Origin of the sequence: Paenibacillus sp. Marseille-Q4541 (genome assembly GCF_018310695.1) — a bacterium.
Taxonomy (GTDB): Bacteria; Bacillota; Bacilli; order Paenibacillales; family Paenibacillaceae; genus Paenibacillus.
On the sequence record NZ_JAGXCY010000022.1, the window covers coordinates 1 to 87847 of the forward strand.

At 43.6% G+C, this 87847-nt stretch carries 82 protein-coding genes and 1 riboswitch; of the genes, 29 read left to right on the forward strand and 53 right to left on the reverse strand.

Features of this window, described 5'->3' with window-relative positions; all coding sequences use genetic code 11:
- The 3 genes from KFT32_RS18790 to KFT32_RS18800 all read right to left on the reverse strand — a co-directional run.
- Positions 1-349: SMI1/KNR4 family protein (locus KFT32_RS18790; RefSeq protein WP_211748785.1), on the reverse strand; the 349-nt coding region annotated here is incomplete at its 3' end.
- Between the two features lie 232 nt (positions 350-581).
- The gene (locus tag KFT32_RS18795) at positions 582-1043 is read right to left on the reverse strand and encodes a GNAT family N-acetyltransferase (RefSeq protein ID WP_211748786.1); all 462 of its coding nucleotides are present in this window, start codon (positions 1041-1043) and stop codon (positions 582-584) included.
- A gap of 186 nt (positions 1044-1229) precedes the next feature.
- Positions 1230-2477, reverse strand: a complete 1248-nt coding sequence (locus KFT32_RS18800) for a tyrosine-type recombinase/integrase (protein WP_249435981.1) — start codon at positions 2475-2477, stop codon at positions 1230-1232.
- A gap of 306 nt (positions 2478-2783) precedes the next feature.
- On the opposite strand from KFT32_RS18800, the gene KFT32_RS18805 reads away from it, so the two are divergent.
- From KFT32_RS18805 to KFT32_RS18820, 4 genes are all read left to right on the forward strand, one after another.
- A complete protein-coding gene (locus KFT32_RS18805; protein ID WP_283246447.1) occupies positions 2784-3851 on the forward strand; it encodes a YeeE/YedE family protein in 1068 nt (355 codons plus the stop codon).
- A gap of 12 nt (positions 3852-3863) precedes the next feature.
- The gene (locus KFT32_RS18810; protein ID WP_211748788.1) at positions 3864-4088 is read left to right on the forward strand and encodes a sulfurtransferase TusA family protein; all 225 of its coding nucleotides are present in this window, start codon (positions 3864-3866) and stop codon (positions 4086-4088) included.
- A gap of 292 nt (positions 4089-4380) precedes the next feature.
- Positions 4381-4893, forward strand: coding sequence for a peptide-methionine (S)-S-oxide reductase MsrA (msrA, locus tag KFT32_RS18815; RefSeq protein WP_211748789.1), 513 nt, complete (start codon positions 4381-4383; stop codon positions 4891-4893).
- Between the two features lie 182 nt (positions 4894-5075).
- Positions 5076-5258, forward strand: a complete 183-nt coding sequence (locus KFT32_RS18820; RefSeq protein WP_211748790.1) for a hypothetical protein — start codon at positions 5076-5078, stop codon at positions 5256-5258.
- Here the strand turns inward: KFT32_RS18820 and KFT32_RS18825 are convergent.
- The 3 genes from KFT32_RS18825 to KFT32_RS18835 form a co-directional block, all read right to left on the reverse strand.
- Entirely contained in the window at positions 5255-5821 is a 567-nt protein-coding gene (locus tag KFT32_RS18825) for an NUDIX hydrolase (protein ID WP_211748791.1), read from the reverse strand. The genes KFT32_RS18820 and KFT32_RS18825 overlap by 4 nt on opposite strands.
- 84 nt (positions 5822-5905) lie before the next feature.
- Positions 5906-6439, reverse strand: coding sequence for a chromate transporter (locus KFT32_RS18830; RefSeq protein ID WP_211748792.1), 534 nt, complete (start codon positions 6437-6439; stop codon positions 5906-5908).
- A 12-nt stretch (positions 6440-6451) separates the two neighbouring features.
- Positions 6452-7156 (reverse strand): chromate transporter, encoded by a 705-nt coding sequence (locus KFT32_RS18835; RefSeq protein ID WP_283246446.1) that lies wholly within the window; start codon positions 7154-7156, stop codon positions 6452-6454.
- Positions 7157-7307: 151 nt separating this feature from the next.
- Here KFT32_RS18835 and KFT32_RS18840 point away from each other — a divergent pair, with 151 nt between their 5' ends.
- The 3 genes from KFT32_RS18840 (at position 7308) to KFT32_RS18850 (ending at position 13244) form a co-directional block, all read left to right on the forward strand.
- The gene (locus KFT32_RS18840) at positions 7308-8507 is read left to right on the forward strand and encodes an ROK family protein (protein ID WP_211748793.1); all 1200 of its coding nucleotides are present in this window, start codon (positions 7308-7310) and stop codon (positions 8505-8507) included.
- A gap of 67 nt (positions 8508-8574) precedes the next feature.
- Positions 8575-10269 carry an SWIM zinc finger family protein gene (locus KFT32_RS18845; RefSeq protein WP_211748794.1) on the forward strand — a complete coding sequence of 565 codons (1695 nt, stop codon included), beginning with the start codon at positions 8575-8577 and terminating at the stop codon, positions 10267-10269.
- A complete protein-coding gene (locus KFT32_RS18850; RefSeq protein ID WP_211748795.1) occupies positions 10266-13244 on the forward strand; it encodes a DEAD/DEAH box helicase in 2979 nt (992 codons plus the stop codon). The genes KFT32_RS18845 and KFT32_RS18850 overlap by 4 nt, the downstream gene beginning before the upstream one ends.
- 199 nt (positions 13245-13443) lie before the next feature.
- Here KFT32_RS18850 and KFT32_RS18855 read toward each other — a convergent pair whose 3' ends face one another.
- The 5 genes from KFT32_RS18855 to KFT32_RS18875 form a co-directional block, all read right to left on the reverse strand.
- Positions 13444-14943, reverse strand: coding sequence for an arylsulfatase (locus KFT32_RS18855; protein WP_211748796.1), 1500 nt, complete (start codon positions 14941-14943; stop codon positions 13444-13446).
- Positions 14944-15059: 116 nt separating this feature from the next.
- A complete protein-coding gene (locus tag KFT32_RS18860; RefSeq protein ID WP_211748901.1) occupies positions 15060-15239 on the reverse strand; it encodes a DUF6903 family protein in 180 nt (59 codons plus the stop codon).
- 9 nt (positions 15240-15248) lie between these two features.
- Positions 15249-16139 (reverse strand): carbohydrate ABC transporter permease, encoded by an 891-nt coding sequence (locus KFT32_RS18865; RefSeq protein WP_211748797.1) that lies wholly within the window; start codon positions 16137-16139, stop codon positions 15249-15251.
- Positions 16140-16151: 12 nt separating this feature from the next.
- On the reverse strand, positions 16152-16970 hold the full coding sequence (locus tag KFT32_RS18870; protein ID WP_249435982.1) for a carbohydrate ABC transporter permease: 819 nt from the start codon (positions 16968-16970) through the stop codon (positions 16152-16154).
- A 199-nt stretch (positions 16971-17169) separates the two neighbouring features.
- On the reverse strand, positions 17170-18534 hold the full coding sequence (locus KFT32_RS18875; protein WP_211748798.1) for a carbohydrate ABC transporter substrate-binding protein: 1365 nt from the start codon (positions 18532-18534) through the stop codon (positions 17170-17172).
- A gap of 285 nt (positions 18535-18819) precedes the next feature.
- Between KFT32_RS18875 and KFT32_RS18880 the strand changes: the two genes are divergently transcribed.
- The gene (locus tag KFT32_RS18880; protein ID WP_211748799.1) at positions 18820-19662 is read left to right on the forward strand and encodes a helix-turn-helix domain-containing protein; all 843 of its coding nucleotides are present in this window, start codon (positions 18820-18822) and stop codon (positions 19660-19662) included.
- Between the two features lie 135 nt (positions 19663-19797).
- Here KFT32_RS18880 and KFT32_RS18885 read toward each other — a convergent pair whose 3' ends face one another.
- From KFT32_RS18885 to recQ, 3 genes are all read right to left on the reverse strand, one after another.
- The gene (locus KFT32_RS18885) at positions 19798-19992 is read right to left on the reverse strand and encodes a hypothetical protein (protein ID WP_211748800.1); all 195 of its coding nucleotides are present in this window, start codon (positions 19990-19992) and stop codon (positions 19798-19800) included.
- 26 nt (positions 19993-20018) lie between these two features.
- Complete coding sequence (locus tag KFT32_RS18890; protein WP_211748801.1) at positions 20019-21788, reverse strand: B12-binding domain-containing radical SAM protein; 1770 nt, start codon at positions 21786-21788, stop codon at positions 20019-20021.
- Between the two features lie 218 nt (positions 21789-22006).
- Complete coding sequence (gene recQ / locus KFT32_RS18895; RefSeq protein ID WP_211748802.1) at positions 22007-23884, reverse strand: DNA helicase RecQ; 1878 nt, start codon at positions 23882-23884, stop codon at positions 22007-22009.
- Between the two features lie 267 nt (positions 23885-24151).
- On the opposite strand from recQ, the gene KFT32_RS18900 reads away from it, so the two are divergent.
- The gene (locus tag KFT32_RS18900) at positions 24152-25522 is read left to right on the forward strand and encodes an alkaline phosphatase (protein WP_249435983.1); all 1371 of its coding nucleotides are present in this window, start codon (positions 24152-24154) and stop codon (positions 25520-25522) included.
- Between the two features lie 111 nt (positions 25523-25633).
- Here KFT32_RS18900 and KFT32_RS18905 read toward each other — a convergent pair whose 3' ends face one another.
- On the reverse strand, positions 25634-26473 hold the full coding sequence (locus KFT32_RS18905) for a MetQ/NlpA family ABC transporter substrate-binding protein (RefSeq protein ID WP_211748803.1): 840 nt from the start codon (positions 26471-26473) through the stop codon (positions 25634-25636).
- Positions 26474-26651: 178 nt separating this feature from the next.
- On the opposite strand from KFT32_RS18905, the gene KFT32_RS18910 reads away from it, so the two are divergent.
- Positions 26652-27686 (forward strand): RluA family pseudouridine synthase, encoded by a 1035-nt coding sequence (locus tag KFT32_RS18910; RefSeq protein ID WP_211748804.1) that lies wholly within the window; start codon positions 26652-26654, stop codon positions 27684-27686.
- Between the two features lie 95 nt (positions 27687-27781).
- Here the strand turns inward: KFT32_RS18910 and KFT32_RS18915 are convergent, their stop codons facing one another.
- Positions 27782-28567 (reverse strand): hypothetical protein, encoded by a 786-nt coding sequence (locus KFT32_RS18915; protein ID WP_211748805.1) that lies wholly within the window; start codon positions 28565-28567, stop codon positions 27782-27784.
- A 10-nt stretch (positions 28568-28577) separates the two neighbouring features.
- Positions 28578-29330, reverse strand: coding sequence for a class I SAM-dependent methyltransferase (locus KFT32_RS18920; protein WP_211748806.1), 753 nt, complete (start codon positions 29328-29330; stop codon positions 28578-28580).
- Positions 29331-29518: 188 nt separating this feature from the next.
- Between KFT32_RS18920 and speD the strand changes: the two genes are divergently transcribed.
- Positions 29519-30388, forward strand: coding sequence for an adenosylmethionine decarboxylase (gene speD, locus KFT32_RS18925; protein ID WP_211748807.1), 870 nt, complete (start codon positions 29519-29521; stop codon positions 30386-30388).
- Between the two features lie 63 nt (positions 30389-30451).
- Here speD and KFT32_RS18930 read toward each other — a convergent pair whose 3' ends face one another.
- A complete protein-coding gene (locus KFT32_RS18930) occupies positions 30452-30784 on the reverse strand; it encodes a hypothetical protein (protein ID WP_211748808.1) in 333 nt (110 codons plus the stop codon).
- 211 nt (positions 30785-30995) lie between these two features.
- Between KFT32_RS18930 and KFT32_RS18935 the strand changes: the two genes are divergently transcribed.
- The 3 genes from KFT32_RS18935 to KFT32_RS18945 all read left to right on the forward strand — a co-directional run bounded on the left by KFT32_RS18935 (position 30996) and on the right by KFT32_RS18945 (position 32954).
- Complete coding sequence (locus KFT32_RS18935) at positions 30996-31454, forward strand: MarR family transcriptional regulator (protein ID WP_249435984.1); 459 nt, start codon at positions 30996-30998, stop codon at positions 31452-31454.
- Positions 31455-31484: 30 nt separating this feature from the next.
- A complete protein-coding gene (locus KFT32_RS18940) occupies positions 31485-32237 on the forward strand; it encodes an SDR family NAD(P)-dependent oxidoreductase (protein ID WP_211748809.1) in 753 nt (250 codons plus the stop codon).
- 159 nt (positions 32238-32396) lie between these two features.
- Positions 32397-32954: a GNAT family N-acetyltransferase gene (locus KFT32_RS18945; RefSeq protein ID WP_211748810.1), complete on the forward strand. Its 558-nt coding sequence runs from the start codon at positions 32397-32399 to the stop codon at positions 32952-32954.
- 100 nt (positions 32955-33054) lie between these two features.
- On the opposite strand, the gene KFT32_RS18950 is transcribed toward KFT32_RS18945, so the two are convergent.
- From KFT32_RS18950 to KFT32_RS18960, 3 genes are all read right to left on the reverse strand, one after another.
- Positions 33055-33348 (reverse strand): GNAT family N-acetyltransferase, encoded by a 294-nt coding sequence (locus KFT32_RS18950; protein WP_211748811.1) that lies wholly within the window; start codon positions 33346-33348, stop codon positions 33055-33057.
- Between the two features lie 142 nt (positions 33349-33490).
- On the reverse strand, positions 33491-34267 hold the full coding sequence (locus KFT32_RS18955) for a class I SAM-dependent methyltransferase (RefSeq protein WP_211748812.1): 777 nt from the start codon (positions 34265-34267) through the stop codon (positions 33491-33493).
- A gap of 119 nt (positions 34268-34386) precedes the next feature.
- Positions 34387-35469: an NAD(P)-dependent alcohol dehydrogenase gene (locus KFT32_RS18960; protein ID WP_283246449.1), complete on the reverse strand. Its 1083-nt coding sequence runs from the start codon at positions 35467-35469 to the stop codon at positions 34387-34389.
- A 177-nt stretch (positions 35470-35646) separates the two neighbouring features.
- Between KFT32_RS18960 and KFT32_RS18965 the strand changes: the two genes are divergently transcribed.
- The 4 genes from KFT32_RS18965 to KFT32_RS18980 all read left to right on the forward strand — a co-directional run bounded on the left by KFT32_RS18965 (position 35647) and on the right by KFT32_RS18980 (position 39338).
- Complete coding sequence (locus KFT32_RS18965; protein ID WP_211748813.1) at positions 35647-36327, forward strand: GntR family transcriptional regulator; 681 nt, start codon at positions 35647-35649, stop codon at positions 36325-36327.
- Positions 36328-36351: 24 nt separating this feature from the next.
- Positions 36352-37449 carry a mannonate dehydratase gene (gene uxuA, locus KFT32_RS18970; RefSeq protein ID WP_211748814.1) on the forward strand — a complete coding sequence of 366 codons (1098 nt, stop codon included), beginning with the start codon at positions 36352-36354 and terminating at the stop codon, positions 37447-37449.
- Positions 37446-38309, forward strand: a complete 864-nt coding sequence (locus KFT32_RS18975; protein WP_211748815.1) for an SDR family oxidoreductase — start codon at positions 37446-37448, stop codon at positions 38307-38309. Before uxuA ends, KFT32_RS18975 begins: the two co-directional genes overlap by 4 nt.
- A gap of 180 nt (positions 38310-38489) precedes the next feature.
- Positions 38490-39338, forward strand: a complete 849-nt coding sequence (locus KFT32_RS18980; protein ID WP_211748816.1) for a VCBS repeat-containing protein — start codon at positions 38490-38492, stop codon at positions 39336-39338.
- A 65-nt stretch (positions 39339-39403) separates the two neighbouring features.
- On the opposite strand, the gene KFT32_RS18985 is transcribed toward KFT32_RS18980, so the two are convergent.
- From KFT32_RS18985 to abnA, 5 genes are all read right to left on the reverse strand, one after another.
- Complete coding sequence (locus KFT32_RS18985) at positions 39404-40408, reverse strand: glycoside hydrolase family 43 protein (protein ID WP_211748817.1); 1005 nt, start codon at positions 40406-40408, stop codon at positions 39404-39406.
- A 34-nt stretch (positions 40409-40442) separates the two neighbouring features.
- Positions 40443-41285, reverse strand: coding sequence for a carbohydrate ABC transporter permease (locus KFT32_RS18990; protein WP_211748818.1), 843 nt, complete (start codon positions 41283-41285; stop codon positions 40443-40445).
- A gap of 36 nt (positions 41286-41321) precedes the next feature.
- Positions 41322-42212, reverse strand: a complete 891-nt coding sequence (locus tag KFT32_RS18995; RefSeq protein WP_211748819.1) for a carbohydrate ABC transporter permease — start codon at positions 42210-42212, stop codon at positions 41322-41324.
- Positions 42213-42226: 14 nt separating this feature from the next.
- The gene (locus KFT32_RS19000; protein WP_211748820.1) at positions 42227-43576 is read right to left on the reverse strand and encodes an ABC transporter substrate-binding protein; all 1350 of its coding nucleotides are present in this window, start codon (positions 43574-43576) and stop codon (positions 42227-42229) included.
- 360 nt (positions 43577-43936) lie between these two features.
- Positions 43937-44839, reverse strand: coding sequence for an arabinan endo-1,5-alpha-L-arabinosidase AbnA (gene abnA / locus KFT32_RS19005; RefSeq protein WP_249435991.1), 903 nt, complete (start codon positions 44837-44839; stop codon positions 43937-43939).
- A gap of 422 nt (positions 44840-45261) precedes the next feature.
- On the opposite strand from abnA, the gene KFT32_RS19010 reads away from it, so the two are divergent.
- The 3 genes from KFT32_RS19010 to KFT32_RS19020 all read left to right on the forward strand — a co-directional run bounded on the left by KFT32_RS19010 (position 45262) and on the right by KFT32_RS19020 (position 47621).
- Positions 45262-46179 carry an ArsR/SmtB family transcription factor gene (locus KFT32_RS19010; RefSeq protein ID WP_211748822.1) on the forward strand — a complete coding sequence of 306 codons (918 nt, stop codon included), beginning with the start codon at positions 45262-45264 and terminating at the stop codon, positions 46177-46179.
- A 253-nt stretch (positions 46180-46432) separates the two neighbouring features.
- A complete protein-coding gene (locus tag KFT32_RS19015) occupies positions 46433-47125 on the forward strand; it encodes a threonine/serine exporter family protein (RefSeq protein ID WP_249435992.1) in 693 nt (230 codons plus the stop codon).
- A gap of 61 nt (positions 47126-47186) precedes the next feature.
- Entirely contained in the window at positions 47187-47621 is a 435-nt protein-coding gene (locus KFT32_RS19020) for a threonine/serine exporter family protein (RefSeq protein WP_211748824.1), read from the forward strand.
- A 43-nt stretch (positions 47622-47664) separates the two neighbouring features.
- On the opposite strand, the gene KFT32_RS19025 is transcribed toward KFT32_RS19020, so the two are convergent.
- From KFT32_RS19025 to KFT32_RS19035, 3 genes are all read right to left on the reverse strand, one after another.
- Entirely contained in the window at positions 47665-48171 is a 507-nt protein-coding gene (locus tag KFT32_RS19025; RefSeq protein ID WP_211748825.1) for a GNAT family N-acetyltransferase, read from the reverse strand.
- A gap of 116 nt (positions 48172-48287) precedes the next feature.
- Positions 48288-49151 (reverse strand): SDR family oxidoreductase, encoded by an 864-nt coding sequence (locus tag KFT32_RS19030; protein ID WP_211748826.1) that lies wholly within the window; start codon positions 49149-49151, stop codon positions 48288-48290.
- A 165-nt stretch (positions 49152-49316) separates the two neighbouring features.
- Complete coding sequence (locus KFT32_RS19035) at positions 49317-50480, reverse strand: PQQ-dependent sugar dehydrogenase (protein WP_249435985.1); 1164 nt, start codon at positions 50478-50480, stop codon at positions 49317-49319.
- A 245-nt stretch (positions 50481-50725) separates the two neighbouring features.
- Between KFT32_RS19035 and KFT32_RS19040 the strand changes: the two genes are divergently transcribed.
- Positions 50726-51817, forward strand: coding sequence for a M24 family metallopeptidase (locus KFT32_RS19040; protein ID WP_211748890.1), 1092 nt, complete (start codon positions 50726-50728; stop codon positions 51815-51817).
- 111 nt (positions 51818-51928) lie between these two features.
- On the opposite strand, the gene KFT32_RS19045 is transcribed toward KFT32_RS19040, so the two are convergent.
- Complete coding sequence (locus tag KFT32_RS19045) at positions 51929-53323, reverse strand: L-cystine transporter (protein ID WP_211748827.1); 1395 nt, start codon at positions 53321-53323, stop codon at positions 51929-51931.
- 424 nt (positions 53324-53747) lie between these two features.
- Here KFT32_RS19045 and KFT32_RS19050 point away from each other — a divergent pair, with 424 nt between their 5' ends.
- On the forward strand, positions 53748-55562 hold the full coding sequence (locus tag KFT32_RS19050; protein ID WP_211748828.1) for a methyl-accepting chemotaxis protein: 1815 nt from the start codon (positions 53748-53750) through the stop codon (positions 55560-55562).
- Positions 55563-55663: 101 nt separating this feature from the next.
- On the opposite strand, the gene KFT32_RS19055 is transcribed toward KFT32_RS19050, so the two are convergent.
- The 11 genes from KFT32_RS19055 to cobD all read right to left on the reverse strand — a co-directional run bounded on the left by KFT32_RS19055 (position 55664) and on the right by cobD (position 66870).
- Positions 55664-57235 (reverse strand): cobyric acid synthase, encoded by a 1572-nt coding sequence (locus KFT32_RS19055; RefSeq protein ID WP_211748892.1) that lies wholly within the window; start codon positions 57233-57235, stop codon positions 55664-55666.
- Between the two features lie 125 nt (positions 57236-57360).
- The gene (gene cobS / locus KFT32_RS19060; protein ID WP_211748829.1) at positions 57361-58194 is read right to left on the reverse strand and encodes an adenosylcobinamide-GDP ribazoletransferase; all 834 of its coding nucleotides are present in this window, start codon (positions 58192-58194) and stop codon (positions 57361-57363) included.
- Positions 58191-58745, reverse strand: a complete 555-nt coding sequence (gene cobU, locus KFT32_RS19065) for a bifunctional adenosylcobinamide kinase/adenosylcobinamide-phosphate guanylyltransferase (RefSeq protein ID WP_211748830.1) — start codon at positions 58743-58745, stop codon at positions 58191-58193. The genes cobS and cobU overlap by 4 nt, the downstream gene beginning before the upstream one ends.
- Positions 58742-59854, reverse strand: a complete 1113-nt coding sequence (gene cobT, locus KFT32_RS19070) for a nicotinate-nucleotide--dimethylbenzimidazole phosphoribosyltransferase (protein ID WP_211748831.1) — start codon at positions 59852-59854, stop codon at positions 58742-58744. The genes cobU and cobT overlap by 4 nt, the downstream gene beginning before the upstream one ends.
- A 141-nt stretch (positions 59855-59995) precedes the next feature.
- Positions 59996-60817, reverse strand: a complete 822-nt coding sequence (locus KFT32_RS19075) for an ABC transporter ATP-binding protein (protein WP_211748832.1) — start codon at positions 60815-60817, stop codon at positions 59996-59998.
- A complete protein-coding gene (locus tag KFT32_RS19080; protein ID WP_211748833.1) occupies positions 60814-61860 on the reverse strand; it encodes a FecCD family ABC transporter permease in 1047 nt (348 codons plus the stop codon). Before KFT32_RS19080 ends, KFT32_RS19075 begins: the two co-directional genes overlap by 4 nt.
- Positions 61857-62855, reverse strand: coding sequence for an ABC transporter substrate-binding protein (locus tag KFT32_RS19085; RefSeq protein WP_481856352.1), 999 nt, complete (start codon positions 62853-62855; stop codon positions 61857-61859). Before KFT32_RS19085 ends, KFT32_RS19080 begins: the two co-directional genes overlap by 4 nt.
- A gap of 168 nt (positions 62856-63023) precedes the next feature.
- A riboswitch (cobalamin riboswitch) is annotated at positions 63024-63234 on the reverse strand.
- Positions 63235-63378: 144 nt separating this feature from the next.
- Positions 63379-64044: a histidine phosphatase family protein gene (locus KFT32_RS19090; protein ID WP_211748834.1), complete on the reverse strand. Its 666-nt coding sequence runs from the start codon at positions 64042-64044 to the stop codon at positions 63379-63381.
- Positions 64038-65015 (reverse strand): adenosylcobinamide-phosphate synthase CbiB, encoded by a 978-nt coding sequence (gene cbiB, locus KFT32_RS19095; protein ID WP_211748837.1) that lies wholly within the window; start codon positions 65013-65015, stop codon positions 64038-64040. Before cbiB ends, KFT32_RS19090 begins: the two co-directional genes overlap by 7 nt.
- Positions 65012-65779 carry an adenosylcobinamide amidohydrolase gene (locus KFT32_RS19100; protein WP_211748839.1) on the reverse strand — a complete coding sequence of 256 codons (768 nt, stop codon included), beginning with the start codon at positions 65777-65779 and terminating at the stop codon, positions 65012-65014. Before KFT32_RS19100 ends, cbiB begins: the two co-directional genes overlap by 4 nt.
- Positions 65779-66870, reverse strand: a complete 1092-nt coding sequence (gene cobD, locus KFT32_RS19105; RefSeq protein WP_249435986.1) for a threonine-phosphate decarboxylase CobD — start codon at positions 66868-66870, stop codon at positions 65779-65781. The genes KFT32_RS19100 and cobD overlap by 1 nt, the downstream gene beginning before the upstream one ends.
- Before the next feature lie 216 nt (positions 66871-67086).
- Here cobD and lplA point away from each other — a divergent pair, with 216 nt between their 5' ends.
- Complete coding sequence (lplA, locus tag KFT32_RS19110; RefSeq protein WP_211748846.1) at positions 67087-68088, forward strand: lipoate--protein ligase; 1002 nt, start codon at positions 67087-67089, stop codon at positions 68086-68088.
- A 71-nt stretch (positions 68089-68159) separates the two neighbouring features.
- Positions 68160-68960 carry a Cof-type HAD-IIB family hydrolase gene (locus KFT32_RS19115; protein ID WP_211748848.1) on the forward strand — a complete coding sequence of 267 codons (801 nt, stop codon included), beginning with the start codon at positions 68160-68162 and terminating at the stop codon, positions 68958-68960.
- Between the two features lie 354 nt (positions 68961-69314).
- Here KFT32_RS19115 and KFT32_RS19120 read toward each other — a convergent pair whose 3' ends face one another.
- A complete protein-coding gene (locus KFT32_RS19120; RefSeq protein ID WP_211748850.1) occupies positions 69315-69944 on the reverse strand; it encodes a hypothetical protein in 630 nt (209 codons plus the stop codon).
- A 284-nt stretch (positions 69945-70228) separates the two neighbouring features.
- On the opposite strand from KFT32_RS19120, the gene KFT32_RS19125 reads away from it, so the two are divergent.
- Both KFT32_RS19125 and KFT32_RS19130 read left to right on the forward strand, forming a co-directional pair.
- Complete coding sequence (locus KFT32_RS19125; RefSeq protein WP_211748852.1) at positions 70229-71647, forward strand: sulfatase family protein; 1419 nt, start codon at positions 70229-70231, stop codon at positions 71645-71647.
- A gap of 130 nt (positions 71648-71777) precedes the next feature.
- A complete protein-coding gene (locus KFT32_RS19130; protein ID WP_249435987.1) occupies positions 71778-72290 on the forward strand; it encodes a hypothetical protein in 513 nt (170 codons plus the stop codon).
- A 131-nt stretch (positions 72291-72421) separates the two neighbouring features.
- Here the strand turns inward: KFT32_RS19130 and clpP are convergent, their stop codons facing one another.
- From clpP to KFT32_RS19145, 3 genes are all read right to left on the reverse strand, one after another.
- Positions 72422-73000, reverse strand: a complete 579-nt coding sequence (gene clpP / locus KFT32_RS19135; protein WP_211748853.1) for an ATP-dependent Clp endopeptidase proteolytic subunit ClpP — start codon at positions 72998-73000, stop codon at positions 72422-72424.
- Positions 73001-73016: 16 nt separating this feature from the next.
- Entirely contained in the window at positions 73017-73865 is an 849-nt protein-coding gene (locus tag KFT32_RS19140; RefSeq protein ID WP_211748854.1) for an RNA polymerase sigma factor, read from the reverse strand.
- 96 nt (positions 73866-73961) lie between these two features.
- Positions 73962-74915, reverse strand: a complete 954-nt coding sequence (locus KFT32_RS19145; RefSeq protein WP_211748856.1) for a DMT family transporter — start codon at positions 74913-74915, stop codon at positions 73962-73964.
- Between the two features lie 131 nt (positions 74916-75046).
- Between KFT32_RS19145 and KFT32_RS19150 the strand changes: the two genes are divergently transcribed.
- Positions 75047-76579 carry an aminotransferase-like domain-containing protein gene (locus KFT32_RS19150; RefSeq protein WP_211748857.1) on the forward strand — a complete coding sequence of 511 codons (1533 nt, stop codon included), beginning with the start codon at positions 75047-75049 and terminating at the stop codon, positions 76577-76579.
- A gap of 19 nt (positions 76580-76598) precedes the next feature.
- Here the strand turns inward: KFT32_RS19150 and KFT32_RS19155 are convergent, their stop codons facing one another.
- The 7 genes from KFT32_RS19155 to KFT32_RS19185 form a co-directional block, all read right to left on the reverse strand.
- Complete coding sequence (locus KFT32_RS19155) at positions 76599-77339, reverse strand: MBL fold metallo-hydrolase (protein WP_211748899.1); 741 nt, start codon at positions 77337-77339, stop codon at positions 76599-76601.
- Between the two features lie 75 nt (positions 77340-77414).
- Positions 77415-77861: a hypothetical protein gene (locus KFT32_RS19160; RefSeq protein ID WP_211748859.1), complete on the reverse strand. Its 447-nt coding sequence runs from the start codon at positions 77859-77861 to the stop codon at positions 77415-77417.
- Between the two features lie 137 nt (positions 77862-77998).
- Positions 77999-79642 carry an ABC transporter substrate-binding protein gene (locus tag KFT32_RS19165; RefSeq protein ID WP_211748861.1) on the reverse strand — a complete coding sequence of 548 codons (1644 nt, stop codon included), beginning with the start codon at positions 79640-79642 and terminating at the stop codon, positions 77999-78001.
- A 191-nt stretch (positions 79643-79833) separates the two neighbouring features.
- A complete protein-coding gene (locus tag KFT32_RS19170) occupies positions 79834-80901 on the reverse strand; it encodes a sulfate/molybdate ABC transporter ATP-binding protein (protein ID WP_211748863.1) in 1068 nt (355 codons plus the stop codon).
- 214 nt (positions 80902-81115) lie between these two features.
- The gene (locus KFT32_RS19175; RefSeq protein WP_211748869.1) at positions 81116-81697 is read right to left on the reverse strand and encodes a TetR/AcrR family transcriptional regulator; all 582 of its coding nucleotides are present in this window, start codon (positions 81695-81697) and stop codon (positions 81116-81118) included.
- Between the two features lie 3 nt (positions 81698-81700).
- Positions 81701-82333, reverse strand: a complete 633-nt coding sequence (locus tag KFT32_RS19180; RefSeq protein WP_211748871.1) for a YigZ family protein — start codon at positions 82331-82333, stop codon at positions 81701-81703.
- Positions 82334-82526: 193 nt separating this feature from the next.
- Positions 82527-83882, reverse strand: coding sequence for a glucose-6-phosphate isomerase (locus tag KFT32_RS19185; RefSeq protein ID WP_211748873.1), 1356 nt, complete (start codon positions 83880-83882; stop codon positions 82527-82529).
- 289 nt (positions 83883-84171) lie between these two features.
- Here KFT32_RS19185 and KFT32_RS19190 point away from each other — a divergent pair, with 289 nt between their 5' ends.
- Entirely contained in the window at positions 84172-85071 is a 900-nt protein-coding gene (locus tag KFT32_RS19190) for an NAD(P)-dependent oxidoreductase (protein WP_211748875.1), read from the forward strand.
- Positions 85072-85208: 137 nt separating this feature from the next.
- Here KFT32_RS19190 and tkt read toward each other — a convergent pair whose 3' ends face one another.
- The gene (gene tkt, locus KFT32_RS19195; protein WP_211748876.1) at positions 85209-87260 is read right to left on the reverse strand and encodes a transketolase; all 2052 of its coding nucleotides are present in this window, start codon (positions 87258-87260) and stop codon (positions 85209-85211) included.
- Positions 87261-87847: the final 587 nt, after the last annotated feature.

Sequence of the window (87847 nt, forward strand, 5' to 3'; positions counted from 1 at the left end):
CAATATTATCTGTATAGAAATATCCGATTTTCAGATACCCTTCATTTGGTTCTTCGTAGGTTTGTTCAAATATGTCATATAACCCATATAGATAAGATTCTCCACCGAATTCGGGATGGTCAAAGAATCTACAACCATTCGTAATTTGTAAGAATCTAACATAGTCTTCAGGAAGTTTATATCCTAGTTCTTTCTCAAAAGAAATGATCTCTTTATTATCCAATGGTTCAAAGAATTTGCAGGTTCCATATGTCAAGTGGCCTTCTGACCATTGTACTCGAAGTACTCCGTTATTCTCCTGCAGTCTTTGTTTTAATGAGTTTATTGTTTTATCAATAAAATACTCCATAGTTTTTCCTCTCTTTGGCAATTTCTGATAACGTTTCGCATTCCTGACGTCCAAGCGGCTTAAGGCAACAAAGTTGCCGGGTCGTCAGACTTAGCCGGTTGGATGTGTCGCCTGATTTACTTCTCCGAAAATCCTCCCGGTGACCGAGGAAGCGTTAGCGACGATGCAGGAATGTAATGTTAGCTGATGTCAACGACCTCTTCGAGTAACCTAGCACAAGTTTCTGTATAATTTATTTTAACTTTAGCTTATAAATAATCTCACCATATTGATTCTCATTATCTTGATTAACAAATCCGAAGTTCTCGTATAGCTTTCTAGCATGATTATTACTTTTTTCGATTGTTAGAGATATTACTTCGCATTGTCTGTGCGTTTCTTGAATGAATTCTACTATTCTTTTAAGAGATTGTGTTCCGAGTCCCATTCCTTGATATTCCTTGTCAATTTGAAAACCACCGATCCAGTAATTATTCGTACTATTAGGTGTATAGGAAAGAAAAAAATGTCCGAATGTTTTATCATCCTTGCACAAAATATATGGATCAAATGCCTCATCCCATGGTTTTATATAGGCCCATGCTAATGATTCGATAATAGGAGACACAAACTTTTCTTGTGATTTATGTAAAGATATTGAGAGAGCTTCTTCCCAATTATGTTTATCAATTGATTCTATGCGGATTAGATTCATTTTTTATATTCCTTTCGATTTTCCATCACATTTTTTTCGTTGATTTCAGCTAACTTCTTTATCTCTGTACGTCGCAAATAACTTATTTGAGCCAATATTTCCGTACTACGTATATCACTAAGCTCATCATATATTCGCGAACCAAAATGACTATTAAATTATAACTTCAATTCTATATATTGTAATCTACTTTCCCCTATATTCATCCTTTATTCGATCTAGCGGGCTTTGAATTTTCTTCAAATTTTTCGTACTCACATGTGTATATCTTTCTGTCGTAGAAGAGTGGGTGTGACCAAGCAATTCTTGTATGTATCTGAGATCGGTTCCTCCTTCCAGTAAGTGTGTTGCGAAAGAGTGCCTTAGTACATGAATGCCGACTTCCTTCCGAATTCCGGATTGCGATAAGGCTTGTGCAAACACTTTTTGAAGCGATCTCTCTGTCAGGTGCCTCCCATTAATCTGTCCTGGGAATAGCCACTCTTCAGGATGATCCTGCTTTACATAGTTCTGTACAAGCTCCCAGGCTGCTGAGGAGAGAAGGGTATATCTGTCTTTCTTACCTTTGCCTTGTCTGATGAGTATCGTGCCTCTGTCTATATCAAAATCAGTAAGTTTTAATCTCACCACCTCGCTGACCCGAAGGCCTGAAGCATAAGCTAAGTACAACATCGTTCGATGCTTCAAGTTAGGTAAGGCTGCTAGAATCCGCATCACTTCTTGCTCAGATAAGACATAAGGTAGTTTCTTTTCCGATTTAGGCCGTAGGTACCGTGCTGTCTCTGATGACTGATGTAATATCACTTTCGTATAGAATCTTATTGCACTGATAGCTTGGTTCACGTAAGCATGCGAATGGCCTCGCTCCAGTAGCGCTAGTGTATAATTTTCTACATCGGATCGTTCCACTCTAGAAATATTAGATTCAGTCTCAGTTAATCTGTGCTCTGCATAACGCCTTATATGCCCACAGTAAGCCTTTATCGTCTTAGAACTATATCCTTTTGCTCTAAGGACGGTAACCAGTTTTTTCTCTAAAATTGAATGCTCCAAATTTGCCTTTTGACCTATTGTTACATTAGCTATGGAAGATTTAACTCTTCCATTTCCCTTCTCCTCACCATCTGCCCCTTTTAGTAAATTCTCATCCGTATATTTCATAGGCACAGTATGGATCTCATCTGCATGCTGATTTCTCACATTGATAAACTTTTCATCCGACGCTAAGCTTCCGTACAACTGAATTTGCGATGAAGTAAATAGTGCATATATTCCCTTCACTATTCCCTCTGAATAAGGATACACCCAGTGTTTATTCACTGAGTTCCAGACCCCACCTTTTATTTGTTTTAATTTCTTCACATCTTCTGCGTCATATTGTTGTAGAGAAATACTCAAGTACTCCTCACTTATCTTCTTGATTCTGGCTCGCATGCATACCCTCTCCTTTTTCAGAATGCAACTACATCTGTAATAGACACTCATACCTCAAACAACAAAAAAAGACAGTCTCCTGACTAGGAAACTGTCTCCGATGCTTTCGGAATACCGTATTCTTTTCTTAATCCATAACTTCATCCTACCTCTTTCAATCGTACAACGAATATCACCGATTCCCTTTTTACTAGATAAATATTAACTCTTGACGCCGAGTTGTTATGTGATAAAATCATAAATACTTATAAACCAAGCAGTTTACTATGTATTTACTATTCAAGGGAGTGGGTTCAGTTGATACAGATGGTCCTTACCGGTCTACTATGCGGTGCATTACTCGGTTTCGTTATGCAGCGTGGCCGTTTCTGTCTTACCGGCGGTTTCCGGGATATGTATATCGCAAAAGATAACCGGATGTTCTATGCATTACTTATCGCCATTTCAGTTCAAAGTGTGGGGGTATACGCACTGATTCAAGCAGGTCTTATTCAATTTGAAGCAGGGACGTTCTCATGGCTTGCTACTATACTGGGTTCTTTTGTTTTTGGGATCGGCATTATTTTGGCAGGCGGATGCGCAACAGGTACATGGTACCGGGCGGGTGAAGGTCTAATCGGAAGCTGGATTGCTCTATTCGGTTACATGGGGATGGCTGCCATCATGAAGACGGGTGCACTCGTGCCTGTGAATGAGGGGATTCGAGAAGCCACTTCTCCAGTGACGAACTCCATTCCGGCTACCTTCGGACTATCCGTATGGCCGTTCATTGTAGTTCTCGTTGCCATTACGGCATTTGTCGTCATTCGGCATTTACGTAAACCTAAAGTGTTCATCCCAACGCTAAAAGCAAAGCGTACCGGCCTCACTCACCTGTTGTTTGAAAAACGCTGGCACCCGTTCTTTACGGCGATCCTTGTCGGTCTCATTGCCCTGCTGGCATGGCCGCTTAGTGAAGCAACAGGCAGAATGTCTGGTCTTGGCGTCACCACGCCATCCGCTAACATTTTGCAATATCTTGTAACGGGTGACAGTGACAGCTACATCAACTGGGGCGTATTCCTTGTGCTTGGTATCTTCCTTGGTTCATTCATTGCTGCTAAAGGAAGTCGTGAATTCCGTTTCCGTGCTCCAGATGCGAAGACAGCGGTATCCAGCTTTAGCGGCGGGCTTCTGATGGGCTTCGGTGCCAGCTGGGCCGGAGGATGCTCCATCGGGAATGGTCTCGTAATGACGGCCATGATGACATGGCAAGGTTGGATTTCTCTGATCTTTATGATTCTTGGCACATGGACTGCATCTTACTTTGTCTTTGTTCGTCCACGCAAAAAAGCAAACGCCAAACAAGGCGCACTGAATACAACTACAGCCTAGGAGGTAATTGATATGCAACAAAAACTACAAGTTCTTGGTATGGTATGCCCTTTTCCACTGATTGAAGCAAAAGAAGCAATTAAGACACTTACTAGCGGTGACGAACTCGTTATCGATTTCGATTGTACTCAAGCCACGGAGAGCATTCCGCGCTGGGCAGCCGAAGAAGGTCACCAGATTACGAACTACGAACAGCTCGATGATGCTTCTTGGACCATTACTGTTCAAAAGAAATAACCCTCTATTTTCCATAGGGTACAGCATCAATCTCTAATTCATGCTATGCATTTCACACACTTGATAACGACCCTGCCCACAGCCTGGGTAAGTGGTCGTTTTTTTCTTATCTTTTATCGAAAAAAATGAAGAGTCGTCTTATGTCCTTCATTCCATTTTACATACAGAGTGTTCCACTTAAGCGCGATACTATCAAGGGTGACACTTTGTACCAACGATCGTTCATTTGGTATACTAAAGTTTCTATGATCATAGCAAATACAATAACGAGATTTCGAAAGAGGTTGAGCATATGGAAAAGGCTACTTTTGCAGGAGGATGCTTCTGGTGTATGGTTACTCCTTTCGAGGAGCTGCCCGGAATTCATGGCATTGTATCAGGATATACAGGAGGTTCGGTAACGAATCCAACATACGAAGAGGTTAAAAAAGGAACGACCGGACACTACGAAGTTGTGCAAATTACATTCGACCCGGATGTTTTTCCTTATGAGAAGCTGCTTGAGCTCTACTGGCCACAGATTGATCCGACAGATCATGAAGGGCAATTCCAAGACCGGGGAAGTCAGTACAGAACGGCCATTTTCTATCACAACGAGCGTCAACATGAGCTTGCCTTGAATTCGAAACAGGAAGTAGCAGACAGCGGCCGATTTGATAAGCCGATTGTAACGGAAATTCTTCCTGCCGAAACGTTCTATCCTGCCGAGGATTACCATCAGGACTATCATAAGAAGAATCAAAAACATTATAAAGAAGACCGCGAAAAATCAGGACGGGATGAGTTTATTTCAGAGCACTGGTAAGAACAAGCTCCAAGTAGATTTACGTCTTATAAAAAACAGCCTTTTCGTAACTCCATCTGGAGATCGAGAAGGCTGTTTTCTTATTCCTAATTGTAAGTATTCAATTATTTTCTACCCAACTGTGCTAAAATCAGTTTAATAAATGATGTAAAATTATTACATACAACCAAGGAGTTGATCCCATGTCCTTTCCTAACAACCATTTGAATGGTAGTGATGAAGATGTCGCCAAAAGAAAAGCGAAAGAAAAACATGATGAAATTGCCAATCACTCATCTATAGGCAGCGGTCTGCTAACGACACTCATCGCCGGTGTCATTATACTCGCGATCATCATAGGGATATTCTATTTACGAATGAGTTAGGAATTCTGTCCCCTGTTCCATCTGACCAAGTGCGCCAGCTTATACATCTCAGCAATATCATGTCTACCTATCTCCTCAAACCTACGCACGGCCTCGTCAATATCTACAAGTTCTACAACGGAGACCTGTTCCCCATCCTCTGGATTCAGGGGTTTACTGACCAGCTTCACTTCACCATATCCTAACAAACGAACAAAATGCGGATGCGGAATATGTGCACGATAAGGGGCTTCCAACGTTGATGTACACTGAAAATGACCAAATGGATGGTAGCTGATTAGCTCTGCTCCGATCTCTTCCAGCAGCTCTCTTCTCAGCCCATCCATATAATGCTCTTCCGGCTCCAGCGTTCCGCCAATCAGTTCCCACCTGCCATCTTCCAGCTGCATGACTACATACTGATCTCCCACAACGGGAATGATGCTAATGTTACTGATCAGGTGTTCATCTGGAACTCCATCCAGACAAAATCTCGCCGTAACGGTTCCCCAACATATCGAACCCGATAGTGTGGCAAGCTGTTGTAACTGATCTTGGTACTGTGAATTGTTATGTGTATGCACCCTTTATGCACCCCCTAAGTCCTCTGATCTCGCTCTATATTATATGTCATTTACCTAACTCTACCTTCTAAAGTATCGTCTTCATTAAAAAAATGCTACACCAAGAATACCGGAAGCAACAATAATGGTCAGTGGGTGCATTTTATGTTTGACGAGACCGAATAACGCAATCACGACGATGATCACCGTGCCGAAGGTCTGCCAAGTGAAAAAAGTATCGCTATTTCCCATAAATCCAAAATGGATCGCGGCGTAGGCAATCAAGCCCGCAATCACGGGACGCAAACCATAGAATACCGTCTTCATCCACTTGCTGTCCCTCACCCGGTAAAAGAAAATCGAAATCATAATGATAAGAATGAACGAAGGTAGAACCATGCCTAACGTCGCAGCAATTGCTCCTTCCATTCCAGATACACGATAGCCAAGTAAGGTTGCCGTATTGGTCGCAACAGGACCTGGCGACATCCCGGCGATCGATACGACCTCCTGAAATTCCATTTCAGACAGCCAACCACCTGCAATCGCTTCGTGCTGAATCATCGGAATGACCGCGTATCCGCCTCCGAAAGAGAGCAGTCCAACCTTGATAAAGACGAGAAATAACTCCCAAATCATGGTATGCCCCCCTTAGATGTAATACTCCGGATAATTCGACTCTTCCTCAGAATGATTGGAGCACTCTTTTTCCGTACGTACTTCGAGACCTAACCGCTGTTTGACTGGCAAATATACAAAACCGATCAATAAACCGATTGCAATTAGATAGATAGGATTCATACCGAATACAAGTAAAATAGCTAGTACGATGATCGCCGTGACAGCGCTCGTCTTGTCAAAAATAGCATTCTTCGCCATTCGATAGGCTGCTACTAGAATTAGGGCGATCACCGCACCATGTATCCCTTTCATCGCAGCTTCGACCTTAGGTATATCGCCCAATAGCCCGTACCCTGTACTTAATAGGCACACAATGATAAAGGTGGGAATCGTGATTCCTACGATCGCCGCAATAGCCCCCATGACCCCTGCCAGCCGGTAGCCGATGAATGTCGCGGCATTCACACCTACACCTCCTGGTGCGGAACCAGCTAAAGAGAGAATTTCGTCCATCTCGGTATCATCTATCCATTTTCGTTTCGTTGTAATTTCACGTTCGATCATCGGAATCATTGCGTACCCTCCCCCGAAGGTAACGGGGCCAATCCGAAAAAATGCCCAAAACAATGGAAACAATAGTCGCAGCTTCGCATTCATCCTTGACTTTGGACTTAGATTCGCACTTGGCTTTGCATTTGTCCTTACATTTGCCTTACCATGCACATTGGCTACCATATTAATCACCCTTACTTCCGTCTTACCCTAAGTATAACACTTTTTCCCAAAATGGAATTAAGTTTCTTGGTTTACAAATTACATCGCATCCAATCTGAGTTATACTGGATTTACTTTCGATTTTTTCAAAATTCACTTGGGGAGGTGTATTGTGGATAAGCGTTCGACACTCATTCCATCGTCAAAGAAACTCCTATATGACCGGATCGCAGAACAAGGTACTGTATCCAAATCAGACCTGCTATCTACCTTTTCGCTTACGAAGAGTACGATGACTCGGTTATTAGAGGAGATGACACAAGAAGGCTTACTCATAGAATCGGGGTTTGGACAATCTAGCGGCGGCAGAAGACCGATCTTATACCAGATTAATCCTTCCTATGGATATATATTAGGTTTAGAAATATCCAGGGTGTACTCGGCCTTGGGATTATTTGATATGCAGATGAATCCTAAATCAATTGTTCATTGGCGAATGGATCAAGCTTTCACACCGGAAAAGTTTTTGGAACATATCCATCATCACATCCGAGCTTTCCTGAGAGATCATCAGTTGCAAGATCACCAAATTATCGGTATGGGAATCGGGGCTGTCGGTCCGCTCGACCGGGAAAAGGGGCTGATTCTCAGCCCACTGCATTTTCCTGCTACGGGGTGGAATGATTTACCCATCAGTAAACTTGTGGAGGAGCGCACGGGATTTAAGGTTATGCTGGATAACGGGGCCAATACGGCTCTGCTTGGTGAACGCTGGTCCATAAGGCATGCAAACATTCAACATATGCTCTATGTACATGCAGGAGCAGGTCTCCGCTCTGCTATGATGTCCTATGGTAGTATTGTTCATGGCACGATGGATATGGAAGATGCGATCGGTCAAATGATCATTCAGACGGACGGTCCAAGACTGGACCATAGCGGAAATTACGGAGCGCTGGAAGCATTCGTATCCATAAAAGCGCTCGTGAACCAGGCACGCGCTGAAGTGAAACTAGGCAGAGAATCGATACTTAGAACCTATAAAGTGTCCGCAGAACAACTGACTTACGATGTGTTAGTCCAAGCTTTTAGAGATGGCGATCCACATGCACGGGAATTGTTTACGCAGGCCGCTGTTCACTTCGGCATTGGCCTCGCTAACGTCATTAATCTATTTCATCCCGAGACTATTATTCTAGGCGGTGCGCTCATTCACTCTCATGAGTTGTTCTTCCAAACCGCTGTCAAAGTTGCCCTGGAGAACACATACCGTTATCCTGAATATCAGCCCCATTTCTCATTAGGGAAATTGAAAGAAGAAGCGGTCGTAACGGGCGCAGCCATTATGGTAAGAGATCATATGGTGCTCTAGCGACAACTTCTACAATATACGTTTCAGATGATAATAAAAAACACTACACTCCCTTAGGAGAACAATAATGAACTTAAAATATATGCTTGATGAAACAGAGTGGCAAATTCTCGTTCAAAAAGTAGGGGAAAGTTTCAATGATCTTACGATAAAACGTGGATTTGAGCAGTACAAACAAGAGCGTGCCCACCTTATAAAAATATCCAATCCCGAACATATTAAAGGCTTTGTCGAAGGCAATGACGAGGAACGGTACCAAGTTACTCTCAATCTAGATACTTTATCCGACAGTCATTGTACTTGTCCCGTTCCATCCTATTGTAAGCATATGATTGCCGTGCTTCTTGCTTACGTTAGTCAATATGGACGGTCCGTTCATGCCATGGTCAATGCCAATTCAGCAGCGACCTTTAAGCAGCCGGATAAACCTGCCCATCTTACGAATCCTGCTAGATCTTCTGGCCAGCAAACTTCAAGTTCAGAGCCACAGAACAGGGTCCGCAAAACAAACACCGCTGAGCAATTACAATTGCAGGAGCTAGCAAACAAGTTACCTTCCATGCCCATCCAAGATTGGCATGCTTTTTTCAAGCTGTGTACCTCCTCCGTAGGATCTGGCAGCCCGAATGTTCAATATGCAAAAGAAGCTCTAGCTTCAATTTATAATCAGCAACCTGAGCTTTCACCTGTGTTGGACCAGCTATATAAGCTTCATGCTCTATTGTTTGTGCTTGATAAACTTGTGAGGCCCCTGCAGAATTCAGAAATGCATCGAAATATTTTCATAGGCTATCACACACAGGTTGCCGCTGATGATGTACAGGAAGAAATAATACGGATATTGACTGAGCCGCTGATGATAAGGGACGAACCGGAGCTTTGGTCTCGTGTGTCAGAGACTTCAGACTACTTACGGAGCCGCATGCTGGTGGAATCAAGCAATCTCCGTTATTTTTCCGTAGCCTATGATTCTCTCTGGTTGCACTGGATTCATCCTAACCTTAAGGACAAGTCAATGTACGAAGAGGAACTAGAACAGTTACTATCCGCGGAAGATGAGCTTAAAACCTCGCTTGCCAAACTTCCCTGGTGGTTAGCTCAAAGCCAAATCCACTTCTTTTTAGATCAGGATCAGCCTGCTTTGGAGCTGCTGCAGCAAGCCAATCAAAAAGGGATTATTCCTCCCGAGCGTTTCTTTCTTTTTCTGCAAATTCTGTCTTCAAAAGGGCAGTGGTCGAGACTACAAGATTGGCTCCTCGCCATCGGTCCGATGATGCTTAGCAGACCTCGGGAGCAGCATATTCAAGAGTATGTGAACCTATGGGAACAGGTTATTCAGCATTCCTCTAGTTCGGATTCCGAGCAGCATTTGTGGAACAGCCTGATCCATATGCTCCCTTTTTCGAGGAAGATATATGAAGAAACCCTACTCGCTCATAGTAAGTGGCAGCAGTGGATGGATTACCAGCTAAGCAGCGGTACAGAGCCTTTGGATTTCCGTGTCAGCGTCCTAAAGCCGATAGAGAAAAATGCTCCTGAACTGCTATTGCCCTTCTATCATCAAGGTGTTGAGAGATATATTCTACTTAAGAATAGAGATAGCTATAAAGCAGCCGTTAAATTACTAAAACGATTATCCAAACTGTATCTAAAAATGAAACAAGAAACACGCTGGGAACAGTTCATCACTACTTTTGCTAACCGTCATAGTCGTCTGCGTGCGCTGCAAGAGGAGCTTCGAAAGGGGAAACTGATACCATGAGCCAATACACAGAAACCATCACTGTTCATATCAGTCTCAGCACTTATGGGGATGCTCTTATTTACGGTTTGACCGCAGCAAACAGATACGTATCCGGAATGGATTTGAAACAGCGTCTATTTGCCTGGCACGAGGCATCGATGTATGGTACGGAGCTGGAAATTAGGCAGGCCAATGAGGTTGAACTTATTATTCTCCCCGCGGAGCATGTTCTTCCCTTCTTGGCAGAACGTAGACTCTTACATCATATCGAATGGTTGTGGGATGAAGAAGCCACGCATTGGATTGAGCTTGCCTCTATTTTGAATGTATGTATTGAAGAGAGGCAATTTATTCCTAGCCTTACTGCCTTCCGGCAAGGAAAACTCGCCTGGACCTGGGACACAAAAACCTTGACTACAGCAGCAACGGCTACATTAAAGCAACTAAAAGACAATCATCCTAGCGATTACGCCGGATTAAACGCAGCTTTCTCGTCTGCCGTGTTTTACCGCTATTATGGAACTGAAGTTACTGCTTCCGATTTACGCACGGAGTATCCATTACTCTTCACTAAAGATCATCGTTCAGTTGCTGGTATAAATGAACAAGCATGGCTCGTTTCGATTGGCTGGAGAGCAGATGCTGCTCCTTTCCGTCTCTTACTACAGTTACTGGAACCAGACGATGATGATCCATCATGGCGACTTAAGCTCGTGTTACAAGATAAAATCGATCCCGTGATTCTTATTCCCGTGCGTCTTGCTGAGGATGGACATGTATCTGGTGGGTGGCCGGATTCTTGGTCAAGCCACATTAGCGAACGCTCATCTGGATGGCTGGAACATTTACGTTCAAGTCTTCCTAAGGAACAATGGGCTGAACATAGCGGAGATGTCCTTAGTAAACCGCTGACGGATGAGACCGCTTGGAAATTTCTAACGGTAGATAGCCGTCGTTTACTAGAAGCGGGTTGGCAGGTACTCCTTCCCGCTTGGTGGGAAGCTGCTAGTCGTAAACGCCCTAAGCTTCGGGCCAAAATTCGAGCAGATGAAGGAAGCAATGAAGGACAAACAAGTAAAGGTAAGTCATTATTTGGGCTAAATTCCATCATTCAATTCGATTGGCGTATTGCCATTGGAGACGCCCAGTTCACCGAAGCTGAGTTTGCAGCACTCGTGGCTCGCAATGAGCGATTAGTGCAATTTCGAGGACAATGGATCCCGCTTGACCCGGCCCTGCTGGCACAGATATCCCAAGCGATGGCAGGGGTAGACAGCTCGCAGGGGCTTTCTTTTCAAGATATATTGCATCTACACCTATTGGAGAACAATCAAGTTTCCTATGGTGGCCGGGCCCCGAAACAGGTAGAGGAAGAGGAAGATGAGAATCAGCACATTCAAATCGGTGTCGAGCTTAATGAACATTTGACTAAGCTTATCCATCAATTAGGGCGACAATCGGAGTGGCCGAAGCTCAGCGTTCCAAGTGATCTTCAGGCGGAACTACGAACGTATCAATACGATGGTTTTTCCTGGCTGGTCTTTCTGCGTAACTATGGGCTAGGGGCTTGCCTAGCAGATGATATGGGGCTTGGTAAAACCCTGCAGTTTATTACCTATTTATTACATCTAAAAGAGACCAACATAGCTACAGATCCAGTACCTCCTTCACTTTTGATTTGTCCTACCTCGGTACTCGGCAACTGGCAGAAGGAATTAAGTCGGTTCGCCCCGTCCCTTCGGGTCATGCTCCATTATGGAAGTAACCGTGCGAGTGGGGATGATTTTCATGCACAAATCAGGCAAGCGGACATCATTATCACTTCCTATGCCACAGCAACACTTGATCAAGAATTACTGAGTACAGTTACATGGGAATCGCTCTGTTTGGATGAAGCTCAAAACATCAAAAATGCTCAAACGAAACAATCTACTGCTGTCCGCAGTTTCCAAGCAAAACATCGGATCGCGCTTACGGGAACGCCCATAGAAAATCGGCTCTCGGAACTATGGTCTCTTTATGATTTTACAAACCCAGGCTACCTGGGAACTGCACGAGCATTCAACACTCGGTTCATTCAAGCGATTGAGAAAGACCAGGATGAGCAAAAGACAATCCATCTACAAAAGCTTGTGAAGCCGTTTATGCTGCGCCGTAAGAAGAAGGATCCTGCGATTCAGCTCGATCTACCCGATAAAAATGAAATGAAAACCTATATTCAACTTACTGCTGAGCAAAGTGCCCTCTATGACCAAGCCGTTAACGACTTAATGAACAAAATGAAGGAGCTAGAGGGGATCGAAAGAAAAGGAGCCATTCTTGCAACACTTACCCATTTGAAGCAGCTTTGCGATCATCCGGTATTGTTAACAAAAGAGACTATAGCTGGTATTCAGGGCGATCAGGACAGTCCGTTTAACTCCGACATGTTAATCAGCCGTTCGTCCAAACTGGAACGATTGCTCGAAATGGTCAAAGAACTTCGTGATGAAGGCGAACGATGCCTCATTTTCACACAGTATATCGGCATGGGAGAGATATTGAAGCAGGTTCTCCAGCAAGAACTGCAGGAGCCTGTGCTCTATCTAAACGGGAGTACATCAAAGATGGCTCGCGACCGGATGATTGAACAGTTTCAATCTCAGTCCCTGCCACCTACTGAACAGCCAAACGTATTTATTCTTTCAATTAAAGCTGGCGGCGTAGGGCTTAATCTGACTGCGGCCAATCATGTGTTCCACTTTGACCGCTGGTGGAATCCAGCCGTAGAGAATCAAGCGACCGACCGTGCTTACCGTATGGGTCAGACCAAGGACGTACAGGTGCATAAGTTCATTGCGCTAGGTACGCTTGAGGAGCACATTGATGAGATGCTCGAGAACAAACAGCAACTCAGCGACAATGTCATATCCAGCACGGAGAGCTGGATTACCGAGCTGTCGACCGTGGCGCTCAAAGACCTGTTCACGTTACGACGTGATATTACTGGTTAATTACGACCCTAAGAGAACCTCTACAGTGTATTATCATAAGTACGACCATATTTAGTAGAGTAACTCATCACGCATAGCACAACAAAGAAGAGGCCACTGTGAAGACGTACAGGTGGCCTCTTCTTTGTTAGCGTTACGTTGAAAAAATGGACAAACTGTACCTCCAATGGTTAGATCCAGCTAGCCATTGGGTCCATTTCTATCTGCTTCCATCCGGCCTAATGTGAGATAACACGGCAACCGGTTTACAACCAACGACCAGTTTATCATGTTGTACATATCCTTCTTCACGACCTTGAAGCTCACGGACGAGTGCTGAACGAAAATACTTAATACGTTCTTGCCATTCTGGATAATGAATTACATTATGGACTTCATAAGGGTCCTGTACTAAATCGAAGAATTGCTCCTCACCGGTTTGAGAGAACCATATGTACTTCTCCGTGCCACTAGTTATCCACTGATTAGATGCCATGCCTTGCGAATGCTCACCGTGAAGATATTCACGCCACGGCTTATCCAGCGATTCATTGTTAGCCCGTGCTAACCCCCATATACTCTCCCCTTCTATGGAATCAGGGACCTTGATGGAGGCAGCATCTAATAGAGTCGGCATAATATCACGTAATTCAACAACTTCGGAAACAACAGAACCGGCAGCTAGGTTCAAGTGACCTCCCAAATCATTTACTATGAACGGAATATGAGCACTTCCTTCATAAGGCAACGACTTTCTAAACAAATGATGATCTCCTAAGAGTTCACCATGATCAGATGTAAACATGATCATCGTATTATTTCGTTCTCCGTATTCATCTAGCACCTGCAAAAAGCGACCAATTTGATGATCGATATGTGTAATCAAAGCATAATATGCCGCCATGGCCATCTTCAAGCGACGCTTCGGAACGAATCCTTGCGAAGTCACCGGATTGAATCCATTCAAATGTGGATCTTCCTTCATCGCCCAATCTCCGACAATAGGTTCAGGAATTTCTGCATCTTTATATAAATCTAAATAGGATTGCGGTGGATCAAGTGGAGAATGAGGACGTACGAAAGACATCCACAAGAAGAACGGCTTACTCGGGTCTCTCCGGCGTAAAAAATCTATCGACTGACTAACGGTCCAATTCGTCGGATGCAGGTGCTCAGGAAGAGTCCAAGGCCTTGCAACTGTGGAAGCATTACAATCCAGTCCTAGATCTAGCAGATCTGCTCCCGGAACCTGCCCGCGAAGCCATTGCAAATAATCATCCACTTCATCATAGTGTTCTTGAACAGCGGTGTTATGTTTATTCCGATTATAGTGTAGATAACCATCGTGCAATACCACATTATGGAATCCAAGCAAGCTGCGTGCTGGATACACATGCATTTTGCCAACGCATTGCGTATGATAACCCGATTTAGCTAACTCTCCTGGCAGCGTGGTTTGATAGTTCCATGGCACTCTCTCTTGATAGCCTACACGTCCGTGAGATGCTTGTTTGAGCCCTGTAAAAATAGCTGCACGAGCCGGTACACATGTGGGCGTTGCTGAATAAGCATGGTCGAATCGTACTCCAGTTCGAGCTAACTCATCCAGATTAGGTGTTTCCACAACTGGATGACCTAATATACTTAGACAATCGAATCTCATTTGGTCGACTGTAATCAATAGAATATTAGGACGATTAGACTCCGTCTTCGGTTTCATTTCATAGCCCCCTCTAGAGCAGAACCTACAATTTTTAGTATAAAAACGTCAAATTCACATTTCATACCACTTGATCTCATTCGCTTTTGCCTACATGATATCCTTCAACTCGGCAGTTACTTGTATTTACGATTATAGAACCATAGCAGACCGATCAGCATGGCGACCCCTAATAGCATAAGCCCGAGTCCTGGTGCACCAATGTCTTTTTGTCCAACAATAACAAGTACTATACCGACGATAAATACGATCGACATCAGCACAATGCGTAAATTATCTTTCATTGAATCGTTCATATTAGCACCTTAACCTTTCAACCCGCCCATCGTCATCCCTTGGGTCAGCTTCTTTTGGACTAGAATATATAGAATCAACGTTGGCAGCATGACGATGACTAGACCTGCGTACATCTGACCGTACTCAACCGCCGATTTTTGCGCTGCCATTAGATTCATTAAACCTACCGGTAATGTTTTAAGGCCTGGTTTGGTAAGCATGGTCATGGACACGATATATTCATTCCAGAAAGATAAGAAGTTAAACAAAATGACAGTTACAATGCTAGGTCTGGCCATTGGCATAATGACCTGTACCATGGTACGAAAATAGCCTGCACCATCTACGGCAGCAGCTTCCTCGTATTCTTTTGGTAATGACTTGAAATATCCCGACATGAGATAGATCGTAAATGACAGCGCCATAGCAGCATAGATCAGCCCAAGAATGAACAAATTGTTCAACAGGATCGGCTGTCCAAAAATGTCGCGAAGCACCTTATCTCCATTATTAAGCATAAGGAAAATAGGAACGACGATATAGTTGATATTGATAAACAGCCCCGCCATAAACATCATGCTCAAGATACGATTCCCTTTAAATTTAAACCGTGAAAGTACATAAGCTGCCGGCAATGCTACGACTAGTAGAAGTACGAGTCCGATTACAGTCACAATACCGGAATTAAGCATGTATGTACCCATGTTTGCCGTTAACCATGCATCAGCAAAGTTCTGCAGATAGATCCCTTCTGGAAGCGCCCATGGACTGCCATAGAACTCACTATCTTGTTTGATAGAGGAAACAAACGCCCATAGTACAGGGACCATGATGATTACGGCCAAAGCGATCAAAATCACGTAAATGAAGACTTTAAGAACCTTATCGCTGCGGCTATTTCGTGTAAGTGTATTTTTCATTTTGTCCCCTCCTTAATATTCCAAATGCTCTCGTTTGGTGACTGCATTCAATATGGCAGCAAGCGCAAAAGAGAATAGGAACACAACAACACCGATCGCCATTCCGTAGCCATACGAGGAATTGGTATAAGCTTCTTTGTACATATAGCTCAGGAATACCTCAGTGGCACCGTCTGGACCACCGCTCGTCATCGCCATAACGAACAAAAAGCTCATATTAATCGTGCTGATGATGAAAAAGGTGAGGGTCGTACGTATATTCGTCCAGATTAGTGGAATTGTGATAGAGAAAAATTGTGTCGAACGGCCCGCACCCTCGAGCTCGGCCGATTCATATAAACTCTCAGGTACATTGGCCATACTTGCCATATACATAACCATGTAATACCCGATCGCCTGCCAAATCATAGCACCCCCAAGGCTGAAGATGACAATCTTCTGGTCTCCAAGCCAAAGGATGGGCTCAGCTCCGGATCCACGGAACAAATTCAAAATAGAGTTTAGAAGCCCGCTGTTTGGATCAAATATCGCAGAGAATATCGCGCTGATAACGACGACAGACAGAATATTCGGAATATAGAAAATGATGCGTAATAGGTTTTGCCCTTTCAGTTGTTCACGAGAGAGAATCGAGGCAAATATAAGTGCGAGCGCAAAGGTCACGACTGTAACGATAACGATGAGTAATACACTGTTTTGAAAGGTTTGATAAAACTTGTCACTTTGAAATAATTTGCTGAAATTTTGAAATCCTACAAAGGTTTTGTCATCTGTATAGCCACCCCACTTGTAAAGTGACATCCGAAATACATTGACTGTGGGGATAATCATGAAAATAACGAACAAGAGAACGGCGGGGGCTAGACAGAAAAATATAAATCGTCCTCTTCCTTTTTTGTTTTCTATTGGAAACCTCTCCTTCCTTAGGGAAGAATAAAGGCGGGCAGCATGCGCTGACCACCATTATTCTCAGGCTTTCTCTTGGAATTCCGTTCATCATTAATGGAAATCCCCTTAGAAGACTGACTGATTATTGTTTTAATGCACCACGTAGTGCGTCGCTTGCTTCAGTTATAGAGTCAATCCATTGTTGCTCTGTCTTCGCACCTGTTACTAAGGAGTCGATCGTCCGGAATACCGTATCCGAAATATTCACACCTTCAACTGGATCGGTCGTTGCAAATGCGCCCATCGATGCTTTGGCCCCATTATCATAAATACTGTAGAAGAGTTTGTTGTCACCATCAAGCTTGCCGGACATCCCTTCAATAGGCTGAATCGCACCGACTTTGGCGAAAATAGATGCTGCTTCATCTGAATAAAGATAGGAGATGAATTGTTTTGCCAGATCTGCATTTTCAGCTTTTGCAGGAACCCAAATTTGTTCAAAGAACGTATAGGAGTAACGGTCGCCACCCTCTTTTACTGCCGGCAAAGCTGTGAAGCCCCATTTGAAACCTTCTGCGCGAGGAGCTTTACTCATTTCACCAACAACCCAAGTACCATTTGGCATAAATAGTGCTTTGTTATCTAGAATGAGTTGTTGATTTTTAGTAAAGTTATCTTTGTTAGCATTCGCTGGAACGGTTGTTTCGGTATACGTTGCCAGCTTAGCAATGATATCAAATACTTGTTGTGCTTCAGGAGTTTGCCAAATGCCTTCAGTGTAGTTCGTGGCTTTGGTGAAGAAATCCGCTCCACCTACCTCGTTAAGTAATGCATAGAAGAAGGAATCAAAGTAACCAGCCATCGGATAGGAGAATAGTGCAATACCTTCCGCCTTCGCTTTGTCACCTAAAGCCCACATTTCGTCCCAAGTCGTAGGAACTTCCCAGCCTTTCTCTTCAAATAAACCTTCATTGTAGAATAGACCGGTAGGACTATAGAACATAGGCATGAGGTACGTCTTTCCGTCTTTATAAGGATTCGTAATGGTCGTATCAACAAAGCCAGGAATCAGTTTGTCTTTCACCGTTACACTTTCGCCAGGAACAGTCATCGACAACACATCCGTTAGATCTGTTAAGTTATTATCTTTAATAAAAGTCTCAGTCAGGCCTTTTAACTGGCCCGTTGCTAGATGGATAACATCTGGGAAATCGCCAGATTTCATGCCGGGTCCAATGACATCTTCAATATTTTTGTCAATGGTCGTTTCAACTTTCACCCCAGGGTTGGCTGCTTCAAATGCTGCTGTAATCTCTTTCCATACATCAGCACCGTAAGCGGTTTCTAAAGCGGCTAATTTAAGAGTACGTGTTTCTGTTGACGGAGTAGAGTTTGTCTTCGATGAATCTTCTGGTGTGGAACCAGAACTACTTTCAGAATTGCCGCCACAGGCTGATAGGCTGAGTGTCAGTACTGCTGCAAGTGCAAAACTAAGAATTTTTCTCATAAATCCCCCTCCATTGAACTTTTCTCGTCTGGTGTAAACACCATTTATAATAATTACGTACCCTTTCACCTTATCCCATCGGGTCATTTTATTTCTACAGACATGTTGCCATTCATTTTATATATCTTGCTTTTATTACAAAATTTTAAATTTTTGTGCATTTGTATACAAATCAGGAATTCAGTATAATTAAATGGTATATCCCTTATGAGTTACGTCTTAAGTAAATGAAAAAATGTAGCATCGGCAGAAGTGAGCTTTTACATAAGAAAGGACGGGCTATACGTGGGAAATGTACGCTACTGGCTTCTTGGTGAGGAACGTGAAGAGATTCCCGTTAGGTTGATCTATGTGAGTTCCTCCATTTATGAAGGTGATTGGTTCAGTTTACGTCACTCTCATAATTTCTCTGAGCTATTTTATGTCCGAAGTGGACGAGGCAATTTTATTGTCGAGGATGAGATTTTTCCCGTTCAGCAGGACGATCTTGTCATTGTGAATCCAAATGTGGAACATACCGAAGTCTCTGCGGGTACTGATCCTCTCGAATATGTTGTGCTTGGGGTTGAGGGGATGAGCTTTGACTTTGGGGATCAAAGTGAGAACCGTAATTATGAGATTATTAACTATCGCCACCAGCGGGGAGAGTTATTGTTCTATTTTAATGCCTTACTTCGGGAAACGGAGAACAAGAAAGAAAATTATGAAGCCGTCTGTCAAAATTTACTTGAGGTCGTCGTTATTAACTTAATGCGAAGCTCTGATCATCCATTCTCCGTCGTAGGCAGCCAGAGAGCTAACAAAGTGTGTAGCCGGATTAAGCGGTATATCGATTCGAACTTTGCGGAAGATATCTCGCTCGATTCTCTATCGCAAAAGGCACATCTGAGCAAGTATTATCTCGTACACACTTTCGCTAAATATTACGGGATGTCACCGATCAATTACTTAAATGAAGTCAGGCTTCGTGCGAGTAAAGAGTTACTGGAAACCACGGATCTTTCCATCTCTCAAATCGCAACATCCACCGGCTTTTCCTCTCAAAGCTATTTCTCGCAAAGTTTCCGTCGTAGCTGTGGTCTAACCCCAAGTGTTTACCGACTTCAGACAAGAAAACAAGTTCAATAACAAGCACATAACATCAAAAATCCGGTAACTACTCTATCGAACCGCCGAAATAAAGCATATGTAACAACAAAAAACCACTGTCCTGATAAACAAGGCAGTGGTCCTAAGTCTGTAAATCTATAAAAATACAACATATTACCGATCATTCAACTCTTTTACTTCATCGATGCTAGGAAGATCACTTTGATCAAATTGTTGTTGGGCTGCTTTCCTTTGTTGTAACAAACTTTTTTGCTCCTGCGTTTCTTTTTTACGATTCAGTTTACGCAGTATCACTTTCTGATTATCGTAGAGAAGAACAAGAAGCGTCATGATGAAAGCTAGGTCCATCAGTAAGTAGACCATCAAAATTTACATTATATCGCTTTCGTTTCCGCTCCCAGTGGCAACGTAAAATAAATCGGCTTTTGATCTTCATTTTGTTGATACAAAGTAACGAGAAGTGTCTTGCCTTCGGCAGCCGCAGGTGTTACTCCATCCAGCATACGCTCAAGACTGAACGGAAGTACTTCAAGCACGGCATGCTTCTGAAGTTCTCGCTCACCGAGTCCAAGTTTAGTAAATTCAGGCGATACTTCTTCCGGATGCTCGGTCAGTCGTTTGATATAGGAAGCCCAGTCGCTCTTTTCCATCGTGAAATCCCACCAGATTTTACGCGGTTTGTACTTGTGACCGAGGAAGTAATCAAGTTTCATCAGCCCCAGGATGAGATCCATATGCTGCGTCCCGCGCTGTTCGAGGAACGAGCGAAGCCGGGTAAACAAATCCTCCAGCTGGTGCCCAATCTTCTGCCAGCCTTGTCCTTCCCAGTAATCACCAAACGCCTGGAAGAAGTCAAACGGTGACGGGAACTCCTGCTCCATCAAATATTTCAACGTATGGTCCATACGATGTGCATTCCAGTACTTCTCCAGCACATCTTCCAGACGTTTGAGTCTTACGATATCGCCAAATGGAAGCACGTCACTGCCCAAAATTTCATACGGTGCATGATCCATGTATGTGTAATTGTATTTCTCTGCGTCCAGACGTAGGCCAGTACCACGCAGCATTTTAAGGAACCCCAGTTGAAGCTCCTCTGGTCCCAGTGCAAATACATCGTTAAATGTTTTACGGAACGTGTCGTAGTCTTCCAGCGGCAGACCGGCAATGAGATCCAAATGCTGATCAATTTTCCCGCTGGCTTTAATTTTACTTACAGTCCGGCTGAGCTTCGTAAAGTTCTGACGACGTTTCACGAGTTCATTCGTCGGATCATTCGTGGACTGTACTCCAATTTCAAAACGGAACATCCCTGGTGGCGCATTTTCAGCCAAATAATCCAGCACTTCTGGGCGCATAATGTCTGCCGTAATTTCGAACTGGAACACGCATCCTCCATGATTTTGGATCAGGAACTCGAACATTTCAAGCGCATAATCCCGTTTAATATTAAACGTCCGATCCACGAATTTGATGAGTTTCGCACCGTTTGCGATCAGGTATAGAATATCCGCCTTCGTCCGCTCAATATCGTAGTATCTCACGCCAACTTCAATACTGGACAGACAGAACTGACAGTTAAACGGACAACCCCGGCTCGTCTCAAAATAAACTACCCGTTTCCCGAGATCCGGGAGATCTTCTGCAAAACGATGCGGAGAAGGAAGATCATTTAGGTCGGCTTTAGGCCGTCCCGGCATTACAATCACTTCTTCTCCTTTGCGGTAAGCAAGTCCATATACGAAATGGAACTTCTGCTTGCCTTCAATCTCTTGCAGGAGCTGGTGAAACGTCTCTTCTCCTTCGCCAACAACGATAAAGTCAACGTTCGTAAGACGTTCCATCCAGTACTCTACATCATAGGAAACCTCAGGACCGCCAAGGATGATTTTCACCTCAGGCATTACCCGCTTCAGGATGTTAATCACTTTGATCGTCTCTTCAATGTTCCATATATAACAAGAGAATCCGATGACATCGGCTCCGCGCTGATACAAATCAGACACGATGTTCATCACCGGGTCTTTGATTGTATATTCCGCCAGCTCAATATCAAAATCTTTTTCGCTATACGCCTTAAGGCAGCGAATGGCAAGAGACGTATGAATGTACTTTGCATTCAGCGTCGACAAAATCACTTTCATTTGTGCACAACCTTTACCGTAGAGGAACTGCTCATCACAGCACCTTGATTTTATATACAAAATGCCTATAAAAGATCATCTTGTCTGCTTCTATGACCACGATATTCCATTATACTACATGAATACTATCCTGACCTACACTACTTCACGCCAGATAAGCTAAATCTATATCTATAGATTCATTCTTACCACAATTACGTCATTTACCTACTTCAACGTCAAAATTCAAACGGATCGTATGCCTCAGGTTCTACTTCCCCTGTACCCTGATTCAAGAAGAAATCAAGGAAAGGTTGTCCGTATTTACGGAACTTCACTTCACCAACCCCTTTGATCTTCAGCATGTCACGTTCGCTCTGCGGACATACCACACTCATTTCTCTAAGGGTTGCATCATTAAAAATAATATAGGACGGTACGTGCTCACGTTCCGCCATTTCCCGGCGGATGAGCCGCAGCTGTTCAAATACCGTTTCGTTAACTGCCGATGGCGACGTATCTCGTTTACTTGTACGAGAAGACCTGGTGCTGCGGGAAGAAGTGGTACTTACTCTAGCCATCCGCTGCATCACTTCGCGCTGTCCTTTGAGCACTTCCACCGCGAGCGGCTGAAGTCTTAGCACAGGATACTGCCCTTCTGACAAAGCAAGATACCCCTCTGAGGTCATCACGTTAATCATTTCCGAAATTTCTTTTTCCGAACGATTGGACATCACGCCATACGTTGGAAGACTGTCAAACCCATATTCCAGTACCTTCTTGTTCCTTGAACCCTTCAGCACCATTGATACAAGTGACACTCCAAAACGTTCCCTCATCCGGTGGATGCAGGAGAAGATCTTCTGCGCGTCAACGGTCATATCGATCAGTTCCCGATCATCTGTGCAGGAACTACAAATCCCGCAGCCCGTATCGTCATGCTCTTCTCCAAAATAGTCCAGCTGCGCACTACGCAAACACTTCGTCGTATAACAATAATCAATCATCTGCTGAAGCTTACGGTAATCATTGCGCTTCCGTTCCGCATCTTGATCACCCTGCTCAAGCAGAAATTTCTGGGTCATGATATCCTGCGCGCTAAAGAGCAGAATACACTGGCTCGGTTCTCCGTCCCGTCCGGCGCGGCCTGCCTCCTGCACGTAGGCTTCCATGTTTTTTGGCATATTGTAATGGATAACATACCTAACGTTACTTTTATCGATTCCCATCCCGAATGCGTTCGTTGCAACAATAACTCGCAAATCATCGAACAGGAACGCTTCCTGACTTGCCGCCCGCTCATCATCTGTCATTCCTGCATGATATCGCCCGGCTGCCACTCCTGCTTGCTGCAAACGGCTATACAAATCGTCTACATCTTTACGAGTCGCAGCATAGATAATCCCCGCTTCATCTGCATGTTCACGGGCATAGTCCATTACATATTCTTTTTTGTTCTCTCCGCGCAGCACCTGCATTGCAAGATTATCCCGGCCAAGTCCAGTTACAAATGTTTCTGGATTACGAAGACGAAGCAGTCTTAGAATATCATCCATAACTGCGGGTGTTGCTGTTGCTGTAAAAGCAGCCACGATCGGACGCTCCGGTAAATATTCCACAAACGGGGCTACCGATAGGTAACTTGTCCGAAAATCATGTCCCCACTGAGACACACAGTGTGCTTCATCCACAGCTACGCATGAGATAGATAGCTCTGCCATCTCGTCACGGAACCAGTCCAGTTCCAGCCGCTCGGGCGCCACATAGAGGAGCTTCAATTCTCCGCTGCGGGCAGCTCTGATCCGGTCATTTACTTCCCTTCCACTAAGTGTGCTATTGATATAAGCAGCTGGAATACCCATTGCGAGCAGGGCATCGACCTGATCCTTCATTAGAGAGATCAGCGGCGACACCACAAGAGTCAGACCCGAATGCAATAAGGCAGGGATCTGGTAACAGATGGATTTACCCCCACCTGTCGGCATAATGCCGAGCGTATCGTTATTTTGAAGCAGACTTTCTACAATTTTCTTCTGACCTTCCCTAAAATCAGGATAACCAAAATAAGTTTGCAGCAGTTCCTGCGCTTCTATCATTGTTTTTACCTGAATACTCATCTTCCGTAACTCCTCACCTTCTCCCGTATTTTCAGGAAAAGAAAACATCATCTTCTCATTCATGCATTTTTTCAGTTCATTCTATTAAGTGTACCGAATTATGTGGTCAGACATCAAGGAAAGGATCATAAAAAAGAGGTTTGTAAATAAAGAATTAATATTCCGCTGATGAAGACGATGCTTTCTTTTTACAATCGAATGTTATTCTTCAATTAATGAGTACATAACAAAAATCAGGTTCCGAAGATGAAGGGGAGGAATAATTACATGTTAAATAAAAAAACAAAAAAAATGGTGCCTGCTGTGCTAGGGATCACCCTTGCTGCTTCTACCATTTTATCTGCTGGACAAGCACATGCAGTCGATTCCGTTAACGCGATCAGTGTAGAAACAAAAAAAATCAAAAATGTTATTTTTCTTATTGGTGACGGAATGGGCACGCCTTATACGACGGCCTACCGATATATGAAAGATGATCCCTCTACTCCACTAATGGAAAAAACGGAGTTTGATCCATACCTCGTCGGTGCACAAATGACGTACCCGGAAGATGAGCACCAAAACGTAACCGACTCTGCATCTGCAGCAACAGCCATGTCTGCTGGAGTTAAAACGTATAACGCTGCCATTGCGGTAGATAACGACCACACGGAAGTGAAAACGGTACTTGAGCAGGCTAAAGAAAACGGCAAATCAACCGGTCTGGTTGCCACTTCCGAGATTACGCATGCTACACCTGCTGCCTTCGGTGCCCATGATATTAGTCGTAAAAATATGGATGCGATCGCAGACGATTACTTTGACCAAATGATTAATGGAGAGCACAAAGTGGATGTTTTGCTTGGGGGCGGAAAAACGAATTTCGTAAGAGAAAACCGTGACCTGACAAAAGAATTCCAAGAAGCGGGATTCAGTTACGTTACTGATCGCAATGCTTTGCTGAAAGACAGCAACTCACAAATTCTCGGATTGTTCGCTGATGGCGGCCTCGATAAAGCGATCGACCGTACCAGTGCGACTCCTTCCCTTGCAGAAATGACAAATACGGCAATTGATCGACTGGATAAGAACGAGAACGGCTTCTTCCTGATGGTCGAAGGCAGCCAGATTGACTGGGCTGGCCATGATAATGACATCGTCGGTTCCATGAGTGAAATGGATGATTTCGCGAAAGCATTCAAAGCAGCTATTGATTTTGCAAAAGAAGATGGCGAAACACTTGTTGTAGCAACAGCGGATCACTCCACTGGCGGACTCACACTGGGTAAAGACGGAGAATATAACTTCTTCGCAGATCCGATCAAAGCTGCAAAACGTACGCCTGACTTTATGGCAGCAGAAATTGTTGCAGGAAGTGCAGTAGAAGAAACCCTTAAGAAATATATCGATCTTGAGCTGACTGCTGAGGAAATCAAGTCTGTACAAGATGCTGCAAAAGAGAAAAATGCTACCGATATCGACAATGCCATCGAAGCCATCTTCAATAACCGCTCTCTTACCGGCTGGACGACAGGCGGACATACAGGTGATGACGTTCCTGTATATGCTTACGGCCCTGGCAAGGACCGATTCGCAGGACTGATCGATAATACGGATAACGCTCGTATCATTTTCGATATCCTGAGTAAGCACAAATAATGATCCTGAAGAAATAGCTATCGAATGAAAAAGGGACTCCCCTACGCAGTTCAACAACGAACTGCAAGGGAGTCCCTTTTTTAACCCTATCTATATTTTTACGGATTTAGTCTAGTCCATCCATTCTGGTTTATCAAAATTCGGGAAGTACTGATCCAGCAGCTTCTCATATTCGGTAGACTGAATCACTTCTTTTATGGTACGTGCATACGTAGTGTTCTGATCTGCTGCACGCACAACAAGTCGGTTGCTGAGACTTTCTGGTACATCCTCTGTATCCAGTTCTTCCTTATCAGTGAGGCCTGCCTCGGTAGCCATTTGAACTGGCATCACGACTAGCTCATCACCTGTTCCAGACCAAGCTTTACTTAGTTGTTCCACAGGTGTAGGTTTTAACGTTACATTTTTCGGATTATCCGTTACATCCGTTTCAACCGACATCGCCGATAAAACAGCCCCGGTACGAATACCAATTAGCCCTTCATCTTCAAGCATGAGCAGTGTACGGCTGAGCAGGAACGGCTCGTCCGGAATGAGAATGGTACTATTCGCAGCTATATCTTCTTCACGAGTAACCGTCTTCGAATACAGCGCAAGTGGTTCAGTAGGAACCGAAATAATAGACGTTACTTTATTGTCACTGTTATCCGTAAACGTATTTAAGTAAGCATCAATTGAACCTTTAGTTAACTGGGATAATGATTCTTTCGGGTCGCTAATCTCCACTACTTCCAGTTTGGAACCTTGTTTTTCAATAATATCTTTCATCGTCTTCTCAACCATTTCCTTACCTGAACCTGCAGGAGCCCCAAGTTTAATGACACGTGGTTCATCCTGATCCGTTATACCTCCACCGTTGTTTTCTACCGTAGTATTACTGCATCCTGCGAGTAACAAACTTGTAAGGGTCATTCCAGCCATCCATTTAAACCACGTTTTTTTCGTTTTCATGTTGTGTATTCTCCCTCAATAGATGTTTTTCTATTCTATAGCTTACCATGTTTTTCTTGTTGTCTGCTAATCTGTTACGAGTCATACCGTGCATTTATACCCTCTACGTGGTATATTAACCAAGACATTCGGAACTAAACCGGACAATCTTTTTTACCCGATCAGGAGGCCATAAGGCATGCGAAAAAAACAAACCCCGCATCTCAGCACAGAGGATGGATACAGTAATCGTCCCCAGGCGCCAAGCCATGCGAAATCACATAAAAATTCCAAAGGGAGTCGTTTTTCCACTCCACGTGCGAATAGCAAAAAGACAGGTGTGCCTGTAGATTCACCTAAAACCCATGTAGTAGAAGAAAGCAGCGAGCTGCTTGCTTACCTGCTGCTCATTCTTTCCAGTAAAAGCCGTAATGCGGTCAAATCCATGCTGGCACGCGGACAGATTCTCGTAAACGGCAAAGCAGTAACGGCTTACAATTATGTACTTGAACCTGGAATGACTGTTTCTATTATTAGCGAGAAGAAGGAAGAAGCTCCTCCGCTCCTTGGACTCAGCATTTTGTATGAAGACAATGACATTATTGTGGTTCATAAAGATTCCGGACTGTTGTCCGTTGCCTCTGACAAGGAGCAGGAGGTTACCGCTTACCGTCAGTTGATGGCACATGTACGCGCACAGCATCCGGGAAACCGTATTTTCATCGTTCATCGTCTCGACCGGGATACTTCCGGCGTCATGATGTTTGCGAAAAGAGAAGAAATTCAAAAAGCACTTCAAGAAGCTTGGCGTGATACCGTTGAAGAACGTACCTACATTGCACTCGTTGAGGGGAAAGTAAAACAAAACAAAGGCACCATCACTTCTTACTTAAAAGAAAGCAAAACACTCAAAATGTACTCTACCCCTTACGCGAATGATGGACAAAAAGCGATTACCCATTTCAAAACTTTAGAAGCGGAAAGTGAGTATTCCTTACTTGAAGTTCAGCTCGAAACCGGGCGTAAGAACCAAATTCGTGTCCATATGGAAGAGATGGGGCATCCGGTTGCCGGCGATAAAAAATATGGGGCTCGCAGCCGCGGCATAGGCAGACTCGGACTTCATGCTAAGGTGCTAGCTTTCACCCATCCGGGAACGGGAACTTTGATGCGTTTTGAAAGTCCTGTACCGAAAGGCTTTCTCAGACCCTTCCAGAAAAATCAGCCGAAATAATAAAGAAAAAGCTCGGGTTCCGTTTTAAGGAATCCGAGCTTTTTTACATCTAACATTATCTCTTTTGCAGCGTATCTTTTGTTTCTGCTTCTATTCTACAGTTGCTTTGCAAGCTTCTGAGCTGTTTTGAGCATCTCTGCATGTAGCGTTTCGTCTGGAACCGTTCCTGAATCGTCATATCCCCCAGGCACAAGATACCCAATCTCCACCATAAGTCCATTTTTGTAGAACATGATTTCATCAGCACGCGTGGATGTCACACTCACATCCCCTGTTTCCTCGTTCTCTGTATAAGAGCTGTAGGCATAGCTACTATTCGTCGTCTGAAAAAAGTGATAAAATGTCGTCCCTTCATTCTTACTTACATCTACCCTGTTCATAAACAGATCCACATCGTCATCTTGGTAAGGAGCTAACATTTGAAAAGGATCTTCCTGAACTTCCATCATATTCACCTTGTAAAATATACTCCCGAAACGACCGTAGTCGTCCGGTTTGCCATAATAGCTCAGCTGCACCTGATATTTGGGTACTTCTTTCGTGCCGTACTGTATAAGAAATGCTTCTTCTTTATCTACCTCAAAAGGAATATCTCCTTTACCAAATTGGAGCTTATGCTCTGGTCGGAGAACAGCAAGCTTCTCGATTAGGATGTCAGGGCTGATTGGCTTGTAAAATACCGCATGTTCTGTGTCACCTAGTTTATAATGCTGGAACCTCGAACTATGAATGATCGTGTCACTCGAATATTTGGCTTTCGTTAGCCCCGAGACCGTCTCTTCACAACCCGTTAATAGAAGTCCTGCGGTCAGCAGAATCAGTAACTTCCAGCGAATCCGGTAAGACTGATAGCATCTCCCTCTGAAAACTTTCCCGCCCATGATATACCTCCTACGTAGCAGGTTTCCTGAGCTCCATAAACAAAAATAATGGAATCCTCTGTCTACGCTCATATGTTTCCTGATGAATAAATCGTTCCCGTACTGGTTTTGATTCACGAAGATTGACGACCTGGAAGCCAGCGCTGCGCCCTGCCTGAAAATAATCTTCTACCGTGCGATGAAATTTCATGACCGGTCCACCCATCCAATCCTGAGTACGATAACCAGGCACAAAATATTGATCCACGACCCAGTCTGTTCTCAGTCCCGTTGGCTGAAGTGTCGATGTAATCACAGGATGTTCTACGGAGAAAATAAATCGTCCTCCCGGTTTCATAACTTCATAAATCTGATTGAATATAGATTCCAAATCCTCAATATAATGAAGCACAAGCCGGGAAACGACAAGGTCGTACGAAGACGCTTCTTTCGGATTCTGTGCTTGGGTCCAATCTTCAATCGTCGTATGTATGACCTTTGATTGACTTGGAACCTCTTGCAGCGTACGGACCGCTAGCCCATACATATTTTGTGAGCCTTCAAGTCCTGTATAGTGTTTAGCTCCTGCTTGGAGTAACTTCCATCCAAACCGAGCATCACCGCATCCAACATCTAGAATAGAAAAATCCTTCACGTCACCAGACATCTCCCAGATAATAGGCTCTTCCAGCGTATCGTTTGCATTTTCCGCCGATCCTCTGCGTGCCGTGTATCTTGCGAACTGTTCCTCACGGTCGTAAAATTGAGAACCTCTGTATTCCATAGACAACCCCGCCCTTCTCCCCAGGATCTTTATGCTTCACTTTACTCTTATTTCAATTTACCATATAAATCCAGATCGGGACGATTTATTTAATTCAAGTCTATACGATTTAAGCTTCCTCTGATGTGGGTAAAGTAAAGAAAGGTACATACGAATACCAAGTCACCTTAGGGACAGGAGGCATAACCATGACGTTAACACCAGAGCAACGAATCGAACTACACGGATTTAACAACTTAACGAAATCGCTCAGCTTCAACATGTATGACGTTTGTTATACCAAGACCAAAGAAGAGCGCGAAGCCTATATCGAATATATTGATGAACAATATAATGCCGATCGATTGACTCAAATCTTGACAAATGTATCAAATATTATTGGAGCACATGTGCTGAATGTAGCCAAGCAAGACTATATCCCGCAAGGGGCCAGCGTAACACTGCTCGTATCCGAAGGACCTGTCGATAATGCAGAGGAAGATTCATTTGAAGAATCGCCGGGACCTCTTCCCGATCATGTCGTGATGCATCTGGATAAAAGTCATATTACCGTCCATACGTACCCGGAGTTTCATCCTCATGAGGGGATTAGTACCTTTCGAGCCGACATCGACGTGTCCACTTGCGGTGAAATTTCTCCACTGAAGGCGCTGAACTACTTAATTCATTCCTTTGATACAGATATTATGACGATTGATTACCGGGTTCGCGGCTTTACCCGGGATATTAACGGTAACAAGCTGTTTATTGACCATGATATCAGCTCCATTCAGAACTATATTCCAGATCATGTTCAGCAAGAGTTCGATATGATCGATATCAACGTGTATCAACATCATATTTTCCATACCAAATGCAGGTTGAAAGAATTCGATCTGAATAACTATCTGTTCGGTTATACCAAAGATAAGCTCAGTGCAGAAGAACAGAAAGACATTACGGAACAACTGAAAATTGAGATGGATGAAATCTACTATGGAATGAATATGGACGCTGGATCGATTGATGAAGATGCAGAAGAACAATTTGTATACAAGCGGGCTCCAGAGTCAAACTGACAGCGATACAGTATAAAAAAGGATTGCGTTCTAAGGAACGCAATCCCTTTTTTTCTCTTATTATTAAGCTTTTTTCTGGCGAAGAAAAGTGACAGTAAACTGTGCTGCTTCCAGTACTTCCTTAACGAAAGCCGCATTTTCCTTCTCCCATTCTGCTGGATCATCCAGGGCAATTTCCTCAATGAACTCGTCTAGAAGTGTAGCGAGTTCTGTACGGGAAGGTCCTTTCCCCGGATTTTTACCCCGCAGCAGACTAACCGAAGAACGAATCATTTTACAGCTGTCCTTGATGTAGCTGTATTCGTCACGATCCCATGCCTTCGGATTATCCATATCGAGAAAAACGATCCACTTCTCTAGTAAACTTGCAGCCTGATTAGCATTCATGCGTGTCATTTTGTATCTCCATTCATTTCTTAATCATAGGTAATAAACAATCTAGTATAACGATAACTGCTAAGACCTAAACTGACAAGTCTTTGTCTACGAAGAACCCGCCTGATCTATGCTGAACTTGCTAAAGTTGACTTAACTCAATAAAGTGATACAATTAAAGATGTTAAACGCGTTTAACTATTAATAGGTTTGAAATAAAAGAGGCGATTTATTGAATAAACAAGATGTTTTATCCACTATGGTTGCAAAACATATCTCTACTCTTGTAACCATCTACGCCAAAATTCTAGATCAAGATTTGACTGCACCACAATTTTACATTCTTCAGACACTTATTGAGGATGGACCACTCCCTTCTTCCTATTTTGTCCAAGCTCTCAGTGTAACCGCACCTGCTGTTACGAATTTAAGTAACAAGCTTGTGAATAAAGGATACATTGAGCGTATGCCTTCACCGGACGATCGAAGACAAGTCCTGCTACAAATTACTGAGCAGGGAGAAATGGTACATGCCACGATGCTCTCGAAATATAAAGAGCTTACCGGGGATTTATGGAACGATTTTTCGGAGGAAGAGATGAATACCCTGATTGTTGCTTATCAGAAAATGATCAGTTCGTGGCAAGAAATCGGTCAACAGAAAATGACGAAAACAACGGAAGAACAATAAATAAGGCTCAAACTAATGGAGGTATACCAAATGGGAAGATTACAAGATAAAGTAGCAATTATTACCGGTGCAGCAGGTGGTATGGGTAAGGCAGATGCGCTTCTTTTTGCTCAAGAAGGAGCTAAAGTTGTCATCACAGATATTCAGGAATCCAAGGTCTTGGAAGTCGTTGCTGAAATCAAGGAAGCAGGCGGAGATGCAATCGGATTACAACATGATGTAACTTCTGAATCCGACTGGATTCGTGTGGTAGAACAAGCGATAGAACATTTCGGGAAAATTAATATTCTTGTAAATAATGCGGGCATTTCTAATGCTACACCTTACATGGATCTCACGGTTGAAGCCTTTGAGAAAACGATGACCATTAATGTGACGAGTATCTTCCTCGGTCAAAAATACGTCATCCCTCATATGATCGAAGCTGGCGGCGGCTCTATTGTAAACATTTCCTCGATCGCTGGACTTACTGGCGGCAGCGGCGCAGGTCCTTACACAGCAAGTAAAGGGGCTGTACGAATGCTTACAAAGGCAACTGCCGTAGATTATGCTAAACATTATATTCGAGTCAACTCTGTTCATCCGGGTTACATCGAAACTCCAATGACGGTAGATATGTTTAAAGACGAGCGCATGATGCAGTGGTTCCTATCCCAAACTCCTCTTCCACGTCTTGGTAAAGCAGAAGATATTGCTAGAGGCGTCTTGTTCCTTGCTTCTGATGAGTCTTCCTATATTACAGGGGTTGAGCTTCCTATCGACGGTGGCTATTTCGCTAAGTAAAATGACATTATAAATATCGAATATAACAAAGGGAGGTTTCTACACTTAAGGTGTGGAGACTTCCCTTTTTGCGTACGATCTCCCTACGGTCAAGCAATTACAAAGGAAACCCGCTATAATGAACTCAGATGAACTAGATATCAAAGGAGTGTTCGACCCATGGAAACAACGACTAATCCAAACTGGTTTCACGGCAGCAAGGTTCGCCTAGCGGCAGCAATTCAGCAAGATGCTCAGACCCTAGCCGCTTATACTGAAGATTATGAATATCTTCGCAACCTGGACACTGATTATGCAGTTCCTCAAACAGTTCAAGAAGCGGGGCCCAAAAGCGTACGACGGGATAACGGCGTCGAGTTCATGCTTCGCACTATAGATGAAGATCGCCTGATCGGCTTTGTCGCCCTACATAGCATTGAATGGAATAATCAGGCTGCTAAACTTGCCATCGGTATCGGTAAAGCGAAAGATCGCGGAAAAGGATACGGCAGTGATGCGCTGGGGATTATTTTGCGTTATGCGTTCCATGAACTTAACCTAAACCGGATCAGTCTTGATGTCATTTCTTATAACGAAGTCGCCTACCATGCCTACAAAAAAGCAGGATTTGTGGAGGAAGGACGTATGCGTTCTGCTGTACTTCGCGGGGGGAAATCCTACGACCTGATTATTATGGGAATGCTGCGCGAAGAATGGGAATCTAAATTACAAGTGTAAGGAATTCAAAAAACCTGGTGTTTGGGCTAGAGCATACGTTGTACCGTATACTCAGAGCGGAACACCAGGCTTTTTTACATTCTCTATCGAATCGAAGCGATTACTGTTTCGCCAGAACATCTTGGAATTCAGGGTGTTTGCTAATCGTACTGTCTGCAAAAGGACAGGAAGGAACAATGCGTAGATTGTTCTCTCTTGCATGCTCTACTACTCTTTGCACCAAAGCAACGCCCACACCATTTCCTTTTAACTGATCCGATACAAAGGTATGATCTACATCAATAATTTCATACCCCTCAGAATCTTTGCCGCGAGGAATAAAACTGATCGTTGCTGCCTTTTCTCCATCTTGATCCACATAGTATTCGTTCTCTCCAGGTAAAATATCGACCATATGTAAGCTCCTTTCTGTGGGACAAACATCCCGCTTCTCTTTAATACACACCCTGCAGCTTCTTGAAGCACCTTCAAGGATTAGACACAAGATCAGTGTATAGCTAGCTTGCCATGATCGCTCCCAGATTATGAGACGAGCCCTACATTTTGATCGCTCTTATCCGGAGCCGTTTATAATCCACAGCCCAATTTCCGTTATCATAAAGGTCAGGTCTTGTTATTTGTTCAATCCTATCATAAGCAGCCTCTTTGAATTCGGGTGAGACATCCCTGAAAAATGGCCCTGCAAATCCATTTAGCCAGTGGCGCAGCCCAATCTCTCCATCTTGCATCGGTGTAGGTCTATCGAAATGCAGTGCATAAGTAACCCGAAAACCTTGTTTTTCAAGAAGTGAACTGTACTCTCCGATACTCGGAAAATACCACGGGTTTAATGATGCTGCATCTACCCCCTGTTCCTTCAACACTTGGGTAATGGCCTGAACCGCAATTTCCACATTATGCTGTCCACCAAATTCTGCAACAAACCTGCCTCCAGAAATCAGTGCAGCATGAACGCATTTCACCACTTCTTCCGCATTTTTCATCCAGTGTAGTGCAGCGTTAGAGAACACTGCATCGTAAGGCTCTTCTGTTGTAAACCGCTCGGCGTTCCCCTCTACAAAAGTTAGCTGTGGATATTTCGTTCGGGCTTTTTCAAGCATTGAATAGGATAGATCCATCCCTGTGACATGAGCACCCGAAGCAGCAATCTCTTGTGTAAGGTCACCTGTCCCGCAGCCAAGATCAAGAATGCGCTCTCCCTCCACTGGCTGGAGTAAATCGACAACCCCTCTGCCCAGTTCCGAAACAAACGAAAGTTTACCATCATAATGTCCTGATGCCCATGACTGACCGTTCCCTTTATGTTGCACCATCCTGACCTCATCTCCTTCATATGGAAGAACCTAAGGCCATTATGGCATAACATTCGAGCGCTATATAAATACCTGTTTCCTATGAATTTATAGTTAATGACTATATCCCTCTAATCGACTTACATTCCGTTTGGATAGACAACTACTTTCAAGCTGCCGCTTTTATTATGAATTGCCCGTTCCATGGCTTCCTGTGTCTGTTCAAGAGGATAACGATCCGTTATAAGCGTTCTTGCTGGAATATTTCCTTTAGCTAGAAAACGGATTCCGTCCGGATACGTATTGGCGTAGCGGAATACTCCATAAATATCGATTTCGTTATCCGCAATGAGCGGTACATTAATAGCAATCTCGTCTTGAGCAGGTAATCCAACAATAACCAGCTTCCCACCACGACGAAGGGAACCAAGTGCAGACTGTAATGCCCGAGGACTACCCGCCGTTTCCCATGCTGCATCCACACCTAGACCGTCTGTAAGTTCCCGGATTTTAACGTTTGCATCTTCTTTCGCAACGTTAATCGCATCTGTTGCACCCAGCCTCAGCGCAGCATCCAGGCGGATATCTTCCAGATCTGTGACAATAATTCGAGTAGCTCCAAAAGATTTGGCAGCAGCTACCGCCATTAATCCCACAGGTCCCATTCCCATAATAGCGACCGTAGAACCTGGGGTAAGTTTGCAGCGATAAGCGGCGTGAATGCCTACAGAAAAAGGTTCTACAAGTGCAGCTTCTTCGAAAGATAGTTCATCTGGAATCGGGAATACAAAGTCTTCACGAATAGCAAGATACTGTACAAAAGCTCCATCCACAGGTGGAGTGGCAAGAAACTGAACATCCGGACACAAATTGTATCTGCCCTCCTTACAGTAACGACAGCGTCCGCAAGTTACACCAGGTTCAATTGCCACACGGTCTCCAGGCTGTACACGACTTACATTCTCACCTGTTTTCGCAATGATTCCAGCACACTCATGACCAAGAATAATAGGATTCTTAACAACATAACGACCAATTCTACCATGTTCATAATAGTGAACATCTGAACCGCACACGCCAACTGCCATAATCTTGACCAGAACTTCATCCGAGCCGATCTCAGGCACTGGCAGTTCTCTAATCTCGATGTTCCCAGGCGTATCCATTACAGCAGCCTTCATCGTCGTCCCTGTTTCAAGTTCTACTCTACGATTCGTTTCCATTCCGATACCTGATGATGCTTTTTGCATTCAAAATCTCTCCCTTGTCCGTTTTTAGATCAATGAAATCTGGAAGTTACAAAATACACTTTCATCCTAGAAATAGATAAAAAATGGAAATTACTCCTTCCATACTACCATACTTGTATGGTAGTATGGTGAAGAAATGAGGTGTTTTTTATGGATATACATATTCGCCCTACCCCCACATCAACACGTGAAGCCGTTTACGAATCACTTAAAGAGCAAATTTTGCAGTTTGACCTCATTCCTGGAACTACTATTTCAGAGAAAGAAATTGCACTATCCTTCCATGTAAGCCGTACTCCTGTGCGCGAGAGTTTCTTAAGACTTGCTGCGGAAGGCCTTCTAGATGTGTATCCGCAGCGCGGCACCGTTGTTTCCCTGATTGATCTTGAGCTTGTGGAAGAAGCTAGGTTCCTGCGCGAACAACTGGAGTGTGCTGTGATCCGACTTGCTTGTGAACATATATCTAATGAAGCTCTAGCTGAATTAGAACTCCTGCTAGTCAGACAGAAAGCCACTATGAATGCACAGGATGACAAAGCTATGTTCGATCTAGACGAAGCATTTCACAAATTATTGTTCGACAGCTGTAACAAAAGAAATACCTGGAACGCTATTCAGCAAATGAATGTCCATTTAAATCGAAGCCGTAAATTAAGGCTCGCTGCAGATCATAATTGGCAACATCTCTATGATCAGCATCAACAGATGGTGCAGGCTATACGTGAACATGACACAGAAACGGCAGTCTCTCTAATGAAAGATCATCTACATCTGACCGTTCAAGATCAAAGCTTTCTTAAGGAGAAGTTCCCAAATTACTTTAAACCTTAACTTGATGAAAGGTGGCTGCTTCGAATGAAAATGGTATTCCGCTATTTTGGCCTCGGCAATGACACCGTATCGCTTGAACAGATCAGACAAATTCCCGGGGTAGAAGGTATTGTATGGGCGCTACATGATATTCCGGCTGGCGAGGAATGGCCCATGGATAAAATCGAAGAAATCAAGTCCCAGGCTGATCAAGCTGGGCTTCATCTCGATGTTGTTGAAAGCGTCAACATCCATGACGATATCAAGCTTGGACTTCCTTCACGAGACTTTTATATTGAGAATTATAAAAAAACGATAGCAAAGCTAGCTGAGGTTGGCGTAAAAGTCATATGTTATAACTTCATGCCCATTTTTGACTGGTTGCGAACCGACTTGTTCAAACAAAATCCAGACGGTTCCACCTCCCTTTTTTATGAGAAAGCTAGAATCGAAGGAATGGATCCCTTTGATCTCGTAGATCAGATTAATCAGGATGCGACCCTCACGATGCCCGGCTGGGAACCGGAACGACTTGCGCATTTAACCGAGCTGTTCGAAGCTTACCGAAACACGACAGAAGAAGACTTGTGGGATCACCTCTCCTATTTTCTTCAAGAAATCATACCGGTTGCGGAGGCTTATGATATCCAAATGGCGATTCACCCGGATGACCCACCTTGGTCTGTCTTCGGCTTGCCGCGCATTATTACGAGTCAGTCCAATATTAGACGTCTTCTGTCCTTATATGACAGTCCTGCCAACAGTATTACACTGTGCAGCGGTTCTTTGGGGGCGAACCCCGCGAATGACATTGTGTCCATAATTCATGAGTTTAAAGGCCGCATCCCTTTCGCTCATATTCGAAATGTCAAAGTTTATGACAACGGGGATTTTATAGAAACCTCTCATCGTACCATTGACGGTACCGTAGATATTACAGGTATTGTGCAAGCGTATCACGAGACAGGTTTTACCGGATACGCTCGCCCAGACCATGGAAGACAAATATGGAATGAGCAGTGCAGACCTGGATATGGACTCTACGATCGTGCGCTCGGTATTATGTATTTATGGGGTCTATGGGACGCCTATGCCAGAGTGCAAGAAACCCATTCTTCTAAAAAAGAGGTGAGCAAGGTATGAGTACACTACATCCGCAGCCCCATCACACAGTGCTCAAAGATAAAGTCGTTGTTATTACCGGAGGCTCTGGAGTGTTGTGCCGCGTCATGGCTGAAGAATTAGCTAGACAAGGAGCAAAAATAGCGATTCTGAACCGGACCGCAGAAAAAGGAGCAGAAGTCGCCAAGTCTATTACAGATGCAAATGGAACGGCGCTCTCCATCGCTTGTGATGTAACGGACGAAACCAGCGTGCAAGAAGCAGCGGATCAGGTTGCTGCAAAGCTCGGACTCTGTGATATTCTCATCAATGGTGCCGGCGGAAATCGCCCGACAGCCATTACAACGAATGAGACTTTTCAACAAGAGGATATAAGCCGGCAGGATACGGTTTCCTTCTTTGATATGAAAGTAGATGGATTTCGAGGCGTCTTCGACCTCAATATCGTCGGTACCCTCATTCCAACTCAAATCTTCACCAAACAGATGCTGGGGAAGGAAGGCACAAGCATCATTAACATCTCCTCTATGAGTGCCTATTCACCAATGACCAAAGTTCCAGCCTACAGTGCTGCCAAAGCTGCAATTAGCAACTTCACAGAATGGCTTGCCGTTCATCTGGCAGAAGCCGGAATTCGTGTAAACGCTATTGCACCAGGATTTTATCTCACCGAACAAAATGAGAAGTTACTCCTTAATGAAGACGGAAGCCTAACCGAACGATCTCATAAAATCATCACCCACACACCAATGCGGAGATTTGGCAAACCAGAAGATTTGCTTGGTACTCTGTTATGGCTGGCCGATCCGAATGCAGCCGGCTTTGTAACCGGAACAGTCATCCCCGTAGATGGCGGTTTCAATGCTTATTCAGGAGTCTAAATAAATATTTTACACTGATATAAAATAAAAAGAGAGTTCCGAGTTTCTTTTTTCAACTTTGGAATCTCTCTTTTTTTATTTTATGTTTATTTAAATCTTACCTTCTTAGATGGCTATTAGGACATTCACCCAATCCTGACTCCGTACATAGGTTATAAAAAAAGACGGAGGATAATTGTTATGAAAATTGATCCTGAACAACATATAGTACCATCCATTTGCTACCGCCAAGTATTTCAACCCTACGGACAGACGATATTTTCGCCTTATGCCACCTATACTTATGTTCTTCAAAACTTCCGTATGGAACGGGCTCCATTTGAGCATGAATCCCCTTTGATCACCGGTGATTTTACCGGCGATGGCACGCTTGATACAGCCAAACTCGCCTGGAATAAAAACGCGCCTGACAGTGAATACGTAACTGATATTACCCTTATCATTCGAAATGGCAGTACAGGAGCAGAACTTACCTTTCCTCTCCCAGAAAATTCTGGATATAGCCCTACCCTTTTTGCAGGAGATTTCACAGGGGATCATATACCCGACCTCTTTATCTCCATTCAATCGGGAGGTTCTGGTGCAATGACGTATAATTTTCTGTACACATATAAGGATGCGGTACTGCACACTCTTTTCGATTCAGATCATTATAACGAAGAGCAGAAGTATACTGTGGAATACTTGGATTATTACCGAATTCGCGTAACGAGCTTGAACCATCGGCAATCCTATCTCATCGACATTACGGCCCGCGGAAGCGACTACTTGTCAGCAATATATAACGAAAATGGCAAGTTGAAACACCCTCTTAAAGGGGAGGTTTTACCTGTAAGCGGAGTATTCCCTGTAGATTTTGACCAAAACGGAGTCTACGAACTCCTCACTTTTCAAGGAATTATGGGACAGTATGATGCAGATCGATTTGGATATGTACAGAATGCTCTTACCTATAAAGAGGGCGCTTGGAATTTTATGAATCAGTGGGTTGCCATTTATGGAACAGATCTGGTGGTCCCCCGAATGTAGTTATTTCTTCTAAAAAACAAAAGGGGACACAATCCGAAAGATCGGAATGTGCCTCCTTTACTTATTTAACCTTTAACAGGCTCTTTCTGCTGAACGGAAATCGGGCCATCGGCAACCGGAGAACCAAAGTCCGGAGAACCATCCTCATTCCACCGAAGAATTTGAGCTCTTGCATGACGGTTTCCATCATATAACGGATCCCCAACGGTCTCTTTGTAGGTTCTTGCATGATATACAATAATGTCTACTTCCCCATCTGGAGAGGTGGTAAAACTATTATGGCCCGGACCATACTGACTGCTTGCCTCATTTGTCTTGAACACAGGTTCCTTGCCCTTAACCCAGGAAGCAGGATCGAGCAAATCTGCATCTTCAGAAGCAGTTAGAAGTCCCATATTGTAGTTATAATCTGTTGCACTTGCAGAATAACTGATGAATATTTTCCCATTCTTCTTCAGCACTGCTGCTCCTTCATTCACCAGGAAGCCGATAACCTCCCAGTCATACTCTGGTGTGGTAATCATGACCTGTTCGCCTGTAAGCGTCCACGGATTCTCCATTTCAGATATGTACAAGTTAGAATTCCCAGTAATCTCAGGGTCCTGCTGTGCCCATACATAATATCTTTTCCCGCGATGTTCAAAGGTAGTTGCATCCAGTGCGAAACTGTCCCATTTAGTGACAACTTGCCCTTTCTCAGTCCAAGTACCCTCTAGTGGATTCGGAGATTCATTCTCAAGAACATACATACGGTGCCGGAAGGAATGATCTACTTCTCCCTCTCTTGCCTGACCCGCTGCAAAATAGATGTACCATTTTCCATCAATAAAATGGATTTCTGGTGCCCATATATTTTTACTCATCGGTCCTGCTTCATATTTTCTCCATACAACAATCGGTTCTGCTCCTGATAATTCAGCTAGTGTTCTAGCACGCCGCACTTCGATGCGATCATAAGAAGGAACCGATCCTGTAAAATAGTAATAACCGTCTTCGTGAAGGTATACCCATGGATCAGCACGCTGGGCCACAATAGGATTGTTCCACTGCAAAGGGATGGGTTCACTCATAGTTTATATCTCTCCTTCTATCTTCTCTATATTTTTATCCTTTAACGCCCGAGATGGCTACCGATTCTATGATCTGTTTCTGGAAGATCAAGAACACGATCAGCACGGGCAGTAAAGCAACAACTGACGCCGCCATAATTAGCGGATAATCCGTTTGAATCGCATAGTTCGCATTAAAGTTAGCAATGACAAGCTGAAGTGTTTGCACATTCGGCGAATTCAGGTACAGAATCGGTGCAAGGTAGTCATTCCATACCCCCATGAACCAAAGAATGACCTGTGCTGCAACTGCTGGTTTAATTAGCGGCATAACGATACGTGTATAAAGGCCAAAGTAAGATGATCCATCAATTTTGGCTGCTTCGATAATCGCATTAGGAACACTGATTAGATATTGCCTTAAGAAGAAGATCATGAGCACGTTACCGAATAAACCTGGCACAATCAGTGGAAGCAGTGTATCAACCCAGCCAATCTCAGCAAACATTTTGAACTGAGGAATCATAACGACTGGATACGGAATCATGATGGAAGTTAAGAGCAGCATGAAAATTTTGTTCTTGTGCGGAAATCTAAGCTTTGCAAAAGAGTAGGCAGCAAGACTTGATGTAAATGCACCGATTAAGGTAACACTGACCGCTACAATAACAGAGTTCTTAATACCGGTAAGCAGCGGTCCTTTCTCCCAAATTTCCTTGTACTTAATCGGATTCCAAGTTTCTGGAATCCACTGCGGCGGGAGAGCAAAAACTTCCTGGCGCTCCTTAAAAGAGGTAGACACCATCCAGATAAGCGGAGCAATCATTAAGACGGCTCCAATACATAGCAAGATGAAAATAATCGTATTGCTTAGCTTTCTTTTACGGGTAGCAGACATCTGACACATACTCCTTCCTGTAGGAACACACGCGAATTAGTCCAGATCATGGGACGTTCTCTCATTCCACTTAAATTGAATCAACGTCACGATGAAGATAAAGATTCCAAGAATGATCGACATGGCAGATGCATAACCCAGCTGCAGATCACCGAAAGCTTTTTGCCAAATATAGAACACCACAGATGCGGATGCATATTCCGGTCCACCGGTAGGCGTCATAATGTTCATTTCCGTAAAGATCTGGAATCCGCCAATCACCCCTGTTACCACCATGAAGAAAGTTACAGGTTGAACCATCGGCCAAGTAATGTGCCAGAATTTCTGAATCCCATTCGCACCGTCCAATTCTGCTGCTTCATAATAAGTTCGAGATACCGACTGGAGCGCAGCGAGATACAGAAGCATGGAATAGCCAAGCCCCTTCCATACCGCCATAATGATAAGAGCAGGTTTTACGGTACCTTTGTTTGCGAGCCAGTTCGGACCATCGATGCCAAACAGACCGAGAAACTGATTAACTAATCCGTAATCCCCGTTATAAGCCCACTGCCACAGGATAGAAATTGCAGCGAGTGAAGAGATTACCGGGATATAATAGATAACCCGAAAGGTCGTCGTCCCTTTGATCCCCCGGTTCAGCGCCATTGCAATCAGCAGCGCAAGAACCAGCCCGATCGGAATCCCGATCATCATAAAGACGGTATTGAACATCGCTTTATAAAACAATTCGTCAGAAAGAATGTCCCGGTAATTTTCCGTACCGATAAACACCATCCCGCCGAGTCCGTCCCATGTCGTAAATGAACCATAAATGGCATACAGGACAGGAAACAATGTGAAAAGGAGCAGTCCCAGGACTGGGGGAAGTACGTATAGAAGACCATGAATATGTTCCCCACGATAGAGATGCGATTTGGTTTTCATGTTTCACCCCGTAATTATTTTTTATTGTTTTCTTTGGCACTTTTCTCTTGCAATAGTGCACGATCTAGCAGTTTTTGCATTTTAGGTTGCTGTTCCTTAACCCATTTTTCCGCTGTAATTTTGCCATCTAGTACAGGTTGTATATTCGTAAAGAACAGGTCATACCATTCCGAAGTATACGTAAAGTTAGCTGGCAAAGGACCGCCGTAATCATTCACGATATCAAGGAACTCTTTTTTGTTCGGTGGTTTGAGTGAATCATCAGCTGCCCAATCTTGTGCCATATCGAGCAAGTTCGGGATTTGGATTTTGGCATCCACTAGTGCTTGCTGTCCTTCACGACTTGCCGTTAAATATGTAACCAGGGCTGCTGCTTCCTCCGGATAGTCCGTTCGACTGGAAACCCCAATCCCCAGTGTTCCGACGAAAGTAGCAGATTTACCTGTTGAGCCTGCAGGATATGGAATGAGATCATAGTCAAAAGGAAGGCTCTCAAATGTGCTTAAATCCCAAGGTCCGACTGGGAAGAAAGCAAGTTCTCCTTTTAACCAGCGCTGATACGTATCCAAAGTCTGTGCCTCTTCAATAGAAGGAGTGATGTGATATTTATTTTGCATATCTGCAAAGAACTGCAAGGCTTCTATAAACTTTGGATCGTCAATGGTCACTTTGGTTTGGGTCTCATCGATCCAGTTCGCTCCGTTGCTCCATACAAACGCTTGCAAAGTCCAGTTTGCGTTCAGTCCAGTACCAAACTGGTCTGGTTCTCCGTCACCATTCTTATCGATCGTCAGTTGCTGATTCACCTTAACAAATTCATCCCAAGTGTAGGGCTTATCTTTATCCGGCAGAGGTACACCAGCTTCCTCAAACATCGTTTTGTTATAACCAAGTGAGAATGGTCCAACATCTTTTGGCAGTCCATAAATCGCACCTTTACCGATGGTCTCGCCATCAAAACGGTAAGTATCTACTCCAAATTTCCAGATGTTATTCAGATCGACGTCATCAGGAATGTAATCCGTTAGATCAAGGAGCACATTTCCAATGGCGAAGGCCCGTACATCACCCGGCTCAATATAAAACACGTCTGGTTGGCTGTTACCTGCAATTGCTGCTTTCAACTTTGTAGCATACTGGTCACCCGTAGTAACGATAATGTTAACCTTCACATCTGGATAATCTTCTTCAAATTTGCTGACGACTTCACGGTAAGCTGCCTGTTCATCTACGCCACCGCGAAACATAAAGGTAAGCTCTTTCTTTCCATCGTTAGCACTATTGCCGATCCCGCATCCCGCGAGAATAGTCGTGCATAACAGGATAAGAACGATTGTCTTCAGCAGTGCTCTACTCTTATACATCTCTCCAAATCCCCCTTGTGTGAATTCAAAAATCGCTTTATTGCAAACTTCTCTAAAACGAATGTTGCAGAGGTCATTTCTTGAGATATAAGGAAGCCGATTCGATTCATGAATTCTTCTTCCCTATATCTTAAAAAAGCCTTCTCCCTAAACTTTCTGTAAACGCATACATGTTCTAGTGAAGAAGGCATCCCTCAGCTGACAAATGAAACGGGAAAGCTTGTAACCGGATTCAACATTGAATTTCGCATTGCACTTGGGTTGTTTTTTCTAATGTAACAAAAAATGGATGACTGTTCAATACTTTTTTAAATCATTTTACATAAACATAAACATTAGACACAAAAAATCCACTCAACCTTAGTAAGTCGGCCATCCGCTAGAATCCCAGTTCAGATCATTAATGAGTAGTTTCGGATTTCCATTGTCATCTGCATCATAAGCATGTCTTGCAATTAAGTTAGTCCCATAGATGTCCTGTCCTCCGGGTCCTTTCCATTTTGCATTTCCAGAATCGAGCAAGGTTCCCCCGCCGTTCAGCATATCTACACCGTTCTTATCTACAAAAGGCCCGGTAATATTTTGGGAACGTCCATATACGATTTTGTAGGTACTGTTTACTCCCTGACAGCAGTTATCAACGGAGGCAAAAAGATAATAATATCCGTTTCGATACACCATGCTCGGACCTTCAATAGCCCCTGAATTCGATGGTCTTGCTGCGATAGAAGTAATACTTCCCGTCGGTTTCATCGTGTTCTTATCAATTTTCGTCAGCTTAATTCCACTCCAGAAGGAGCCAAACACCAACCAAGGATCACCTGATGCATCAATAACAAGACTCGGATCAATGGCATTATAGTTGTTTGATGCAGTGGTTCTCAGGACAAGCCCATCATCTCTCCACTGTCCCGCACCAACACTAGAAGCAGAAGCAAGGCCGATGGCTGACTGGTTGGAACCAAATGAAGAGATGGAGTAATAAAGCCATACCCTGCCATTATAGAGCTGGATATCCGGTGCCCATACGTCATTCGTGGTCTGATTCGGGACGTACGTCTTCCACCACGAAGGTGGACTCAGAAAAATCTGCGGCACACGGTACCACTGCGTTCCATTGTCAGACTTTAACACCTGAATTCCCTGTCCAGTAGAGAAGGTATACCAGCTGTTTCCTTCTTTGATGATACTCGGGTCATGAACGGAGATGTCACCCGTCAAATTCCAGAATGCAGCAAAACTTGGAGCACTCACGGCAAGCATTGACCCTGCTAATGTACCTGCAATTAACCATTTCTTCCCTTTCTTCACGATACACACCACCTTCATATTGGTTGGTCCAACCTGTTTGTTTCTTATTAATATAAAACAGTTTAGACTTACGCAGATTATAAAAGCGTTTTCATTGTTTGACAAGGATAATATTTACATTCATTTTTTTATCAAATAAATATTGTTACATCCCTACTCATCTATTAAAATATGATAGGGAGTAAAGCATTGTAACGTTAATCAGCTTCTTGTTGAATAAACCTGTTCCTTTACTTCTTTTCTATCCTAATCTGTTGTATGATTCTAATATATTACATTCCAATATCTTTATAGTTATTTCAACTAAACTTCTACACGTAATGAAAACGAATCTTCGTTCTTCTACTTTTTCATTGCCGGGAAAGGATTTTATTATGATCTACATAAAAGATTTAATGTCAGGAGTGCCCATCTTCAAAGCTCTAAGTTCGGAAGTCCGAATTCAAATTATAGAAATGCTGTCCAAACATCAAAGTCTCAATCTTAACGATATTGCGACTCGGCTCCAGCTAACGAATGGTGCAGTTACGATGCATATCAAGAAGCTGGAGGAAAGCGGGCTAATCAATATCAACACTGCTGTAGGTAAACATGGCATCCAGAAGATTTGTTATTTGAATGAAGACAAGCTTATGGTTGATCTTCGAAGTCAGGAAATACATAACCGCTATGAGGTCGAAATTAAAGTTGGTCATTTCAGCAATTACCATGCCGTGCCTACATGTGGTCTCGCTACCAAAGACAGCATAGTTGGTGATTTTGATGAGCCGCGTTACTTCGCTGACCCTATGCGTATTGACTCAGAGCTCATCTGGTTGTCCGAAGGATTTCTAGAATACCGGATTCCAAACTATCTGAAATCAAATGAAACTTTTAGTGAGATTCAATTCTCCATGGAGCTTAGTTCTGAGGCACCTGGTTTTAATAACAACTATCCTTCTGATATTTATTTTTCTGTAAATGGAATCGAAATCGGCTGCTGGACAAGTCCTGGTGATTTCGGAGATACAAGAGGAACCTTTAACCCGGATTGGTGGCCACCACATCTGAATCAATACGGTATGCTCAAGCTGATCCGTATTAATGACGAGGGAAGTTATGTAGATGGATGCCGCATTTCGGATGTTACGCTAAATGATATTGGTCTAGATTACAAGAGTGACATCCTCCTTCGGATTGCTGTAACGGAAGGGCCAACGAACAAACGGGGACTAACTATCTATGGCCGGAATTTTGGTAATTACAGTCAGGATATTCTCGCCCGGGTCCTGTATAATGTAAATGAATCATAAGCACTGACCCATTGCTAACAAATAACGCCTGCTATCTTGTGATGTCTCTTTTGAGAACCGCATGAAAGCAGGCGTTTTAGGCTGTGTTCCTCTTCTTATGGAAATACTGGAAATATGTGATACAATGTGTAATCAAAACCTACCTAAAGAAAGCGAGCGAACGATTTTGGTCAAAGTGGAACCATCGATAGCGACAGAAATCAACAGCATAACGATTGAAATTATCGAGGTGTGTTTACTTGCCGGAAAAATCATGCTCCAGAGCGGCGCTGAAACCTATCGGGTAGAAGATACCATGATGCGGATTGCGTCCGCGTTCGGGATGCCGAATTCCCATAGCTATGTAACTCCTACAGGAATTATTTTCTCCTCAGACGGACTAAGTCCAGCCAAGTTAATTCGAATCTCGGAGCGCACAACGGACCTTCATAAAGTGTCTGCTGTAAATAGTGTGTCAAGACAGATTGGAAATCAGGAGCTGACTCCTTCCGAGGCGCATATTCTCCTGAAAAATATCGAAAGTGAATCTGTTCTATATAATGTTCGAATGCGAATCGCGGCTGCTGCTCTTGCCAGCGGCTGCTTTACGATTATGTTTCAAGGTGGATGGCATGATTTTTTACCCGCCATTCTTTGCGGAGGAGCAGGGTTTGCAGCGGTGAGCCTATTTCAGCGGCTCGTACAAGTTCGTTTCTTTTCAGAGTTCATTGCCTCTTTTATTATTGGATTGTTATCGCTATTCCTCGTCTATGTCGGTGCCGGTAAAGAACTGGATAAAATTATTATAGGATCTGTGATGCCTCTTGTTCCAGGTCTCGCCATTACGAATGCAATACGTGATCTGATGGCCGGGCATCTCGTTTCGGGCTTATCCAAAGGTGCAGATGCTTTCTTAACGGCGTTTGCCATTGGTGCTGGAATTGCAGTTGTGTTTACTCTAATTTAGTCCGCTATATTGATCATTTGCAAGTAAGTGATGACAAAGGAAAGATGAGGTTCTAAGAAGTATGCTTATTCCTATCATTGAACAGGCGATTACGAGCTTTATTGCCTCTCTCTTGTTCGGCCTTATATTTAACGCGCCGAAGAATATGTTAATCCCATGTGGCACAGTAGGCATGCTCAGTTGGATTATTTATTTCGTCATGGAGCCCGGATATGAAGCGGTTTCCGCCACACTTGCAGCGACCGTATTTATTGGGGTTATGAGTCAGTTCTTTGCTAGAAAATACAAGCAACCTGTTATTATTTTCAGTGTGGCAGGCGTTATTCCCCTTGTTCCCGGTGGCCTGGCTTACAATGCCATGCGGCATTTTGTACAGAACGATTATACGACTGCCGTAGAACTCGCAGCCAAAGCCCTTATACTCGCAGGTACGATTGCCGTGGGACTTGTTCTGTCAGAAGTTCTTAATCAGGCATTTCGTAGAAAAGCAAAATAAAAAAACTCGTCTATTCTTACAAAGAAAGGACGAGTTTTTTTGTTTAGGAACTAAGCTTCTTGCCAAGAACGGCAAGGTCACGCTTCACACCATCGAGCAAGGCAACTTCAGGATAATAACCCCACTGTTCAAAACCAAACTTTCGCAACAAACGCAAGCTTGGCTCATTATGTCCAAACACAAATCCAAGTACGGTCGTGATCTGAAGACGAGCGCAGTCTTGAATGATCTTTTCCATCAATCGGCTCCCTGCTCCAGTACCTCGAAACGCTTCATCCACATAAACACTGACTTCCGCAGTACCGTCATATGCAGGTCTCCCGTAAAAGGAACTGAGGCTGACCCACCCTGCAATCCGATCATCAATTCTCATTACCCATAATGGACGCTTGTCCGGTGTGTGTTCTTCAAACCACGAGACTCGGCTCTCTACCGTAACAGGTTCCAAATCAGCCGTAACCATCCGTCCAGCAACCGTAGAGTTGTAAATAGACACAATAGAAGGTAAATCATCAAGCGTAGCATAACTAAAAGTTATATTCGGTTCCATCAAAGCAGCCCCCAAGTCCTCATTCTAATTCGGCCAATCTAAATATAATCACTAGATTATCAGAACAACCTGTGAGCGATCAATACTAAATTGATTGAGGTTCTTAGACCGAATACCTACTTCACCAATTCTTCAGGAAGACCTGTTTGTTCTGCACTCCAGCTCCATAAGAAATTCGATACACTTTTATCCATAGCATGGGGCTTCAGCTCCTGAATTTCCTGTTGATAAAAGTACTCTCCGGTAATACCGTTTACCTCTGGATGGATTGCCAGATAAATCGCAGTTCTTGCTCCTTCCTCCGGCGTTAGGAATGAAGGGATTTTCCGTACTACTGCCATAATAGCCGTACCGAAACCGGTTGTACGATTAATTCCGATATTCGTACCCACAGCTCCCGGATGCAGCGCATTTACCGTTATATTCGTCCCATCCAGCCGTTCAGCAAGCTCTCTTGTAAACATGATATTCGCCAGTTTAGATTGGGAATAACTCTTAATAACGTTATACCGCTTCGTTAAATTCGGATCTTCCAGATGGATCTTCCCTGCCTTATAGGCACCCGAAGAAACGTTGATCACTCTAGCTTGTGTCGCTGCCTTTAAAGCAGGAATAAGCAATCTAGTAAGTAAATAATGTCCGAGATGATTTACTCCAAGCGTCATTTCAAAACCATCCGACGTTTCTTCTCTCTTTAAACAAACTACACCCGCATTATTAATAAGAACATCCAGTTTGGAGTGGGTGTCCATAAATTGTGCGGCAAAATTACGTATACTATGTAAAGAACCAAGATCTAACTTCATTAATTCTATTTGTTTTGATCCAGTAGCAGTGATTGCTTCATCAAGAGCGATACGGCCCCTCTCTTCATTTCTGCAAGCCATTACAACATGATATCCCTGTAAAGCCAGTTCAATGGAGGTTGCTAGTCCCATTCCAGAATTAGCACCCGTAACAATCGCTATTTTTGTATTCATTCCATTCATCCTTTCGGGTGGAAACAGACATGCCTTCCTTTCATCATACAAGAAATGTACCCCAAAAGAAAATGTTCCCTAAATGAACCCTGCCGGGTCTACTCCCCTGACAGGGTTCATCCATCTCTCGACTGTTCCCACTTAGCCCATTTTGTTATGTTGGTTCTAGTAAAGGGGTTTTAGTGCAATGATTTGATCATCATCTGCGGATGGGATTCCTCTGCCATCCCGATTGTTAGTAAGTATATAAAGCGTACCATCTGGACCTTCATTAATACTTCGAATCCGGCCCCACTCCCCCTCATACAAAACTTCGGGTATAAGACCTACGGACTGTTCTACTCTGTTATTTGAGAGATCAAACCTCAGTACCTGTTCGCCGCGGAGTCCACCGACAAGGAGCGAGTTCTTCCAAGGTCCTTCTGATACGAAGGTCATTCCCGAGGGTGCCCACGTCTCTGAACCACTATGAGCAACAGAACGGATCAGTCCATCTGCGGCCTCGTCGCCTTCAATGAGCGGCCAGCCATAATTCCCCCCTTTTTCAATGATATTCAGTTCGTCCAAGTTTGATTGACCGTGTTCCGAGCTATACATTACTCCAGTTTCCGGATGCCAGGCGAGTCCCTGAGCATTGCGGTGTCCTAGAGAGTAAACAGGTGATCCTGAGATTGGGTTATCACTCGGAATGGAACCGTCCAGTCCGATGCGAAGGATTTTTCCACCCCATTCGCCACTATTCTGTGCCATATCGGGCTCATAACGTTCCCCGGTTGTTACATACAGAAGACGGTCAGGACCGATCTTAATTCGTCCCCCATTATGATTTACACCACCTGGTATGTCATCAATCAGCACCTTATCGATCGAAGCTTCTTGCCCATCTATGATCAGCCGAAGTACACGATTTGCGATGTCTTCTTCTTTCTTATATGAATGATAAACATATACGTAGGAGTTGTTCTCAAAATCAGGATCTATTGCAAGCCCGAGTAACCCCCCTTCCCCTTCGTCCGAAAAAGGAGCTGAAAAGGAAATTAGCGGTTCTTCCATTATTGTTCCATCTGTAATCATTCGGAGCTGCCCTGGTCTTTCAGTAAATAGCATTCGTCCATCCGGTAAAAAGTCAACCTCCCAGGGTACATTAACCCCTGTTGCTATCACTTCCGTCTCATATGGAAAAGAGTTCTCTTCTTCCTCTGGAGTAGACTGTGCAGCCTCTTCCTCTCCGTTTGATGACGGAGCAGGCCCATGCGGTCCCACAGGAGTGCATGCGGATAGCATTAGAGCAAGGGTGATGCCAACCAGCATAGGAATTTTCTTATCCATATCACAGCCACCTCTTTTGCTATATTATTGTCAAATATTACCCCTGATTTTTTTGTCCTAAACCTCTGGTGTAGGCCTTTACTATCAATAAACAAATTCATCAGATCCATAGGAATGGATCAATATGTAGGGGAATTATTCAATGCTTCCATGTAGATCTGGTAGATGTTTGATCTGTTTTGGGATTTTGGACGATAAGCTTTATAATAGATATAGAAATTGAAAGAAAAAGGCGGTTATTAATGATGACAAAACAACCTATTATCTTATTGAATCAAGCAATAACAGAACATGCATTAGACGCAGTTCTCATTACTGATCCGAAACACGTATATTATTTAACTGGATTTGCAAGCAACCCGCATGAACGTTTCCTTGGGCTTGTTATGGTACAAGGTGAGGAACCGACACTAATTGTGCCAAGCCTAGACGAAGAAGCCGCTTCTGCTGCCTCCTCCGTTAAAAAAATCGCAACTCATCAAGATACAGATAATCCTTATGACATCTTAAAAAAATATCTACCTCGTACGATGAACAATTTCGGGATTGAAAAAGATCATATGTCCTTGTCTAGATATGAGGAGCTTGTTCGTTACACCGAAGCCCAAAATTATATGGATATTGGTTCCCTTCTTCGTGAACTACGGGTTCGTAAAGCTCCTCACGAGGTTGAACGCATGAAAGTTGCAGCTGACATGATTGAAGAAGTACTCCGCAGAGGACTAACACATGTAAAAGAAGGCGTAACAGAGATCGAACTCGTTGCTGAGATGGAATATCAAATGAAGAAGCTGGGTGCTTCTGCTCCTTCTTTTGACACGATGGTTCTTACAGGACCAAATACCGCACTTCCACACGGTGTTCCTGGTACACGTAAGCTTGCTTACGGTGATCTGCTCATGTTTGATATGGGTGTATATGCAAATGGTTATGCATCTGACATTACCCGTACCTTTGCTTTTGGAGAACTGTCTCCAGAACTGACTAAGGTGTACAACACAGTGCTTCAAGCCAATCTGAAAGGGATTGAAAGTGTAAAACCGGGGGCAACCCTGGCATCTGTTGACCTCGCCGCTAGACAAGTAACGATTGATGCAGGATATGGCGAACGCTTCCTCCACCGTCTTGGACATGGGCTTGGTATTGATGTGCACGAATATCCTTCTGTTCATGGTGCTAATCAGGAACTATTGACCGAAGGAATGGCCTTTACAATTGAACCAGGAATTTATGTTCCGGGTCTTGGCGGCGTCCGCATAGAAGACGAGGTTATCGTGACTGCTGATGGCGTGGAATTGTTAACAAGCTTCCCGAAAGAATTGCAAATTCTCGGCTAATCCGCTGGATCGAGCTTTCTTTATGTAGATTAATAAAAAAGGTGTTCCACCCTGTAGAGCTTCTAGTTCTACAGGAGGAACACCTTTTTAGGTTTATTTTAGCCAAGCAGCTTATGCTTCGTTCGCAGAATCCAAATCAAAGTTAGCTTTGTTATAAATCTCTTGATCGTTCTCATTTAAAATCTTGCTGGACACAAGACCTGCGGTCATAGATCCATTAACATTCAAAGCGGTACGTCCCATATCGATCAGTGGCTCAACCGAGATCAAAAGACCGGCAAGACCGACAGGAAGGTTCATTGTGGACAGCACGATGAGAGACGCAAATGTAGCTCCGCCGCCGACACCGGCAACTCCGAATGAACTAATCATGACTACCAATACGAGGGTAACGTAGAACTGCCAATCCATAGTTACACCAACAGTAGGAGCAATCATGACCGCTAGCATAGCAGGATAGATACCAGCACAGCCGTTCTGACCAATGGTTGCGCCAAACGAAGCGGACAAGTTCGCAATCCCTTGTGAAACGCCAAGTTTCTTCGTTTGTGTTTCAATATTCAGCGGAATGGACGCTGCACTCGAACGAGAAGTAAAGGCGAAGACGAGTGTTGACAATACTTTTCTCACATACGCAATCGGATTAAATCCGAACAGCGTCACGAGAACCAAGTGAACAACAAACATCAGAAGCAGTGCTACGTAAGAAGCAATTACAAATTCACCAAGTTTTAATATTTCCTGCGCATTCGTAGTTGCTGTAACTTTGGTTATGAGAGCAAGGATACCGTAAGGAGTAAGCCTTAATACCAGTGTTACAATACGCATGACAACCGCATATAACGAATTGATCAGTTTGCGGAACGTTTCCGCCTGCTCTGGCTTTTTACGATCCAGTCCAAGTACAGCTGCACCTACAAAAGCGGAGAAAATTACGACTGCAATCGTTGAAGTACGACGTTCACCTGTCATATCAGCAAAAGGATTAGAAGGAATAAATTCAAGAACTTGCTGCGGGATCGTCATATCCTGAACATCACCCAGCTGTTGTTCGAGACGATCAGCTCTTGCTTGTTCAGCTTCGCCGCTCTCGATATTGATTGCCTGTAGACCAAAGATTTGGGTAACTCCGATACCAATTATGGCAGCAATCGCTGTCGTAATCAGCAGTGTACCAATGATGGAACCACTCATTTTCCCAATATTCTGATTACCTTTCAGGTTCATGATCGCTGAAATAATGGACACCATAATCAGCGGAATGACAATCATCTGCAAGAGCCCTACATAGCCAGAACCAATGATACTGAACCAGTCGACACTTGTTTTCACTGCACCTGAAGCAGCTCCGTATATAACTTGAAGCAGAATTCCGAACACGAGACCTAGTCCGAGACCCGCAAATACGCGCTTCGTAAAAGAAACATGTTTCTTCTGCATACGATACAGGATGCCTATAAGAACAAGCATGACTGCCACGTTAATAATAACCTGCAATGTTTCCATGATAACTATTTCCCTCCACATCATCTTATGAACTCTAACGTTCAGACCCTGCTTGTGCTTCCGTCATGATCTAACTATGTATACCCCATTATTCCAGTAGGGAATACAAATTAGGATGTATCTGCATCGTCTAGGCCTTTCCGTCTAGGTTGATTTACTAGAAGTATTTCATACTATATCATAAAACCCATTAAACAGGTAGACTTTTATTAAAATAACTTAACACACTGCGTAATAATGGCGTCAGAACGCGGTTTTTCAAACTTTTTTTCGCAAAACTACTATTCATCCGGCGGTTAATTAGTTAGAATGGAAGTTAAAATCTTCCTTACATCCAAATTTGCAGAAAAAATCCTAATCTTTTTTGTAAACCGAAATATGGGTCTTAAGGATGATTAATCATGTAACGAAAGGAGTCAATCGTATGATTCGACGAAAGCACTCTCAAACCATTGCAGCAAAAATTCGAAATACCGTACTGCTGATTCTGTTGCTAGCCGCTGTCCTCTTCAGTACAAGCCTCTATCTACTGTCCATGAATATCATCAACAGCTACGCTATGCCTCACATTGAGAAGAATTTGGGGAATACCACAATGGATATTTATCGAAATCTCGATTCAACGCAGGCTCAGCAAGTAAAGCAGAATGCTTCTTCCAGCTCAGGAGCTGCCCTGACACTTGGCTCTTATCTGGGTGAGAAACGAAAAGCTCATGAGAATGATGTAAGTGATATTTTTATCGCGGATGTAGATAACGAGAAAAAGGAAATGACCCTAATCGCAGTAAGCCCTGGGTCCGTTTATAAAACAGGAGACAAGCTCCCCCTCCAGCCAGAAATGGCAGAATCGATCCAAGGAGAAGTAAAGATCACCGAACTTTACAAAAATAGTTCTGGTACGCACAAAAGCGCATTTATCCCAATTCCGGGAAGTAGTATGCTCCTTACTGTCAATATGGATGCTTCTTTTGTCCAAAGTAAGACGAATCAAATCATTTGGATCTGCCTGGTTATTACCCTTTTAACAGTTATTATAGGATGGATAATTACGACATTTGTTATACGCAAAATCACAGCACCTATTGTAAGCTTAGTAAAACATAGTAATTCGATAGCACAAGGGAACTTAGCTACTGAAATACATATTCAAGGTAATGATGAAGTATCCCAGCTCGCTTCAAGTTTTAAGCAAATGGCAGACAATCTCAAAGTCATGATCTCTCAAGTACTTCAAACCTCCGAAGAAGTAGTGTCAGGTTCGAATCAGCTCAGCAGTGGTGTGAAACAGATGGATTATATCTTAAGCAGTGCCTCGCAACACGCTGCCGTTGCTGAGAAGGGCAGCTCAACACTTGCATCCAGCAGTGCAGAGAACGCTAGAGCCATGGAAGAAATCACATATGGAATACAACATATTGCCTCTTCTGCCTCTGATGTATCTGAACAGATGAACACTGCATCCGAAGAAGCCATTAAAGGAAATCAACTTGCACAAGGTGCTATTAATCAAATGCAGCATGTAGAAAGAACCGCTTCACATTCGCTCATGCGAATTCAGTCTCTGAATGAACGTTCCGAGATGGCAGGTAAAGTGGTTACTAGCATTTTCGATATCACAAGACAAATTCAGATGTTATCTCTGAATGCTTCGATAGAAGCTGCTCGTGCAGGAGAACACGGACGCGGATTTGCCGTCGTTGCAGGGGAAGTCCGGAAGCTAGCTGAGCAATCCAAAACGGCTACAGAGGAAATTTCTATATACTTAAAAGCAATACAAAAAGATACGAAAGAATCTGTAGAATCTATGAATCAGGTGAGTTCAGAAATCACTTCTGGTACTACACTTGTCGGACAAGCAGGAGTAGCATTTCATGAACTGATGAAACTCATTCAGAAAGTAAACTTGACTATTCAGGCAGTATCAGCCGCTACTCAGCAAGTTTCAGCAAGTGCTGAAGAAGTATCCGCCTCTGTAGAGGAAACTGCGGACATTACTTCTAAATCAAGAGAAAGCATGCTCCTCATTGTAGAGAATTCAAACGAACAGCTTGATCAGATGAAACACTATTCCAAAACCGCTATTCATCTTCAGGAACAAGCACAAGAACTGCAAACAGCGGTTCAGCGATTCAGACTACATATGGAAGATCAAAATGTGGAATTGGCGGAAGAACTCGTATTGGACGAAGTCATTGAACAAGACAAAGAAACGAATCTTACAGATTCAAGCTCAACCTAAGCTAGTACACTGCAGACTCACACAAATGAAAAGGTGTCATGTTCGCCGGATCTATGATCAGACAACCGTGACACCTTTTTTTATATTCTAAGTATTACCATCTACTCTTTTTGTAATCCTACAATTTCGTAGATCCGATCCATGTCGAGATGTGTGCGGACCTCCTTAGCTATACGATCAAACTCCTCTGTCTTGTATGCGGCAGCCTCAAATGTTTCACTAACAGGTTCAAGTCCTTTTCGGATGCGAAGTCCATCAAGCCAGGAACGTCTTAATCTATCGTTATCAAATAGACCGTGGAGATAAGTCCCCCACACTTTACCGTCTACCACGCCGCATCCCTCGAAGTGAACATTCGCTGCACCTCCTAGAGCTAGTTCTGAATCTGTATCCGCATTCAGCACAAATATAGGTTTGTAATCTACGTAGGGTTCTCCGGGAACATCCGTATTCTTAGTAACTCCCATATGGATTTCATAAGCTTCTACAGAAAGCATCGTTACATCCTTTTCACCCATCCTGAGAGGATGTCCTTGAGCAATTGTACCCTTGACCCTAACGGTTCTTTTTTCCTTGGAAAATGTAGTGACAAGTGGCAGCACACCAAGGCCTTCGGCTTGTTTCGTCTTACTCTCTACGGCATGAGGATCAAATAACGATTTCCCAAGCATCTGATAACCCCCACAAATCCCCACAAGCTGTATATCTTGTTCATTTACTTGCTCCATGATGATCTGATCAAGTCCACGTTCTCTCAGAAAAGCCAGATCGCTAATTGTATCCTTCGTTCCAGGTAATATAATGACATCAGGAGTACCTATATCTTCTACCGTATTTACGTAACGCACGACGACATCCGGTTCCCAGCGCAGTGCATCAAAATCAGTGAAATTAGAAATCCGCGGGTACCGAATGACGACTATATCAAGGTCTCTCTCTTTCTGTTTCCGATACTGTAGTTCATCCAGCACCACCGAATCTTCAGCTTCAATACGTAAGTCCTGAATATAGGGAAGCACGCCAAGTACAGGAATCCCTGTTCGCTCCGCAAGCCAATCTAGCCCAGGTCTAAGAAGCTCCAAATCCCCACGAAACTTATTAATAATAAACCCTTTCACCCTTGCCCGCTCATGAGGTTCAAGCAATTCCAGTGTACCTACAAGAGAAGCAAACACCCCACCTCGATCAATATCTGAAATAAGAATGACAGGAGCATCTGCCCAACCAGCCAAATTCATATTAACGATATCCCTGTCTTTCAGATTAATCTCAGCAGGACTTCCCGCTCCTTCCATCAGCACAATATCATAACGTTCACGCAGCCGATCCAAGGCATCAAGGACGATCGTTTTCGCTTGTGGCAAAAAGGTTGTCCGATAATCCATCGCACTCATCTGCATCCTCGGTACCCCATGGACGACAATCTGTGAATGCATATCCTTTACAGGTTTAATAAGGATCGGATTCATATCGGTTGTTGCTTGCAGACCACATGCTTCTGCCTGCACTCCTTGTGCTCTTCCAATCTCTTTACCATCTAACGTTACGTAGGAATTTAGCGCCATATTTTGCGATTTATATGGAACCGGTCTTAAACCATCCTGTAAAAAAATGCGGCATAGCGCCGTTGTAACAATACTTTTTCCTACATCAGACGCCGTGCCCTGAAGCATGAGAACTGCCGCTCTGTCCTGCTTTATCTGTTCGAGAGCTTTACGTTCGGCGTATGTATCTCTATTTTCCATGATCATCAGTCCACCTCTCTAGCTAGCAAAACATCCTTAGCAGCTTTTTTCTCTTAGTGAATAACTGTGGACAGAACGACCAGCATCACCAGCCCCACTGCTTCCAGCCCCTCATTAAGAGCCCCGTAGACATCGCCCGTAAGTCCGCCAAGACGATGACTAATATGATCCGCTGCCCATTTACCGCATGCCCATATGAAAAAGGGAATGATGAAGAAAGCAATGATCGTTACTCCCATATTGAGACCCCAAGAAAACATTACGCCTTTATCCACATACACAGCAAACATTGAAATACCACAACAAACGAGGGAAAGAAGCAGGGTAACCCCCCCTACTCGGTAGAGCAGATCATTCTGAACCCCTGCAAACATACCTGCTAGCCCTTCCCCTTCTCTAGCCCGATCATATTTCACCATGGCATACACCATGAAGAAACGGCTCCATAGAAAGGGTAAAATAGCAGTCCCCATAAGAATGGGTTCTCCCATTAAGCTATATAAGAGTGAGGCTTTCAGCATTAAGAGCAATACACAGGCAATAACACCCATTGCTCCAACCCTACTGTCCTTCATAATTTCGAGCATCCGTTCTCTGCTTCGATAGCTGAGAAGAGCATCGGCAGAATCCATCCAGCCGTCTAAGTGGAGCCCTCCTGTAAGCCATACCCAGATCATGAGTACAAGAACAGCGGAAGGAGCTGCCGGTAAAAGAAATCCACTTACCCATGCTACACTAAAGACAACAATCCCAATACTCAATCCAACAACGGGATAGAATAATGTGCTTCTTTTCATAAGATCTGGAGTGAAGTCCAGCTCTAGCTTGACTGGAAAACGTGATAAAAACTTAAAAGCGGCCGCAGCCGCTTTCATATTCTCTCTCATACTTTGTACTCCTTGCTTTTCAGTTCGATGGCAATACCAGCTGTAACCAAAAATACCTCCTGACTGATCGCTGCCATACGCTGATTCAGAATTCCGGCATAATCCCGGTATAACCGTCCTAATCGATATTCAGGGACGATTCCGTCCCCTACTTCATTCGTCACCAGAATAATTAGCCCTGGATATGCTGCCACACTGCGGACAAGAAGGTTCATCTCTTCCATAATCGCAGCAGGTCCTTCCTGTTCTTTGGCAAGCAATACATTGGATAACCACAAAGTAAGACAATCTATAAGAACAGTCGGTACAGGAAGTGTAGCTTCCATCAAACCTTGAAGCGTTTCCGCTACCTCCAACGGTTCTTCAATCGTATGCCACAGGTATGCCCCGTCTTCACGCTGTAGTCGGTGTGCATTGATCCGTTCTGTCATTTCCTGATCAAAAGCTTGTGCGGTCGCCATATAAATTGCTTCCGAAGATCGACTCATGCATAGTTTTTCGGCAAACGTACTTTTTCCGCTGCGAGCACCACCCGTTACGAGAATGATCATGATTCCATTACCTCATGATTACTTTCTTCTTCAACTACTGGTGAATTCCCCGTGCTCCCAGAAATCCCTGCACTACTGAACGTAGCCATCTCAGCCATAATTCTTCCGGCGGCTTCAATTAAATGGAGAGATAGGACTCCACCTGTTCCTTCACCAAGTCGCATACCTAGCTGGAGCATAGGTGAAAGTTCCAGTGTTTGCAGGAGCGCGGCATGTCCTCTTTCTTCCGAAGTATGAGAAGCAATCATATAGTCCAGACATCCTGGTGCAATACGGCTTGCCACCAAAGCAGCTGCAGTCGAAATATAACCATCGATGACGATAGGACACTTCAAGGCAGCGGAAGCGATAATAACACCTGTAAGGCCTGCAATATCAAGTCCTCCTATTTTGGCAAGAACATCTAACGGGTCTTTCGGGTTCGGCTGGTTCTGCTGTATTGCCCGGGCAATCACATTCGCTTTATGCTGGACACCGGCATTGTCGAGTCCTGTACCTCTCCCTGTCGCTTCTTGTACACTAACACCTGTCAAAACACTTGTAACCGCCGCACTCGGCGTTGTATTGCCAATCCCCATTTCACCTGTAACAAATAACGTAAATCCTTTATTTACAGACTCTTGTACAATATCAATGCCTGTAAGAATGGCCTGTAATGCTTCTTCTCTACTCATAGCAGAGCCCTTTGCCATATTAGCCGTCCCTTTCCGTACAGGACGAGACACAAGCTCTGGATGGTCAGGTTCTCCGTTCACCCCTATGTCAACACAAATAACTTCAGCCCCTGCTTGACGGGCAAGCACATTTACTGCTGCACCACCGGCAAGAAAGTTATGAACCATCTGTTGTGTTACCTCTGCAGGGAAACTGCTGACACCTTCCTCCACTACGCCATGGTCTGAAGCCATGACAATAACTGCTTTTTTCGAAAAAGTAGGCTGACTCTTTCCTGTGATTCCCGCTAATCGAATCGTCAGCTCTTCCAGTTTTCCTAAACTTCCAGGCGGTTTGGTCAAATCGTTCAGATGATCGGTTGCTTTCTTTTGAGCATCCTCGTCCAATGCCATAATCTTCTGAACCCACTCATTTAGTTGTTGCTCTCTCTCCATCTCTATCTCCATCCTTATCCATTACTTATCTGTACTTGTATATTTAGATTATAACGAAAAGTGAGCAGACACTTCAAAAGAAAAAACGAAGTACCGATATAAACCGATGCTTCGTTTTTTGTATGAATAAAATACCTACTTTTACTGTTTGCGAAGTAAAAATTGCGGCACGCCGTGGTCTGGATGCTGAACCATCACAGGCTGGACATCAAACAGTCCTCTGATGTTCTTTTCTGTTAGCAGCTTGGAAGGTGCTCCCTCTAAGAATTGTTTTCCTTCTTTCAATGCATACAAATAATTACAGAAAAGTGAGGCCAGATTTAGATCATGCAGTACCGCGACAATGGTAATGTCCGTCGCCCTTTGCCAATCGGCGAGCAGTTCCATAAACTGCAACTGATAATGAACATCAAGATAGGTCGTCGGCTCATCAAGCAGAAGAATTTCTGGCTCCTGAGCCATTACTTTCGCAAGAGCAACCCTCTGCCTTTGCCCTCCGCTCAGTTCATCCAATCTGCGTTCTGCAAGCGAAGTAAGCGCAAGCTTCTCCAGCACTTGTTCGATCTTCTCTTCTCCAGCACCCTGATCTCTGCCAAGCCAGTCTTGATATGGAAATCTCCCCATTGCAACTACATCCCTAACCGAATAACCAATCTCAGGTAATCCGTCTTGCTGCAGGACTGCAATAATTCGTGACAGTTCCTTACGATTGTAGTCCTTCACACGCTTGCCTTTGACGTAAACTGTACCTTGAGTTGGTGAAAGAATGCCGGATAACAAATGGAGCAGCGTAGACTTACCACTTCCATTCGGACCTACAATTCCCCACCAGTCCCCTTTTTGAACAGTGAAATGAATATCACTCAGTGCGGTAAAATCGCCATATTCCTTGCTGAGAGCGGTCGTTTCCAAGACAGGACCTGGCGGAGAGGAATTGGGATGATGTATCCATTTTTTCGTCATCCGCTAATTCCTCCTCGGCGTTTCTTGTTACGATACAGTAAATAAGCAAAGAACGGAGCTCCTACAAAAGCAGTCAGCACCCCTAGCGGGATTTCCGTAGGAGCGAGTAAAGTGCGTGCCCCCATATCTGCCCAAGCTAGAAAGATGCCTCCCCCTAGAGCTGACAGCGGAATAATAAGCCGATAATCCGGTCCTACGAGAAGTCTTACCATATGGGGAACAACCAGTCCCACAAAACCGATCACACCGGCTACAGACACGGCTGCCGCCGTTAAAAGAGTAGCTACGAGTAGAACTGACACTTTCAGCAAATCTACACTGACTCCGAGATGAGCAGCTTGTCTTTCTCCTAGTGCCAGTAAATTTAGGGATCTACCTCTACTCCAGAGAAAGATCATCCCAACTACTACATAAGGGAAAAGGATGGCCGTATAAGACCATCCACGCAAACTGAGGCTCCCCATCGTCCAGAATAAAATTTGATTGACCGTATCCTTAGACATTGCCGTCAGAAAAGATACGACTGCTCCCAGAAAGGAATTCATCACGACCCCTGACAAAATTAGGTTGTTCGTCGGAATTTTACCACCTTCTCTAGCCAGCATCAGTACACCCCAGAGCGTGATGACACCTGTCGTAAAAGCAACGATGGGAAGCATCCATTCCCCAAGCAAAGCATATTGTAGTCCAAAATAAATCATGATCGCAGCTCCGACAGAAGCACCAGCTGAAACGCCAAGCGTATAGGGATCTGCGAGTGGGTTACGCAGCACCCCCTGAAAACCTGCACCGGCAACGGCGAGAGCCGCACCTACTAAAATACCGAGCAGTACACGTGGTAAACGCACCTTCATAATGATTTGTTCAGATGATGTACTCCACACGGGTTCTATAAGTTCATCCACACCTGGAACATGATTAATAAGTATCCCTGCAATATGGCGGACCGGGAGATGTACTGACCCGATCGCAAGACATAATAGCAGGGTCAGTACAAGCAGGACGAGTCCGATGAATCCGTATCCTGCTAGTCTTTTTTTCATTGGAACAGATCCGGATAGATCGCTTTCGCCACTTCTTTCAGTCCTTCAGTCACACGTGGACCCGGACGGCTAAGCAGATTGGCATTAATGGAGATGACCTTATCATTTTTGATCGCTGTAATTTCATTCCAACCATCACGAGCTTTAATAATCTGATCCAGTGTTTTGTCGTTATCGACAACATCGCTTGCATATAGAATGACATCTGGATTCGCATCGATGATTTTTTCTTCGCTAATTTCATTCCAGCCTTCGGTATCACCTGCTACGTTTACACCGCCCGCAAGCGTAATAATCTCATCCATGAACTCACCTTTACCAACGGTCCAGCCCGGAGAGAATTCTACATATACTTGTTTCTTCTGATCGTCAGCGATGGATGCCACTTTGTCTTGTACTTCCTTCATATCCGCCTTCATCTTCTCGATGACTTGCTGTGCTGCTTCCTGATGATCTGTGATTTGTCCATAAATCTCAATATTCTTCATGACATCTTCTACTGTTTTCGGATCCGTTTTGAAAATAACGATGCCCAGGTCGCGCAGTTTCTGCACCGCTGCTTCATCCATGGAAATACCTGTGAAGACAATATCAGGCTCAGCAGCAATGATGGCTTCTGCATTAGGTTCATACAGACTGCCCATCTTCGGCTTGTCCTTTACCTGCTCTGGGTAATCATCGTAGTCGGAGACTCCAACAATTTGCTCGTCCAGTCCAATCGCATAAAGCGACTCTGTCTCTGCTGGAGATACGGATACGATTTTTTCGGGTGCTTTTTCAAAAGTAAATGACTCTCCCGTCGCATCCGTGAGTGTCAAAGGATACTGTGTCTCTAAACTATTCGTTTCTGTGTTGTCCGTAGTGCCGGCACCTTGCTCGGTCGTTTGACCAGAGCCTTGTCCTTCTGTTGTTGATTCGTTACCGCAAGCTGCCAGCGTGATTGCTAACATGAGTGATAGCAACAGTGATAACATTCGTCCATTCATTTTTTTCATTTTTCTCTCCCTTTCCTAGTAGGTGAAGCCAATCAACGGTCTTGTCTCGTCTGAACATCAAAAAACCCTGTTCCTATTACAAAGAACAAGGTTACGTCTCGCAGCTGCTGCCTTTAAAGAAGGCGCACAATAAATATGCAAAACGTATCCTTTCCTCGAAGGATTACACGTTTACTAACCGTCAAGGCAGGTCTCCTGACTATCCAGGTTTAAAGTAGCAGCCGCTTCCTTCCCATTTTCGCTTAGGCGAAAATAGTGGATCTGTGCAGCCGCCCCCGGTATACAGTGGCGGGACCGTGCCGGATTTGCACCGGCTTCCCTCTTAGCCTGAAGAATTTTAATCCATTTATTCTTCAGGACCTTGCTCGGTAAATATAGACTTTTTATTATAAATTCAAATAAGTCTTCATGTACTCGGATGTTCACTTCTATTGGTATCAGGTCTTCACATCTTTTGCCATTATAGGGGATAGCGAAATTTTCGACAACCGATCTTTCCCTGAAAGCTACATAAACCTCTACATTAGGTATGAAATTTCATTTTCTGTGCGAAAAGCTCTCCATCCTGTAGAGCAAATCGGAGCACAAGACATTCACCTGGCTTCGGCATAAAAGTAGCAAATTCAGCTTCTTTAAGCCATGCAGCGGCCCATTGCCTAATGACGCCACCATGGGTTACAACAAGTATGTTTTGCATAGCTTCTTCCATATTCTTGTCCTTATCTTTAATAAGCCCTTCCCCTAACAAAGAAGGCTTGATTCGCTCTTCCGCAAACTGCTGAATCCGTTCTGCAAAGTGAGCAAACGTTTCTGCGCCCGGTGGTGTCACATGAACGGGATCATCAATCCACTGACGATACAGTATACGATGCTTCAGCATCTCATAAGTCTGTCCTTCAAATTCGCCAAAATGATACTCTCTAAGCCTTGTATCTGTCGTTGCCATACTGACCAGATCCGGTGCTATGATGCGCAGTGTCTCCGTACAGCGGACAAGATCACTAACATAGATTTGATCAAAGGACACATGACTAAGCAATTCACGTAATCCCGTAAGTTCCTTACGTGCTGCTTCCAATAACGGAACATCCGTATGTCCTAAGTATCGTTTTTGCTGATTCCAGAGCGTTCTGCCGTGACGAACCAAGTAAACGTCAATATAACACTTGCCTTGAATCATCTTCACCATAACCATCCGAATCCTGCAATCGAACGAGCCCATGTTAAGAGCACCAGAATCGCTACGAAAATACTTGAGGATACATACATCATCATGATCGTTGTCCGAATATGTTCTGCTTCCATGTCATGATAAGGAACTCCCATATAAGCACGGAAAGAACGTACACCATGATATACATTGTATCCTCCTAGCCGGATGCCAAGAGCTCCTGCTACAGCAGATTCTGGATACCCACCGTTTGGACTCGGATGTTTGCGTGCATCTTGCTGGACTGTGCGCACACCGTTTTTGACGTGAAGACCCAAGATCCAGGCAGAAGCAAACAGCAGGAGTGCAGTTATACGCGCCGGGATGAAATTAGCGATATCATCGAGTCGTGCAGATGCCATGCCAAGGAATTTATATTTTTCATTTTTGTAACCGACCATGGAATCGAGTGTATTCACCGCACGATATGCCATAGCAAGAGGGGCTCCGCCAAGAAAAGCAAAAAATAACGGGGAGATAATGGCATCTACAATATTTTCGGAAATCGTTTCGACCGTTCCTCTTACTACTTCTGGCTGATCCAGCAGCTTCGTATCTCTACCCACAATCATACCAAGCGCTTGCCTCGCCTCGGGAAGACGTCCGGCTCTAAGGTGTTTGTATACTTCCATTCCTGCATCTCGTAATCCCTTCGTTGCGATCGTTGTCGCAATCAGTACAATTTCACCAACTATAGCAAGTACAGGATGAATATAGAACAGCAACTTAAGTAGTGCCCAGGTCAGAGCAAAAGTCCCTGTAACAATCAATAACGGAAAAAGAAAACCAGCATAGCGTAAACCTCGATCTGATGTCACGTTCTTCCGAATCGTATTCTCCAGCCACGTAATTGCCTTGCCCATGGCAATAACCGGATGAGGAATCCATCTTGGATCACCGATTATTCGGTCCAGTGTATAGGCAGCGAGCAGAATCCATGCTCCCATCATTGTGTTCGCCCCCTATCCTTATAACCTGATGCATATAAACTCTCGGTAACCGTCTCGTATACGAGCCGCCCGATACGGTCTCCAAGTTTAGTTGCCGTGCCCGCATAGGCATGAATTCTTTTTGCATCGGTTCCATCCGCAGCACATCCACTCGCTCCAACAATAATGGCATCTGTAGTTGTACCCGTAGCACAAAGTCCATTCTCTGCATCCCTTACTCCTAGATCCTGAAGCGCTGCTGTCTTGGCTTCGACCGCCGTTTGCACAGCATTGACTAATGCATAAGAAGTTATATTCCCAGCAATGAACAACATGATGTTAATGGTACCCGGTGTATACCCCGATGAAAATACAGTACGGGCCGAACCCGCTCTTGCCCCATTCGATACTCCTGCCGTTGTGCAGCAAAATACGACCGCTCCATCCGCCTCTTCCTCCTGAATCGCAGCATGCTGAAGTTTCACTGCTGTTAGCAGTCCTGCTGTCTGATGCACAGGTTGTCCCCACTCCTCAAGTAGTTGATAAATATCTTTAGCAGGTTCGCTAGATGCATAATGCCGATCTACGTAAATGTTGACAGCACGGTCCAGACGAACCATTCCCCCTCCGTGAATGCTGCTGGAGAGCGCATCCAGCATATGAGGCGACTGGAGAAGTAGGTGACGTTCATATTTTGAAATGGTTAGTCCCGGCCATAGTTTAGACGAATATACGATCGGTAAACCGGGTAATTCGGAATCCATATGTAAGAATGGCGTTGCCATTACCTTTGTCCCTCCATGATCTGCCCAAGTGTTTCTAACAAATGCAAGTTATGTTCTGTACTTTTAATAGCAATACGAAAGGCATGCTGATTAAGTCCTGGATACATCGCACAGCTGCGGATAAGAATTCCCTTCCGTCCCATCGCCTCCTGAAGCGTTCCAGCCGTCCAAGGCGCTAGTGACTCTACCAGCAAATAATTCGCTTCTCCTGGACAAACGGTAAATCCATATTCGCTGAGCCCGTCCATAAGTCTAGTTCTTTCCATTGCAATCAGGGATAATGTGTCTTGTTCATAGGAAGGCTGTGCCTGCAGACAAGCCTCTCCTGCTAGTAAGGCGAGTCCGTTCACGCTCCAGGTGACTTGCTTCTTCGTCATAGCACGAATGATTTCAGGACTTGCGATCGCAAACCCAAGTCTCAAACCCGGAATGGCATAAAATTTGGTCATGGAACGAATGATGATGACTTCTGGGTATTTCCCAAGTGAGGGAGCTAGTGATTGACGCGACCTTTCCGGTATAAAATCAATAAAAGCTTCATCAACAACAAGTTTCGTTTTCGTTTGCTCAGCCTTTTTCGCTATAACTTCTAGATCAGAAAGCGAATACTGAACTCCGTTCGGATTATTCGGCTGACCAATAAAAAGAACCTGTACCCTTTCCATCAGACCTACTATGTCGCTGATCTCTGCCCGGTAATGTTTGTCTTTACGACCATATACAGAATCCACTTTTGCACCAAATTGGATAGCAAGGGTCCGATATTCCGAGAAGCCAGGTTCAATCGTTCCTACGGTCTCGGGTCTCAACGCTTGTAGTAGAAGCGCCATACATTCCGCTGCTCCATTTCCTACAAGAATATGTTCTTCACCAAGCTGGAGTTTGTCAGATAATCTTCGCTTCAGCCCCCTGTGCCCTGGGTCTGGATATCGAATAATCTCTTTCCATCCTTGCATGAGTGCCTCTTTCACTTCTGCAGGTGGTCCAAGAGGATTGATGTTTGCACTATAATCGAGAAAATCGGCAGCATGTAAACCATATCTAGCTGCTGCGGTTTCCACATCGCCACCATGTCCATAGATTTCAATCAAAGGATTGTCCTTCCTTTCTTTCCTGCTATTTCGCATCATGTAACCATTATGATGGCATATTTTAGATAGCGTCAATGGGATTTCCCTTTTGTATCGCATGCATTATTGGTTTACAATAGGAATGGAGTCTCATTCCATTCATCAGGATCACTCAGGTGCAACTTCCACATGTGATTCTTGCTTACATATTTTATAAGGTATCGGAGGAAAATCACCATGTTGTTTATCGACAATCAAGGTATTACAGATCCACGGATCAACCTCGCTATAGAGGAATATGCTCTTAAACACTTGTCATTAGACGAGAGTTACCTGCTGTTTTATATTAATGCACCCTCGATTATCATTGGCAAACACCAAAACACCATCGAAGAAATTAACCAAGAATATGTGCAGCAAAATGGGGTTACCGTTGTTCGCAGACTGTCTGGCGGCGGCGCAGTGTACCATGATTTAGGTAATCTTAACTTTAGTTTTATTACAAAAGATGACGGAAATTCTTTCCACAACTTCCGTAAGTTCACCCAGCCTGTAGTTGAGGCACTTCACGATCTTGGTGTAAACGCTGAACTGACAGGACGTAACGATCTTCAAGTGGGAGAACAAAAAATTTCCGGTAATGCCCAGTTTGCCACTCGCGGCCGGATGTTCAGCCATGGAACGCTCATGTTTGATCTCAACCTTGAGAATGTACAAGCTTCACTGAATGTTAATCCAGAAAAATTTAAATCGAAAAGTACCAAATCTGTACGCAGCCGCGTAACCAATATCAGCTCCCTGATGGAAAAAGAAATGACGATCGTGGAATTTCGCGAAGAACTTCTTCGTCATATTTTCGGAATGGAAGCAAGTGAGATCCCAGAATATCATTTGACCGAGAAAGACTGGGAGAAAATCCATGAAATTTCGAAAGAACGCTACCAGAACTGGGATTGGAACTATGGACAGTCTCCGGAAAGTAACGTTAAACATTCGAAGAAATTCCCTGTCGGCATTATCGACCTGCGCATGAACATTAAAGAAGGACGTATCGAGGAAATTAAAATTTACGGAGACTTCTTTGGCGTTGGTGATGTGGCAGACATTGAGAACTTACTTCGCGGCAAACGTTATGAAGATTCCGAAGTTAGAGAAGCACTGAAAGACATTGAAGTGAAACATTATTTCGGTAATCTCGATTTTGAAGACTTTATCGGACTTGTATTCCTCGAAGAGTAGGAATACAGGATTAACAATATAGAGAAATTCACTGTTTACAGAACAGGATATAGATATAGAGGAGAGAAACCATGACTTATAAACTGATTGCTATCGATATTGATGATACACTCATTAATGATAACAAAGAGGTAACCCCTGCCACACAAAGTGCACTTGAGGCTGCTGTAGCTAAAGATGTAGTTGTTACACTTGCAACGGGCCGTGCATATGCTTCTGCACAAGCGATTGCTCGCCAAACAGGACTGAACGTACCTATTATTACGTATCAAGGGGCCCTCATCAAAAATCTGATGGATGAAAAAGTACTTTATGAACGTTTTGTTCCTAAAGATGCGGCGATCAAGCTGTATGAATTCTGTCTCGAACGGAATCTTCATCTCCAAACTTACATTGATGACAAGCTTTACTCCCGCGAGGAGAACGAAAAGCTGATCGACTACTGCAAGCTGAACAAGACTCCTTATTATATTGAACCTGATTTCATGAAAATGATTGAGCAGCCTGCACCGAAGTTGCTTATTATTGATACTCCAGAATTGCTGGACGAAATCGCACCTCAGCTGCGCGAACTGCTCGGTAGTGAAGTCCATATTACTAAATCCAAACCTCACTTCCTTGAAATTATGCACCATGAAGGAACGAAAGGTCATGCCCTGACATTCCTTTCTAACCACTTTGGTGTGGAGCTGGAGGATACGATTGCTGTAGGTGATTCATGGAATGACCATGAAATGCTCGAAGCAGCCGGACTTGGTGTTGCCATGGGGAATGCCATTCCAGCTCTCAAAGAAATTGCAGACTATGTTACGCTCAGCAATAATGAAGACGGCATCAAACAAGTGATAGAAAAATTTGTACTGAACGTTTAAGTTCATCTTAAAATGAATAAAACCCGGAACCAGCATTGGTTCTGGGTTTTATTTGTTATTTAATATAGATGTAATATAGATAAAGAATGAACGGATCACTTGTAAAACTTTCCCTTTCAAGTATAGTAAAAGGATATATTTTACTATACTCATGAGATAAATAGTAGGAGGTTATATACGTGGAATCCGGACTTCTCATCGGACTCGTCATTTTCGTATCAGCGGTATTAATGTACTCATTCTTCTATGCGATCAAGAAAGGATACTCGAAGAAATGGGACGAAGAAGATTGATAAATGAAAAGGGCATTAAGACAGAGTTCGTTTCCGATTCCTTCATCTTAAGCCCTCTCTTTTATTTTTCCGTTAATTTTTCCTTGATTCGTTGAAATTCAGACTTAATCCGTTCCTTCATTTCCTCTGCTTTCTCATGTCTGTCTTCCGAGCGCTCTTCTCTTCTTCGCTCTTCCTCTTCCCTTGCCAATTCCTGTTCCATCTCTCGCGCCTTGTTCATCTCGGTTTCCATCAGAGATACTTCCTTACGGTAAACAAATTTAGGATCATACTGTTGGAGGAAATGATTAAAGGCAATCTCGTTGTTTTCTTGTACATTCGCAACAAAGGCCGTCTCTCCGTTATATAACTCTTCAACGGTTCTCTCGATCAGACTAAATCCTTCTCTCTGCCGGTTTACAATCTTGGTCGCCCCAATCATCGAACCGATACTTCCTCCGAGTAGAATTCCAATGGGACCACCCAGTATTCCAATAATGGAACCAATCAATCCACTTTTAAATGCGGTTGTGTCTGTGGTGGTACGAGGGCTGTAGCCGTCTTTAAACACAATATTCCCATTTTCCTTTTTAATCACGGCTGCTTCCATAATTTGATATTGATCATGCTTCTTCAGCTTGGATTCAGATAAGACCTGATATGCTTTACTGTCATCATTAAATACGGCAACGACAATGTTATTTTCCTCCATAACGTATCTCTCTCCTTCTATGTATCTTTTTGTATACTAGTAAATTAACGCAAATGGCCTTTTTTTATTCAGTTTGTATATAGTTCAATTTAAATCCTCCTATTAATCCTCCAGAGAATCATATAGCCACATCCAATTTTCCGTTACTGGTCTTGAGTACACCTTCTTCATTATTGTCAAAACCATAATTGAATATTATTATAAAAAAGGAAAATATAGTGTAATATTACACGCTCATAACAGAATCCGAAGGTGCAAATCCAAATCAGAAAGGAACATTTCCCATGAATACCCGTTCTGTAACACGTCCTAATATCGTTTTTATTATGAGTGACGACCATGCCGCCCATGCCATCAGTAGCTATGGCAGTAAGATTAACACAACACCAAATATCGACCGAATTGCCGAAGAAGGTATACGTTTTGATCAGTGCTTCTGTACAAATTCCATTTGTACACCCAGCAGGGCAAGTATTTTAACAGGGACATACAATCATGTGAACGGTGTCAAGACATTGTCTGACAGGCTCGACGGAAGGCAGTTGACAGTAGCCAAATTGCTAAAGGAAGATGGTTATCAAACGGCAATGATTGGAAAGTGGCATCTTGGTCATGGCGGGGAGAGCGATCCAACGGGCTTTGATTATTGGAGTGTACTACCTGGGCAAGGCGATTATTTCGACCCGAATTTTATTGAAATGGGAAAAAACATTAAAGAAGAAGGCTACGCCACTGATATTATTACGGATAAGTCGATAGGATGGATCCATAAGCGGGATAAAGACAAACCTTTCTTCCTAATGTGTCACCATAAAGCGCCGCATCGTCCATGGATTCCAGATCACAAACATGCCCATATGTATGAAGATATCGATATTCCGGAGCCCGAAACTTTTCACGATGATTATTCTAACCGGGCAAGTGCAGCGGCAGCGGCAGAGATGCGAATTGACCGTGATTTAACAAAAACGGATTTGAAGATGGATCCCCCTGAACATTTGGAAGGAGCAGCACTGAAAAGCTGGAAATATCAGCGGTATATCAAAGATTATTTACGATGTATTGCTTCGGTGGATGATAATGTAGGACGATTGCTCGATTATTTGGATGATGAGGGATTAAGTGATGATACGATGGTGATATACACCTCGGATCAGGGCTTCTTCTTAGGGGATCATGGTTGGTATGATAAGCGATTTATGTATGAGGAATCTCTGCAAATGCCATTCGTTGTCCGTTATCCTCGTAAAATACCAGCTGGACAGGTAAGTAACCATATGGTGCTTAATGTTGATTTTGCTCCGGTATTTTTGGATTATGCGGGAATTCCTATTCCTGAATCCATACAAGGTGTAAGCTTCCGATCCATTCTTGAAGGTGAGGAACCGAAGAGCTGGCGCACCTCGATGTACTATCGTTACTGGATGCATATGTCTGAACATAATGTGTATGCACATTATGGTATTCGAACAGATCAATATAAATTGATATATTATTATGCTGATGCGCTAGGTTCTGCCGGTGCGACGGATGAGCCCAAAACGCCAGAGTGGGAGTTGTTTGATCTAAAGAAAGATCCTTACGAGATGATCAATGTTTATGATGATCCCGATTATGAGCGTGTCGTACAAGTTTTGAAACAGGAGCTGGATCGCTTGCAACAAGAGGTTGGCGATGAGCCTTATAATTATAAAGGTGAATAATTGGGGATTTGATGTCTTTCAATAAAACTGGACTTAAGTCTAGTGCACTACACTCCCTCTAGACTGGTTACACTCTATCATTTTTTTGATATGATACGGCTAGTTAAATTAATGGAAAGGAGTGATCCGTTTGAGATTAGGGAAACAACATTTAGTCGCCCCACTGCTTATTTTGATCGGGATTTTTCTGCTCATGAACTCAGGTAGGGATATCGGAACCGGCTCCATTTTTGCCTACTTCTGGCCAACCTTCTTCATTATTCCGCTGGGCGTGTTTTTCCACTGGATGTATTTCTCACTGATCGGCCGTGGGGTTGGGCTTCTTGTTCCGGGAGGCATTTTACTAACAGCAGGACTTACTTGCCAAATTGCCATTGTCACCGATAGCTGGATTACAATGTGGCCTGGATTTATCCTTGCCGTAGCCGTAGGGTTGTTTGAGCTTTACTGGTTCGGTAATCGAAACAAATACATCCTGATTCCCATCAATATTTTGGCTGCGTTATCCTTTATTTTCTTCATTGCGTTCTCGATTGGTTCCATGTTAAGTCATTTCTCCATCGTGCAACCTCTCCTAGCACTTCTCCTTATCTGTGCTGGAGCTTACGTTCTCTTCCGCCCGAAGAAACAACGTTTTTACTAAGTACGCCTGATGAAATTACATAATTAAAGAACATTTAACCTCTCTCCTTTCTTTTGCGAAGAGGTTTTTTGTTTGCTATTAGCGCTACGAGTATAAAAAAGGCAGAGGGTTTTTCCCTCTGCCTTTCGTTCTTATTTTGCTACGATCTTATCAACTAACCCATATTCTACGGCTTCTTCTGCACTCATAAAGTAATCCCGATCCGTATCTCTCTCGATTCTCTCTATAGGCTGACCCGTATGATCCGCTAAAATTTGATTGATCTTCTCCCGATTTTTAAGAATACGGTCCGTATGAATTCTTATATCCGAAGCCTGACCGCGTGTACCTCCAAGCGGCTGATGAATCATAATCTCACTGTTTGGCAGTGCAAGTCGCTTGCCCTTCGCTCCTGCCGTTAACAGAAGAGCACCAAAGCTCGCTGCCATCCCCGTACAAATCGTCGATACATCTGGTTCGATGTACTTCATCGTATCATAGATCGCAAACCCGGCTGTAACTGAACCACCAGGACTATTAATATACATGTGAATGTCTTTTTTCGGATCTTCTGCCGTTAGAAACAGAAGCTGTGCGACAATAAGATTAGACATCTGATCTTCTACTTCGCCAGAGATCATGATGATTCGATCCTTCAAAAGACGAGAGTAAATATCGTAACTGCGTTCTCCTCTGCTTGTTTGCTCCACAACATAAGGAATGGTTTGCATAGTTATGCTCCTTTTTTTATGCCACCATCACTATACCGGAATTCGAATACCCGCCAGAATACATCATGGCCCTGTTTGGTGAGCATAGATCTATGTCGTTGCTAGACCCCGATACGTAGCTGTTCAGCACCTGACTCATCAATACCACCTCATCCTCACCACGGCCAAGTCCAAGCTCAACAAGACGCTTCGTGTCTCCGCTGCGAAAAGCACCAAGATACGCCTTTAGCCTTTCCTCCTCTTCCGGTGACAGAACCGTTTGAACTGAATGAACTTGCTCAATCTCGTTAACCTGCACAGCTTGATTTGCAATGGAGGAAACGACTTGCCTTGCCCTGTAGAGAGCTGCCTTTACAGCACCTTCGCTGGAATCCAGCAGTTCAGCTGCCTCCTGTGCTTTATATCCATAAATCTCACACAGCAGGTAGATCGTACGCTGCCAGTCGGTCATGTCGGTTAGCAGCATCCGAAAAACTTCTTCCAGTTGCAAGGACTCCTCCATAGATTCCGTGGTTACGGCCAGGTCTGCTTCCCCAGACTGATAAACCTCACGAAGTTCTCTACGTCTCTTATCCTTACGAACAGCGTCAATCCACGCATTACGAGCCGTCCGAATGAGATAGGCTTCCAAGGTAAAGGGAACTTTCCTATTGATGAGCTCTGGCATCTGTAACAACACTCGAAGACAAGTGTCCTGACATAAATCCTCCGCATCCCATTTCGATCCGGTTAGAGAGAGGCAATATTGATAAAGGGATCTGTGGATCCCTTCCGTGATAGATTGTGTTTGTGTTTGAGATTGTTCTTGTTCATTTTTTCTTAGAGACAGGACAACAAAATGCTGTAAAGGTGAAACAAAGACCATGATAGGGGCCCCCTTTGTTTGGGTCTTTTACATAAGCGCTTATAACAGGTAAACGACTGAGCATGGAAAAACGATACGCAATCTGAAGATTTATTTTTAGGTTGCCGTTTCTGTTGAAATTTTACTTGTTCCTACTGCTTTGATTTCTTCTTTTGGCTGCAAAAGTCCTTTTAACGTATGCCAGTTTGCCAAAATCAGTCCCCCTATAATGATGACTGCTCCCAGCAGGGTCAACCAGCCCACATGCTCTCCATAAAAAAACATCCCAATTCCGAGGGCAATCATTGGAGAAATGTATAGCCAAGTAGACGGGAAAAGCGGATTCGTTCTTGTAACGAGATAATAAAACAGACTATGACCGATCATAGATCCAAATACCGTCAAATACAGAACAGATCCTACTGCGGTCGGATGAAATAACACCTCTATATGAGGCTGCTCCGTTATCGCTGACAGCGCAAATAACAAAAGACCACCGTATAACATCTGTACACCATTTACAGCAATCGAGGCGTGTTCGCGCAGCTTTGATGCTGTCCTTCCTGAATATACCGATCCAGAAGCGTAAAAGACTTCTCCAATTAGCACAGCCACAGCTCCAGCGAGCCACATGCCTCCCGTTTGAACAGATAGTTCTGGCACTAGAATCAGCACGACACCGGCAAATGCCGTCAGACAGCCCAGCATCGACAGCACATGAGGTTTTTTTTTCGTAATTGCCGATTGAATCCAAATAATCATGAGCGGTCCAGTAGCGGATAACACAGCGGCAACTCCGGAACTAATATATTTTTCACCATAATATAAACCTGCAAACGTCATAAACGTTAAACAACCCCCGATAATCAACACTTCTTTGCGCCACAAAAGAGACAGGTTGGTCGTTTTTTTCCACAAACAAAATATAAACAACAAAGACCCCGCAAGCGTAAACCGGACACCAGCAGCAAAAAAAGGCGGCACACCCGCATCATTCCCAATTTTTATTGCTAAAAAGGTCGTTCCAAAGATCAAGCACATTACGGTATACGCCGTAAGCAATCGTTTCATTCCATCCATCCCCCTTATCTATCTGCCCATTGTAATCTGCGAGGAACAGAACAGAAGTGCTACAATAGAACAGATAGAACAGGAAGATAGCGTACAATAGAACTCACAGCATGACAGAAAAGGTGAACCCGATGAAAAACAAACGTCAGGATTTTCTAACAAAAGAACCTCTATCTAGGCAAGTTTATGATTATCTTCTTACACGAATAGAACGCGGGGACTATGCCGCGCATGACAAGCTGCCCTCTGTACGTTCACTCGCAGAACAGCTGGGTGTGCACCGACTAACCGTATTTAAGTCCTATCAGCAACTCGTCCACAAAGGTAAAATTTATGCCAAAGACCGGTCCGGATATTATGTAATGCCTTGCACAGAGAAATCAGTAGACATTCATAACAATCTCCATTCATCTACTTCTGTTCGTTCTATTACTGGAGCTGACACATTAACGATCCAGCAGCTGCTATCTCCTGTTATTCCAGCAAGCATAAATTTCAAACCGCCCGTTGTCAGCTCACCGCTTCGTACGAATTTGCTATCTGAGCTTCAAGCTTACCAAGTGGATTACCAGTTTTCCAAAGCACTCATTGATCCGGCCCTGCTACCCAATGCGTACATGTCCGAATATGTAAAAAAAGTATTTGATCTCTATCCCAAACTTCTCGGAACCTACTCCACGGTACAAGGAGATGAAGAACTTCGGCTTAGTCTTGCGGAATACTTCAAAAATCGGCATCAATTCTTTCTTCTGCCTGAAGATATACTGATTACTTCTGGTGCCTTGCAAGCCATTGATCTGGTAGCCAGACTCATGATTAAACCAGGAGATACCGTTATTGTGGAGCGTCCAACCTACAGTGCAGCCATTGATATTTTCCGTCAGCAAGGGGCCCACATCGTTACGATCCCTATGCTTCCAGACGGATATGATATGGATCAACTTGAGGCAATCATTCGGGATCACAAACCACGCATGATGTATGTAAACCCTACTTTTCATAATCCAACGGGTTACGTACTGCCTGCGTCAAAACGGAAAAGGCTAGTGGAGCTTGCGGAAGAATACCATTTTCTAATTACAGAAGATGACACGACTTATGATATGTATTTTGAAGAGGAGCCTCCCTTACCTATTTACGGCTATGACACAGAGGGCGTTGTGATGTACATTCGAAGTTTCAGTAAATACATTGCACCTGGTCTGCGTATTGCAGCCGTTCTGTGCAGGCCTTGGCTCATGAAAGAACTTCTTACGATAAAATCACTGGCAGATGGAGGTTCACCTCTCCTTGGACAGAAAATATTTTTGCATTACTTTACTTCATCAAGGATGCAGACCCATATGGAGAAGCTACGTATTGCCCTTTCACTGCGGAAGGAAGCGATGGAGAAATGCCTTGCGGGGACAACTTGGGAATGGATCAGTCCAAAAGGCGGACTGGATTTGTGGATTCAGCTGCCAAAGGGTGTGTCTTCAATGGAACTGCTCCGAAGAAGCCTTGCACTATCTGTCTCTTTCGTACCTGGTCCCTTCTGCGATCCAGACGCTGTTCACCACAGCTCAAGTATCAGACTAAGTTACTGCTATACAAGTGAGCGTCAGATCGAAGAAGGCATGCTGTTGCTGAAAACTGCTTATGATTCTTTAGTACGCAGCACATAACCACTTAACCAGAAAAAACTTAACCTAACGTATGCGTCAGCCCCGTATACGCAAGTGTAATACCTGGGCTAAGCATATAACGGTGACGAAGATCTACGTCATGAGACATATGCGTAAAAATGGTTTGTTTCGGCTTTACCTTGGTAAGGAGCTCTTGCGCCTCCATCATGTCATATACAGATCTACTTTCAAAAAGAGCTTTCTCGTAATAGAAGCTTGTACCCAGAATAAGGAGATCAAGTCCATATAACGGTTTTTGTTCCTGTTCATTAAGATTAATAGAATCCGAGCAATAAACCCATGTATATCCGTCTTTCTCAAGATGATACGCGTAGGAATAACCATTTTTACCATGGTTTACTTTCCACGAATGAATATGATAGCCCGCGAGATCTAATCCATTCTCCAGATCGACCGGTTTCAGATCAATATGGTTTCGGAGCCAAGGGAACTGTGCCTGAATAGCGTCAAGCACCTCTTGCGGTGCATACAGCTCCCCCTTCTCCCCAAGCCATCTGCACGCATCAGCCCACTCTGGAAGTCCACCAATATGATCAAAATGTGGATGAGTAACCAGCATGGTGCGAAGCTTACGTTTCTTCAGCATCTCCATCTGGTGCCGAAAGTCCGGTCCTGCATCAATGAAGAACTCTCCCTTGTCACTCTCTACGAAAACAGAAGAACGGTATCTTCGGTTTACACCCGTTGTCCTCGCTTCCTCACATACCTCACATTCACAATAGACCCTCGGCACGCCCATCGCATCACCTGTACCAAGAAACGTTAGCTGATTATACTTTGACAAGGGTAGAACTCCTTTCTTCCAGCGGGTGTATTATTGTCCGCGAAGTGTTAGCGTCAGCTGCTTACGTCCGTCTGCTGTATCTTCCACTGCTTTAATGTGCCAATTGAAAGCAAGAGCCTGCTCAAGCTTTTCAACTTGATCTTGGGATAAGATCAGTCCTTCTACTCTGCCTTCTCCCGACGTAAAGTCTTCATTCGGATCTAACTGAAATGTTGTAGCAATCCAGTTTTTCAGTCCATTATTCGTGTTAAATGTAATCCGGTAACCTTCCGTAATTGCCTCATTCAACAATTCCCCATGCTCTTTGGCGTAGGTGAAAAAGGATTCATATGTATAATGTGGACGCTCAGCCGCTTTCAATAGCTCGGTGTTCTCCGTACGTACCGCTTCTAATATCTCTTCATCGCTAATTCCACTTCTTCGTGCATTCTCCAATAAAATAGCGCTATACTGTGACAATTTCACTTCCTGTGTCATGAGGTAACACTCCTCTTCAAAATGGTTATGTGATTTATCGATTGCATTCATTTATTGTAGACCTTTTTCCTTACCTTGTTCAAGGTCATCGTTATTTTTACATAAGAAAAAACCGACCTGATTAGGCCGGTTTTTCTTTATTCGATCATATAAATTTTGGATAAGTCACGAAACAGTACCACCGGCTCTGGGATCGCTTGCTCAAGTCCACCGTAGCCTTTACTTACGGCAATGACACTTTTCGTATAAGCAATCGGCCATACACTGAGTTCTTTGGCAATCTTCTGCTGGATCTGTACGTATAACTTCTGCCGAACGGCCTGATTCACTTCTACGGAAGCTTGTTTCCATAGGGCATCCAATTCCTTATTGTGAGAGCGAGAATAGTTGTACACCCCATCGCTCATATAGAGTGATTGGTATGCAGTAGGTTCCTGCCCCATAATATAGCCAGCGAGTGAAAGATCAAAATCCGTATTATTTATGTCTAATCTGCGATTGTCATAAACCATAGCTTCCATCGGCTTCAGTTCAACCAAAATTCCTACTGCTTTTAATTTCTGCTGAATGTATAAGGCCTGGTTCACTTGAGGTTTGCTGGCAGCGGAAAACGCAAGACGGATTTTCATATCCTTGATATTAGCTTGTTCAAGCAATTTCTTGGATTTCTCAGGATTATAATCATACGTCCGAACATTGGAAGTATGATACAAAGTATCGGGCGTCAGTATAGATGAAGCCGGATCGGCAAACTCGTTTGACAGATACGAGATTCGAATCAATTCTTCTTTATCCAGCGCGTAAGCGATAGCCTCCCGGACTTCTCTCTTTTTCATCTTCGGAATGTTCATATTGAACACCATATATTGCAGACGGCCCTCAGGATAAGTAATGAGATCAAATTGCCCCGTATCATTCAGCGTTTCATAGTCTTCGATATCAACCATTGACAATTGAACTTCACCCTCACTTAGCGCTTGATTCGCTACATATGGGTCCAGAATAATTTGATATGTGATGTTATCCAGATACGGTGCCCCGCCGTAATAATCTTCAAAACGTTCCAGAATTACCTCTTCGCCAGGCGTGTATTCTTTAAACTTAAAGGGACCGGAGCCGATCGGATGGTCATTTTTGGAGCTCAGCAGAATATTTTTCTCTCCCTGAAACACATGTTGCGGGATCGGATAAAAGTCAATCAGCGCTCCTTCAAATGAAGGCGAAGGCGAAGGCAGTACAAACTTGACGGTGAGATCGTTCACCTTTACCGCCTTGACTGGTTTACCATCAAAAACATACTGACTGCGGAAAGGGCTATTCTGTTGTTCATCCATAATTTGTTCCACTGTATACACAATATCATCTGCTGTGATGGCTTCACCATCATGCCATGTAAGTCCCTTCCTCAGCTTGACGATATAGGTCAAGTAATCCTTGGAGGAATATGCACTCTCTGCAAGCGCGTATGTCTTCTTCCCACTATTCATATAAAAGAGTGGTGCATAGAGTGACTGATTTAGGGTAAGAGTCACCCGATCTCCCGCATACAAAGGGTTCATCACCTTTGGATCATCTTGCAAAGCAATATTCATGCTGCCGCCTCTTACAGGTGCATTTTCTCCGGCATGATCCGAACTTGTTCCTGACATTAACTGCTCACTAGAAGTACTGCCTGTTTGTACTTTTTTAGGCTGATCTGCTGCCGTGTCACATGCGCTTAGCAGTAACCCAGAGACTAGAATGAGCGATACTATATTTCGTAACCATCTTACATGTTTCATTCTTCTTGTTATCCTCCTGATGCATAAATACCATTTATGTACCCTTTCAAATAATATGAGAGTAGTATAAACAAGGTTGATTTAAAAAGCAAAAATATAATATGTCATCTTGGTTCAATCTACTTTTTTTGTAAAAACAATAAACAAAAAACCCTGCACGTTATCGAACGTTCAGGGTAATAGCAGCCATTCTATATGGATATTGGCATCGGATCACTCTTCAGATGATTTTCGACCATCCAGTTCTCATGGTCATTAAAAAGATAAGCCCGGTGAACGAGGACACGAACTTCTTGCCCGACGGACAAGGTCTCCTTCTCCAAAGAGCGATACGTGATCAGCTTATAATTACCTATCATAACTTCAACAAGCCACTCGCTGCCTCGGAAATGAAGGGCACGAACGGTCCCTTGTTCGGTAGCCGATAACAGCGTAAATTCATTTCCCAGACCTACTTCAATATACTCTGGACGAATCAGCGCCTTAGCATCGACAGCAGAACCCGTTAACTGGTCAAATCCCTTCAGTTCTCTCGCATGCTCTACAATAGTGGATTCCCCAATAAAAGAGGCTACAAAGGGTGTTTCCGGCTGTTTGTATATATCCCATGGTGTCCCTTTCTGTTCCAGAGCACCATGATTAATAATCATAATTTCATCAGCAACTTCAATTGCTTCATCCTGATCATGCGTAACAAATATAGACGTAATGCCTACCCGCTCAATGAGCTCACGCAACCAGGATCTTAGCTCGTGCCGAATCTTGGCGTCAATGGCAGCAAAGGGCTCATCAAGCAAGAGAAGTTGAGGCTCAGGAGCCAGAGCCCTTGCAAACGCAACACGTTGCCTTTGTCCTCCGGATAATTGATGAGGATACCTCTTCTCAAAGCCACTAAGACCCGTTAGCTCAACTAGTTCCATTACCCGATCGCGAATTTGTGCTTTGGACTGCTTCTTCACCTTAAGTCCAAAAGCGATATTGTCAAACACGGTCATATGTTTAAATAAAGCATAGTTTTGAAATACAAATCCAATTCCCCGTTCTTGAGGTGGAAGATGGTTCACAAGCTGTCCATGCAAGCGGATTTCACCTGCATCCGGATTTTCAAGCCCAGCCAGTATACGAAGAATGGAAGTTTTCCCGCCTCCACTTGGACCAAGTAAACCAATGAGGTGACCTTTTTTTATATCAAAAGAAACATCTTTAACTGCATGAAAATTGCCAAAATGTTTATTCAGACCACGGACTTCCACATGCATGTCGCCATCCCCCATCACATTCCCTATAATTTCGGTAGGAATTACTTTATTTGATACTTTACCAAAAATAGGGGGATTCCGTCAATCTTTTCTGGATATGATGACTAGCATACACTTTCGTCATTTACCGTTATGACATTGCAACGTTATGATGATTTACCGCTTTGAAGTATGTAGGCGTGACTTGATGTAATGTGTACCGAGTGAAGGAAGCTTATAGACGATTACACATGATTTTCACATGCGAAGATGCTTCGGCCCTGACTTCTTCAAAAGGTAAGCGGTCTTGGATGTAGTAAGAGATGAACCCGTGAATGGATAGAAATAAACTGTGAGGTAATTGCATCCGTTCTTCGTCAGTGTAGTCCTTATTGTTCATATGATAACGGATAATGGTGGCGAATAGCTCATAACAACGATTCTGTTCTGCCCTACAATAAGCAAGCAGCTCTTCATCACGAATCATAAACATAATTTCATATTGATAAGGATTTTGCAGACCAAAACGTATAAACTCCATCATGACATGCTCTGGCTTGGTAAGACCATCCTTGGAGCCTTTAGCCATGGCCTGCAGGAGTAACTGCCCTAAATGATTAAAATCTTCTACAACAATGGCATAAAATAGTTCTGCTTTTTCCTTGAAATGATAATATAAAGATCCATGACTGTAACCTAAATGCTGACCAATACTGCGCATTGAAATAGAGCGATAGCCTTTTGTTACGAACAAATGCCTGGCCGCTTCCAAAATACGCTCTCTCGACAACTCCTGCTCCACTGCTCTTCTAGCCATATCTTATTCTCCTTCAATAAAATAAAGCTGCTGTCCCTCCGTGATCACAGATTGACCTTGTGTTAAGTCAGTCATAAAATCAATGAATCGCTCTGCTTCACGATCTACCGGCAGACATGTCAGCCTGACTTTGTCAGTAAATGTGGTTTCTCCCATACGTACCTGCCTGTTTCTCAGCTCATTCTCCACTTTTCCTAGCCATGTGTAATCCAATTCAACAAAAACTTCCCGGTGTAACACATTCGTTATGACTTCCCCGGACTCAATAGCGGCTACAGCCCCATCCGTGTATGCACGAATAAGTCCACCTGCACCAAGCATAATACCGCCAAAATATCTCGTAACGACGATAGCGACATTTTTCAGTCCTTGATTTTTGATCACCTCCAGAATTGGTTTCCCTGCGGTTCCGCTAGGCTCCCCATCATCCGACTGTTTCTGAATCTCATCTCGTTCACCAATCATATATGCTGAACAATTATGAGTGGCATTCCAGTGCTTTTTCTTAATATCCTCAATAAACTGGATTGCTTCCTCTTCATTCTTTACTGGCATGACATGACCGATAAATCGTGATTTCTTAATAACAATTTCTTTATTCCCCGCGGCTCGAACGGTTCTGTACTGCTCAATCATTGCTCTCTTACCTTTCTATATGTGAAGAAAACACCGTAAGGTGTTCTATTCTTAGAAGTAATATGGTTCCTATTTGTTAAGAAAGCAGTCCATCCAAATACGGGTGAACTGCTTCTTATGTTCAAACAACCTGCTGATAGCTTGATTGCTCTACTATATTGATGAAACTTATGATCTTTATCAGATCATACCATTATTCAGAAAGTCTTGCTTCAAGTTTTGCTTTTTCTTCTTCATAGCCTGGTTTGCCAAGAAGAGCAAACATATTCTTTTTGTAAGCTTCTACACCCGGTTGGTCAAACGGATTCACACCCAGAAGGTATCCGCTGATGCCGCATGCTTTTTCAAAGAAGTATACCAGATATCCGAAAGAATATGGAGTCATATCTGGAACATTTACAATAAGATTTGGTACTTGACCGTCAGTATGTGCCAAAAGTGTACCTTGGAATGCTTTTTTGTTAACGAAATCCATCGTTTTACCTTCCAAGAAATTCAGACCGTCTAGATCATCTGGATCTGCTTCAATGGAAATGTGACTTGGAACTTCTTCTACTTGAATCACCGTTTCGAAAATGTTACGGCTACCTTCTTGAATGAATTGTCCCATGGAGTGAAGGTCTGTTGAGAAATCAACGGATGCTGGATAGATTCCTTTGAAGTCTTTTCCTTCACTTTCGCCAAATAGCTGTTTCCACCACTCGGATACAAAGTGTAAAGATGGCTCGTAGTTAACGAGAATTTCAGTGCCTTTCCCTTTACGATACAGTGCATTACGCACTGCTGCGTATTGGTAACTTTGGTTCTCTGCAACGTTCGGATTAGCAAACTCTTTGGAAGCGTCAGCCGCACCTTGCATCATTTCTTCAATGTTAATTCCTGCTGTAGCAATTGGAAGTAATCCTACTGCAGTCAGTACGGAATAACGTCCACCTACATCATCAGGGATAATGAAGGATTCATAACCTTCTTCTGTTGCCAGTTTTTTGAGAGCACCACGTGCTTTGTCCGTTGTAGCGTAAATCCGTTTGCGAGCTTCTTCTTTACCGTATTTTTTCTCCAGTGCAGCACGGAAGATACGGAATGCAATTGCTGGCTCTGTAGTTGTACCAGATTTAGAGATTACGTTTACGGAGAAGTCTTTTCCTTCAACGAGCTCAAGCAAATGGTTTACATATGTAGAGCTGATGTTATTACCTGCGAAATAAATTTCAGGAGTTTTACGTTTATCTTTTGGCAGCTCATTGTAGAAAGAGTGTGTCAACATTTCAATCGCTGCACGTGCACCCAGGTAAGAACCGCCGATACCGATTACGATCAGTACTTCGGAGTCACTTTGAATTTTCGCAGCTGCTTTTTGAATACGGGAGAATTCTTCTTTGTCATAGTTAGTAGGAAGGTCAATCCAACCGAGGAAGTCGGAACCTGTACCTGTACCGTTATGAAGTTGCTCGTGAGCAAGGCGAATTGGTTCTGCCAAGTAATCCACTTCATGTTGTCCTACAAATTCGAGAGCTTTACTGTAATCAAAAGTTACTTTTTTAGCCATGATTATAATACCTCCTGTAATTTCTTAAATGTCAGCGAGAATCAGTTCTCACTTGAAAGCTTGTCTTACGACTGTCCGGATTATGCGTTCTATCGAAATTACCCGTGCCTTCACTTATGAAATAGAATACTGTAATTTCGCTAACGTGACAAGCTTAGTGGGTTGCTGACCGAGTATATTTACACTACTCATTCTCTTCACAGTTTAGCCTTTTGGTTTGTCTATGTCTCCATGATATGATGAAGACCTAATGAATGTTTGATTAAACAAGGAAAGGTGAGAATTTTTCATGAAAAAAATTGCTGTACTCGGACTAGGAACCATGGGAGGTCCCATGGCCTCCAATCTCCTTAAAAAAGGATATGAAGTCACTGTATATAATCGGACCTCTGAAAAATGCAAACCGCTCGTAGCAGAAGGCGCTGTAGCAGCCAAAACACCGAAAGAAGCAGCTCACGGCCAGTCTCTAGTTATAACTATGGTAAGTAATGATGCTTCCATCAATGACATTTATTATGGCGAGAATGGTGTGTTTGCCGGTGTCATCGACGGTACAACCATTATCGACTGCAGTACCATTTCCCCGGATCTTGCCAAAAAGCTTGCGGAAGATGCTACGGCGCTCGATTGTTCTTTTCTCGATGCACCTGTTACGGGAAGCAAACCAGCAGCCATAGACGGTTCTCTAGTATTCATGGTTGGTGGTGATACTGAAACCATCGACAGTCAAATGGATGTATTTGAAACACTCGGTAAAAAAGTTATTCCGATGGGCGAAAATGGGAATGGTGCAGTAGCAAAACTTGCCCATAACACCATCGTTGGAATTAACAACGTTGCCCTAGCTGAAGGTTTCGCCATTGCTTCCAAATCAGGTATTCCTGCCGACGCCTTCTTGGATCTTGTTCAGTTAGGATCTGCCAGCAGTAAAGCGGCTGAACTGAAGGGTCGTAAAATCATTGATCATGACTTTACAAATCAATTTTCGCTCGCCCTCATGCTCAAAGATTTAAAGCTAGCTTCTTCCCTGACAGACAGCACAGGAGTCCCTACACCGATGCTGAACCTCGCAAAAAGCATGTTTCAGTCCGGTGCCGCACATGGATATGGCGATGAAGACTTATCAGCTGTCGTTAAGATCTATGAAGCTTATATAGCTCAACAGATTAACGGCAAACCACTTGCATAATTAAATAGGATGAAAAAGGGTAAAGCGCCTTCTGGTCGCTTCACCCTTTTTTGTTTGCATGATACGGGGTACTAAGCCGCTCCTTATTCACGCTGTAATCGTTCCTTTAGATTGCTTTGCACCCGGATTTTAGCAAATTACAGCAACGCTTTTACGCGACTTACTACATTTTCTACAGTAAAGCCATATTCTTTCATTACTCTATCGCCAGGCGCAGATGCACCGAACGTCGTAATTCCAAGAATATCACCAGCATCGCCTACATATTTTTCCCAGCCCATAGGTTGAGCCATTTCTACTGCAAGACGTGCTTTTACGTCTGGAAGAATAACGGAATCTTTGTATGCTTTATCTTGTTTTTCGAACAGATCCCAGCTTGGCATGCTGATAACACGAACATAAATACCTTCTTCAGCAAGTGCTGCTTGTGCTTTTACAGCCAGTTGAACTTCAGAACCTGTAGCAATAATTTGTGCTGTCGCTTTACCGTCTTTCGCATCAGATACAACGTAAGCACCGCGTTTGATTCCTTCGCGAGCGCCGTCTACTGTACCAGCGAGGATTGGCAAGTTTTGACGAGTAAGCACTAGGGCAACTGGATTCGAAGTGTTCTCTACTGCATAAGCCCATGCTGCGGAAGTTTCGTTCGCATCAGCTGGACGAATTACAGTCAGACCTGGAATGATACGCAGCGAAGCAAGCTGTTCAATCGGCTCATGGGTAGGACCGTCTTCACCAACTGCGATACTGTCATGCGTCAGAACATAAGTTACTGGCAGTTTCATGATGGAAGACAAACGAACAGCTGGACGCAAGTAATCAGTGAATACGAAGAATGTTCCTCCGAATACTTTCACGCCGCCATGCAGTGCCATACCATTCATTGCTGCAGCCATACCGAATTCGCGAACACCAAAGTAGATGTTACGACCGGAATAATCTGCTGGAGTGAACTGAGCCAGATCGTTCAAGTGAGTCATGGTAGAACTTTCAAGGTCAGCAGATCCACCTGTCAGGTTAAGAACATTGTGAGCAAGACCGTTCAGTGCATTACCGGAAGCTACACGAGTAGATACCGCTTTATCTTCTACACTGTATTTCGGCAGGTCACGATCCCAACCTTCTGGAAGGTCGCCATTAACTGCTGTTTCAAACTGAGCAGCAAGTTCAGGGTAAGCTTTTTTGTATTCTGCAAATTTAGCTTCCCAAGCTTTATTGGCTTCAATACCGCGTTCTTTTACTTTTGCAAAATGAGCACGAACTTCGTCTGGAACGAAGAAATCTTCTTCATATACCCATTTGTAATATTCTTTAGTCAGTTTTGTTTCGTCAGCACCCAATGGAGATCCATGAGTACCGCCATGGCCACCTTTACCTTGTTTGTTCGGGCTACCGTAACCGATCACTGTTTTCACTTCGATCAGTGTTGGACGATCCGATACTGCTTGTGCTTCTTTGATCGCTTTTTCGATCGCAGGAAGATCGTTACCATCCTCTACGCGAAGCACTTGCCAGCCATATCCTTCAAAACGTTTTTGAACGCTTTCGGAGAAGGAAAGGTCAAGTTTACCATCTAGGGAAATATCGTTGGAATCATAAAGAACTACGAGTTTACCCAGTTTCAAGTGAGATGCCAGAGATGCTGCTTCGTGAGAAACACCTTCCATAAGGTCACCGTCACCACAAATTGCATAAGTAAAGTGGTCAACCACGTCAAATTTATCTTTATTGTAAGTAGCACCCAGCTGAGCTTCAGCCATTGCCATACCTACTGCCATTGCAATCCCTTGTCCAAGTGGACCTGTTGTTGCGTCAACACCAGCAGTGTGACCGAACTCAGGGTGTCCTGGAGTAAGGCTTCCCCATTGACGGAATTGTTTGATTTCTTCCATTGGAAGATCATATCCGCTCAGGTGCAAAAGGCTATAAAGCAACATGGATCCATGTCCGGCAGACAGTACAAAACGGTCGCGGTTGATCCAAGTTGGATTTTCTGGATTATGGTTCATCGTTTTAGCAAACAATTGATAGCCCATCGGTGCGGAACCCATCGGCATACCCGGGTGTCCGGAATTCGCTTTCTCAATTGCATCAATTGCTAAGGTACGAACTGTAGTAATAGACAAGTTGTCGATTGTTAAATTTTCATCTTTTTGAATGCTTTGATCTTTCGTTTGTTGATCAGTCATGTTTCATCCTCCTCATAATCTCTAAAAAAAGATGTCAGGATAAGCAAACGGACTTACGCTCAGGGATTTCGACTGCACTAAAAAGAAAATATCAATTTAAAGCAAGTTAATCCGCTTGAATGTTTCAATTTGACTTATTCAATAGTATTGTAACACTTCATCCGCTATTTTTCCATAGCCTTCTTATTCATTACGTGAAATTTCACATAAAGGCATCCACCAAAGTATCTCCTCAATAAGGAAAAGCATACCCTCTGATGAATGAAGAGTATATGTACATAAAAAGGCTAGGGATTCAATTAAATATTGAATCCCTATATTTACTTTTAGCCTTGTCAAAGCACTTTAAAACAGCAAAAAAATTCCATTTCATATCCATAATGAAACAACTTGACTATCATCTCTAAAAAAAGAACCATTCCAGCTTACATTCTGGAATGGTTCTTTTTTTTACATTAATGAAAGGAATTGTTATGTTGTTAAATCAATTTCACAACTCATTAAAACGATAAATCGAAAGTATATCTAGACAAACTAAACCATTTTGATCTATATATACTCTTGATTGAAGCAACTAAAGGTATTAT

Bases quoted from the DNA above. Each gene is read 5' to 3' on its own strand.
- KFT32_RS18795 (WP_211748786.1), bottom strand. From the start codon at position 1,043: ATGAATCTAATCCGCATAGAATCAATTGATAAACATAATTGGGAAGAA.
- KFT32_RS18800 (WP_249435981.1), bottom strand. From the start codon at position 2,477: ATGCGAGCCAGAATCAAGAAGATAAGTGAGGAGTACTTGAGTATTTCT.
- KFT32_RS18805 (WP_283246447.1), top strand. From the start codon at position 2,784: ATGGTCCTTACCGGTCTACTATGCGGTGCATTACTCGGTTTCGTTATG.
- KFT32_RS18810 (WP_211748788.1), top strand. From the start codon at position 3,864: ATGCAACAAAAACTACAAGTTCTTGGTATGGTATGCCCTTTTCCACTG.
- msrA (WP_211748789.1), top strand. From the start codon at position 4,381: ATGGAAAAGGCTACTTTTGCAGGAGGATGCTTCTGGTGTATGGTTACT.
- KFT32_RS18820 (WP_211748790.1), top strand. From the start codon at position 5,076: ATGTCCTTTCCTAACAACCATTTGAATGGTAGTGATGAAGATGTCGCC.
- KFT32_RS18830 (WP_211748792.1), bottom strand. From the start codon at position 6,439: ATGATTTGGGAGTTATTTCTCGTCTTTATCAAGGTTGGACTGCTCTCT.
- KFT32_RS18835 (WP_283246446.1), bottom strand. From the start codon at position 7,156: ATGGTAGCCAATGTGCATGGTAAGGCAAATGTAAGGACAAATGCAAAG.
- KFT32_RS18845 (WP_211748794.1), top strand. From the start codon at position 8,575: ATGAACTTAAAATATATGCTTGATGAAACAGAGTGGCAAATTCTCGTT.
- KFT32_RS18850 (WP_211748795.1), top strand. From the start codon at position 10,266: ATGAGCCAATACACAGAAACCATCACTGTTCATATCAGTCTCAGCACT.
- KFT32_RS18855 (WP_211748796.1), bottom strand. From the start codon at position 14,943: ATGAAACCGAAGACGGAGTCTAATCGTCCTAATATTCTATTGATTACA.
- KFT32_RS18860 (WP_211748901.1), bottom strand. From the start codon at position 15,239: ATGAACGATTCAATGAAAGATAATTTACGCATTGTGCTGATGTCGATC.
- KFT32_RS18865 (WP_211748797.1), bottom strand. From the start codon at position 16,139: ATGAAAAATACACTTACACGAAATAGCCGCAGCGATAAGGTTCTTAAA.
- KFT32_RS18870 (WP_249435982.1), bottom strand. From the start codon at position 16,970: ATGATTATCCCCACAGTCAATGTATTTCGGATGTCACTTTACAAGTGG.
- KFT32_RS18875 (WP_211748798.1), bottom strand. From the start codon at position 18,534: ATGAGAAAAATTCTTAGTTTTGCACTTGCAGCAGTACTGACACTCAGC.
- KFT32_RS18885 (WP_211748800.1), bottom strand. From the start codon at position 19,992: ATGGACCTAGCTTTCATCATGACGCTTCTTGTTCTTCTCTACGATAAT.
- KFT32_RS18890 (WP_211748801.1), bottom strand. From the start codon at position 21,788: ATGAAAGTGATTTTGTCGACGCTGAATGCAAAGTACATTCATACGTCT.
- recQ (WP_211748802.1), bottom strand. From the start codon at position 23,884: ATGAGTATTCAGGTAAAAACAATGATAGAAGCGCAGGAACTGCTGCAA.
- KFT32_RS18900 (WP_249435983.1), top strand. From the start codon at position 24,152: ATGTTAAATAAAAAAACAAAAAAAATGGTGCCTGCTGTGCTAGGGATC.
- KFT32_RS18905 (WP_211748803.1), bottom strand. From the start codon at position 26,473: ATGAAAACGAAAAAAACGTGGTTTAAATGGATGGCTGGAATGACCCTT.
- KFT32_RS18910 (WP_211748804.1), top strand. From the start codon at position 26,652: ATGCGAAAAAAACAAACCCCGCATCTCAGCACAGAGGATGGATACAGT.
- KFT32_RS18915 (WP_211748805.1), bottom strand. From the start codon at position 28,567: ATGGGCGGGAAAGTTTTCAGAGGGAGATGCTATCAGTCTTACCGGATT.
- KFT32_RS18920 (WP_211748806.1), bottom strand. From the start codon at position 29,330: ATGGAATACAGAGGTTCTCAATTTTACGACCGTGAGGAACAGTTCGCA.
- speD (WP_211748807.1), top strand. From the start codon at position 29,519: ATGACGTTAACACCAGAGCAACGAATCGAACTACACGGATTTAACAAC.
- KFT32_RS18930 (WP_211748808.1), bottom strand. From the start codon at position 30,784: ATGACACGCATGAATGCTAATCAGGCTGCAAGTTTACTAGAGAAGTGG.
- KFT32_RS18940 (WP_211748809.1), top strand. From the start codon at position 31,485: ATGGGAAGATTACAAGATAAAGTAGCAATTATTACCGGTGCAGCAGGT.
- KFT32_RS18945 (WP_211748810.1), top strand. From the start codon at position 32,397: ATGGAAACAACGACTAATCCAAACTGGTTTCACGGCAGCAAGGTTCGC.
- KFT32_RS18950 (WP_211748811.1), bottom strand. From the start codon at position 33,348: ATGGTCGATATTTTACCTGGAGAGAACGAATACTATGTGGATCAAGAT.
- KFT32_RS18955 (WP_211748812.1), bottom strand. From the start codon at position 34,267: ATGGTGCAACATAAAGGGAACGGTCAGTCATGGGCATCAGGACATTAT.
- KFT32_RS18960 (WP_283246449.1), bottom strand. From the start codon at position 35,469: ATGGAAACGAATCGTAGAGTAGAACTTGAAACAGGGACGACGATGAAG.
- KFT32_RS18965 (WP_211748813.1), top strand. From the start codon at position 35,647: ATGGATATACATATTCGCCCTACCCCCACATCAACACGTGAAGCCGTT.
- uxuA (WP_211748814.1), top strand. From the start codon at position 36,352: ATGAAAATGGTATTCCGCTATTTTGGCCTCGGCAATGACACCGTATCG.
- KFT32_RS18975 (WP_211748815.1), top strand. From the start codon at position 37,446: ATGAGTACACTACATCCGCAGCCCCATCACACAGTGCTCAAAGATAAA.
- KFT32_RS18980 (WP_211748816.1), top strand. From the start codon at position 38,490: ATGAAAATTGATCCTGAACAACATATAGTACCATCCATTTGCTACCGC.
- KFT32_RS18985 (WP_211748817.1), bottom strand. From the start codon at position 40,408: ATGAGTGAACCCATCCCTTTGCAGTGGAACAATCCTATTGTGGCCCAG.
- KFT32_RS18990 (WP_211748818.1), bottom strand. From the start codon at position 41,285: ATGTCTGCTACCCGTAAAAGAAAGCTAAGCAATACGATTATTTTCATC.
- KFT32_RS18995 (WP_211748819.1), bottom strand. From the start codon at position 42,212: ATGAAAACCAAATCGCATCTCTATCGTGGGGAACATATTCATGGTCTT.
- KFT32_RS19000 (WP_211748820.1), bottom strand. From the start codon at position 43,576: ATGTATAAGAGTAGAGCACTGCTGAAGACAATCGTTCTTATCCTGTTA.
- abnA (WP_249435991.1), bottom strand. From the start codon at position 44,839: ATGCTTGCCGTGAGTGCTCCAAGTTTTGCTGCATTCTGGAATTTGACG.
- KFT32_RS19010 (WP_211748822.1), top strand. From the start codon at position 45,262: ATGATCTACATAAAAGATTTAATGTCAGGAGTGCCCATCTTCAAAGCT.
- KFT32_RS19015 (WP_249435992.1), top strand. From the start codon at position 46,433: ATGCTCCAGAGCGGCGCTGAAACCTATCGGGTAGAAGATACCATGATG.
- KFT32_RS19020 (WP_211748824.1), top strand. From the start codon at position 47,187: ATGCTTATTCCTATCATTGAACAGGCGATTACGAGCTTTATTGCCTCT.
- KFT32_RS19025 (WP_211748825.1), bottom strand. From the start codon at position 48,171: ATGGAACCGAATATAACTTTTAGTTATGCTACGCTTGATGATTTACCT.
- KFT32_RS19030 (WP_211748826.1), bottom strand. From the start codon at position 49,151: ATGAATACAAAAATAGCGATTGTTACGGGTGCTAATTCTGGAATGGGA.
- KFT32_RS19035 (WP_249435985.1), bottom strand. From the start codon at position 50,480: ATGGATAAGAAAATTCCTATGCTGGTTGGCATCACCCTTGCTCTAATG.
- KFT32_RS19040 (WP_211748890.1), top strand. From the start codon at position 50,726: ATGACAAAACAACCTATTATCTTATTGAATCAAGCAATAACAGAACAT.
- KFT32_RS19045 (WP_211748827.1), bottom strand. From the start codon at position 53,323: ATGGAAACATTGCAGGTTATTATTAACGTGGCAGTCATGCTTGTTCTT.
- KFT32_RS19050 (WP_211748828.1), top strand. From the start codon at position 53,748: ATGATTCGACGAAAGCACTCTCAAACCATTGCAGCAAAAATTCGAAAT.
- KFT32_RS19055 (WP_211748892.1), bottom strand. From the start codon at position 57,235: ATGCTTCAGGGCACGGCGTCTGATGTAGGAAAAAGTATTGTTACAACG.
- cobS (WP_211748829.1), bottom strand. From the start codon at position 58,194: ATGAGAGAGAATATGAAAGCGGCTGCGGCCGCTTTTAAGTTTTTATCA.
- cobU (WP_211748830.1), bottom strand. From the start codon at position 58,745: ATGATCATTCTCGTAACGGGTGGTGCTCGCAGCGGAAAAAGTACGTTT.
- cobT (WP_211748831.1), bottom strand. From the start codon at position 59,854: ATGGAGAGAGAGCAACAACTAAATGAGTGGGTTCAGAAGATTATGGCA.
- KFT32_RS19075 (WP_211748832.1), bottom strand. From the start codon at position 60,817: ATGACGAAAAAATGGATACATCATCCCAATTCCTCTCCGCCAGGTCCT.
- KFT32_RS19080 (WP_211748833.1), bottom strand. From the start codon at position 61,860: ATGAAAAAAAGACTAGCAGGATACGGATTCATCGGACTCGTCCTGCTT.
- KFT32_RS19085 (WP_481856352.1), bottom strand. From the start codon at position 62,855: ATGAAAAAAATGAATGGACGAATGTTATCACTGTTGCTATCACTCATG.
- KFT32_RS19090 (WP_211748834.1), bottom strand. From the start codon at position 64,044: ATGGTGAAGATGATTCAAGGCAAGTGTTATATTGACGTTTACTTGGTT.
- cbiB (WP_211748837.1), bottom strand. From the start codon at position 65,015: ATGATGGGAGCATGGATTCTGCTCGCTGCCTATACACTGGACCGAATA.
- KFT32_RS19100 (WP_211748839.1), bottom strand. From the start codon at position 65,779: ATGGCAACGCCATTCTTACATATGGATTCCGAATTACCCGGTTTACCG.
- lplA (WP_211748846.1), top strand. From the start codon at position 67,087: ATGTTGTTTATCGACAATCAAGGTATTACAGATCCACGGATCAACCTC.
- KFT32_RS19115 (WP_211748848.1), top strand. From the start codon at position 68,160: ATGACTTATAAACTGATTGCTATCGATATTGATGATACACTCATTAAT.
- KFT32_RS19120 (WP_211748850.1), bottom strand. From the start codon at position 69,944: ATGGAGGAAAATAACATTGTCGTTGCCGTATTTAATGATGACAGTAAA.
- KFT32_RS19125 (WP_211748852.1), top strand. From the start codon at position 70,229: ATGAATACCCGTTCTGTAACACGTCCTAATATCGTTTTTATTATGAGT.
- clpP (WP_211748853.1), bottom strand. From the start codon at position 73,000: ATGCAAACCATTCCTTATGTTGTGGAGCAAACAAGCAGAGGAGAACGC.
- KFT32_RS19140 (WP_211748854.1), bottom strand. From the start codon at position 73,865: ATGGTCTTTGTTTCACCTTTACAGCATTTTGTTGTCCTGTCTCTAAGA.
- KFT32_RS19145 (WP_211748856.1), bottom strand. From the start codon at position 74,915: ATGAAACGATTGCTTACGGCGTATACCGTAATGTGCTTGATCTTTGGA.
- KFT32_RS19150 (WP_211748857.1), top strand. From the start codon at position 75,047: ATGAAAAACAAACGTCAGGATTTTCTAACAAAAGAACCTCTATCTAGG.
- KFT32_RS19155 (WP_211748899.1), bottom strand. From the start codon at position 77,339: ATGGGCGTGCCGAGGGTCTATTGTGAATGTGAGGTATGTGAGGAAGCG.
- KFT32_RS19160 (WP_211748859.1), bottom strand. From the start codon at position 77,861: ATGACACAGGAAGTGAAATTGTCACAGTATAGCGCTATTTTATTGGAG.
- KFT32_RS19165 (WP_211748861.1), bottom strand. From the start codon at position 79,642: ATGAAACATGTAAGATGGTTACGAAATATAGTATCGCTCATTCTAGTC.
- KFT32_RS19170 (WP_211748863.1), bottom strand. From the start codon at position 80,901: ATGCATGTGGAAGTCCGTGGTCTGAATAAACATTTTGGCAATTTTCAT.
- KFT32_RS19175 (WP_211748869.1), bottom strand. From the start codon at position 81,697: ATGGCTAGAAGAGCAGTGGAGCAGGAGTTGTCGAGAGAGCGTATTTTG.
- KFT32_RS19180 (WP_211748871.1), bottom strand. From the start codon at position 82,333: ATGATTGAGCAGTACAGAACCGTTCGAGCCGCGGGGAATAAAGAAATT.
- KFT32_RS19185 (WP_211748873.1), bottom strand. From the start codon at position 83,882: ATGGCTAAAAAAGTAACTTTTGATTACAGTAAAGCTCTCGAATTTGTA.
- KFT32_RS19190 (WP_211748875.1), top strand. From the start codon at position 84,172: ATGAAAAAAATTGCTGTACTCGGACTAGGAACCATGGGAGGTCCCATG.
- tkt (WP_211748876.1), bottom strand. From the start codon at position 87,260: ATGACTGATCAACAAACGAAAGATCAAAGCATTCAAAAAGATGAAAAT.